The 115,343-nt window shown below is 53.2% G+C and carries 96 protein-coding genes, 4 pseudogenes and 1 riboswitch (2 of these 101 cut by a window edge); of the genes and pseudogenes, 50 read left to right on the top strand and 50 right to left on the bottom strand.

Features of this window, described 5'->3' with window-relative positions; translation table 11 throughout:
* The 6 genes in view from arnC to arnF are tightly spaced (at most 5 nt apart) and all read left to right on the top strand, a layout consistent with a single transcriptional unit that may run on beyond the window.
* Window positions 1-49, top strand: partial view of an undecaprenyl-phosphate 4-deoxy-4-formamido-L-arabinose transferase gene (gene arnC / locus NXS97_RS01385; RefSeq protein WP_013027836.1) — the final stretch only. The gene continues 932 nt to the left of window position 1, outside the view; only the last 49 of its 981 coding nucleotides appear in the window; its start codon lies off the left edge, out of view; its stop codon occupies window positions 47-49.
* Complete coding sequence (arnA, locus tag NXS97_RS01380; protein ID WP_105077576.1) at window positions 49-2,031, top strand: bifunctional UDP-4-amino-4-deoxy-L-arabinose formyltransferase/UDP-glucuronic acid oxidase ArnA; 1,983 nt, start codon at window positions 49-51, stop codon at window positions 2,029-2,031. Before arnC ends, arnA begins: the two co-directional genes overlap by 1 nt.
* Entirely contained in the window at window positions 2,028-2,921 is an 894-nt protein-coding gene (gene arnD / locus NXS97_RS01375; RefSeq protein WP_013027838.1) for a 4-deoxy-4-formamido-L-arabinose-phosphoundecaprenol deformylase, read from the top strand. The genes arnA and arnD overlap by 4 nt, the downstream gene beginning before the upstream one ends.
* A gap of 5 nt (window positions 2,922-2,926) precedes the next feature.
* Window positions 2,927-4,588, top strand: coding sequence for a lipid IV(A) 4-amino-4-deoxy-L-arabinosyltransferase (gene arnT / locus NXS97_RS01370; protein WP_013027839.1), 1,662 nt, complete (start codon window positions 2,927-2,929; stop codon window positions 4,586-4,588).
* Complete coding sequence (arnE, locus tag NXS97_RS01365) at window positions 4,588-4,911, top strand: 4-amino-4-deoxy-L-arabinose-phosphoundecaprenol flippase subunit ArnE (protein WP_024471468.1); 324 nt, start codon at window positions 4,588-4,590, stop codon at window positions 4,909-4,911. The genes arnT and arnE overlap by 1 nt, the downstream gene beginning before the upstream one ends.
* Entirely contained in the window at window positions 4,908-5,285 is a 378-nt protein-coding gene (arnF, locus tag NXS97_RS01360) for a 4-amino-4-deoxy-L-arabinose-phosphoundecaprenol flippase subunit ArnF (protein ID WP_019105838.1), read from the top strand. The genes arnE and arnF overlap by 4 nt, the downstream gene beginning before the upstream one ends.
* A gap of 138 nt (window positions 5,286-5,423) precedes the next feature.
* Here the strand turns inward: arnF and NXS97_RS01355 are convergent, their stop codons facing one another.
* Window positions 5,424-7,352: a methyl-accepting chemotaxis protein gene (locus tag NXS97_RS01355; protein WP_116220109.1), complete on the bottom strand. Its 1,929-nt coding sequence runs from the start codon at window positions 7,350-7,352 to the stop codon at window positions 5,424-5,426.
* Between the two features lie 569 nt (window positions 7,353-7,921).
* Here NXS97_RS01355 and NXS97_RS01350 point away from each other — a divergent pair.
* Window positions 7,922-8,461: a chorismate mutase gene (locus tag NXS97_RS01350; protein ID WP_013027843.1), complete on the top strand. Its 540-nt coding sequence runs from the start codon at window positions 7,922-7,924 to the stop codon at window positions 8,459-8,461.
* Between the two features lie 428 nt (window positions 8,462-8,889).
* Here the strand turns inward: NXS97_RS01350 and NXS97_RS01345 are convergent.
* Window positions 8,890-9,149: pseudogene (locus NXS97_RS01345) on the bottom strand (IS30 family transposase); the annotation flags it as partial.
* A gap of 304 nt (window positions 9,150-9,453) precedes the next feature.
* Here NXS97_RS01345 and NXS97_RS01340 point away from each other — a divergent pair.
* On the top strand, window positions 9,454-9,612 hold the full coding sequence (locus NXS97_RS01340) for a YnfU family zinc-binding protein (protein WP_217267919.1): 159 nt from the start codon (window positions 9,454-9,456) through the stop codon (window positions 9,610-9,612).
* Window positions 9,613-9,769: 157 nt separating this feature from the next.
* Entirely contained in the window at window positions 9,770-18,352 is an 8,583-nt protein-coding gene (locus NXS97_RS01335; RefSeq protein WP_116220110.1) for a GH36-type glycosyl hydrolase domain-containing protein, read from the top strand.
* Window positions 18,353-18,473: 121 nt separating this feature from the next.
* Here NXS97_RS01335 and NXS97_RS01330 read toward each other — a convergent pair whose 3' ends face one another.
* Entirely contained in the window at window positions 18,474-19,778 is a 1,305-nt protein-coding gene (locus NXS97_RS01330; protein ID WP_105077573.1) for an Nramp family divalent metal transporter, read from the bottom strand.
* Between the two features lie 648 nt (window positions 19,779-20,426).
* Window positions 20,427-21,590, bottom strand: coding sequence for an FMN-dependent L-lactate dehydrogenase LldD (gene lldD / locus NXS97_RS01325; protein WP_105077572.1), 1,164 nt, complete (start codon window positions 21,588-21,590; stop codon window positions 20,427-20,429).
* Between the two features lie 570 nt (window positions 21,591-22,160).
* Between lldD and NXS97_RS01320 the strand changes: the two genes are divergently transcribed.
* A complete protein-coding gene (locus NXS97_RS01320; RefSeq protein WP_105077570.1) occupies window positions 22,161-22,676 on the top strand; it encodes an N-acetyltransferase in 516 nt (171 codons plus the stop codon).
* Between the two features lie 175 nt (window positions 22,677-22,851).
* Window positions 22,852-23,343 carry a GNAT family N-acetyltransferase gene (locus NXS97_RS01315; protein ID WP_105083254.1) on the top strand — a complete coding sequence of 164 codons (492 nt, stop codon included), beginning with the start codon at window positions 22,852-22,854 and terminating at the stop codon, window positions 23,341-23,343.
* 529 nt (window positions 23,344-23,872) lie between these two features.
* Here the strand turns inward: NXS97_RS01315 and NXS97_RS01310 are convergent.
* The 9 genes from NXS97_RS01310 to NXS97_RS01270 form a co-directional block, all read right to left on the bottom strand.
* Window positions 23,873-24,346 carry a DMT family transporter gene (locus tag NXS97_RS01310; protein ID WP_105077588.1) on the bottom strand — a complete coding sequence of 158 codons (474 nt, stop codon included), beginning with the start codon at window positions 24,344-24,346 and terminating at the stop codon, window positions 23,873-23,875.
* A gap of 14 nt (window positions 24,347-24,360) precedes the next feature.
* Complete coding sequence (locus NXS97_RS01305; protein ID WP_105077568.1) at window positions 24,361-24,579, bottom strand: hypothetical protein; 219 nt, start codon at window positions 24,577-24,579, stop codon at window positions 24,361-24,363.
* 414 nt (window positions 24,580-24,993) lie between these two features.
* Window positions 24,994-25,689, bottom strand: a complete 696-nt coding sequence (locus NXS97_RS01300) for an ROK family protein (RefSeq protein ID WP_116220111.1) — start codon at window positions 25,687-25,689, stop codon at window positions 24,994-24,996.
* 18 nt (window positions 25,690-25,707) lie between these two features.
* Window positions 25,708-27,078, bottom strand: a complete 1,371-nt coding sequence (zwf, locus tag NXS97_RS01295; protein ID WP_014333129.1) for a glucose-6-phosphate dehydrogenase — start codon at window positions 27,076-27,078, stop codon at window positions 25,708-25,710.
* A gap of 17 nt (window positions 27,079-27,095) precedes the next feature.
* The gene (gnd, locus tag NXS97_RS01290) at window positions 27,096-28,100 is read right to left on the bottom strand and encodes a phosphogluconate dehydrogenase (NAD(+)-dependent, decarboxylating) (RefSeq protein ID WP_116197845.1); all 1,005 of its coding nucleotides are present in this window, start codon (window positions 28,098-28,100) and stop codon (window positions 27,096-27,098) included.
* Between the two features lies 1 nt (window position 28,101).
* On the bottom strand, window positions 28,102-30,603 hold the full coding sequence (locus NXS97_RS01285) for a glucan 1,4-alpha-glucosidase (RefSeq protein WP_259231621.1): 2,502 nt from the start codon (window positions 30,601-30,603) through the stop codon (window positions 28,102-28,104).
* A gap of 1,188 nt (window positions 30,604-31,791) precedes the next feature.
* Complete coding sequence (locus NXS97_RS01280) at window positions 31,792-32,583, bottom strand: MBL fold metallo-hydrolase (protein ID WP_064352102.1); 792 nt, start codon at window positions 32,581-32,583, stop codon at window positions 31,792-31,794.
* An 88-nt stretch (window positions 32,584-32,671) separates the two neighbouring features.
* Window positions 32,672-33,172 carry a GNAT family N-acetyltransferase gene (locus NXS97_RS01275; RefSeq protein WP_014333134.1) on the bottom strand — a complete coding sequence of 167 codons (501 nt, stop codon included), beginning with the start codon at window positions 33,170-33,172 and terminating at the stop codon, window positions 32,672-32,674.
* A gap of 39 nt (window positions 33,173-33,211) precedes the next feature.
* Entirely contained in the window at window positions 33,212-33,445 is a 234-nt protein-coding gene (locus NXS97_RS01270; RefSeq protein ID WP_105091943.1) for a DUF333 domain-containing protein, read from the bottom strand.
* Between the two features lie 87 nt (window positions 33,446-33,532).
* On the opposite strand from NXS97_RS01270, the gene NXS97_RS01265 reads away from it, so the two are divergent.
* On the top strand, window positions 33,533-34,105 hold the full coding sequence (locus NXS97_RS01265) for an NADPH-dependent FMN reductase (protein ID WP_014598338.1): 573 nt from the start codon (window positions 33,533-33,535) through the stop codon (window positions 34,103-34,105).
* A gap of 61 nt (window positions 34,106-34,166) precedes the next feature.
* Here NXS97_RS01265 and NXS97_RS01260 read toward each other — a convergent pair whose 3' ends face one another.
* The 4 genes from NXS97_RS01260 to NXS97_RS01245 form a co-directional block, all read right to left on the bottom strand.
* Window positions 34,167-35,102 (bottom strand): flagellin, encoded by a 936-nt coding sequence (locus tag NXS97_RS01260; RefSeq protein ID WP_013027859.1) that lies wholly within the window; start codon window positions 35,100-35,102, stop codon window positions 34,167-34,169.
* Window positions 35,103-35,786: 684 nt separating this feature from the next.
* The gene (fliD, locus tag NXS97_RS01255; RefSeq protein WP_014333136.1) at window positions 35,787-37,181 is read right to left on the bottom strand and encodes a flagellar filament capping protein FliD; all 1,395 of its coding nucleotides are present in this window, start codon (window positions 37,179-37,181) and stop codon (window positions 35,787-35,789) included.
* 644 nt (window positions 37,182-37,825) lie between these two features.
* Window positions 37,826-38,293: an RES family NAD+ phosphorylase gene (locus NXS97_RS01250; RefSeq protein WP_013027861.1), complete on the bottom strand. Its 468-nt coding sequence runs from the start codon at window positions 38,291-38,293 to the stop codon at window positions 37,826-37,828.
* The gene (locus tag NXS97_RS01245; RefSeq protein WP_014598335.1) at window positions 38,290-38,733 is read right to left on the bottom strand and encodes an antitoxin Xre/MbcA/ParS toxin-binding domain-containing protein; all 444 of its coding nucleotides are present in this window, start codon (window positions 38,731-38,733) and stop codon (window positions 38,290-38,292) included. The genes NXS97_RS01250 and NXS97_RS01245 overlap by 4 nt, the downstream gene beginning before the upstream one ends.
* A 385-nt stretch (window positions 38,734-39,118) precedes the next feature.
* Between NXS97_RS01245 and NXS97_RS01240 the strand changes: the two genes are divergently transcribed.
* Together NXS97_RS01240 and NXS97_RS01235 are read left to right on the top strand one after the other, a co-directional pair.
* Window positions 39,119-39,343 carry a KTSC domain-containing protein gene (locus tag NXS97_RS01240; RefSeq protein ID WP_013027863.1) on the top strand — a complete coding sequence of 75 codons (225 nt, stop codon included), beginning with the start codon at window positions 39,119-39,121 and terminating at the stop codon, window positions 39,341-39,343.
* Window positions 39,344-39,496: 153 nt separating this feature from the next.
* Entirely contained in the window at window positions 39,497-40,192 is a 696-nt protein-coding gene (locus NXS97_RS01235; protein ID WP_014598334.1) for a hypothetical protein, read from the top strand.
* A gap of 74 nt (window positions 40,193-40,266) precedes the next feature.
* On the opposite strand, the gene rutR is transcribed toward NXS97_RS01235, so the two are convergent.
* Window positions 40,267-40,956 (bottom strand): HTH-type transcriptional regulator RutR, encoded by a 690-nt coding sequence (gene rutR, locus NXS97_RS01230; RefSeq protein ID WP_014598333.1) that lies wholly within the window; start codon window positions 40,954-40,956, stop codon window positions 40,267-40,269.
* Between the two features lie 398 nt (window positions 40,957-41,354).
* On the opposite strand from rutR, the gene rutA reads away from it, so the two are divergent.
* From rutA to NXS97_RS01150, 16 genes are all read left to right on the top strand, one after another.
* Complete coding sequence (gene rutA / locus NXS97_RS01225) at window positions 41,355-42,446, top strand: pyrimidine utilization protein A (RefSeq protein WP_013027866.1); 1,092 nt, start codon at window positions 41,355-41,357, stop codon at window positions 42,444-42,446.
* On the top strand, window positions 42,446-43,195 hold the full coding sequence (rutB, locus tag NXS97_RS01220; protein WP_014598332.1) for a pyrimidine utilization protein B: 750 nt from the start codon (window positions 42,446-42,448) through the stop codon (window positions 43,193-43,195). The genes rutA and rutB overlap by 1 nt, the downstream gene beginning before the upstream one ends.
* Before the next feature lie 25 nt (window positions 43,196-43,220).
* Entirely contained in the window at window positions 43,221-43,607 is a 387-nt protein-coding gene (rutC, locus tag NXS97_RS01215) for a pyrimidine utilization protein C (RefSeq protein ID WP_024472090.1), read from the top strand.
* A 35-nt stretch (window positions 43,608-43,642) separates the two neighbouring features.
* Window positions 43,643-44,470: a pyrimidine utilization protein D gene (rutD, locus tag NXS97_RS01210; RefSeq protein ID WP_013027869.1), complete on the top strand. Its 828-nt coding sequence runs from the start codon at window positions 43,643-43,645 to the stop codon at window positions 44,468-44,470.
* Window positions 44,467-45,057, top strand: coding sequence for a malonic semialdehyde reductase (locus NXS97_RS01205; protein ID WP_013027870.1), 591 nt, complete (start codon window positions 44,467-44,469; stop codon window positions 45,055-45,057). The genes rutD and NXS97_RS01205 overlap by 4 nt, the downstream gene beginning before the upstream one ends.
* 69 nt (window positions 45,058-45,126) lie before the next feature.
* The gene (gene rutF, locus NXS97_RS01200; RefSeq protein WP_088900766.1) at window positions 45,127-45,642 is read left to right on the top strand and encodes an NADH-dependent FMN reductase RutF; all 516 of its coding nucleotides are present in this window, start codon (window positions 45,127-45,129) and stop codon (window positions 45,640-45,642) included.
* Window positions 45,643-45,675: 33 nt separating this feature from the next.
* The gene (gene rutG / locus NXS97_RS01195; protein ID WP_259231620.1) at window positions 45,676-47,007 is read left to right on the top strand and encodes a pyrimidine utilization transport protein G; all 1,332 of its coding nucleotides are present in this window, start codon (window positions 45,676-45,678) and stop codon (window positions 47,005-47,007) included.
* Window positions 47,008-47,304: 297 nt separating this feature from the next.
* On the top strand, window positions 47,305-48,312 hold the full coding sequence (dgcN, locus tag NXS97_RS01190; protein WP_014333151.1) for an N-acetyltransferase DgcN: 1,008 nt from the start codon (window positions 47,305-47,307) through the stop codon (window positions 48,310-48,312).
* Window position 48,313: 1 nt separating this feature from the next.
* Window positions 48,314-49,279 carry an N-acetyl-D-Glu racemase DgcA gene (gene dgcA, locus NXS97_RS01185; protein ID WP_014333152.1) on the top strand — a complete coding sequence of 322 codons (966 nt, stop codon included), beginning with the start codon at window positions 48,314-48,316 and terminating at the stop codon, window positions 49,277-49,279.
* A 15-nt stretch (window positions 49,280-49,294) separates the two neighbouring features.
* Entirely contained in the window at window positions 49,295-51,160 is a 1,866-nt protein-coding gene (locus NXS97_RS01180; protein WP_013027875.1) for an ABC transporter ATP-binding protein, read from the top strand.
* Window positions 51,161-51,181: 21 nt separating this feature from the next.
* The gene (locus NXS97_RS01175) at window positions 51,182-52,723 is read left to right on the top strand and encodes a glutathione ABC transporter substrate-binding protein (RefSeq protein WP_013027876.1); all 1,542 of its coding nucleotides are present in this window, start codon (window positions 51,182-51,184) and stop codon (window positions 52,721-52,723) included.
* A gap of 83 nt (window positions 52,724-52,806) precedes the next feature.
* Entirely contained in the window at window positions 52,807-53,739 is a 933-nt protein-coding gene (locus NXS97_RS01170; RefSeq protein WP_013027877.1) for an ABC transporter permease, read from the top strand.
* A complete protein-coding gene (locus NXS97_RS01165) occupies window positions 53,736-54,620 on the top strand; it encodes an ABC transporter permease subunit (RefSeq protein ID WP_014598325.1) in 885 nt (294 codons plus the stop codon). The genes NXS97_RS01170 and NXS97_RS01165 overlap by 4 nt, the downstream gene beginning before the upstream one ends.
* A 2-nt stretch (window positions 54,621-54,622) precedes the next feature.
* Window positions 54,623-55,666 (top strand): P1 family peptidase, encoded by a 1,044-nt coding sequence (locus NXS97_RS01160; RefSeq protein ID WP_116220114.1) that lies wholly within the window; start codon window positions 54,623-54,625, stop codon window positions 55,664-55,666.
* A complete protein-coding gene (locus NXS97_RS01155; RefSeq protein ID WP_013027880.1) occupies window positions 55,663-56,487 on the top strand; it encodes a M55 family metallopeptidase in 825 nt (274 codons plus the stop codon). Before NXS97_RS01160 ends, NXS97_RS01155 begins: the two co-directional genes overlap by 4 nt.
* Window positions 56,488-56,961: 474 nt before the next feature.
* The gene (locus NXS97_RS01150; RefSeq protein WP_014333158.1) at window positions 56,962-57,879 is read left to right on the top strand and encodes a LysR family transcriptional regulator; all 918 of its coding nucleotides are present in this window, start codon (window positions 56,962-56,964) and stop codon (window positions 57,877-57,879) included.
* 182 nt (window positions 57,880-58,061) lie between these two features.
* Here NXS97_RS01150 and NXS97_RS01145 read toward each other — a convergent pair whose 3' ends face one another.
* Window positions 58,062-60,119, bottom strand: coding sequence for a bifunctional diguanylate cyclase/phosphodiesterase (locus tag NXS97_RS01145; protein ID WP_013027882.1), 2,058 nt, complete (start codon window positions 60,117-60,119; stop codon window positions 58,062-58,064).
* A 398-nt stretch (window positions 60,120-60,517) separates the two neighbouring features.
* On the opposite strand from NXS97_RS01145, the gene NXS97_RS01140 reads away from it, so the two are divergent.
* The 4 genes from NXS97_RS01140 to NXS97_RS01125 all read left to right on the top strand — a co-directional run bounded on the left by NXS97_RS01140 (window position 60,518) and on the right by NXS97_RS01125 (window position 64,861).
* On the top strand, window positions 60,518-61,540 hold the full coding sequence (locus NXS97_RS01140; RefSeq protein ID WP_013027883.1) for a LacI family DNA-binding transcriptional regulator: 1,023 nt from the start codon (window positions 60,518-60,520) through the stop codon (window positions 61,538-61,540).
* A gap of 214 nt (window positions 61,541-61,754) precedes the next feature.
* Window positions 61,755-62,660 carry a TIM barrel protein gene (locus tag NXS97_RS01135; protein WP_014598321.1) on the top strand — a complete coding sequence of 302 codons (906 nt, stop codon included), beginning with the start codon at window positions 61,755-61,757 and terminating at the stop codon, window positions 62,658-62,660.
* A gap of 11 nt (window positions 62,661-62,671) precedes the next feature.
* Window positions 62,672-63,841 (top strand): Gfo/Idh/MocA family protein, encoded by a 1,170-nt coding sequence (locus NXS97_RS01130; protein WP_014333162.1) that lies wholly within the window; start codon window positions 62,672-62,674, stop codon window positions 63,839-63,841.
* 129 nt (window positions 63,842-63,970) lie between these two features.
* A complete protein-coding gene (locus NXS97_RS01125) occupies window positions 63,971-64,861 on the top strand; it encodes a sugar phosphate isomerase/epimerase family protein (RefSeq protein WP_116220115.1) in 891 nt (296 codons plus the stop codon).
* A 401-nt stretch (window positions 64,862-65,262) separates the two neighbouring features.
* On the opposite strand, the gene NXS97_RS01120 is transcribed toward NXS97_RS01125, so the two are convergent.
* Genes NXS97_RS01120 through NXS97_RS01110 form a run of 3 tightly spaced genes read right to left on the bottom strand, consistent with a single transcriptional unit; the run spans window position 65,263 to window position 68,009 of the window.
* Entirely contained in the window at window positions 65,263-66,591 is a 1,329-nt protein-coding gene (locus NXS97_RS01120; protein WP_028716031.1) for an FAD-binding oxidoreductase, read from the bottom strand.
* Between the two features lie 14 nt (window positions 66,592-66,605).
* Window positions 66,606-67,211 carry a cupin domain-containing protein gene (locus tag NXS97_RS01115; RefSeq protein ID WP_014604642.1) on the bottom strand — a complete coding sequence of 202 codons (606 nt, stop codon included), beginning with the start codon at window positions 67,209-67,211 and terminating at the stop codon, window positions 66,606-66,608.
* A 45-nt stretch (window positions 67,212-67,256) separates the two neighbouring features.
* Window positions 67,257-68,009 (bottom strand): ABC transporter substrate-binding protein, encoded by a 753-nt coding sequence (locus tag NXS97_RS01110; RefSeq protein WP_014333166.1) that lies wholly within the window; start codon window positions 68,007-68,009, stop codon window positions 67,257-67,259.
* A 270-nt stretch (window positions 68,010-68,279) separates the two neighbouring features.
* On the opposite strand from NXS97_RS01110, the gene NXS97_RS01105 reads away from it, so the two are divergent.
* Together NXS97_RS01105 and NXS97_RS01100 are read left to right on the top strand one after the other, a co-directional pair.
* Window positions 68,280-68,930: an amino acid ABC transporter permease gene (locus NXS97_RS01105; RefSeq protein ID WP_013027890.1), complete on the top strand. Its 651-nt coding sequence runs from the start codon at window positions 68,280-68,282 to the stop codon at window positions 68,928-68,930.
* A 1-nt stretch (window position 68,931) separates the two neighbouring features.
* The gene (locus tag NXS97_RS01100; RefSeq protein WP_014333167.1) at window positions 68,932-69,678 is read left to right on the top strand and encodes an amino acid ABC transporter ATP-binding protein; all 747 of its coding nucleotides are present in this window, start codon (window positions 68,932-68,934) and stop codon (window positions 69,676-69,678) included.
* A 433-nt stretch (window positions 69,679-70,111) separates the two neighbouring features.
* On the opposite strand, the gene NXS97_RS01095 is transcribed toward NXS97_RS01100, so the two are convergent.
* The gene (locus tag NXS97_RS01095) at window positions 70,112-71,248 is read right to left on the bottom strand and encodes a GNAT family N-acetyltransferase (protein ID WP_105077550.1); all 1,137 of its coding nucleotides are present in this window, start codon (window positions 71,246-71,248) and stop codon (window positions 70,112-70,114) included.
* 437 nt (window positions 71,249-71,685) lie between these two features.
* Here NXS97_RS01095 and NXS97_RS01090 point away from each other — a divergent pair.
* Window positions 71,686-71,951 (top strand): annotated as a pseudogene (locus NXS97_RS01090) (methyl-accepting chemotaxis protein); the annotation flags it as partial.
* Window positions 71,952-72,696: 745 nt separating this feature from the next.
* Here the strand turns inward: NXS97_RS01090 and NXS97_RS01085 are convergent.
* Window positions 72,697-72,843: pseudogene (locus NXS97_RS01085) on the bottom strand (hypothetical protein); the annotation flags it as partial.
* 366 nt (window positions 72,844-73,209) lie between these two features.
* On the opposite strand from NXS97_RS01085, the gene NXS97_RS01080 reads away from it, so the two are divergent.
* Window positions 73,210-74,355 (top strand): lactonase family protein, encoded by a 1,146-nt coding sequence (locus NXS97_RS01080; protein WP_064374335.1) that lies wholly within the window; start codon window positions 73,210-73,212, stop codon window positions 74,353-74,355.
* Window positions 74,356-74,523: 168 nt separating this feature from the next.
* Here NXS97_RS01080 and uca read toward each other — a convergent pair whose 3' ends face one another.
* From uca to NXS97_RS01050, 6 genes are all read right to left on the bottom strand, one after another.
* Window positions 74,524-78,129, bottom strand: a complete 3,606-nt coding sequence (uca, locus tag NXS97_RS01075) for an urea carboxylase (protein ID WP_116220116.1) — start codon at window positions 78,127-78,129, stop codon at window positions 74,524-74,526.
* A 111-nt stretch (window positions 78,130-78,240) separates the two neighbouring features.
* On the bottom strand, window positions 78,241-78,876 hold the full coding sequence (locus NXS97_RS01070; RefSeq protein WP_014333187.1) for an urea amidolyase associated protein UAAP2: 636 nt from the start codon (window positions 78,874-78,876) through the stop codon (window positions 78,241-78,243).
* A gap of 10 nt (window positions 78,877-78,886) precedes the next feature.
* Window positions 78,887-79,615, bottom strand: a complete 729-nt coding sequence (locus NXS97_RS01065) for an urea amidolyase associated protein UAAP1 (protein ID WP_013027907.1) — start codon at window positions 79,613-79,615, stop codon at window positions 78,887-78,889.
* Entirely contained in the window at window positions 79,612-80,394 is a 783-nt protein-coding gene (locus NXS97_RS01060) for an ABC transporter ATP-binding protein (RefSeq protein ID WP_014333189.1), read from the bottom strand. The genes NXS97_RS01065 and NXS97_RS01060 overlap by 4 nt, the downstream gene beginning before the upstream one ends.
* Window positions 80,391-81,206, bottom strand: coding sequence for an ABC transporter permease (locus NXS97_RS01055; RefSeq protein ID WP_013027909.1), 816 nt, complete (start codon window positions 81,204-81,206; stop codon window positions 80,391-80,393). The genes NXS97_RS01060 and NXS97_RS01055 overlap by 4 nt, the downstream gene beginning before the upstream one ends.
* Window positions 81,207-81,230: 24 nt before the next feature.
* A complete protein-coding gene (locus tag NXS97_RS01050) occupies window positions 81,231-82,289 on the bottom strand; it encodes a putative urea ABC transporter substrate-binding protein (RefSeq protein ID WP_014604647.1) in 1,059 nt (352 codons plus the stop codon).
* A gap of 55 nt (window positions 82,290-82,344) precedes the next feature.
* Window positions 82,345-82,443: riboswitch (guanidine-I (ykkC/yxkD leader) on the bottom strand.
* 589 nt (window positions 82,444-83,032) lie between these two features.
* On the opposite strand from NXS97_RS01050, the gene NXS97_RS01045 reads away from it, so the two are divergent.
* A complete protein-coding gene (locus NXS97_RS01045; RefSeq protein ID WP_013027911.1) occupies window positions 83,033-83,692 on the top strand; it encodes a DUF1345 domain-containing protein in 660 nt (219 codons plus the stop codon).
* A gap of 122 nt (window positions 83,693-83,814) precedes the next feature.
* Here the strand turns inward: NXS97_RS01045 and NXS97_RS01040 are convergent, their stop codons facing one another.
* Window positions 83,815-84,048, bottom strand: coding sequence for a hypothetical protein (locus NXS97_RS01040; RefSeq protein WP_029569653.1), 234 nt, complete (start codon window positions 84,046-84,048; stop codon window positions 83,815-83,817).
* A 337-nt stretch (window positions 84,049-84,385) separates the two neighbouring features.
* Entirely contained in the window at window positions 84,386-84,649 is a 264-nt protein-coding gene (locus NXS97_RS01035) for a hypothetical protein (RefSeq protein WP_022622861.1), read from the bottom strand.
* A gap of 533 nt (window positions 84,650-85,182) precedes the next feature.
* Here NXS97_RS01035 and NXS97_RS01030 point away from each other — a divergent pair.
* A complete protein-coding gene (locus NXS97_RS01030) occupies window positions 85,183-85,539 on the top strand; it encodes a cupin domain-containing protein (protein WP_072139160.1) in 357 nt (118 codons plus the stop codon).
* Window positions 85,540-85,574: 35 nt separating this feature from the next.
* Here NXS97_RS01030 and NXS97_RS01025 read toward each other — a convergent pair whose 3' ends face one another.
* The 6 genes and pseudogenes from NXS97_RS01025 to NXS97_RS01000 form a co-directional block, all read right to left on the bottom strand.
* Window positions 85,575-86,267 (bottom strand): aspartate/glutamate racemase, encoded by a 693-nt coding sequence (locus NXS97_RS01025; protein ID WP_072139161.1) that lies wholly within the window; start codon window positions 86,265-86,267, stop codon window positions 85,575-85,577.
* A gap of 176 nt (window positions 86,268-86,443) precedes the next feature.
* Window positions 86,444-87,679: a protein-disulfide reductase DsbD gene (locus NXS97_RS01020; protein WP_116220117.1), complete on the bottom strand. Its 1,236-nt coding sequence runs from the start codon at window positions 87,677-87,679 to the stop codon at window positions 86,444-86,446.
* Window positions 87,680-87,702: 23 nt separating this feature from the next.
* On the bottom strand, window positions 87,703-88,266 hold the full coding sequence (locus NXS97_RS01015) for a peroxiredoxin (RefSeq protein WP_014604653.1): 564 nt from the start codon (window positions 88,264-88,266) through the stop codon (window positions 87,703-87,705).
* 468 nt (window positions 88,267-88,734) lie between these two features.
* Window positions 88,735-89,016, bottom strand: a complete 282-nt coding sequence (locus tag NXS97_RS23270; RefSeq protein WP_374189621.1) for a DUF4865 family protein — start codon at window positions 89,014-89,016, stop codon at window positions 88,735-88,737.
* A gap of 10 nt (window positions 89,017-89,026) precedes the next feature.
* Window positions 89,027-89,433: pseudogene (locus NXS97_RS01005) on the bottom strand (tautomerase family protein).
* 9 nt (window positions 89,434-89,442) lie between these two features.
* Window positions 89,443-89,757, bottom strand: a complete 315-nt coding sequence (locus NXS97_RS01000; RefSeq protein ID WP_014333202.1) for a carboxymuconolactone decarboxylase family protein — start codon at window positions 89,755-89,757, stop codon at window positions 89,443-89,445.
* Window positions 89,758-89,857: 100 nt separating this feature from the next.
* On the opposite strand from NXS97_RS01000, the gene NXS97_RS00995 reads away from it, so the two are divergent.
* On the top strand, window positions 89,858-90,736 hold the full coding sequence (locus NXS97_RS00995; protein ID WP_014604659.1) for a LysR substrate-binding domain-containing protein: 879 nt from the start codon (window positions 89,858-89,860) through the stop codon (window positions 90,734-90,736).
* A gap of 280 nt (window positions 90,737-91,016) precedes the next feature.
* On the opposite strand, the gene NXS97_RS00990 is transcribed toward NXS97_RS00995, so the two are convergent.
* The 5 genes from NXS97_RS00990 to NXS97_RS00970 are packed head-to-tail and all read right to left on the bottom strand — an operon-like array spanning window position 91,017 to window position 96,080.
* Window positions 91,017-91,925, bottom strand: a complete 909-nt coding sequence (locus tag NXS97_RS00990) for a metallophosphoesterase (protein ID WP_104933842.1) — start codon at window positions 91,923-91,925, stop codon at window positions 91,017-91,019.
* An 11-nt stretch (window positions 91,926-91,936) separates the two neighbouring features.
* The gene (locus NXS97_RS00985) at window positions 91,937-92,755 is read right to left on the bottom strand and encodes a carbohydrate ABC transporter permease (protein WP_104933841.1); all 819 of its coding nucleotides are present in this window, start codon (window positions 92,753-92,755) and stop codon (window positions 91,937-91,939) included.
* Window positions 92,752-93,669, bottom strand: a complete 918-nt coding sequence (locus NXS97_RS00980; protein ID WP_022622853.1) for a carbohydrate ABC transporter permease — start codon at window positions 93,667-93,669, stop codon at window positions 92,752-92,754. Before NXS97_RS00980 ends, NXS97_RS00985 begins: the two co-directional genes overlap by 4 nt.
* A gap of 4 nt (window positions 93,670-93,673) precedes the next feature.
* Window positions 93,674-94,951 carry an ABC transporter substrate-binding protein gene (locus tag NXS97_RS00975; protein ID WP_029571375.1) on the bottom strand — a complete coding sequence of 426 codons (1,278 nt, stop codon included), beginning with the start codon at window positions 94,949-94,951 and terminating at the stop codon, window positions 93,674-93,676.
* A 25-nt stretch (window positions 94,952-94,976) separates the two neighbouring features.
* Window positions 94,977-96,080 (bottom strand): ABC transporter ATP-binding protein, encoded by a 1,104-nt coding sequence (locus NXS97_RS00970; RefSeq protein WP_105091975.1) that lies wholly within the window; start codon window positions 96,078-96,080, stop codon window positions 94,977-94,979.
* A 501-nt stretch (window positions 96,081-96,581) separates the two neighbouring features.
* Here NXS97_RS00970 and NXS97_RS00965 point away from each other — a divergent pair.
* Both NXS97_RS00965 and NXS97_RS00960 read left to right on the top strand, forming a co-directional pair.
* Window positions 96,582-97,169, top strand: a complete 588-nt coding sequence (locus tag NXS97_RS00965) for a TetR/AcrR family transcriptional regulator (RefSeq protein ID WP_014333211.1) — start codon at window positions 96,582-96,584, stop codon at window positions 97,167-97,169.
* Window positions 97,169-98,101: a DMT family transporter gene (locus NXS97_RS00960; RefSeq protein ID WP_116220118.1), complete on the top strand. Its 933-nt coding sequence runs from the start codon at window positions 97,169-97,171 to the stop codon at window positions 98,099-98,101. Before NXS97_RS00965 ends, NXS97_RS00960 begins: the two co-directional genes overlap by 1 nt.
* Before the next feature lie 456 nt (window positions 98,102-98,557).
* Here the strand turns inward: NXS97_RS00960 and NXS97_RS00955 are convergent, their stop codons facing one another.
* Window positions 98,558-100,222, bottom strand: coding sequence for a methyl-accepting chemotaxis protein (locus NXS97_RS00955; protein WP_019105917.1), 1,665 nt, complete (start codon window positions 100,220-100,222; stop codon window positions 98,558-98,560).
* Between the two features lie 341 nt (window positions 100,223-100,563).
* Between NXS97_RS00955 and NXS97_RS00950 the strand changes: the two genes are divergently transcribed.
* Complete coding sequence (locus NXS97_RS00950) at window positions 100,564-101,121, top strand: GNAT family N-acetyltransferase (RefSeq protein WP_116220120.1); 558 nt, start codon at window positions 100,564-100,566, stop codon at window positions 101,119-101,121.
* Between the two features lie 194 nt (window positions 101,122-101,315).
* Here the strand turns inward: NXS97_RS00950 and NXS97_RS00945 are convergent, their stop codons facing one another.
* The gene (locus tag NXS97_RS00945; RefSeq protein ID WP_013027933.1) at window positions 101,316-101,948 is read right to left on the bottom strand and encodes a LysE family translocator; all 633 of its coding nucleotides are present in this window, start codon (window positions 101,946-101,948) and stop codon (window positions 101,316-101,318) included.
* A gap of 317 nt (window positions 101,949-102,265) precedes the next feature.
* Here NXS97_RS00945 and NXS97_RS00940 point away from each other — a divergent pair, with 317 nt between their 5' ends.
* Window positions 102,266-103,006: a nitroreductase family protein gene (locus NXS97_RS00940; protein WP_029569646.1), complete on the top strand. Its 741-nt coding sequence runs from the start codon at window positions 102,266-102,268 to the stop codon at window positions 103,004-103,006.
* A 60-nt stretch (window positions 103,007-103,066) separates the two neighbouring features.
* Here NXS97_RS00940 and NXS97_RS00935 read toward each other — a convergent pair whose 3' ends face one another.
* The 4 genes from NXS97_RS00935 to NXS97_RS00920 form a co-directional block, all read right to left on the bottom strand.
* A complete protein-coding gene (locus tag NXS97_RS00935; RefSeq protein ID WP_181901438.1) occupies window positions 103,067-104,608 on the bottom strand; it encodes a sensor domain-containing diguanylate cyclase in 1,542 nt (513 codons plus the stop codon).
* A 265-nt stretch (window positions 104,609-104,873) separates the two neighbouring features.
* On the bottom strand, window positions 104,874-106,232 hold the full coding sequence (locus NXS97_RS00930; protein WP_116220122.1) for a cytochrome c: 1,359 nt from the start codon (window positions 106,230-106,232) through the stop codon (window positions 104,874-104,876).
* Window positions 106,225-107,829 carry a GMC family oxidoreductase gene (locus tag NXS97_RS00925; protein ID WP_116220123.1) on the bottom strand — a complete coding sequence of 535 codons (1,605 nt, stop codon included), beginning with the start codon at window positions 107,827-107,829 and terminating at the stop codon, window positions 106,225-106,227. The genes NXS97_RS00930 and NXS97_RS00925 overlap by 8 nt, the downstream gene beginning before the upstream one ends.
* A 24-nt stretch (window positions 107,830-107,853) precedes the next feature.
* Window positions 107,854-108,357: a sugar dehydrogenase complex small subunit gene (locus NXS97_RS00920; RefSeq protein ID WP_014604669.1), complete on the bottom strand. Its 504-nt coding sequence runs from the start codon at window positions 108,355-108,357 to the stop codon at window positions 107,854-107,856.
* A gap of 466 nt (window positions 108,358-108,823) precedes the next feature.
* Here NXS97_RS00920 and NXS97_RS00915 point away from each other — a divergent pair, with 466 nt between their 5' ends.
* Window positions 108,824-109,840: a lipoate--protein ligase A gene (locus NXS97_RS00915; RefSeq protein ID WP_116220124.1), complete on the top strand. Its 1,017-nt coding sequence runs from the start codon at window positions 108,824-108,826 to the stop codon at window positions 109,838-109,840.
* An 87-nt stretch (window positions 109,841-109,927) separates the two neighbouring features.
* On the opposite strand, the gene NXS97_RS00910 is transcribed toward NXS97_RS00915, so the two are convergent.
* Complete coding sequence (locus NXS97_RS00910) at window positions 109,928-110,818, bottom strand: ABC transporter six-transmembrane domain-containing protein (RefSeq protein WP_116220140.1); 891 nt, start codon at window positions 110,816-110,818, stop codon at window positions 109,928-109,930.
* A 94-nt stretch (window positions 110,819-110,912) separates the two neighbouring features.
* Between NXS97_RS00910 and NXS97_RS00905 the strand changes: the two genes are divergently transcribed.
* The 4 genes from NXS97_RS00905 to NXS97_RS00890 all read left to right on the top strand — a co-directional run.
* On the top strand, window positions 110,913-111,497 hold the full coding sequence (locus tag NXS97_RS00905) for a TetR/AcrR family transcriptional regulator (RefSeq protein WP_116220125.1): 585 nt from the start codon (window positions 110,913-110,915) through the stop codon (window positions 111,495-111,497).
* Window positions 111,498-111,963: 466 nt separating this feature from the next.
* On the top strand, window positions 111,964-113,346 hold the full coding sequence (locus NXS97_RS00900) for a diaminobutyrate--2-oxoglutarate transaminase (protein WP_014598279.1): 1,383 nt from the start codon (window positions 111,964-111,966) through the stop codon (window positions 113,344-113,346).
* A gap of 14 nt (window positions 113,347-113,360) precedes the next feature.
* A complete protein-coding gene (locus NXS97_RS00895; RefSeq protein WP_116220126.1) occupies window positions 113,361-114,827 on the top strand; it encodes an aspartate aminotransferase family protein in 1,467 nt (488 codons plus the stop codon).
* 305 nt (window positions 114,828-115,132) lie between these two features.
* Window positions 115,133-115,343: the 5' portion of a DUF1203 domain-containing protein gene (locus tag NXS97_RS00890; RefSeq protein ID WP_116220127.1), read on the top strand. Its footprint extends 260 nt past the window's final position; 211 of the gene's 471 nt are visible here — the first part of the coding sequence; the start codon lies at window positions 115,133-115,135; its stop codon lies beyond the right edge, outside the window.

Genomic DNA, 115,343 nt, shown 5'->3' with positions numbered 1-115,343 from the left:
ACGTGTTATCAATCCTCAGAAAGACCGTTCTGTACAGGAAACCGAGTAATGAAAACTATCGTCTTCGCTTATCACGACATGGGTTGTGCGGGCATCAATGCGCTGTTAAAAGCGGGCTTTACCATCAGCGCGATCTATACCCATGCCGACACGGCGTCAGAAAATCACTTTTTTGGCTCTGTGGCGCGAATCGCGGCTGAAAATTCTATCCCGGTTTATGCCCCGGAAGAGGTTAACCATCCTCTGTGGATCGATCGCATCAAATCGGCTGAACCCGATGTCATTTTCTCTTTCTATTACCGTAACCTGCTGTGCGATCAGATTCTGAACAGTGCGAAGCAGGGTGCCTTTAACCTTCACGGCTCACTGCTGCCGAAATATCGCGGACGCGCACCATTAAACTGGGCGCTGGTCAACGGAGAAACCGAAACCGGTGTCACTTTACACCGCATGGTTAAAAAAGCGGACGCGGGCGAGATTATTGCTCAGCAGCGTGTCGCCATCGCCGAGGAAGATAACGCACTGACGCTGCACCGCAAGCTGGTTGACTGCGCCAGCGCGCTTCTTGAAAGTGCTTTACCTGCCATGAAACAGGGCAACATCGTTGGCTCCCCGCAAAATGAAGCGGACGCCACGGTAGTGGGTCGTCGTACGCCAGAAGATGGCCGGATTAACTGGGCGCTGCCTGCCAGCCAAATTAATAATCTGGTGCGTGCGGTGACCGATCCGTGGCCGGGCGCGTTTGCCTTTGCCGGCACCACCAAATTCGTGGTCTGGAAAGCAAAAGTACTCTCCACCCCGCATAACGTCAGGCCCGGCACCGTGCTGTCTGCAGAGCCATTTGTCGTGGCCTGTGGAGAAGGCGCCCTGGAGATTCAGACCGGCCAGACCGCAAACAGCGTGTACATGAACGGTGTTCAGCTGGCTCAGCATCTGGGCATGGTGAATGGCGCACTGCTTTATTCACAGGCCGTTGCAGCCGTAAAACGCCGTACCCGTGTCTTAATCCTGGGTGTGAACGGATTTATCGGTAACCATCTGACCGAACGTTTGCTGCAGGATGACAATTTCGAAGTCTTTGGTCTGGATATTGGTTCTGATGCGATTAGCCGGTTTGTCGGACATCCACGCTTCCAGTTTGTTGAAGGCGACATCAGTATTCACTCTGAGTGGATTGAGTATCACATCAAAAAATGTGATGTGATCCTGCCCCTGGTGGCCATCGCAACACCGATTGAATATACCCGTAATCCGCTGCGCGTTTTCGAACTGGATTTTGAAGAAAACCTCAAAATTGTTCGCGACTGCGTTAAATACGGCAAACGCATTATTTTCCCCTCGACGTCTGAAGTGTACGGCATGTGTACCGATGCGAATTTCGATGAGGATCACTCAAATCTGGTCGTGGGTCCGATTAACAAACAGCGCTGGATTTATTCCGTTTCCAAGCAACTGCTGGATCGCGTTATCTGGGCTTACGGGGAAAAAGAAGGGCTGCGCTTTACCCTGTTCCGTCCTTTCAACTGGATGGGCCCGCGCTTAGACAACCTGAACGCGGCGCGTATTGGGAGTTCACGTGCGATCACTCAGCTGATCTTAAACCTGGTGGAAGGATCGCCCATCAAGCTGTTTGATGGTGGTCGCCAGAAGCGTTGTTTTACCGATATCAGCGACGGTGTCGAAGCGCTGTTTAAAATTATTGAAAACAAAAACAATAATTGCGACGGACAAATCATCAACATCGGTAACCCGGATAACGAAGCCAGTATCAAAGAGCTGGCTGAGCGTCTGCTGGAAAGCTTTGAACGTCATCCGCTGCGTGCCAGCTTCCCACCGTTTGCCGGCTTCCGCGAAGTGGAGAGCAGCAGCTACTACGGCAAGGGCTATCAGGATGTTGAACACCGTAAGCCATCAATCCGTAATGCTAAACGTCTGCTCGGCTGGACGCCTACCGTGGAAATGAACACCACGATTGATAATACGCTCGACTTCTTCCTGCGTACCGTTGAGCTTCAGGACGACAAGGAATGAGAAAGGTTGGTCTGCGTGTTGATGTAGATACCTGGCGCGGGACAAAACTTGGTGTCCCCGCGCTTCTGGATCTGTTCAATAAACATGATCTCCAGGCGTCGTTTTTCTTTAGTGTCGGACCCGACAACATGGGACGCCATTTATGGCGTCTGATGAAACCACGCTTTCTGTGGAAAATGCTGCGCTCACGCGCAGCATCCCTTTATGGCTGGGACATTCTGTTAGCCGGAACGGCCTGGCCAGGAAAGCGGATCGGGGCAGGGATGAGCGATATCATTCGCTCAACCGCCGATCGCCATGAGGTCGGTCTGCATGCCTGGGATCATTTTGCCTGGCAAACCTGGGCGGGCGTCTGGAAAGCGCCGCAGCTCATTCAACAGATAGCGTTAGGGCGCGACGCGCTGGAAGCCATAACCGGACAACCGGTGACCTGCTCAGCGGTGGCCGGATGGCGCGCTGATGGTCGCGTAATCCAGGCAAAAGAAACGTTTGGCTTTCAGTACAACAGCGACTGCCGCGGTACCAGGCCGTTTCGCCCACAGTTAAGAAATGGCGAGCTGGGTACGGTTCAGATCCCTGTCACCTTACCGACATGGGACGAGGTCGTCGGACCCACGCTCAGCGCCGAACGTTTCAACGACTACATTCTGGAAAAAATTCAGGCTGACCAGGGCACGCCGGTTTATACCATCCATGCCGAAGTGGAAGGTATCAGCCAGCTTAGTGCGTTTGATACGTTGTTGCAGCGCGCCCGTGAGCAGGGAATACAGTTTTGCCCGCTGAGCGAACTCTTACCTGCAGACCTCGAAACCTTACCGGTGGGTAAAGTGGTTCGTGGTCATATCGCTGGCCGGGAAGGCTGGTTGGGTTGTGAGAATTTAACAAGGTAAGCACCATGACTGCCACCAAAAAGACCCTATTACTGGTTTCACTTTTTATCCTCTATTATTTAGTCCCTCTGGAGTTCCGTAATCTTTGGCAACCTGACGAAACACGTTATGCCGAAATCAGCCGGGAAATGCTGCAAAACGGTAACTGGATTACGCCGCATTTCTTCGGTCTGCGTTATTTTGAAAAACCGATAGCCGGGTACTGGTTCAACACCGTAGGTCAGGCCATTTTTGGCCACAATAACTTTGCGGTCAGGATTGGTTCGGTCTTTTCAACGTTGATGAGCGCAGTGCTGATTTTCTGGCTGGGCTGCCGTATTTTTGCGCAGCGCAGCGTGGCGCTAACGGCCAGCGTGATCTTTTTAACCTCGCTGCTGGTTTACGGCGTCGGAAGTTACGCGGTGCTGGACCCGATGCTGACATTGTGGATGGTGGCCGCCATGTGCAGCTACTGGTATGCCAGTGAGGCACAAACTAACCCGCAAAGGGTCGTGCGTTATCTGCTGTTAGGGCTGGCCTGCGGTATGGGCTTTATGACCAAAGGTTTTCTGGCTCTTGCCGTACCGGTGATAGCGATCCTGCCCTGGGCCATCTGGCACCAGCGTTTCCGCGAACTGGTTATTTTTGGCCCGCTTGCCATCGTCAGCGCGGCATTAATCAGTGCGCCCTGGGCGATCGCGATTCAGCAGCAGCAACCTGACTTCTGGCATTACTTTTTCTGGGTCGAGCATATTCAGCGTTTTGCAGAAGAGAATGCCCAACACAAAGCGCCTTTCTGGTATTACGTGCCCGTCCTGATCGCCGGTGCGCTTCCCTGGCTGGCGCTGCTGCCTGGCGCATTGCGGTCGGGCTGGCGCGAACGCAAACAGTCTCCCGGTGCGCTTTATCTCCTGAGCTGGGTGGTCATTCCGCTGCTGTTTTTCAGTATCGCAAAGGGCAAACTGCCAACGTATATCCTGCCCTGCTTTGCGCCGTTGGCCTTGCTGATGGCCAGCTATGCCTGGCAAAAAGCCCGCCAGAACACGCGAGTCTTTACCATCAATGCGTGGATAAATATCGTATTCGGTACGGCCTGTATGATTGCGTTATTAGCCGTATTTGCGCCCTGGGGTTTGAGTCATCGACCGCTCTATGGACCGCATCAGTTGCTGGCGCTGTCTATGGCCGTGTTGTCCTTTGCTGGCTGGGCAATTGCGGGGCTTTTCAGCCTGAAATCGCCACAAAGTCGTTGGCTGGCAGCGGCACTATGCCCGCTGGCTCTGGCACTCTGTGTGGGTTCGGCCATTCCTGAAGGCGTTGAAAACACGAAGCAACCGCAGGTGTTTATTCGCAGCATTGAAAGCAGCCTTGCCAATAGCCGCTACATATTAAGCGATAATTCAGGCGTCTCTTCTGCGATTGCCTGGACGTTGCAGCGTAGCGATATCATTGCATACAGTCAAAAAGGCGAACTGCAATATGGCCTCAGCTTCCCGGATGCGCATTCCTCCTATGTCAGCAGCGAAGATTTCCCGCAGTGGCTTAAGGCACATCGTAAAGCGGGCAATGTCTCATTGATTTTAATGCTGGATCGTGGAGAAGCGACGCCAACAGACTTACCGCCTGCGGATGCTGTTTACCGTAACGGTCGGATGCTTTTGCTGCAATATAACCAGGCTGATGAGTGATGAGTTTGTTGTTGGTCCTGCTGACCAGTCTGCTTACCTGTGCCGGTCAGCTCTGCCAAAAGCAGGCGGCGCGTCAGACAAACCGGGCACGACTTACAGGTTGGCTGGTTGCCAGCCTGGCGCTGCTGGCGCTGGGGATGGTCGTCTGGCTGTTAGTGCTGCAGCGGTTGCCCGTCAGCCTGGCTTACCCAATGCTGAGTATTAATTTCATCCTGGTCGCGCTGGCCGCGCGCTTTGTCTGGCAGGAAAGAATGACCCGCTGGCAGTGGATGGGCACCGCACTGATTGTGGTGGGCGTGGCCATCATAGGGAGTTACGCATGAGAGGCTACCTGCTGGCACTGTGCAGCGTCTTACTCGTGACGCTTGCCCAGCTGATGCTGCGCTGGGCAATGCACCAGTTGCCCGCGCTGCCGATGTTGATAACGCAATACGCGCTTTACTGGCTACCGCTGCTGGTGCTGTGTGGCGGTTTAACGGCGTATGCCTGCTCGATGGTGAGTTGGTTTTTAGCATTGCGCCACCTGCCGCTGAGTCGGGCTTATCCGCTACTGAGCATCAGCTACGTGCTGGTGTGGTTGCTGGCGATCAGCCTGCCGCTGTTTGCAGAGCCTTTCCATGCGGGCGCGATGGCGGGGGTATTTCTGATCCTGGTGGGTTTACTTTGTCTGTGCGTCAAGCCAGCGAAAACGAGCTGAAAGCACGGTTTCGCTCTGAGTCATGTCAGGCAGTTAACGTCTGGCTATGCCGAAAGAGCAGGGGCAGGGTTGGTGAACCGCGTTGATGCGTATCAAACACAAACGCCGGCATTATGCCGGCGTTTTTTATCATCACAGTCAGAACGTTTCCCAGTTACCCTCGGCTGGACTGGGCTGACGAAGAGAGACAGGCGCTTTGGTCACAGATTTTGCTGTGCTGTGGCTAACGGCCATTCCACTCTTGTTCGCGGGCAACTGGAACACGGCGACCGTTTTTTCCAGCTCTTCTGCCTGAGACTCCAGCGAGCTGGCGGCGGCTGAAGACTCTTCAACCAGTGCGGCGTTTTGTTGTGTTGTGGTATCCATTTCTGTCATTGCCTGAGCAATTTGTGATATGCCGCGGTTTTGCTCATCGGAAGCCGCCGCGATTTCGCTCATGATGTCCTTCACCTGCGTGACGGACAAGACTATTTCATCCATCGTCGATCCCGCCTGATCGACCAGCGTGGACCCTTCGTTAACACGATGCAGTGAATCACGGATCAGCGTCTCGATTTCCTTCGCCGCCACAGAACTGCGCTGCGCAAGATTTCTGACTTCGCCGGCGACAACTGCAAAACCCCGACCTTGCTCGCCCGCCCGTGCCGCTTCAACAGCTGCGTTCAACGCCAGAATATTTGTCTGGAAAGATATTCCATTGATTACGCTGATGATTTCGCCAATTTTACCTGAGCTGGTTGTAATGCCTTGCATGGTGGTGACTACGTTACGAATGATGTCACCGCCCCGTCCGGCATTCGCCGATGCTTCCGTTGCAAGCTGGCTGGCATGGTGAGCGTTTTCAGCATTTTGCTTAACGGTGGAAGTTAACTCTTCCATACTGGCAGCGGTTTGCACCACGGCGGCAGACTGCTGCTCAGTGCGCGATGACAAGTCCATATTACCGGCGGCGATCTCAGAAGAGGCACGCGCCACACTGTTCACTCCGTCGCGCACGTTGGTGATGATGTTTTGCAGACTTTCGTTCATCACGCTGACCGCCTGCATCAACTGGCCCAGTTCGTCGCGCCGCGTGGTTGAAAGCGTGGCGGTAAGGTCGCCTTCAGAGATGCGCTGAGCCACGCTCAACGTTTCTTTCAGCGGTACCGTAATGGCGCGCGTAATACGCCAGGCAACCAACAGGCTGAGCAGGATACACAATGCGGCAACGACGGCGATCTGACGTTCAGCGTTAAGTAGAGCGCTGGTAGATTCAGATGCCTGGTAGTCAAAGAGCTCAGCCACAGATGTATTTAACTTTTCGGCCACTGCACTGAGTTGTGAAGAGGCAGCGGCCTCTGCATCCACGGAAGTCATATAGTCCGTGAAAGCCTGCTTTAATTGCGTCAGATCCGTTTTTTGCGTATTAAGGACAGTCTGGATCTCAGGAATGGCGAGCGCCGAAAGCTGAGTTCGGATCTGCTCAATGGACGTAATATTACCGTAAATTTCGACTTTACTGGCTTCAGTGGGCTTGTCAATAAAGCGCTCGACGTCACCGGCGACCTCCTTCAGTAATGAGGCTAAGCGTAATACCTGCAGCATTGCCTCTGGCTGAGCGGGAATATTCACCCCATCAAGACTTTGCCCAAGCGTGAGCAGATCGTTACCCTGAATAACCGCAGAAGCCGCAAAGGTCTTTTTGGAGGCGAGATAGAATGCCTGGCGCAGGGTTTGATAGCTTTGTAACGCGCTCCCCAGAACGTCAAGCTGTTGTTCACCCTGAGCGTTCCAGTCAAATTTCTTTAACGTGTCAAAATGGGCGCTTAATTCGTTGAGTGCGCGGGCGTTGACCTGAGCATACTGCTCGTCTTTCGTGTACTGATACAGTAAACGGTTCATGCGCGCTTTACTGAGTGTATTGACCATGTTGACGGTAACGTCTTGTTTTGCTGAATTCTCTTTAATGCTCTGGAAACCTTTAAAGGCCAGAAGCGCTATCGCGAGGGTCGCAACGATAAGCACGCCAAAACTCAACCCCAGCTTTTTTCCTATTTTCATATCGGAAAACGTACGTGTAATAAACATAATTTCACCCTGACAGGAAGGAAAAAGAAAGCGTGTTTTGCAGCCTGTATTAACCCCACACTGCTTAATGAAACTTATCGACTACCACCATGAAAACTTTAAAGACAATTTGAAATATAAATTCACAACTGTGACATCAGTCTGTTTAGGCGCTGTTTTACGACTTTTTTATGGTTTAGTATTAACAGTTAAGCCCATAATAGTTAGGGGGCGAATAATTTAAGCAGGTTTTTTGCTGACTTTTTTTTACATTTGAAACCAGAAAAAATATAAAATTTAAAAATCTTTACCAAGAATAAAAGATTTTAAAATCAATAAGTTGGTTGATCTGCCTTCCGGCGGGTATTTATTAACATCTTAAAGATTTGATAATCACCCCTGAAACTTAAATTCGCAGAAAAAATACGTTACTTTCTCTTAACATCGCCAGCTTAGTGATTAACATTCTAGTTATAATTTGTATTAGTTAATTACAGAGATTAAATAATATTTCTATGAAACTCGCTCCCTGAGAGGTACGTTTAATCTGATTAATCTTTTTCAACTATTTGGAAACAGGCTAACCAAACATGCAATATATGACCTTTCTTCTTGCTGCATTAATTTTCTGCGGCTCTGCCGCCGCCGCGCCAGCGTCAGAACCCGTTTCACTACTCTCTCGGGCACTGCATGAGAGAATGCTGTTAATGAAGGATGTTGCAGCCTTCAAAAAAACGCACAATAAGCCGATTGAAGACCTGGCTCGGGAACAGGATGTGTTAGCCGAAGCCAAAGAGAAATCGGCAAAAGCTGGCCTCGATCCACAGTCTGTGACCGCTTTTTTCCAGGGACTGATGGATGCAAGTAAAGCGATTCAGTATCGTTACCTGGCAGACTGGTTGAGTGCTCCGCATGCCGTCCCACCCGCCAAAGATCTGGCAGAGTTGCGCCAGCAGATTAATCTGTTAGACGGACAGATTTTGCAAGCCATCAACCAGCAGCTGTCGCAGGGTGGTTTTACCAAAGGCGATTTAGCTCAGCTACATCAGCAGCTAAATGTCCAGCATCTGAGTGATAACGACATCAATAACGTTTTGCTGGGGCTGGAGCACATTCGGCTCAAAAAATAACGGTCCGCCGCGCGCGGCGGAATGCACGTCCAACATCCTTGAACGTCTTCTCATACGTTTGCAACGTGACAGGTTATCTACCTTAACGGGTACCGCAATTTTTACTCTAAGAATCCTTAACTCCCCGAAGCGTCAGCAGGAAGTTGACGCTTCGTAACCCGGCAATTGCGCCTTTCGCGGTGAAAGCACGCTCATCCGGGTTACCTGCGTTTCTTCATTGCTGAAAGCCTGCAGGGCTGTTTAAAGAAAGGTAGGGAATGTCACGATTTATATGGCTGTAGCCGACTACGTCGGGCGTAAGGGGCCGTTCATCATCTGCGCCATCTTTTACGTCCTCTGGCGCCGTCATGCCGCTTAAGCGCCATACGAAACACGGCTCTCACTGCAGGGGTTAATTCAGATTAAAACGTCCGCTTTGTGCTGTGAGTTCAACCGATAGATGCAACACATTTATTGAACCCTTCTGCGGGTGATTCATAGTCTGGCGTTTTTCTCGGCCTTTCGTTGAGCTGTCTGGCAACGCTGTTTAGTCTTTGCTGGCTGTGAACCGATAAGTCAGTTCCCTTTGGAAAATATTGTCTGAGCATCCTGTTCGTATTTCCATTTGAGCCATGTTGCCAGGGGATTGAGGATCGCAGAAGTAAATCTGGATGTCTGCTGCTACAGTAAACCGGGTGTGGCGGGTCATCAGTTCTTAAAGGAGCCTCACCCCTGATTGTTTAGAGCGTTGATACTCTCGGAAGCGCTTAAAAACAGGGCATAAATAACCGTCGCAAGCACTTTTTTTTGACAGTCAGTAAAAAACTGAGGTTTTTAGCAATAATATTTTTTTAGAAAAAGTATGAAAGTGACGCCTTTTTCCAGGGGCAAAATTAAATAATCCTCCCACTTTATGTAACTGCTCACTTGCAGGCAGGTAACAACGAAACAAATCGATTGGAAATTAATCAACTGTGATAGTATGAGTTTCATTCCTCTAAAGGGTAACCACCATGTCTCTTCTCGATTACGCCAGGAAGTTCATGAGTGCTCCGTCCACGGTAGTCTGTCCTGCCTGCGGTTTAAGTTCCTCCCAGCCTGCCTCAAAGATTCGCCTGAAACAGGCTATGCTTTGTCCGGGATGTAAATCTCTCTTTGTCTCTCCACGTTAGCACCTGACTTTCAGATCCGACGATCTTCCCTGTTATACCGTAAAGACCTGGACCTGCAGCTGATAAATCCCTGATGCCTTACGCCCATCCTGAGAGAACGTTTCTGAACTGATTTCTCAACTGCTCCTGCGCGTTAATGTCGCATGAGAGCAAGACTATGAAAATAAATCCTGGGGCATGGTTTCGCCGCGCCCGTATCATGACAAAAGCGCCAGGGCGCGCATCGTTTTCTTCCAATGACCCTATGGGGGAAAACATTCCGCGCCCGGAGCTGTTCTCAACGCCTCAGCTTGAGCGTTATGGTCAAAAGCTGGCGCATACGCATAAATTGTCGCCGGACAAGATGCCGTACTACCTGCTCAAACGATTAAGTGATAACGAAGCCGTTATTACACAAAACTGTTACACGCTTAACGCCGGTAAAAAAACCAGCATTATGCCCGCTGGGGAGTGGTTGCTGGACAACTACTACCTGATTGAGGAGCAAATTCGCAACGTCCGCCAGCACTTGCCGACCAGCTTTGGCAAAGGTCTTCCTTCACTCGCGTCTCCGCACCCTTGTCCGCGTATCTATGATATTGCTACCGAGGCGGTTGCGCATGGTGACGGACGCTGGGACACCGCCAGTCTGACCAGCTACATCGGCGCCTACCAACAGGTCACGCCGCTGACGTTAGGGGAAGTCTGGGCGTTGCCCGGTATGTTGCGACTGGCGCTGATTGAAAATCTGCGTCGGGTCAGTATTGAGGTGGTTCAGGCTCAGCAGGAACGCAGCCTTGCTGACAGCTGGATAACGCGGATGACCGACTGCGCCGAACATGCGCCAGCTGACCTCATTCTGGTGATCGCCGACATGGCGCGTTCCCGGCCGCCACTGAGCAGTGCCTTTGTCGCGGAAATGGTTCGTCGTCTGCACGGGCAGGGGAATGCGCTGGCATTACCCTTGGGCTGGGTAGAACAACGCCTTGCCGAGCAAGGCCTCACAACCGAGTTACTGATCCATCGCTTCAACCAACAGCTTGCGGCCAGTCAACTTTCCGTCAGCAACAGTATTGCCGGGTTACGCCTGCTCAATGAAACCAACTGGGCTGATTTCGCCGAGAACATTAGTGTGGTTGAGCAGACGTTACGTCGCGATCCGGCGGGCATATATTCCTGTATGCATTTTGATACCCGCGATCATTATCGCCATGTGATTGAGATTCTGGCCCGGGAAAGTCAGCTCAGTGAGCCCGACGTGGCAAGCCGCATACTGGCGTTGTCAGCATCAACCCAACCGGGCATGCCCTCTCATCACATTGGATATTATCTGATGGGAGAAGGGCGGCGTCAGTTAGATCACCATTTGTCGGTGGCGAGCTCTGGCCTCAAACGCTTGCGGCACAGTCTCAACAGATATCCTCTGTTATCCTGGCTTGGGAGCATGAGCCTGTTAACCACGGCGGCCACCGCCGCAATATTGTATGACACAGCGAGTCTGGGCATGGCCTGGTGGTTGTTACTGCTGGCTTTACCTTTGATTGTGGCGTTGAGTCAGTTGGTCAGCGATATACTCAGTGAAGCGACGACCCGCTTTCGGACTCCCCGACCGCTGCCACGAATGGACTTTTCTGACGGGATTCCGGTGACATACTCCACGCTGGTGGCGATCCCCTGCATGCTGACGAGTCACGCCGGCTTCAGCACGCTCCTCACAAGCCTTGAAGTGTGCTGGCTTGGCAACCAGGACGATAACCTCTGTTTCGCGCTTCTTACCGATTTTGCTGACGCGGCGACTGAAAGTACGGATGAACAACGCGCACTGTTTAGTCAGGCGATGTCAGAAATGCACCGGCTTAACCTGCGCTATCCTTGCCGCCATCAGCGCTTTTATTTGCTCCACCGCTCGCCTGAATGGAATGCATCGCAGGGGATCTGGATGGGTTATGAACGCAAACGGGGCAAGCTGGCGTTGCTGAACAGCTGGTTACGTCATCCAGACACGCAATTTTCCAGCGTTGCGGGCATGCCCGCGAACCGCTTACCCGGACAGATTAAGTATGTCATCACGCTGGACAGCGACACGCTCCTGCCACGTGATACCGCGCATAAGCTGGTCGCAACGATGGCGCATCCGTTGAACAAGCCGGAATACGATCCACGATGTCAGCGGGTCGTCAAAGGATACGGTATTTTACAACCGGGGCTGGCAGAAGAGATGCCGCGTAACGGTCAGGGCCGCTATGCCGCGATGCGCAGCAGCGTACCGGGTAATAACCCTTATTCCATGATGTCTTCAGATATCTATCAGGATCTGTTTGAAGAAGGCTCCTTCGTCGGCAAGGGAATTTACGACGTGGATATTTTTGTCCAGGCCACGGCCAACACCTGCCCGGAAAATCTGGTGCTCAGTCACGATCTTCTGGAAGGATGCTATGCCCGCGCCGGGCTGCTGAGCGAGGTCTTACTCTACGAGCAGTACCCGAACAACTATCTGTCCGACGTCGCACGCCGTACGCGCTGGATCCGTGGCGACTGGCAACTGCTTAACTGGCTTAAGCTGCGGGTCCGAAAAGCGGATGGGACGCGGGATAAAAACCCATTGTCAGCGCTCTCTCGCTGGAAGCTGTTTGATAACCTGCGCCGCAGCCTGGTCGCCCCCGCATTACTGGTGCTGCAGTTTAGCGCGCTGCTGTGGGTGCCGAATCCGGGATACTGGCTGGGCGTTCTGGCCCTGGTCTGGCTGCTGCCTGCTGCGCTCTGTATCCTTATCGATCTTGCCAACAAGCCGCATCGTCGTCCTCTGAGGCAACATCTGGTGCTGGTTACGGCGGGGGCACTGAAGCGACTTTCTCGGATCGGACTCAATTTTATTTTATTGCCCCATGAGGCGGGCTATTCGCTGTATGCGATCGCCGTAACGCTCTGGCGCCTTGGCATCAGCCAGCGCAACCTGACGCAATGGTCCAGCCACAGTCCGGACAGCCTTCAGTCCCAACTTTCTGCCTTTCGTTTTTATCGGGTAATGTGGCTGAATGTGGCTTGTGGTGCGGCACTCACGCTTCTGACGCTGCTACTGGCGCCACAATGGCTGACCCTGGCCCTGATCATCAGCCTGTCATGGTGCCTGGCACCGCTATTATTGAGTGGACTGAGCCGCCCGCCAGCGCGTAAGGCGTTTCTGCCTGACCCGCAACAGAAACGACTTCTGCGTCAGACCAGCAGAGAAATCTGGGCGTTTTTCGAGACCTTCGCGACGGCGCAGGAAAACTGGCTTCCCCCGGACAATTATCAGGAAATCCCGGAGCCAAAAATCGCGCATCGCACGTCACCCACCAATATCGGACTGTCCTTGCTGGCGAACCTTACGGCCTGGGATTTCGGTTATCTCTCTGGCGCGGATGTCCTGCAGCGCATCACGCAGACGCTCGACACGCTGGATAAGATGGAGCATTACCGGGGACATTTGTATAACTGGTATGACACCCGCACGCTTGCGCCACTCAGCCCGCGTTATGTTTCCAGCGTTGACAGCGGCAATATGGCCGGCCACTTACTGACACTGCGCGAAGGGCTGTCAGCCATGCGTCATCAGCCCGTTTTCAACGGCGTACGCCTACTGGAGGGGCTGAATGATACTCTGCATGTGCTGGAAAAATATTGGGGCCATAACGCGCCAGCCAGCCTGGGCGTGCTGCGCACGCAGTGCCTTAATGCTGCATCGTTACCTTCAGGGCAGTTGTTAAGCGAACTCGAAAAAATGCAGGTGCACGGCAACGAACTGGCCCGGCTGTCTCAGGAGGAAAGTCGCGTGGTGGTGCGCTGGACGGCGCATCTGGTCAGTCAACTGCAGCAGCTCTGTGATGAATGGACGACGCTGCTTGGCTGGCTACCGGTGACATATCATGCACAGGCCCTGCCTACGCTAAGTGAGCTGGCTGGCGGAATCACCCTTGAAGCGGTTATCGCGCCGACAGCCGTTATGACCCAGGCCCGGCGGCGACTGGCGATTATCAGCGAACTTGAACAACGTCTCGCTGACCATGCGCGAATGGATTTTACGTTTCTGTATAACACGGCTACCAGCATGCTAAGTGTGGGCTACAACTGCGATACCAACACGCTGGATAAAAGCCACTACGATCTTTTGCCTTCAGAAATCCGCCTGACCAGTTTTGTCGCTATTGCGACGAATCAACTGCCGCTTAAAAGCTGGTATGCACTTGGCCGACTTTTTACCACCATCGATCGTGAAACTGCCCTGATGTCCTGGAGCGGTTCAATGTTTGAATATCTGATGCCGAATCTGGTGATGCCAACCTGGCACGGCAGTCTGCTGGATGAGATGAGCAAATCTGCGGTAATCAGGCAGATAAACTGGGGCAAAGAGCGTGGCGTGCCGTGGGGTGTCTCTGAGTCTGGCTACCATGCGTTTGATGTTCAACATAATTATCAGTATCAGGCATTTGGCGTACCCGGCCTTGGTCTCCGGCGCGGACTCGCCGACGATATGGTGGTAGCCCCTTATGCCACGCTGCTGGCGCTGTTGGTTTCACCGCAAAAGGCCTGCGACAATCTGCTCAGGCTGCAGGAAAACGGCGCGCGCGGCGAATATGGTTTTTATGAAGCGTTGGACTATACGCCATCGCGACTGGCAACCGGGCAGCTTTTCCTGGTTGTTCAATCCTGGATGGCGCACCATCAGGGCATGGCTTTCCAGGCGCTGGGGCATCTGCTGCTTGATGCCCCTATGGCCGGGCGATTCATGTCGAGTCCGGCGTTCAGATCGGCCAGCCTGCTGTTACAGGAGCGCGTACCCGATGAGGTTGAACTCTACAGCCCGCGTCGTCATTTTGAGTCCCATGAGGGAAGAATTAAGCCTGTGCGCTATGAACCCCGAATCTTCACGCATGCGGCTACGCCGACCCCCGAGATACAATTATTGTCCAACGGGCATTACCATCTAATGATAACGCCAGGCGGTGGGGGATACAGCCGCTGGAACAACATCGCATTGACACGCTGGCGCAGCGACAGCACCCGTGATAACTGGGGAACGTTCTGCTATATCCGGGATCCGCTCACTGACGAGGTGTGGAGCAATACCTGTCACCCTCTGGGGGCCAGTGCGGACATCAGCGATGAAATCATCTTTACCGATGCGGGGGCCGAGTTCAGGCGCGTGCTCGGCTCGCTCAGCGTGAAAACCCGGGTTGTGGTCTCACCGGAAGATGACATCGAACTGCGTCGTGTCACCCTGATGCATCGAGGCCGAAGCCCACGAACACTCGAGCTGACGACCTATGCTGAAGTGGTGCTTGCCTCGGACATCAGCGATCAGGCACACCCGGCGTTCAGCAACCTGTTTATTCAGACGGAAGCCGATCCCAGGCATGATGCCATTTTGTGCCACCGGCGTGCACGCTCGCCGGATGAACAGAGCCCGTATCTGTTTCATATGATGGTGGTGCATGGCGATTGTTCAGAGAACGTTTCATTCGACACCGACAGAGCGGGATTCATCGGCAGGGGTAAAAGCCCGGCTGATGCCCAGGCGGTCAGCATGAACGGGCCGCTCAGTAACACGTCCGGCGCCGTGCTGGATCCGATACTGTCGATACGCCACGCGATTACACTCCAGCCCGGACAGCCGGTGACCATTGATATCGTTTTTGGCGTCAGCGAAAACCGTCAGCAAAGCCTCGCGCTGATGGAAAAATACCGCGATCATCCTATTGCCGATCGCGTGTTTGAACTGGCCTGGTCCCACAGTCTGGTTGTGTTACGGCAGATGAATGCCAGCGAAGATGACGCAACTTTGTTCAACCGCCTCGCCAGCGCGGTACTTTATCCCTGTCAGGAACTGCGCGGTGACGAACAGGCCATCAGCCGAAACCGACGTGGTCAGTCGGGCCTGTGGGGTTGGGGGATCTCAGGTGATTTGCCGATTGTGCTGATCAGCCTGACCAGCGAGGAAAAAATTGCTTCTGTCACCACGCTGATTCAGGCACATCGCTACTGGCGACTGAAAGGGTTGGAGGTGGATCTGGTGATTCTTAATAACAGCCCTGGAGGCTACCAGCAGGCGCTGCAGACGCAGATTATGGATTTAATCTATGCCGGTTCTGAAGCCAGCCTGTTAGATAAACCCGGGGGGATTTTTGTCCGTAACGGTGAGCATTTGTCTGCCGAAGACAAGCAGTTGCTGATGAGCGTGGCCTGTCTGAGCCTGGACGATCGCGCTGACGGCATCAATGAACAACTTAACCAGCGTATTCACGCAACAAAAAAACGCGTCAGGCCTTTTGTGCCCTCGGTGACGTCAGAGAGCAATTATCACGCCGACTGGATACCGGAAACTCACCTGTTGCGCCATTTCAATGGATACGGTGGCTTTTCTCAGGATGGTCGCGAGTATCAGATCCTGCTGAGAGAAAACCAACCGACGCCAGCGCCCTGGTCAAACGTGCTGGCAAACGAGAACTTTGGCAGCGTGATTTCTGAAGCAGGCCAGGCCTACAGCTGGTTCGAAAATGCGCACGAATATCGCTTAACGCCGTGGGAAAACGATCCGGTGAGCGATCGTAGCGGGGAGGCATTCTATCTGCGTGATGAAGAAAGCGGCGCATGCTGGTCACCCATGACCCTGCCCGTGCGCGGTCAGGGCGATTATCTTACCCGCCACGGTTTTGGTTACAGCGTGTTTGCCCACCGTGAAAATGGGCTGGACAGCGAACTGACAGTCCTGGTGGACGAACAGGCGCCGGTTAAGCTTGCAATACTGAAGCTCAGCAACCATTCGGGCCGTACACGCAAATTGTCTGTCACCGGCTACGTGGAATGGACACTTGGGGCAACGCGCAACCACTCTGCTGCGCATATCATCACGCATTCGCCCGGCCTCGCGGGGGGAAGTGCGGTCATGGCCAATAACTTCTACGGTGCTAATGGCGGGGAACGCACCGCCTTTTTCGCCGTTAACGATCCTCAGAGTACGGTAACGGGCGACCGCCGCGAGTTTATCGGGCGTAATGGCTCACTGCGCGCCCCGGCCGCCATGACGCTTCGCAGACTCTCGGGTAAAACGGGAGCCGGGCTTGATCCCTGTGCCGCGCTACAGTCGACAACCTCCCTTATTGACGGTGACCAGAAAACCTATGTTTTTGTCCTCGGCGTGGCCGATAACCCGGCACAGGCACAGGAAACGCTTGCCCGTTTTCTGCATGAGGATCATGCGCGTCAGGCGCTGAATCAGGTTCACCATTTCTGGCACAACGTGCTTGATAAGGTGGTTGTGCAGACGCCCGACAGCAGCGTTGATTTGCTGGTAAACGGCTGGCTGCTGTACCAGACATTAGCCTGCCGCATCATGGCGCGCAGCGGCTACTATCAGTCCGGTGGGGCATTTGGTTTCCGCGATCAACTGCAGGATACGCTGGCGCTGAGCCACGTTGCACCGGAGCGACTGCGCAGCCAGATCCTGCTGTGTGCCTCACGGCAGTTTATTGAGGGGGATGTGCAACACTGGTGGCATCCTCCGCAGGGTAATGGCGTGCGAACCCGCTGTTCGGATGACTACCTGTGGCTTCCGCTTGCGGTTTGTCACTATGTGGATACAACGGGAGATACTGGCGTGCTGGCGCAGCAGATTCCCTATCTTGAAGGGCGTCCGCTCAAGCCCGGCGAAGAATCAGTTTATGATACGCCGGTTATCAGCCACCTCGAAGAGACGTTGTGGCAGCACTGTGTAAAAGCGATTGAGCGGGGGCTAAACTTCGGCCAGCACGGCCTGCCGCTAATGGGGGCAGGTGACTGGAATGACGGGATGAATCTGGTCGGTATTGAAGGCAAAGGTGAAAGCGTCTGGCTCGGCTTTTTCCTCTACGATATTTTGCAACGCTTTGCGGCGCTGGCTGAACAGCGCCAGGATGAACGCGTGGCAGCATTGTGCTATTCAGAAGCGCTGAGCCTGCAAAAAAATCTCGAATCTTACGCCTGGGATGGTGCATGGTATCTCCGCGGCTACTTTGACGATGGTACGCCGCTGGGGACAAGAGAATCACAGGCGTGCTGGATCGATGCGATTGCACAAAGCTGGTCCGTTTTGTCCGGCGCAGCTGATCCAGTGCGCAGTGCGCAGGCTATGCAGTCACTCGACAGCTATCTGGTGGATAACGATGCAGGATTGATCAAGTTGCTAACGCCACCGTTTGATGGTCATGGTCCTAATCCCGGTTACATACAGGGTTATCTTCCGGGTGTGAGGGAAAACGGCGGGCAGTACACGCATGGCGCCATCTGGGCGGTCATGGCGTTTGCCCGGATGGGACAAAAAGCGCGAGCGTGGCAACTGTGGTCAATGATCAATCCGGTAAACCACACGCTGCAGACTGAAGGCGTTAACATCTACAAGGCGGAGCCCTATGTGATGAGTGCAGATGTGTACAGCGTTGCACCTCATACCGGCCGTGCCGGGTGGAGCTGGTACACCGGTTCCGCAGGCTGGGCCTACCGTCTGGTGACTGAAGAGTTACTCGGAATAAAACGGCACGGAGAGACGCTGGTTATTCGCACTCACTTACCTGATGACTGGCCTTCGATCAGCCTGTCCTATCAACACGGGCGCAGTCAGTATTACATTAGGATTTCTCGTCACGACGGTGAACCTCGAGTGACTATGGATGGCACGCTCCTGCCGGATGACAGCATTCCTTTGCGGGATGATGGACAAAATCACAATGTCGATATTATTCAGCGCTGACCGTCCGCTCTGTGCCAGAAGCAGACATTGATAATTCAGCGTTACTGTGGTTATTTGGGTGCAGGCAAAGCGCCCGCCCCCAAAAAATCTCCCAAAGAAGCCGCATAGTTTCTCCCAGACATCAGGCTAACCCTGGTATATTGATGCCAAAAACCTGCAAAAGAAGAATAATATTTAGCGTCACGATAATCACTGTGCCAATTACCGATAATATTACTGTAAGTTTATTATTTACAAACTCTCCCATAATGTCGCGGCGGCGAGTAAACATTACCAGCGCTATCATGGGCGCTGGCAAAGCCAGACTCAGGACAACCTGACTGTAAACCAGGGCATCTGTTGCATTAACTCCCATTGAAACCACGACAAATGCGGGGATCATGGTTACCAGACGGCGTAACCAAACAGGAATGTAGAACCCCACAAATCCCTGCATAATCATCTGACCCGCCAGAGTTCCAACCACTGAACTTGACATGCCCGACGCAATCAGAGACAACAAGAATACGCCTGCAGCACTAACCCCCAGTAAAGGTGTCAGCGTGTGATAGGCCGTCTCAATTTCAGCAACATCACTGTGTCCAGCATGGAATGCACTCGAAGCCATGATAACCATCGCAATATTGACCAGTCCTGCAATACTCAGTGCAATCACAACCTCAATATTTGAGAAAGACAGTAATTTGCGGCGTTCACTTGAATTTTTTGCTGGAGTGCGGCTCTGCGTTAACCCTGAATGAAGATAAATAGCATGCGGCATCACCGTTGCCCCGATAATTCCTACGGAAATGGTTAACGCCTGGGCATCAGGCAGCTTCGGAATGACCATGCCAAGACCTGCTGCAGTCCAGTTGACTGGGGCAATAAACATCTCGATCAGGTAACACAGCGCAATGACGGCAACCAGTCCACCAATCATCAGTTCTAACGGCCTGAACCCGCGTTTTTCAACCAGCAACAATGTGTAAGTGATCAGCGCGGTAATGCCCATTCCTACCAGTAAGGGGAGATGAAACAGGATTGATAGCGCCAGCGCACCGCCAAGAAACTCAGCCAGATCGGTTGCCATTGCAGCAATTTCGCTGAAAACCCACATGCCCCATACCACGGGTGAAGAAAACTGGTCACGGCACATTTCAGCTAAATTTTTATTAGTGACGATACCGAGTTTCGCCGACAGAGCCTGGAAAAGCATGGCGATAATGTTGGCCATCACGACCACCCAAAGAAGGGTGTAACCATACTTTGCTCCTGCCTGAATATTTGTCGCAAAGTTTCCTGGATCCATATAAGCGATAGACGCAATAACCGCAGGTCCGGCAAAAAGTAACGGCGTCATTAAACGGCGTTGACGACCGGATAACACTTCTGCAATCGAACGATTGGTTCGTTCAGTTAAGGTTGAAGACCGAGTGGATCCGGACATAACGTTACTTACCCCTGTTTTGTATTTTTAGACTAATTTAAGAACCAAATCATAGCACTTGCTATACTTCATAGCGGAAGCTAATTTCATGATGAAATTAGTGCTATTTTGTATCTGAATGTAAGGGAAAGGTGAACGACTTGTTTCAGTTAAGTACTTAAGTACCACACCAACGCGAGCAATACTGGGAAGAATCAAAGGGGAATGTTCGCTTTTTTTCATAGTGGGCACTGCGCTTAGTAAACTCGTCTGCTTAGTGCCATAAGCGAAAGCAGCTAACAACAATTGTGTTGCCAACGGGGGAAAAAACGCAGGGTTCTCAGGAAGATGGCTGGAAGAACAAAATCTTTAGAAAATGGCCCGAAAAGTGACCTGCTCCCCGTTATTTGACACAGCATGAGCAAAGTCCGCTTTGTACCAGAAGCGGAACTTACTTAGATCGTGCTATGTTAGTTTGCCGGGAGCAGGTCAGCCAGCTTGACAAGAGGCGCTGGCCCCGATTTAGCTTATAAGCACTGCGCTCACTTATGAGGCCGGGCTTTTTGTTAGCGTAGAATCAACTTCGGTATTCTGTTGCTATATAATTCGAGGTATCTAAACAGCGCCACCTCGCCCGTTATCAGCCTGAAGAGAGTACAGCTCAAAAGGTCATCTTTGTAACGTAAGTAATTCTTTCTCTAAGCGGTCAAGACATCCCGAGTTTATGTCTGAAGGAGACGTTGCACCTGTCAGTGTCATTGTCACTTTCATATCTTCAGCATACAGCCGTAGTAAATGTTCTACTCCTTCTTCTCCGGCTGCGGCAAGAGCATAAATGTACGCGCGCCCCAGTAAAACTCCTTTCGCCCCAAGAGCAAGCATGCGGATAACGTCAACGCCAGACCGAATACCAGAGTCCACTAATACGGTGAGATCGTCTCCAACGGCATCTGCCACACGAGGCAGAGCTCTTGCTGTTGGAACTGCGCCATCCAACTGCCTTCCGCCGTGATTAGAAACGACAATACCATCAGCGCCAAGCCTTACTGCATTTCGTGCATCCTCAGGTTCGAGAATTCCCTTAATGATTAGGTTCCCTTGCCAGCTTTCGCGAATCCACTCCAGATCTTTCCAGGTGATAGATGGATCAAAATTGCTGCTGATGAATCCCATATAGTCGGCCATCTTCATCTTACGTCTGGTATAAGCCTCAATATTACCAAAGGATAGGGGACGGCCTCTCAGCCCGACATCCAGAGCCCATTGAGGGTGAATGCACGCCTGTACATATTGCCTAAGCGTCGACATCGGTCCAGACATTCCGGAACGTTTGTCACGGTATCTGGAGCCAGGTATGGGCATATCTACAGTAAACACGAGAGTCTTCATACCTGCGGCCCACGAACGCTCAAGCGCATTGCGCATGTATCCGCGATCCTTAAGCACATAAAGCTGCGACCAGAGTTCTCCAGATGCATGGCTCGCAACTTCTTCAATAGAACAAACTGATACGGTAGAAAGCGTATAGGGAATACCTGTTTTAGATGCAGCCCGAGCTGCCTTGACTTCCCCACGACGGGCATACATGCCAGTAGCTCCAACAGGACCCAATGCTATGGGTAAGGACCATGATGACCCAAGTACTTTGGTGGAAAGATTAGTTTCACCGACTCCACAAAGAACCCGCTGGCGAAGAGCTACGGATGACAGTTCGTAAGCATTGGCATTCATTGTATTTTCTGCCACAGCCCCACCATCTATGTAATCAAAGAGAAATCTTGGGATGCGCATACGTGCAGCTTCACGATAATCAGCGGGCGATGAAACTATCATTTTATCTTTTCCTTATTTAATAGAATCAGGTAGATGCTCTGAATACAGAAAAACTATATGCTTCGTAAAGCCATTGCAGAAATGAATTTTTAGAACCGAAATCATTCCTTTTAGGAATGCCTTGAGTTTGAAGCTGATTATTTTTCCGGCGATATATAAGAAGAAGTATTCAATGAATTTATCAGTGCTTACGGGGAAGAGCTTCTCGTCCGAAAGTGCAACACCCAACATTAAGGGTGGGATTTGATTACATTCCGGGCGCTACTACAGCCTCAGGGAGGACATATGGTGTTCGAAAGGGTTGTTATGTTCATTATGTCAGAACTTCCATGTCTCTATCATTTTGACGTCCGCTGTTCGCTCATAGCAGACATATCTAAATTGTTTAATTGAACGTGCCAACATCAGACCAGCGCAGGATTGACCGGATCGTTCTCTTTCAGACACAATCGAAACGACGCTTCTGATGTGTCGGGGATACTTACTCAGAAACCGGCGGAATGGTTGTGGACTGTAGTTGTGCTAAACCCCGGCTCAGCTATGGCGTTTTGTCATTTATAGGGAGTAAACATGGAAGTAACGGTAGAAATGTGTCCGCCAGATGAATGGGAATCCATGGTGAAAATTTTTACCGAGATGGAAGAGCACTACTATGGTAAGGGCATCATTCAGAAAACACTGTTGAAGAATTATCTCCGCAATCGACTCTTCAGTCAGCTCTCCGGTACTCTGGTGCTCAGGGCTCGCCGCGATGCAAATATCGTTGGGCTGGCGTGTTGCAGCATTCTCTATCCTTCGCCCCGGTACAGTGGAGAGTTACACATCAAAGAGCTGTATGTTTCACGGAGTGAGAGAGGTAAAGGCACTGGGGAATCCATAATGCGCTTTATGGCAAAACTCGCTCTTGAGCATGAGTGTCGTAGCCTTAGCTGGAATGCCGAGAAATCAAACGCCGGAGCAAACCGTTTTTATCAATCTTTAGGGGGCAGAATAAATGGCGATATTGTGAATTATTATCTCCATGGTGACCTCCTAAGTAAACTGGCTTCCGGCAGTTTGGCACCGTCTGGAGGCTGTACCGGTTAGTCTCTCGCACTGATTTGGCTTGCCAGCAAGGCAGAGGCAACTGCGTAATATTGATGCCGTGTCCGCTCTGTGCCAGAAGCGGACATTACCAACCAGTTGATTAGCGGGTAGCAGGTCATCATGACCGCATTCTTATGCTAAATTTGGGTTTCGTGCATACAATAAAAGGATACGTATGAGAATCGATATCTGTGGAGATTCTGACATTCCCGATCTGGCAAAGATTTTTGTCGAGATGGATTCTTATTATTTCGGGAGTGAAGCGGCCAGCTATGAAGAAATGCTCTCTTATCTGACCCACAGGTTTTTTTCCGTCTATTCCGGAGTAAGTGTCGTAGGAGCATGGAAAAACGGAGTCCTTGTCGGATTTGCAACGTTCACACTGATGTTTCCTGCTCCAAAGTGCTCCGGTCAGGCATATATGAAAGATCTTTTCACTTCAGCGGCGGTTAGAGGTCAGGGAGTCGGTAAATCACTTATGCGATTTATTGCGGCTTTCGCCGTTGAACATGGCTGCACGCGATTTGACTGGACCGCTGAAACCACCAACCCGAAAGCTGCCGAATTTTACTTGTCCCTTGGGGCTTCTTTCATCAAAGAAAAGCAGTATTTTCGATTGGATCATCAGCGTTTAGCTGCGTTTGCTATGCACAACACACATCCCTAAAGCCTATCCCGGCTTAGAAGCTGCACTTCATGGCCGGGACGTTATTTTAATTTGGCAGAATTGCCGGTCTTCATCATGTTGACTTCCGCCTCTCGCTCATAGCGGACCTCCAGCTCGGTCAGCCTGTCCGCTTTGTGCCAGAAGCGGACCTTATAAACACTAAGGTACGTTCGTTTAGGGACAGTCTATGGTGAGTTATTATAGTGAGAACTCATCACGACCGAAGAAGATCGTAACAGATTCAGCCCCCTTGAGAGCGCAACATATAAATCAGTTGTGGACAATCCATCCGAGGCGTTCAGGCAGAGGCCAGCGCATGACTTCGCCGGTCCCTTCCTGAAAGGCAAGCATCAATATCTGTCGCGTGTTCTTTGGGACCAGAGGGGCACTCGCCCAGCAAATTGCTGACATGGGCTGCTACTGAAAATATGTTATTTCTCCAGGAGGATAAAAGTTGCGAGGGTGAACGAACTGAAGGTCAGGGACGTCTGCGACTGGACATACGTCCCTAACCAGCAGTGTCGCTTGATTAATACAGAAAATGCTCGGTATGCCGGTCGCCAAAAAGCATGATGCCGAGCCCGGTCAGCATGACCAACACGCCGCCCATCTTGATGAGCGAAACCGGCCGTCTTATGGTGCCCAACAGACCAAAATGGTCGATCACCTGTGATGAGAGCAACTGTCCGACAATCGCCAACCCGAGCGGGGCTGAAAAACCGATTTTTGGTGCAAGTACCACATAGCTGAATAACGCACAGGCACCGATCTTTCCGCCCGTCAGACTCCACAGAGGCTGTGAAGGGATGGCAGCAAGGGCGGTGAAAACCCCTCCACGTAGCAGAGAGTAAACGCCGAGGCTCAACGCTCCGGCCGTAAAGGAAAACAACGCGGCGGTGACCGGGTCGCCCTCGAGCCCTTTTGCAAGCTGGCTGTTCAGTGTTGTCTGCAGGGTAATACCCAGACCTGCTGCAAAAGCCAGTACGTAATAAATCGCGCTCATGCTGTTCATCTCAGTTAGCTTGCCTGCACCAGCGGCAGGAATTTTTCCGCAAAGATGTCAGGCTCATACCCTGCTGCCGCAAAAAGGTGTTCGCTTGATTCATCAATGGCTGCGCGAAGGCGTTCACTGTCCACACCCGCTTTCCCGGCTAACGCGGTCTGAAACGCAGAATGGAGGTCGGAGGTAAAAAACGCCAGATGGCGGGGTGTAAAGGTATTGATCCCGTCGAACATAAATTCAAACACCTTGCCGGTTTCAGGGTTAAGCAGACCGCTGAAAGGATAGCGCTGGCGCAGGTCTCCGACGTTTTCCGGCGCACACCTGGTCTGTCAATGAGCTCGGGAGATGTCATCAGGGCGTGATGAAGCCGGGTGATGAGCCTGACAATGATGTTTGGGTTTGGCTCCCGCTCAATACGAATCCCCATGTCTATAAGGGTTTGGCAAGGGGGAACGCATGATGGAGTTATGGCGCGCATAGCGCCCCCGCTTTTTTGCTTCTGTTGTGTCCATAAGATGCGCGTCTGTGGAGGAGGATGGGGTCATTTTTTTCAGGCGGGCTGAACCAGGATGGTTGCTGCTGCTCCGCCAGAAAAAAGGCTATTCGTGATTCAGGAAAATATTTCCCATCGAATCAACGCGTTGAAATCAAGTAATTAATCTCGGATCGTTCCAGAGACGAAATCCTCCCTCGAATGCCAGTGTGTTGTCGCCTTTCCGGCACTTTGGCGGGAGTGAGTCGAGTTCATCTACGTTTCCTCCGCCTAAAACCACGTAGTCAGGCTGCAACGCGGTGGTCAGCATTTCCACCACGTCAAAAACCCGCGCCTGCCATTTTTTGTTCCCCTTTTTTACCCGGTAGGCTTCACCTACGTAGTGTTCGTAGCTATTGCCTTTGCGATAAGGTAAGTGAGCGATCTCCATGGGCTGAGCGACGTTTTCGATGATCATCGCAGCCCCTAGTCCCGTGCCAAGACCGAGGAACAGCATGCGTCCGCCCTGATAGGAACCCAGCGCCTGCATCAGGGCGTCGTTGACGATACGAACAGGGCAGCCAAATGCGCCTGCATAGTCAAACCCCACCCAGCCCTCACCGAGGTTGGCGGGCTCCCGAATGGGTTTATTGTCCGCGACGGGACCCGGAAATCCCATCGCAATCACATCATAGGACATGCCTTCAGCCAGGGTCTTAACCGCGGCAACCATGTCTGCGGCCGACATGTTTTTTCCACTATCTGCCTTCTTTTTTACCCCGCCAGTGCTGGAGAGGATCTTCACATGGCTTCCGCCGATGTCGATGGACAAAACAACATCATCTTTCTTTTTTTTAGTTTGCCGCGTCATTGGTAATTCTCCATAGGCTCAAACGGGATCGACCCAGCCGCCGGGGGGCATAAAGTCCGCCATAGCGGCAGGCCCCCAGGTTCCTGGTTTGTAGGCAGGTGGAACGGTTTTATCCTTCAGTATAGGTTCGACGATTTTCCAGGCCAGCTCTGCTGCATCCTGCCTGGTGAAAAGCTGACGATCGCCCGCCATGGCATCGCCAATCAGCCGCTCGTAGGGCGCCATATCGCCCAGACCATCGTCCAGCGCGGTGAGTTCGACCGCTTCACCCCGCATCTTTTCGCCGGACGCCTTGCGTCTCGCGCCAATGCCGATCGTAATATCCGGGCCGAGGCGAAAGCGGATATAGTTGGCGGGCTCGTCGGTAATTTCATCGAAAAGGGTAACCGGCGGTCGCCTGAAGCGCACAACCACTTCCGTGGCATGCGCGGGTAAATTTTTCCCAGCACGGATATAGAAGGGAACGCCACTCCAGCGCCATGTTGTAATCTGAAAGCGAACCGCAGCAAAGGTCTCCGTCGGAGAAGACGCGGCGACACCCGGTTCATCGGTATAGCCTTCAAACTGACCCCGAACCACGTCATCGTCTGACAGCGGCGGCATGGCCTTTAACACCTGGACTTTCTCATCAACCAAATCGTCGGATGCGCCGGAGGAGGGCGGTTCCATGGCAAGTAACAGAAGCACATTAACCAGGTGATTCTGAATCACGTCACGGATGCAGCCAACTTCGTCATAGAATTTGCCGCGTCCCTTGATGCCGAAGTCCTCAGCCATGGTGATCTGAACGCTTTCGATATGTTCACGATTCCATATGGGTTCAAGGAAGCTGTTCGCAAAGCGAAAGTAGAGGAGGTTCTGGATAGCCTCCTTGCCCAGAAAGTGGTCGATGCGGAAAATCGCGTCCTCATCGAAAACCTTGTGCAGCACCTCGTTCAGCTGTTTTGCCGAAGCGAGATCGCGGCCAAACGGCTTTTCCACCATAAGTCGGGCGTTTTTCGCGATACCGGCCTCTGCCAGCCCCCCCGCAACCGTTTCAAACAGGGAGGGGGGAATGGCAAGGTAGTAGAGCGGGTTATGATGACCGGCAAGCGCCTCGCGCAGCCCGTCGAATGTTGACTGAGATCGATAATCGCCTGAAACGTAGGAAAGCCTGTCCGCCAGTGCGGCAAAGACCGCCTGATCGACCACATCGACATGTTTTTCAACCGCCTCTTTTGCACGCGCGATCAACTGGTCACGCGTCCAGTCTTCAAATGCAACACCGATAATGGGCGTACTGAGCGTTTTACGCTTCACCATTGCATAGAGAGAAGGGAATATCATCTTGTAGGCAAGATCGCCGGTGACACCGAACACTACCAGCACATCTGATCGTTGCTGCGCCATCGCTGTGTACCTCCGCGTTACCTGGTTTTTTCCAAATGGCCGCCGAAGGCGTGCCGCATGGCTGAGAGGACTTTTTCGGCAAACAGTGCTTCGCCACGAGAAGAGAAACGCCCGAAAAGAGCAGACGCGAGAACCGGAGCAGGAACGCCCGTGTCGACAGCCGCCTGCAATGTCCAGCGCCCTTCACCGGAATCAGACACGCGGCCATCATAATGGTTGAGATTCGGGTCCTGTTTCAACGCCTCGGCTGTCAGATCCAGCAGCCAGGAACCGATCACCGAGCCATGTCGCCATACCTCTGTAACGGCGGGAAGATTGATATCAAAACGATAATATTGCGGACTGGAAAGGGGCGCGGTTTCCGCATCAGCCTCCCGCTCGCCGGTTCCGCTATTGGCGGCCTTTAATATGTTCAGGCCTTCGGCATAGGCGGCCATGACACCATATTCAATGCCATTATGTACCATCTTGACGAAGTGTCCGGCGCCTGCTGGCCCGCAATGAAGATAACCTCTCGGCGCCGTGCCCAGGGCCGCATCTTCCGCAATGTTCTGACCGGCACCGGGCGCAAGCGACGCAAAAATCGGGTCCAGGCGCTTCACGGCCGCCTGCGGGCCGCCAATCATCAGGGAGTAGCCACGCTCAAGGCCCCAAACGCCACCCGATGTGCCGACGTCGATATAGTCGATTCCGAGAGGTGAAAATTCCCCGGCGAGGTCGATAGCTTCACGGTAAAAGGAGTTGCCCCCATCGATAATAGCGTCGCCCTTATTCAGCGCTGCTGCGAACTCCCGCGCAATCTTTGGTGTGATCGCCGCGGGGAGCATGAGCCAGACCGCGCGCGGCGCCTCCAGCTTCGCAATCAGATCGCCAGGGGATAACGCGCCGGTTGCGCCTTCTTTAACCAGTGCGTCAACGTTATCGGCGTTCACGTCGTAAACGACGCACTCGTGGCCCTGTTTAAGAAGGCGACGTACCATGTTGGCGCCCATGCGGCCGAGACCTACCATTCCAATCTGCATATCATTCTCCATTGCCAATGCGGGTTTGATCGTTCGGTTCATTTACGACGTGAACGGTAAAATCGGTGTTTTCCCAATGTTCAACGTCAGGCCAGTAAAAGGTAAAGACAACGCGGGTTCCTGCGGTTTCGTGCTGTACAGGCAGGTCCACATAATAGGTTCCAAGCCCCGAAGAGCGCGCCGGGGAGTCAGAAACGGTAGCCCAGTCATCCGTACTCCAGTGCACCAGGGCGTTCGCTTCCGTTTCCAGCCTCAGTTGCTTCCAGACAGGAAGGGAGGACACGCGGTTGTTAAAGCGCCATATGCGCAAATGCGATCCGGTCTGATTCCTGATATAGCGTTCAACGCCTTGCGGTGGCATATCGAAGACCGCGCCATCGCGAAGCGATCGCAGCAGTTTAATGTGTTCGGAATGTGCCCAGACAAGCGGCATGGCGCTACCGGAAGGACGCCCGAAGAACAGCGCCTTATCGGGAATATCGGGGCCGTCCCATACCTGTTCCGGTAACAGCCCGCCCGAGCCTGCCGATTTTTCCAGCGTGGCCAGGAGCGCCTCAGCCGCGTCGTGCCTGCCCGCTGCCAGCTCGTAATGCGCGCGTTCGCTCGCCAGCAGAGGCCATGGACGCCCCTGGCCGATACCGTCGAACGGCGCGCCGTCTGCGTGTTCGCCATAGCCATCACCGGTGTACCGATACCACAATGGCCCCTGGGGTAAATCGACCCGAAGACTGTGGTCAATAGCCTTTATCGTATCAAGGATGTGCGGGTCGTCCGCTGCACGCAGGCCGAAACGCACCAGTGCCAGGGCATCCGGGCTCAGCACATCAGCGGTCGGCAGAAGCGCCCGATCCGGTGTTTGGTTGCGAATCTCGGTATTGCCGGATGCGCTGACCTCATCCGTTGCGCCCGACGGCGCGATGCGGACATAGTGACCGGAAATGCCAATCGAGGTGCAAAAATGGGGATCCCCGGCAAAGGTCCATTTTTCAATCTGCTCATTCCAGCAGTCTGCGGTTTCTCGCAGGTGGTTTGCCGCCGCTTCATCTCCGTCTATCGAAAGCAGATCCGCGGCGGCAAGCAGTGCAGCGATCTCGACCGCCAGGGTAAACGGACTGTAGCCTGAGTCTTCCTCCCAGCGGTCCTCCGCGGTCGCCGGGCCGTTGGTCAAAATGTAGCAGGCCGCGCGGCGTAGCATAGGCATAAAGCGTTTCTGCGCTTTATTGTCGAGATAGCCGAGTCTGCGCAGCATATCCATAAGCAGAAGGGGGAATGCACACTCATCCATCTGGATGCCTGGCCAGTAGGGTTTTCCATCCAGCCACAGGTTCTGTGGCCAGCGCCCGGAGGGCTCCTGAACACGACGGAGATATTCCAGAATGGCGAGTGCCTGGTCGGCGTCGCCTGCGGCCAGGAACCCTCCTGCCGTTTCGACCAGGTCTCGCGGCCAGACCAGATGATAGCCGCCAAGATCGTCATCGCCCTTCGAAAATCCCCAGGGTATCGTCAGGCTCGCGACAACGGCGCCGGGACAATCAGCGGCTCTGTGCGAGGCCAGTACCGCCGTTGAAACCCGGTATGTATTGACGCCGTTTCGCGCTTCTTGATCGAGTGGAATGAGCCTGTCCTGCCACGCTTGCCAGTTGCGAATATACCCATCGCGCGCTTTATCAAAGCCCGCGTTAAGACTGGCGGTTGCCGCCGCTGCGGCCTCGGATTCCGTTTGGCCGAAACCAATAGCCAGCGTGGCTTCACTGCAGGCGCTGGTGAACGCCAGCTCTCCGGCAAGCGCGACATTGCCATCGTCTGCCCGCCGGTATTGGTTCACAAGGCGTCCCTGTTCTTTAAGCTGCTGCCAGCCGTCTGACATACCGACAAACCCGGCGCTCATTGCCGTCCAGGGGATGTCGCAGACGAGCGCCAGATAGCGGGAGCGGCCGGTGGCGAAAAGCACTGGCTTATCGTTAAATTCGCCGATCCAGGCGGCGTTCATTTGTCCGGCATTCACCAGATGGGGAGCGAGCAGTGCGGTGACGGTGTAATCCTCAACGTTCCCCTTCAACGCGGTGAAGCGGACCCGCTGCAGCACACAGTCACGGGCCGGATCCGTAATGATGTCCTTCTCAAGCCTGTAGAGGCCGTCACGCGCCGTGTTGGTGATTGTGAAGGCCGGAATGCCTGGCGAGTGGGTACAGGTTTCGGTCAGGCAGTCGCGCTTTTCTTCGGAGAAATAACCTTCAGGCCCCGTGATGACGAAGACGCAATCGCGGGTACAGGCGCTGTCAACGCGTGGATAATAGATTTCGTTGAGAACGCCGTGGCTCAAGGTGAACCAGACGCGCGAGTCTGATGAAAGGGCCGTGCCGATTCCGCTCTTGGCACTCGATGTCCATCGGGCTTCAATTCCTGGCCTTCCCGGGGCGGCGTCAACGCCTGCGCGTAATGGCGGGTCGTCATGCTTCATGCACGTTTGCAACGGGACGGCGTCGCTGTCAGCGTTTGACATTTTTAGGATACCTTGGCGGTCTGCGTAGAAAATCTAGACGACGACGTTGCGGAGTAAATCCTGGCTTCATGCGGCGGCTTTTCTGTACCGGGGCAACCCGGTTCACCTTGCGCCTGAGCAATATAGAACCAAACTCCAAGATTTATATAGCGCTGATAGTGTGTTGAATCAACCATCCCTATCAGCGCAGCAACACCGAAAATTATTCACGACAAGACGACTTTTCGCCGCTCACCTTCATCCGCACATGAACGTCTTCCTCACTGACTCATTAACCGCCGCGACCCGCTCCCCTTCATCGCGCGGACACTAAACCCGCGCCCCATCTCTGGGTAGCCAGGGCGACGATGCGCCTTGCTTCAGACGAACCCGACTGATGCCCGGCAGCGCAAGAACGTGCGTCCTGATAGCACCGCTCTCCCGTCTGGATTTTCAGCTAAACGCATGAAATCACATCATTTAAAGGGCTGTACCCGACTACGTCGGGCGTACGGCGCTGAGCCGCATCTTTGCACTTATCGCTGTAGTCCTGGTCAGGCTAAAGGTCTGGCTCAACGATCGCTTTGTGCCCGTAGCGGACGTGATAGCAGGGTAGGTCAGATATCTAATGTACAAGGCCCCATCGGGCAAGGCAGCGTGAGATACCCTGTGGCCAGCTACGTTGAGCCTGGCAGGTAAATCGACAGTGCGCCCCTGCGTAATGTCTTTTTTTGCAATGTCTAAAAGCAGAAAACTTACATCGTGTTACGAGATAAACCCCATCGCCAAAGGTGACTGTATGTCACAGCCGAAAATGACAGATGCTGATTACATCTTGCTGGCCAACTTCCGCACGGAACTACGCAGATTTATTGCCTTTAGTGATAGTCAGGCACGCAATGTGAGATTGACACCACAGCAACATCAGGCGCCACTGACTATTTGGGTAGCGCGAGATGCAACGGCAACGGTGGGTTAGGTTGCAGAGCGGCTGATTTTAAAACCGCACAGCGCGTCCGGGCTGATTAGCCGCCTGCAGGACGCCGGACTCATCACTCGCCATGCCGATGAATCGATTGACACCTCAGGCGGAAGCCTTGCTTGAGGCACGCGCTGGCGCATATCGAAGCGCTCAAAACGCCAAAACCTTTGCAGGTAGAACGGGTCGATGAGCTTGATGGCTGACAGCGCTGGAGCTGTCCGCCGCGGTTAGCGTAAACAATCGATATATTTTTGCGCAGACTGCTTCACCACACTGCTGGCATCGGCAATAATATCGCGCCCTTCAAATGCGCTGTAAAGTTTCCTGAAATCATAGGGTTGAAGTCGATTGACGATCGCAGTGATTGTCGCGGCGGGTAAAGGAAGCATATTGGGATAACTCCACATAAAAGAGACTGCGTTTGACCCTGCGCTAACCTGCACGATATCACCAGAGAGCACGATGCCATCCTCCTTTGCCCAGTGCAGCACGGTTCCACCTTCAAAGTGTCCTCCCAGACGTAACAGTGTCACATCAGGCATGAGGGTTTTTGTCTCACCTTCCCATAACCGCAGATAGGGGCTGTCACGCATAATCCACTCGCTGTCACTGGCGTGCAGGTAAATCGGCGCATCAAAGACCGCTGCCCAGTCTTGCATGGTGCTGTAGTAATGAGGATGAGAAACCGCAATCGCGCTGATGCCGCCCAGGGCACGAACGATGTCAATCGTGGCATCGTCAAGATCAGGAATGCAGTCCCAAAGTACGTTGCCCTGCGCGCCCTTTACAAGAAAGGCCCGCTGGCCAATAGCAAATTCAGGCACCGTTTGCAGGCTGAATAATCCCTTTTCCAGCTGAGACCATTTATTACTGTGGGCCGCATGCAACGCCTCAGGTGAAATCCACTGTTGTCCTGTTGCCGGGACATACTGACGTTCGTCCTCACAGATTTTACAGCGATCAATGTGAACATCCTGCTGTTGATATGACGTGCCGCACGTGAGGCAAATTTTGATCATCCTGCGCTCTCCCTTAACCCTTTCAGATTAATTTTAGAGCCTGTATCAGGTGCAGGTTTCAATTTGTGCCATAGGGCGTGAAGGACAATTAATGGCTGTAGACCAAAAAATGGACGTTGTTGATGTAAAACTGCGCCACCTGGGTCATGCCAAGACGCTCGTGCGCCTGAATTGATCGACGATTATCAGCCTGGATAAACAGCACCGGGGCCTTAGTACCGTAGTGACTGCGCAGTTCATCGTACAGACGCAGCAGCAGGCCCTGACCGCGGGCCCGGGTGCTGATGCAGGCCGGGCCATAAATCCAGCACTGCTTCCCGGGCGGCCAGGCGCGTAACATGGCGTTCACCACCTCCGGGCCTTGCCGGAATGATGAGGTGCTAAATAACACGCCGGCAATCCCTGCCGCACACTGCGCGACTGCCACTATGGCGCCAGGGTGATTCAGCATGCCGGCAACTTTTTCGGCGGGGAAATCGCCATTCAGCGCGCCGCCATTGCCCGCTGCGTTTTCCTGAAGCAGTGCCGTGATGCCTGCCAGGTCATGCGTCGTTGCTTGCCGGACGAGATAGTTATCCGGGGTAGGCATAATGCGATACTCCCTTAAAGATGATGCCGCCGTCCGGTTTTACGGGGTATTGCGGCGGTACAATGCCCACTCATCTATGCGTTCTCCCGAAGGCAAGGTACAGTATCCCTCTTCGCCACCCGCTGTTTTCACGCTGTCAATTTTGCCGCCGACAGCAAGGCAATGTTGGGATGCAGGATTAGCCAGCTGTGATGTCGATGTTTCACGCGATGAGGGTGAGGACAGACAGCCAGAGAGCAGCAGAGAGAGTAAAATCGGTAAAAAGGTTCTCATATAACCTGCTTGTTGTTGAAGAGCGCATTCACATGCTATCCGGATTTATCGGGTAAATCATTATAGCCACTCAAAAGGAGAAGGATGATGTCTGACAAACCGTTAAAAATCGTCACGCTGCTGGGAAGCCTGAGGCAAGGCTCGTACAACGCAATGATCGCTCGTGCACTCCCACAGCTGGCGCCAGAGGGGATGACCATAGATGCACTGCCATCCATTCGGGATATTCCACTGTACGATGCGGATCTTCAGCAAGAAGAGGGATTCCCCGCCACGGTTGACACGCTGGCTGCACGTATTCGCGAGGCTGATGGCGTTATTATCGTCACACCCGAATATAACTACTCCGTGCCTGGCGGTTTAAAGAATGCCATTGACTGGTTATCTCGCGTACCGAATCAACCTTTGGCGGGAAAACCGGTGGCGATTCAAACCAGTTCCATGGGCGCTATTGGTGGAGCACGTTGTCAGTATCACCTGCGTCAGATTCTGGTATTTCTCGATGCCATGGTGCTGAACAAGCCGGAATTTATGGGTGGGGCGATCCAGAATAAAGTCGATGAGCAGGCCGGGAAGGTGATTGAGCAGGGCACGCTGGAACATCTGGCAAAACAGTTAGCCGCGTTCAGTGATTTTATTCGCAGGGTAAGCGAGGGGTGATTTAAGTTAATCCTCTGAGAAGAACCACGCTCTGCAAAAAGCGTGGTTCTTAAATTGTCGATTAACGAAGTAAAGACAGCATAGTCTGAGGTACCTGATTGGCCTGGGCCAGTACCGACGAGCCCGCCTGCTGCAGAATCTGCGCGCGTGACATGTTCGACACTTCCGTCGCATAGTCCGCATCCTGGATACGGCTTCGTGCTGCAGTCAGGTTAGTCACGGTGTTATTCAGGTTACTGATTGTAGACTCAAAGCGGTTCTGAGATGCACCCAGCAGGCTGCGCTGACTGTCGACGGCCTTGATGGCTTTATCGATATCCGCCAGTGGGGTGCTGCCTGATGCGGTGCCACCACTACCGCCGGTTACGGCACCCTTCAGCACGTCAAAACCAATAGCCGCAGTGCTACGGGCGGTTCCGTTAACTGTCTGGCCAGTGGTCACGCTGGTATTCTGCACGGTGCCTGACGAGGCGTTACCGGCCGCAGCAAGATCGAAGCTGTCACTGGAACTCAGAGTGATACCGATAGTCTGGCCATCCTGCGCACCGACCTGGAAATTGTAAGTGCTGCTACCCGATCCTGTGTTGAGGACTTTCAGACCGTTGAAATCTGTCTGCTTGGTATCGCGGTCAATCTCCTGCATACGCTGGTTAACTTCAGCCTGGATTGAGTCAATATCAGATGCTGAGTTGGAGCTGTTCTGAGCCTGAACAGTCAGGTCACGGACACGCTGCAGGTTGTTGTTTATTTCATCCAGTGCACCTTCAGCCGTCTGAGACAATGAAATACCGTCATTGGCGTTACGTGCGGCAACCGTCAGGCCGTCAATATTTGATGTGAAACGGTTAGCAATCGCTTCACCGGCCGCGTCATCTTTGGCGCTGTTGATACGCAGGCCTGATGACAGGCGCTCGATGGCTGTACCCAATGATGACTGTGACTTATTCAGGTTGTTTTGAGTAATTAACGACAGAACGTTTGTGTTGATCACTGACATGGTAAATTCCTTCTTATAGAAACGTATTATTTACGCATTATTATTATCGAGCTGACCCCGCCAAACTTTAATGAAAAGACGCCAGTTAAGATTAATTAGTGAATGGTTTTTTTTACAGGGCGGTGAAGTTGTAAATACAGAAACAACTCAGAAAAAAGTTATTATAAGCACACACAAACCTCAATCAGAAGAATAACTTTTTAAAGGTTAAAAACCTTTTGTTACAGCATTTATCATCAAAAAGCACAGATGATTAAATATTTACATTATTAGCCGCATGGTATGATGAGTCATGTTTTTTCTGTAACACAGCCTCTCATTAAGGAAATTACATTAACTCTCCCTAATTAAAAAGTAAGATATATCATTATCCGGCATTACGATGATAATAATTATTTTTTTACATTTTCCCACAAGAAAGACAGACGTCCGTAATCATGAAAATTGCTGGCAGCGTTAAAACCTGTTTGTCATGAAAAACGACGGGAGTTCAGCCTTGGCTCTCATGCCCGGAGACATCGGTTAGCGGACGGGTAATAATGTTGAACGGCTTTATCGTGTTCAGCTTAAGCAGAGAAGGGAAGAACGGGGAACCGGTCTGGGAAAAGACAACATCAAACGGCAGCGCGCTGATGGCAAGGTGTACCATCAGCGCGGAAGATAAAAATTTCGGCCAAACCAGAATTACATTTTTGCGAACTGTGCAGAGAGGTAATCCCCCGTCTGCGTCATTGAAGACACCAGCGTACTCAGATTGGTGAACTCCGTTTTATACTGCGCCATGACCGCGGTGATCTGATCATTAACGTTGTTATATTGATCAGACAACTGTTTTAGCGAGGTATTAATCCCTGTCGTCGCGTTTGATACCGTGCCGTTGCTGGCTAACATATCATTGAGTCTGTTGGTCACCTGCGTCGCGAACCCCGTAGTTTTGCCATCACCGGTCAGAAAACTTAAAACATCTGCAGGCTGATTGGTTAAGGCGGCATTCAGCTTGGTGCTGTCTACCGTCAGGTCACCTTTATCGTCCTGGGTAATGCCGAGTTGTGAGAGTACCTGAATGCTTCCGCTACCCTGAGGATCGGAAAACTGGCTGCGCAGGCTGGTCTGGATATTCATTAACGTATTATCCCCCAGCAGATCGCCATTATCGGTACTTGGCGCCTGGCCTTCCTGCACGGGTGTATAATTTGTCTGATCTGCAATGGTTTTTTGCAGGGAATTATAGGCATCAACGTACGTCTGAATCGCCGTCGCCATAGGCGTGGTATCCGTGGCGATAGATAAGGTTTCAGGGGAACCGCTGTTAACTTTATTCAGATTCAGTGTGACCCCTTCAGGGGCATCGGTGACGATGTTGCTGCTGCGCGTGATAGCCAAACCGTTTATCTTCAACTGAGCATCCTGAGCAGCAACCTGCTGTGTCATGCCGTTATTACTGCCGCCACTGCTGTAACTGATATACTGTGACAGCGTCGAGTCATTGGTGCTGACGGTCATCGCATTCGCGGTACCGCTATCACGTGCGGTCAGGGACAAATAGTAGGTGTTATCGTTTGCCATAATCACGCTGGCATTAACGCTACCTTGCTGCTTGTTAATTGCATCACGGATATCTGTCAGACTGGTCTGATCCTGGTTTAAGGTCACGGTCAGCGGCGATTTCTGCCCAGACTGGCTGATGGTAATCGTACGTGATGCCATGCTGCTGTCACCGAGATCGGTACTTTCGCTGCTGGCGGACTTAGAAAGCAGAGACTGCGCGGCGGCGAGCTGATCGACCTCAACGGAATAGTTTCCGGCTGCGGCACCGCTGGCAAGCGTGGCAGTAAAGGCGGTATTTGAGCTGGTGACTTTGGTTGTGGCAATGCTCGAGGCATTTTCCAGCGCAGAGGCGGCCGTTTGCAATTTCGACATTGAACTCTGAACCACGCCCCAGGCCGTCAGCTGCGCATTATAAGACGCCTGCTGATTAGTAATCGGTGTCAGTTGCGCCTGCTCAGCTGACTGTAAATTATCATATAACGTGTTGAGGTCGAGGTTAGTACCAGCGCCAAGTGTGCTTATGCTTGCCATATTCTTGTCCTGATGAAGTGACACCAGAATTAAAAATACAATGCATTAATCAGGGGTTTTTCTGATTTTAAATGTTGTTGCAAATCGGTTTATTGTCATTACTTAACTATCAATTTTCTGTTAAGGAGGTAAAAAATTGTTAACGCAATAACAATTTGAAATTCTTCCGGGGCGGTTAATTTGGCTTTTGAATAATCTACATCGGTGCCGTCTGCAAACACATCAGCGATTAATCAGTCATTTAGCCAGCATCCTCCACCTTAAGCCAAATTCATTTTTCCTAATCATCATGGCTCAGTTATTCACTCTGCTTATCCTGTTTAAACCACGATCGACGACAAATTGATGCAAAAAACGGAAAAATACTTAATGCAAATTATGCGGTATCCTGAAAATATCCGTCGCTAATCAATGCGTTTACAACCGGGCCAGAAAGGTGGATGACTGCTTTTTATTGCGTATTCTTCCCTGTTTCCGGTAAAAAATATTTTCGCTGCGCGTTAAGTTTACGATTGTTACATCCATTTACGGCAGCGATCGAAACGTTAACAAAGGTGCACGCTGAAGCACATATCGCAAAGCGGAGCCCAACCCGATGTCAGGGCGCAGGGCGACGTGAAGAGGTGCATATTAATGCGCCGGCTTTATACCTGTCGGGAAAAACGTGCGTCAAAAAGGAAGGGGATGTTTACCGCCTGTCTGACGATCGCACTGAATTCAGGATGCTCGGGATTGAGAAGATAATTCGATTCCACGGGCGAAAGGGCACTGGGCACGCGCAGTGCGACCGATCCCCCGCTTTGTATCCAGGCATCACCAAATAAACGCAGCGCTGCAGGCGCTTCCGGTGCGGCCCAGTCGTCAGGCAGTTGCTTGATATCAATCCATTCAATCAGCCTGTCGGGAACGTCAATGCTCATGAGGGTAAAAAAGTCCAGCACGCTGGCGCTTTGCAGATGGATAAGCGTCTCCAGCATGGTGAGGGAAGCAGTTTCAGAAGCGTAGACCATCGATACGCCGACGCTGTTCCAGCGTCCGCCGCCTTCACGGGCACCAAAACCGCTCCAGGCCGACCCCAGATAGCGCGTTTTGGTCATGCGATAGAGCTTCAAGAATACACACCGTGTTCAAGCCGGGTAATGAGTTTCAGCACTTCATAAGCACCGGTTTCTGACGCAACCAGATCGGCCGGTTTTTTATTGCCTAAGGCGCGCGCAGGCTCATTGAGCCACTGCCGTGCCTTTTCTTTATCACCCTCAAACAGCTCAACCGCACGATCCATCACGCGAATAAAACGCACCAGCCGTTCGCTCTGCTCCGCAGTAAAGCGGCTTTTAACGCCGCGGGTGAAGGTTGAGCCCGCAATGCCGGTCATACGGCGCAGTTCTGCCTGAGAGATTTGCGCCCAGGTGACAATGCGACTGGCTACCGTGCCGTCCAGACCATCATCGATTTGATCCATCAGCATCACGCCGTCAGCACTGCTCAGGCCAGCAAATTGCCATAGACGATCCGGTTCTGCAGCGGATACGGGTAAAGTGAACTGTTTCATCATCACCTCCATTTGGTTGTTCTATTATAGCCAAATGGTGATATCGTTCAATCAGTTATTGATGCACTGTCATCATAAGAAAATAAAGTCGTTTTATCATTTCTCTGGCTGCAGACAGAGAAACGAAGTTATACCGCCTTGACGGTCAGCGCCGGGGCTGACAAGAAAACGTAAAGCGTGGCTGAAAACAAAGGAAAAACGGCTACGAACGACGCATTTAGCTGGACGTCATTACAGGTACACCATGGTCAGTGTGGCTTCTACAGGCAGGGCATCATTTTTTAATATGGCAAGATTTTTACCCAAGGCAACTCTTATCGATGACTGTGTTATATTGCCGCTCTTAAACGCAGGTACTGGGCTCAACCGATAGGGACTATCCGTTATGAAACGACACGATATTAATTCTTCCTCCCTTTTCCGCAGTGCGGGATTCGACCCGACGTCAGGCGTACTGGAACTTGAATACCGCAATGGCACCTGCCGTCGCTGGCTTGCCGTGCCTGCTCATACCTATCAGGGATTCTGTGCTGCCCTCGATCAGGACGCTTTTTTCCGCGAAAGTATCGACAACCGTTTCTTCTCCATGTATCAAAAGAGTGATGCCTAAGCGCATTGCTGAAGCCCTGAAAACATTGACCGCCGTCACCGTTTTCAGGGCATTGACGTGGCAGGGATAACCAGACACATTCGGGTCTGCCTGTTGCTGGCTGCCAGTATTATCCCTGCAGGCTGATCTTTCTGTCTGCGCAGTGAGGTAACGATGAAAAAATCGCTTATCCGCGTTTTTTTAAGTTTAGTCACCCGCATGGCTGTGGTACTCGTTGCACTGACAGGAATAACGGTTGCCGCCGAAAACATTCCCTCGTCCGCGCGCTCCGCTGAGCAACCCTGCTGTGGTCCCGTCACGCCTGCCGCTCAGGCGATCCTCACCGTGCTTGATCGGTCGGACGTTGAGCATTTATGGCTCAATCATCATCATGTCAACTGGGAAACCGGTCAGCCTGACAAGCCGGATGACTATTCAGGCCCCGGCAATCATACTCACTGCAGTGCGTTTGCGGCGGCCATGGGGGCCCGGCTGGGTGTGTATATGCTCAGGCCACCAGAGCACAGCCAGATATTGCTGGCAAGCGCGCAGACACGCTGGTTCGACAGTCAGGAAGGGCGTCAGGCGGGCTGGATTAGGGCGGCCGATGCACTACATGCACAGCAGCTTGCTAACCAGGGAATGCTGGTCGTGATTTCCTATGAAAGCCCCGATAAGCACAGGCCTGGCCATATCGTTATTGTCCGACCTTCATTAATTACGCTGGCGAGATTGCGCGCAGAGGGGCCTTACATCACCCAGGCCGGAACCCATAACCTGCTTGTCGGCAATGCAGCCACTGCGTTTGCGGGCCACCCGGGCGCCTGGCCTGACGGCGTGAAGTTTTTTGCGCACGCATTACGGCAATGACGCCGGGAGAGATGCGAGGCCAGTTTAGCCTGTGGTGTAAACGGCCTGGAACAGTAGCGTTCTGCCCGCCATTTTTACGCCCGAATCTGAATCCCTTCGGTGATGATGTGCTGGACACTCTTCACCGTTTGTTCAAAAAACACAGGATCGCTGAGTGTTTTACCGGTAATCGCCTCAACCTGTACCCCAAAATCTGCGTAATGCTGAGTGGTGGCCCACAGCATAAAAATCAACTGCATCGGATCGATGGGTGCGATCAACTCATCTTTAATCCAGCCGCGAATCACGTCCGATTTATCCTCCACCAGCGTTTTCAGGCTGCCGCCCAGCTCCTGTTTCAGCAGCGGTGCGCCCTGAACCATCTCCAGACAAAATAATCTTGAGGCCTGAGGATGGTCACGGGAGACGCAAAGCTTCAGACGAATATATTCCCGTATTGCTTCCAGAGGATGCTGATCGGACTGCAGTGCTTTAAGCGGTGCCAGCCAGATATCCAGCAGCCCTTTGAGCACCGCAATGTATAAATCTTCTTTCGAGGGAAAGTAATAGAACAGATTGGTTTTCGAGACATCCGCGCGTTCAGCAACCTGCTCAAGACGGGTGCCGTGAAAGCCATACAGTGAGAAGAATTCCAGTGCAGCGGCCATGATAGCGCCACGTTTGGCAGCAACCGCTCGCGAACGTCGCGTCACAGATTTCGATGGCGTTTTCGCGGCGAGGTTTTCTCCGGCGTCAGAACCCGGGTTTTCGGACAATGGCTTCACAACATTTCCCTGATACACACAACAAGGTCAAAAGCATAACAAATAGGCATTAAGGCGACTATCGTCATACGCGTTATTTATAAACACAACCTGATAACAACCCAGCACAACCAATATTTAACAAAACTGCACCATTTGCGCTCAACTCTGCCTGATTAACGTGCAGTTATTTTTGAGTAAGTGGTCTGTTTTAGACCATTTACTCCATTATAAATCTACACAACCCCATAACATTCTGTTTTAAATTACTTTTTAAAAACTGGCATCCGCTTTGCAAATGTCCTTACGTCAGGAGATTTCAGCACGGTGCAACAGGAACCCGCAGGACGCACTTAAGCCGCGCAGAGATTTTCGCAAGCCCTTGTTGTCGTCCCAATTATTTTCAATCGAGGTGAGCTATGAAAATCGGTGTCTTTATTCCTATCGGTAACAACGGTTGGCTAATTTCAGAAACTGCGCCGCAGTACAAGCCAACCTTCGAACTGAATAAAACCATTGTGCAGAAAGCAGAGCACTACCATTTCGACTTCGCGCTCTCGATGATCAAACTGCGCGGCTTCGGCGGTAAAACGGAATTCTGGGAACACAACATGGAGTCATTCACGTTGATGGCCGGTCTGGCCGCCGTAACGTCCCGCATTCAGCTCTACGCCACCGCCGCCACCCTGGTCATGCCACCGGCAATCGTTGCGCGCATGGCTGCCACAATTGACTCCATCTCCAACGGCCGGTTCGGCGTGAACGTGGTAACCGGCTGGCAGAAACCGGAATACGAACAAATGGGCATGTGGCCTGGCGATGACTATTTTACCCGCCGCTACGATTACCTGACCGAATATGTCAGCGTACTGCGCGATCTGTGGGGAACAGGGCACTGCACGCTTGACGGCGAATTTTTCAAAATGGATGACTGTCGCGTCAGTCCACGCCCGCAAAGCGAAATGAAAGTCATCTGCGCCGGACAAAGTGACGCCGGCATGGCGTTTTCCGCCAAACACGCCGATTTTAACTTCTGCTTTGGCAAAGGCGTCAACACGCCAACCGCTTTTGCACCTACCGCAGCCCGCATGAAAACAGCGGCTGACGCTGAAAACCGTGACGTGTCCTCTTACGTGTTGTTCATGGTGATTGCCGATGAAACCGACGAGGCCGCGCGCGCCAAATGGGAGCTGTACAAAGCCGGTGCTGATGCGGAAGCCCTGTCATGGCTCACCGACCAGAGCAGTAAAGATACCCGCTCCGGCAGCGATACCAATGTTCGCCAGATGGCCGATCCCACGTCAGCGGTCAACATCAACATGGGGACGCTGGTCGGCTCCTGGGCCAGCGTCGCCAGAATGCTTGATGAGATCGATACGGTTCCCGGTGCGGGCGGCGTATTGCTGACCTTTGACGATTTCGTCGAAGGCATTGAAAACTTTGGTCGCTACATCCAGCCGTTAATGAAAACGCGCCAGCACATCGGCATTGAGCAGAAAGAGGTCGCATGATGAACATTGTTGAAAATCAAACCGTGGTTCGCCGCGCGCCCGATAATGCTGGCGAGGAAAGGGTGCTGGCCGCGCGTCCTGAAGCCATTGGTTTCACCCCGCAGCAGACGGCGCTTATTGTGGTGGATATGCAAAACGCTTACGCCTCGCAGGGCGGTTATCTTGATCTGGCAGGCTTTGACGTGTCTGCCACCGCGCCGGTCATTGCCAATATCAAAGTGGCGATTGCCGCTGCTCGCGCGGCAGGCATAAAAGTGATTTTTTTCCAGAACGGCTGGGACAATCAGTATGTCGAAGCCGGGGGGGCGGGCTCGCCCAACTTCCATAAATCCAATGCGCTGAAAACAATGCGCAAACGTCCCGAGCTGATGGGCAAACTGCTGGCGAAAGGGGACTGGGATTACGAACTGGTCGATGAACTGCAACCCCAGCCAGGCGATATTGTGCTGCCAAAACCACGCTACAGCGGCTTCTTTAATACCCAGTTGGATAGCCTGCTGCGCAGCTACGGCATTCATCATCTGGTTTTTACCGGCATTGCCACCAACGTGTGCGTCGAATCCACCCTGCGTGACGGCTTCTTTCTGGAATATTTTGGCGTCGTACTGGAAGACGCGACACACCAGGCGGGCCCCGAGTTTGCGCAAAAAGCCGCGATTTATAACATCGAAACGTTTTTTGGTTGGGTCTCCAGCGTAAGCCACTTCTGCGACGCGGTGGGTTACAAAACTGAACAAAACGCGGCCTGACCGCTTGTGAAAAGGACAATGAACGATGCCTAAACGCGCCATTATTCCATCCGGCAGCGGTGTTCCGCTGGCGCCATTTGTTCCCGGTACGCTTGCCGATGGGGTCCTGTACGTTTCCGGTACTTTGCCTTTTGATAAAGACAACAACGTCGTACATGTGGGCGATGCGGCAGCACAAACCCGCCATGTACTGGAGATCATCAAAAGCGTGATCGAAACCGCAGGCGGCAGCATGGATGACGTCACCATGAACTCGATTTTTATCACCGACTGGGCGAATTACGGGGCAGTGAATCAGGTCTATGCGGAGTATTTCCCGGGTGAAAAACCGGCAAGGTTCTGCATTCAGTGTGGGCTGGTGAAACCGGATGCGTTGATCGAAATCGCATCGATTGCCCACCTTGGCAAATAATCTGTTCGGTGATGTATTTCATCTGAGGAAACAGTATGTATTACAAGGTATTGGGTCAGCAAAACGCTGATGCAGAAACCGTCGTGCTCTCCTCGGGTCTCGGCGGTTCCGGGGGATTCTGGCAGCCTCAGCTGGCGATGCTCTCGGCGCATTTTCGGGTGGTGGTCTATGACCAGTACGGCACCGGCGCCAGTCAGGGTAGCGTACCCGCCGGTTACCGGATGGAGGATATGGCCGATGAGCTGGCAGGCTTACTTAACGCGCTGAATATCAGCCGCTGTCATCTGGTCGGTCACGCACTGGGCGGCATTATGGGTCTGCATCTTGCCCTGCGTTATCCCGCGCTGCTGCAAAGTCTGGTGGTAATTAATGGCTGGACAGTCCTTAACAGCCAGACGCGCCGCTGCTTCGACGTCCGTCGGAACCTGCTGCTTAACAGCGGCGTAGATGCCTACGTGCAGGCGCAGCCGCTGTTTCTGTACCCGGGTGACTGGCTTTCTGAACATGAAGCTTTCCTGCAGGAAGAGCGCCAGCATCAGGTGGCGAACTTTCAGGGGATGGAAAACCTGCTGCATCGCCTGCAGGCGCTGATGGACTCCGATCTGACCACCTCGCTCAAAGGCGTCATCGCGCCGACCCTGGCGTTGAGCGCTAAAGATGATTTGCTGGTGCCCTGGTCCTGTTCAGCCGATCTCGCCTCGCGTCTTCCCCATGGCGAGCACCTGCAAATGGGCTACGGCGGACATGCCATGAGCGTAACGGACCCCGATACGTTTAACCCGATTTTACTGGACTGGCTGCAGCGGCAGGCTTCGCATCCATCCGGAACACCGTCTGATTTCATACCTGTGGAGATGCCATGACCGAAGCATTAACCGCCAGCGCGCTGGCCACGTTGTTCACCGAAGCCCGCACCCATAACGGCTGGCTGAATAAACCGGTAACAGGCGAACAACTGAAAACGATTTACGAACTGGCGCGCATGGGGCCGACCTCGGCGAACTGCAGCCCGGTGCGCATCGTATTTATTCAGAGCCAGGAAGCGAAACAACAACTGGCGCCGGCACTTTCCAGTGGCAATCTGAAGAAAACGATGACCGCTCCGGTGACGGCGATTATTGCCTGGGATCCGGAATTCTATGAGCTGCTGCCTGAACTGTTTCCGTCCGGCGATGCCCGTTCATGGTTCACCTCCAGCCCACAGCTGGCACAGGATACCGCGTTCCGCAACAGCAGTTTACAGGCTGCGTATCTGATTATGGCCTGTCGCGCGATCGGCCTGGATACCGGACCGATGTCCGGTTTCGACAATGCCAAAGTTGATGAAACCTTTCTGGCGCAGGAAGGCTGGAAATCGAATTTTCTGATTAACATTGGTTACGGCGACAGCAGCAAAGTCTATCCGCGCGCACCGCGCCTGGACTTTGACCGCGCCTGTCGCGTGCTGTAAGCATCACCGATCATGACTGAGGACACGAGCATGCAATCAACCCTGAACGCCACACTGCCCGAGACCGACATGCCCCTTGCTGAAAAAGAGGCTGCCGTTGAGAAACAGGAATACCGCAATGCCATGGCGCGCCTCGGCTCTGCCGTCAATATCATCACCACTGACGGCCCCGGCGGTCGGGCAGGTTTCACCGCCTCTGCTGTGTGCAGCGTCACCGATACGCCACCGACACTGCTGGTGTGCCTGAACCGTTCTGCGTCGGTACATCCGGCGTTTATACAAAATCAGGTGCTGTGCGTAAACACGCTGGCCGACAGCCACGAATCACTTTCTAATTTATTCGGCGGAAAAACGCCGATGGAACAACGCTTCGACGCCGCCGAATGGACAGATCTCGCCACCGGCTCCCCGATCCTCACTAACGCGCTGGTGTCATTTGACTGCAAGGTCACGCAGATCACCCGGGTCGGTACCCACGATATTATGTTTTGTGAAGTTGTTGCACTCCGTTGCAACGATGACTGCCACGGACTGGCGTATTTCGACCGACGCTATCATCCGCTGATGCGTCAGATAGCCTGTTAACTCAATCCGCATTCAACTTAGTAAGGATCGTACATGGCACATTCCTGGTTTCCGCAATGGCGTAAAAGAGAAGGTAATCTGGATGGCGCGGTGATCGCGCCGGATGAACGGCTACCGTTTGGCGCGACGGTGATCATGGGACTGCAACACACGGTGGCGATGTTTGGCGCCACGGTACTCATGCCATTGCTGATGGGGTTTGACGCCAATATGGCGATCCTGATGTCGGGCATCGGCACGCTGCTGTTCTTCCTGGTCGTAGGCGGGCGCGTGCCGAGTTATCTCGGTTCCAGTGCTGCATTTGTCGGGTTAGTGATTGCCGTGACCGGCTACAGCGGCCACGGCACGAACCCGAATATCGGCGTCGCGCTGGGCGGGATTATCGCCTGTGGCCTGATTTACATGCTGATCGGTTTTGTCGTCATGGCGGTCGGCACTCGCTGGATTGAGCGCCTGATGCCGCCGGTGGTGACCGGCGCGGTAGTGATGGCGATTGGACTCAATCTGGCGCCGATTGCCATAAACAGCGTATCCGCTTCATCGTTTGACAGCTGGATGGCGGTGATGACGGTGCTGTGTATCGGATCGGTGGCGGTGTTTACACGCGGTCTGGTACAGCGACTGTTACTGTTGCTGGGTCTGGTGGCGGCGTACCTGATTTATATGGCGATCACCAACGGCCTCGGGCTGGGCACGCCGGTGAATTTCAGCGCCGTGGCGCAGGCGCCCTGGTTCGGCGTGCCCACCGTCACTACGCCGGTATTCAGCACGCACGCTATGCTGATGATTGCGCCGGTGGCGGTGATCCTGGTTGCGGAAAACCTTGGCCATATTAAAGCCGTGGCGGGGATGACCGGTAAAAATCTCGATCCCTACATGGGCCGCGCCTTTATCGGGGATGGCCTGGCGACCTTGCTTTCGGCTTCGGCGGGCGGCACCGGCGTGACAACCTATGCCGAAAATATCGGCGTCATGGCCGTCACTAAAATTTACTCCACGCTGATTTTTGTCGCCGCCGCAATCATGGCCATTGTGTTGGGTTTTTCGCCTAAATTTGGTGCCTTGATCCACACCATTCCTGGCCCGGTGCTCGGTGGAGCATCCATCGTGGTATTTGGCTTGATTGCCGTAGCTGGCGCCCGCATTTGGGTACAAAACCACGTTGATTTGGGCCTGAATGGCAATCTCATCATGGTGGCAGTTACGCTGGTACTGGGCGCGGGCAACTTCACCCTAAGCCTGGGCGGCATCGGCACCGCGACCTTTGGGGCGATTTTACTCAATGCTTTCCTGAGCCGCAGTAAAATGACAAAGACGCCGCCTGAGATTGAGGCAGCCACAGAAACGGCGCTGAGAGAGCCGTAACCTTTTATTGCTTCGTCTGTCGTCAGTGGGTGTTAAGGGTGCCTGGTGATCGTTGCATAACACTAACCAGGCATTTTTCACCGCCTTTGCGCGCCTGACATATTATCTTTTCCTATGAATTCCCCCGCAAACTGAACTGATTTTCGCCCTGATCCCTGAATTAACGTGGGTGCCATAACCTTTTCATCTGACTATAGCCTGCGGTTATATCCTCCAACTAAACAAGCATTCGTCACCTTTTGAAGCGCATGAAATAGTGGGTTCAGAAACTTACCTTTGTCTGAAACGAGAAATATCATGCTAATTCCACAACCCTATTTACTTTTTCTTGGCGATGTCACCGATCCACTCGCGGCAAAAACGGCGCGCGGTATTCATATCTGGCGGCCGGAGCAGTGCGTGGGCGAAATTAAACTCCCGGGCTGTACTGTCAGCCTGGGTCTGGATGAACTTGACATCATCAGCGCCAAAGCACGCGGCGCGAAAACGCTGGTGCTCGGTACTGCTAACGCAGGGGGCTATCTGCCAGAACACTGGCTGGATACGGTGAAAAGTGCCATCAAAGCAGGCATGAACGTTGCCAGCGGACTGCATCACCGTCTGGTGGACGAGCCCGAACTGGTGACGCTTGCCCAGACGTTTGGTGTTGAGCTTTTTGACTTACGTCATATGCGTCCGACGCTGAGCGTCGGCAGTGGTAAGAAGCGGACAGGCAAACGGATACTGACTGTTGGCACTGACTGCTCCGTGGGCAAGATGTACACCTCACTGGCGCTGGAAGCGGCGATGCGTGAGCGCGGAATGAAAGCGGATTTTCGCGCTACAGGTCAGACAGGGATTCTGGTGGCGGGCGAAGGGATTGCCGTGGATGCGGTCATCGCGGATTTTATTGCCGGTGCGGCCGAAGCGCTGTCACCCGCGAATGATGAGGATCACTGGGACATCGTTGAAGGGCAGGGGTCACTGTTCCACCCCTCTTACGCAGGCGTCAGTATGGGGCTCATGCACGGTGCGCAACCTCACTGGTTGGTGATGTGCCATGAAATGGGGCGCCCCCATATGCGCCATTTACCTCATCAGCCAATGGTCAGCCTGAAAGACTGCGTTGAAGCCAATCTGCGCGCTGCCCAGGTGACCAGCGCGTCTGTCCAGCTGGCGGGGTTTGCCATTAACACCTCAAATTACACGGAAGACGAAGCGCGCGCCTATTGCGCCGAAGTCAGCGCAGAGTTTGGTTTACCGGCTACGGATCCTGTGCGTTTTGGCATCGACGAGATCGCCGCACTGCTGCAGGCGCGGGGGTGAAATGAGACAGTTGCAGATTGACGTGGTGGAATTGCCGCTGGCACGGCCCTTTGCTATTTCGCGCGGTACGCGTACCGCCGTCACGGTTATCCGGGTCACGCTGGAGCAAAACGGTTTCATTGGGCGAGGCGAATGTACGCCCACGGCGCGCTACGATGAAACGCCAGACAGCGTTCAGGCCGAGCTTGAGGCAGTGCGTGCTGACGTTGAAGCCGGCCTGAGCCGTCATGATCTGCAACACCGCTTACCCGCCGGTTCCGCGCGCAACGTGCTGGACTGTGCGCTGTGGCGACTGGATGCCGCCCGCGCCAGTCAAACGCTATGGCAGAAAAGTGCACGTCCTCAGCCACGCTCGGTGATCACGGCGGAAACCCTCAGCCTCGATACGCTGGAAAATATGGCGCTGGCGGCGGCGGATGCCGTATCGCGTGGCGCCATCCTGCTCAAAATTAAGCTCAATCGTGATGCAGTTCTGGAAAAGGTGGCGGCCATTCGCGCTGCGGCACCGCGCGCCACGCTGATTATCGACGCTAATGAGGCCTGGTCGGGAATGGACCTGGAAAGCCTGCTGGCCGCACTTCAGGGCTATAACATTGCTATGGTCGAGCAACCGCTTCCCGCCGGTCAGGATCAGGACCTGCAACGTTTTCATCATCCGGTTCCCGTTTGTGCTGATGAGAGTTGCCATACGCGCGAGGATATTGCCGGACTGCGGAACCGCTACGAGATGATCAACATCAAGCTGGATAAGTGCGGTGGCCTGACGGAAGCGCTGGCGATGGTAGAAGAAGCACAAAAGCAGAATATGCGCATCATGGTCGGCTGCATGCTGGGCTCATCACTGGCGATGGAAGCCGCATTGCCGGTGGCGGTTAACGCAGAGCACGTCGATTTAGATGGCCCTATCTGGCTTGCTGCCGACAGTTCTCCTTTTTTGACCTACTCCGAAGGCCGTATCTGGCTATAACTCTACGAGGCGACGATGACGGACACACGACTCACTTCTTCTGCCAACAGTGCCGCCGGTTCATCACCCGTGCTTGATATTCGGGATCTCAGCGTCTCATTTCGTGGGCGCAGCGGCGAGAATCAGGCACTAAAAGGCATCAGTTTTGCCATTAATCCGGGCGAAATTGTCGCCGTAGTGGGTGAGAGTGGCTCAGGGAAATCAGTCACTTCTTTGGCCGTAATGGGCTTACTGGCGAACAGCGGCCGTATCGATCGCGGCAGCATGCAGTTTCGCGATCGTGGCGGAAAAGTACATGCGCTGGAAACACTGGATGAAAATCAGCGCCGCACGTTGCGTGGTCGTGAAATGGCGATGATCTTTCAGGAGCCCATGACCTCGCTGAATCCGGTGCTGCGCGTCGATGACCAGCTCACTGAAGCGTTACGCGATCATCAACAGTGCGACAAGAAAGAAGCGCATGCGCGCGTGCGTGAATTGCTTCGACAGGTGCGTATTGCCGATGTGGATCGTGTCATGAAAAGCTATCCGCACGCGCTCTCAGGCGGTATGCGCCAGCGGGTGATGATTGCGCAGGCGCTGGCCTGTGATCCGCAACTTCTGATTGCTGACGAACCTACAACGGCGCTGGATGTTACCGTGCAGGCGCGCATTCTGCACATTCTGCGTGAGCTGCAACGCGAGAAACAGATGGCGGTGCTGTTTATCACTCACGATATGGGCGTCGTGGCTGAAATCGCCGATCGTGTCGTGGTCATGCTGCGTGGCGAAGTCGTCGAACAGGGCAGCGTCGCAGCGGTTTTTGCCGCCCCGCAGCACCCGTATACCCAGGCTTTGCTGGCGGCGGTGCCGAGACTGGGCGACATGCGCGAATATGCGTGGCCGCAACGCTTTCCGCTGCTCGGCACACAGAATACCGTCGAAAATGAACAGCATACCGCGCGCTACGACACCGCGCCGTTGCTCGATGTGCGTGGGTTGAAAGTCTACTATCCCATCCGCAGCGGCATCTTTTCGACGCTCACGCATCATGTCCATGCGGTTGAGCAGATTGATTTCAGTCTGTGGCCAGGTGAAACCCTGGCGATCGTGGGCGAAAGCGGCTGCGGCAAATCGACGACCGGCCGTGCGCTGATGCGCCTGATCAACAGTGACGCCGAAAGCATTCACTTCGAAGGGAAAGAAATCTCTCACCTGAAAGAGGCAGCATTCCAGCCGCTCCGCCGTGAAATTCAGATGGTGTTTCAGGATCCCTACGCCTCACTGAACCCTCGGCTTACCGTGGGTTTCACCATTGCCGAGCCCTTGCTGTTACATGGCATGGTGTCCTCACTGGAACAGGCTTCGCCACAGATAGATGCGTTGCTGAAGAGCGTTGGTCTGCTGCCCGAGCACGCGCGTCGGTATCCACACGAATTTTCAGGTGGTCAGCGCCAGCGTATTGCCATTGCCCGCGCCATGGCCCTGAAGCCCAAAGTGATTATTGCTGATGAAGCGGTATCGGCCCTTGACGTCTCCATTCAGGCGCAGGTGGTGAACCTGATGATGGATCTGCAGCAGCAAACGGGCGTGGCGTGGATTTTCATCTCTCACGATATGGCGGTCGTCGAGCGCATTGCCAACCGTGTGGCGGTGATGTACCTCGGCCAGATTGTGGAGCTTGGGCCGCGTCAGTCGGTATTTAATCAGCCGCAACATCCTTATACCCAACGCCTGCTGGCCTCCGTGCCGGTGGCGGATCCCGAGAACCGTCAGCCCCGTATTATCGATGACAGCGAAATCCCTTCGCCGTTAAGAAAAGTGGGCGAAACGGTCACTAAACCCCGTTATCGACAGGTTGCGCCTCAGCACTGGGTCGCTGACGGCATTGCATTGCGATAATTCAACGACCAGGAGATTTTTATGAAAACGCTGTTTCGCCGTACTTCACTCGCCCTCGCATTGACGACGACGCTGGTCATGACTGCACAGGCACAGGATCTGCGTATTTCAATGTATGCCGATATTACGGGGCTGGATCCGCACGATACCTCAGACAATGTCAGCTATTCGGTGCAGAGTGGTATCTTTGAACGACTGTTTCAGTTCGATCCACACATGAAGCTCCAGCCCTGGCTGGCCACCGGTTATACCTCAAATGAAAATGCAACGGAGTTTACGCTGACGTTGCGCAAAGGCGTCACCTTCCAGGATGGCACACCTTTTGATGCGGAAGCCGTCAAAGCCAACCTTGATCGCCTGGCAGACCAGAAAAAAGGGCTAAAGCGTAACAGCCTGTACAAAATGATCGATAAGGTTACGGTGCTGGCACCCGATCAGGTAAAAATCGATCTTAACCAGTCGTTTGGTGCCTTTATTAACACGCTGGCACATCCTTCCGCAGTGATGTGGAGCCCGTCCATTCTCAAGCAATATCCAGACGAAGCCCAACTCCGGTTGCATCCGGTGGGTACCGGTCCGTTTAAATTTGTTGACTGGACACCGGGCAAAGCGGTCACGCTGGCGAAGTATGACGGTTACTGGCAGCAGGGATGGCCAAAAGTCGATCATGTTATCTTCTCACCCAGCCCGGAAGATGCAACACGCGTAGCCGCGTTGAAGTCGGGTCAGGTTGACGCAATCTGGCCATTGCCTTCGGATCTGATTGCTGCCGTGAAGCAAGACAGCAACCTCTCTGTTCAGCGCGATCCCAGCATTTATCTTTATTACATGGCGATTAATACGCAGCACAAGCCACTGGCAGATGTTCGCGTGCGTCAGGCAATCAACTATGCGATTGACCGTAATCTGTGGCTGAAGGTGGCTTTTGCTGGTTTAGGTAAACCTGCCACATCCGCCATGCCCGAAGGTGTCCAGTTTTATCAGAAACAAAACGATCCTGATTATCACTATGCGCCGGATAAAGCCAAAGCGCTGCTGAAAGCGGCGGGCTATCCGAATGGTCTGGATCTCAAACTCTGGGTTACGAATGCAACGGCCAGCGTGCGCGCCGCTCAGGTACTGAAAGCGCAGCTGGGCACGGTGGGCATTCGTGCCACGGTAACTCCGATGGATTCCGGCACGCGCAACGCTAAGTTATGGGGCGTACAGGACCCGAAAAAGGCGGAATTTGACCTGTACTATGGTGGCTGGTCAACGTCCACAGGCGATGCCGACTGGGCGCTGCGTCCGCTGTTTGCCACCGAATCCTGGGTACCCACCTCCTACAATGTCTCCTATTTCAGCAATCCTGATGTAGACAAAGCCATTGCCGCCGGGCTGGCAACGGCCGATCCGGCAAAGCGTGGTATCGCCTATGCGCAAGCACAGAAACTCATATGGCAGGATGCACCGGTGGCATTCCTTGGTACGCCAGACAATCTCGTTGGCAAACGCCGCACCCTGAATGGTGTTTCCATGCTGCCTGATGGCAATTTGCTCTTCACTCAGGCGTCGTTTAAATAAGACGCGGATTGCTCTCACGTCCCTTTCCCTTGCAGGGCAAAAGGACGTGAGGGCACCCGTCACAGTGCATTTCAAGGAATGGCATGTTTGCATACATCCTTCGCCGATTACTGGAGATGATCCCGGTTTTGCTGGTGGTCTCGCTGCTGGTTTTCGGTTTTATCAAGCTGCTGCCGGGCGACCCGGCGCGCATCTATGCTGGACCGGATGCGCCCATTGAGGCGGTTGAAGCGGCGCGTCAGCACCTTGGGCTTAACGATTCGCTGCCACAGCAGTACGTCCACTGGATCGATAGCCTGTTACACGGCGATCTTGGCACCACCTACCGCACCCAGCAACCGGTGCTGCAGGTGATTAAACAGGGCTTCATGCCAACGCTTTGGCTCGCCTTAGCGGGGTTTGCCTGGTCCGTGATTCTCGGCCTCGTACTTGGCGTTCTCGCGGCACTGAAGCGAGGAAAATGGCAAGACTGGACGCTGATGAGCATGGCGGTGGGCGGTATCTCAATGCCTGCTTTCTGGCTGGGTCTGTTGCTGATCCAGTTCGTCGCGATGCCTTTTGGGCTGTTCTCAGTCAGCGGTTTCAACAAAGCCAGTGATATTGTCCTGCCCGCCATCACGCTGGGTTCGTCAGTGGCGGCAGTGATGGCCCGGTTTACCCGCTCAGCCTTCCTGGAGGTGGCGCAGGAAGATTACGTGCGGACCGCGAAAGCAAAAGGACTGCGTAACCGCCTCGTGACGTGGAAACATGTGATGCGTAATGCACTCATTCCGGTGATTACCATGCTCGGTTTGCAGTTCGGTTTTCTGCTGGGCGGCTCCATCGTCGTGGAGAGCGTCTTCAACTGGCCGGGATTAGGCTGGTTGTTGATTGAGTCGATAAAAGCGCAGGATCAGCCGGTTATTCAGGCGCTGGTGATGCTGTTCGTGTTTGAATTTATTGTCATTAATCTGCTGGTCGATCTGCTTTACGCGGTCGTCAATCCGGCGATTCGTCTGCGACAGGAGCCGAGATGAGTATTCAATCGCTGACTGAAAACCCGACTCAGGTCATCCGTTCGCCGTGGCGCGATTTCCTGCATGCCTTTGTGCGTAATCCTCTGGCGCTGGTCTCAGGCGGATTTGTACTGTTGTTGATCGTAGTGGCGATCTTTGCGCCCTGGCTGGCCCCCTGGGATCCGATGGCACCAGACTGGATGGCATTGTCGTCACCGCCCAGCGCGGCACACTGGATGGGAACCGACGAGCTGGGGCGTGATCTGCTCAGTCGCATTATCTATGGCGCGCGTATTTCGCTCTATGTCGGCGTGCTGTCCGTAACGCTCGGCATGATTGTCGGTGTGGTGTTGGGTTTACTGGCAGGCTATTACGGCGGCTGGGTCGATATGCTGATCATGCGCGGCGCCGACGTGTTATTCGCTTTTCCCGGCATGTTACTGGCCATTGCGGTTGTCGCGCTACTTGGAACCGGCCTGAACAATGTGATCATCGCGGTCGCGGTGTTCAGCGTACCCGTTTTTGCCCGTATTGTGCGCGCCTCGACGCTGTCATTGAGACAGGCCGCCTATGTGGAAGCCGTTCGCTGTGCCGGTGCACCCGATCGCATCATTATCCTGCGACATATTTTGCCCGGTACGCTTTCCAGCGTGATTGTCTACTTCACTATGCGCATCGGCACCAGTATTCTCACCGCAGCGGGCTTAAGCTTTATTGGCCTGGGGCCCGAGCCGGATGTGCCTGAATGGGGTAATATTCTGGCGATGAGCCGGAGCATGATGATGGCTGGCGCATGGCACATGAGCGTGTTTCCGGGGCTGGCGATTTTTATCACGGTGCTGGCGTTCAACCTGCTCGGCGACGCGCTGCGCGATACGCTCGACCCGAAACTGAAGAGCTGACCATGGATTTTCAACAATTGCAGCGCGATCTGCTGCTAAACCACTGGCGTCACGCGCGTACGTTGGGACAGCCGCGCGGCGCTTGCGGGCCCGGCAATCGAATCAGCGATGTTGCCGGCGTGCGCGTCGGACATTACACGCTGAATGATGGAGAAAGGCAGACTGGCGTCACCGCTATCGTTCCGCCGGGCGACAATGTGTTTCTCACGCCGCTGCCGTGTGGCGCGGAAGTGCTCAATGGCTTTGCAAAACCGGTCGGGCTGGTACAGGTCGAGGAGCTTGGGGTGTTACAGACGCCGATTCTGCTCAGCAACACGCTGGCGGTGGGCACGCTGTTTACCACGCTGGTCCGGGATGCCATCCGTCGAAATCCGGAGCTGGGGCGGACATTGCCCACGGTAAATCCGCTGGCACTGGAGTGCAACGATGGCTGGCTTAATGATATCCAGTCGTTGTCCATCAGCGAGGCGATGGCGCAGGCGGCATTGCGCACGGCCGCCGCCGATTTTGCACGCGGCAGCGTCGGGGCAGGGCGCGGGATGAGCTGTTTTAGCCTGAAGGGCGGGATCGGCACGGCCTCTCGTGTTATTCCCTCGCTCAACGCCACGCTCGGGGTGCTGGTGCTGGCAAATTTCGGTACGCTTAGCGCACTAACGCTTGACGGTGTGCGACTCGGCGACATGATAGCGCCGCTGCTGGCCGGGCAACCGCCGCAGCGTGATGCCGGCTCTGTCATCATCGTGATGGCCACGGATGCGCCACTGGATGCGCGTCAGTTGAAACGCATCGCAAGGCGTGCCGGCGCCGGCCTTGGACGGCTGGGCAGCTACTGGGGCCACGGTTCAGGCGATATTGCCGTGGCGTTCTCAACGCAACCCCTGCCGCAACCGCCTCAGGATGACCAGCTGGAGCCGCTGCTTGCCGCCGCGGCAGATGCAACCGAACAGGCTGTTCTGGATGCCTTGTTGAGCGCGGAGGCCGTCACCGGCTTTCGTGGTCACCATCGGCCCTCACTGACTCAGATTCTGGACAAATTAACCGTATGAAAATTTTTATCTCTGCCGATATTGAAGGTATCGCGGGCGTCATGCGCCCGGAGCACTGCACACCAGGCAACCCGGAATATCAGATGGCCCGGGGGCTGATGGAACAGGAAGTCAATGCCGCGATTGAGGGCGCGTTCGCGGGGGGCGCAACGGAGGTGGTGGTCGCCGACAGCCATGCGCAAATGACCAATTTACGTGCGGAAAATATTGATCCACGCGCCCGACTGGTGCAGGGTAAACCTCGCGGTCTGTCGATGGTTGAAGGGATCGAGCAGCAGACGTTCGACGGATTATTTCTGGTGGGCTATCACAGCGCAGCAGGCGAACCTGGCGTACTGGCGCACACCATTAACGGCCGCGCATTCTGGCGTATCCATATCAATGGCCTTGTGATGGGGGAAACCGACATTTATGCCGCCGCTGCCGCTGAACAGGGTACGCCTCTGTTGTTGGTCACCGGCGACGATCAGCTCCAGAGCTGGATAGCAGAATATTATCCCACGGTTGATTACGTCTGTGTAAAACGCGCCATTTCCCATACCTGCGCGGAATCCATCAGCCCCAAAGCGGCGCAGCGTGCAATATGCGCCGCGGCAAGCGCCGCACTGCAGCATTCACATCAGGCAAGCACGACTCGCCTGGCCGCGCCTTATCGCATGCAGCTCCAGGCCAGCAAACCCGTGCTGGCCGATCTGTTTAGCCTGATTCCCGGTGTCACGCGCATCGATGCGGTTACCGTGGAGTATCAGGCGGAGCGGATGGGGACGTTGATCGGCTTGCTCAGTGCCTTTTCCTATCTGGCGAGTACCCAATCGTCATAAGAGGATGTGCGTATCGGCAGCGGCAACGTTAGCGCGCCTGTTCTGCTGCCCTGAAACACCGCTGCCATACAGGACTACCCATCGGCCAGCCGCGCGGCTGGCCATCCAGCGATGTCGCTTCCGTTGCACCACGATGGGGCGAACGCCTGTCCTGACAGCGTTTCCATTCTGTCCGGCCCGGAGGTGCAAAAACCAGCGCGGCAGAGCCCATTTCATCTCCTCTCTTCAGACGCAGTCATCGACTCATACCGATAGCCAGATGAAGGTCGGCGACTCAGCCACCGTCAGCTTTACGGTACAAATTTTGCAAGAGAGCAGGGATTGCCATGTAATAACCTGGGGTTTGGGCTCTGCCGGAAAGCGGTTGCAGGCTTTCCCGTAAAGTTGCGGTGTTGGCAGTCTCATGCAGGCACTGCTGTAAAAGGGTGGTGACAACAGCCTGCGGTCAGGTGAATCCAGTTAAGGTGAATAATAATGCGGCTCCGTCACATAGAGGTATTTCAGGCCATCGTACAGACCGGTAGCATCAGCGCTGCAGCGCGCTTGCTGAATGTGTCCCAGCCGAATATCAGCCGCGTGCTGAATCATGCGGAACAGCAATTGGGTTTTGCACTGTTTGAGCGACGGATACAGGGAATGAGCGTCACGGCGGAAGGACGACGCCTGCTGCCCGAAGTAGAAGATCTTTATCAACGTTTGCAATCCATCACTCAACTCACCGAACAACTGCGACGCGGCGAAGGCCAGATAGTCCGCGTGGGTGCGGCTCACGCGTTTGGTCAAATGGTGCTGGCACCCGCATTGGTCACCTGGCGACAACAGGTGGCCTCGGTCAGTGTCGAACTGGTCACGGAGCACTTCAAGACCTTGTGCCAAATGATTCTGGAAAATCAGCTTGATTTCGCCCTGGTGTTTGGTCAACAGGTGGATGCAGACCTTTTGGCTGAACCGCTGTTCCAGTCTTCCATGGTGGCGCTGCTGCCGCTCAATCATCCCCAGCATGAACCCGTTTCGCTGGAATGGTTATGCAGCAATAATCTGCTGATGATGCAGACCCAGGATCCGCTTGGGCGCGTATTACACCGCGCGCTGCGCGATAAAAAGCTGAATCCCGCTGTGTCACTGTCGATTAAAACCTATTCGGTGATTGCGGATATGGTCCTGGCAGGCGGCGGCGTGGGCGTCGTGGATCTGTTCACGGCATGCCGCTATGCCGACCAGCTAAAATTGCTCCCCGTCGCGCAACCGTTGCCGTTTGAAGTGATGCTGATCAGCCGTCGTGATAAACCCCAGTCACAGTCCACTCTGCAACTTAAGCAGGTAATACGTAACAGGCTGTGGGAGATTGCCCGACAGTGCGAAGCACAGTTTCTGGTTGAGAAAGCAAGCTAAAAACGGCTTCTGGTGAATCTGGTGGTACACCTGCTATCGGCAAAGGTTTGCGTCACTGTTTTGCCTTTTGAAACCTGTTCTGGTCGTCCCGGTGCAGTCATGGATACTTATTTCTTTTAAAGACATCCGGCGCTTTCTGTCCCCGTCAGTTGTTCCGGCAGGGACTGAGAAGGGCACACACTTTACTTCTGAATCCAGCAAGGGCCCGGCCTGCCAAAGAGGTATCCCTGCAGTAACGGACACTCATTCGTCTTTAGCCACTCTGCCTGGGCAGGCGTTTCCACGCCCTCTGCGGTCACTTCAACCTGGAGTTGACGGCAGAGTGAAAGAACGGAGCTGACGATGGCAGCCGCTCCGGAGTCCAGGTGCAAATCGTTGATAAACGACCTGTCTATTTTTATCCTGCTGAACAGTCCGGAACTGAGGTGGTTCAGTGAAGAAAAGCCCGTACCAAAATCATCCAGTACGATATGAATTCCGGTATCCCTGAACCTGCGAATCATTTCGTAACTGCCTTCGGGGTTGTCGAACAGCGCCGACTCGGTGATTTCGAGCTCCAGCCGGTTTGGGTGCAGCCCACTCTCAATAAGAACCGTTTTCACCCTGTTGGCCAGCTGTGGATCACGAAACTGACGGGGCGAGATATTAACTGCCACGCGTTCGTGCCCTGACCACTCCGCCATATCGTTGCAGGCTCGCTCAAGCGCGAATGCGCCAATATCATGAATAAGCCCGGTTTTTTCAGCGAGCGGGATGAACACGTCAGGCGAAACATTTCCCCTTACAGGATGATTCCAGCGCAGCAGGGCTTCATAGGAAACCACTTCCTCACTGATGCTGCAGACGACGGGCTGATAAAAAATCTGCAGCTCACCGTTCTCGAGCGCGCCACGCAGGTCATTTTCCAGGCTAAAGCGCTCTGCCGCCGAACTGGCTAGCTCATCGGTAAAAATTACCCAGCCTTTGCGCCCGGCTGACTTGGCAGCGTAGAGGGCGATATCGGCTGCCGATAACATGCTTTCGGCATCTCGCGCATAGCCCGGAAAGAGGCAAACCCCGAAGCTGCAACCCGAGGTGACTTTCCGCCCTTTCAGCATGAAGGGCTCCTTCAGGACCATCGTTAGGCGCGATGCTGTTTCGCTTGCGTCTTCTGCCGAGCTAATGCCGGGCAAAACGGCAACGAACTCGTCACCGCCCGTGCGGGCCAGAATGTCGCCCGGGCGCAGGACTGACAGCAGCCGTGCTGAAACCTCAATGAGCAAGGTATCGCCCGCCGCGTGACCCAGAACGTCGTTGACGCTTTTAAACCGGTCTATGTCAGACACCATGACCGCAAAGGGTTCGTCACCGTCCAGAAGCGTTTCAAGCTCAGGCATCAGGCCACGGCGGTTGAGAAGCCCTGTCAGCGGATCATGAAGGGCCAGATGGTTCGCTCTGACCGCAGCCTGATACTCCGCCGTGACGTCCAGTATGGTATACAGGAGATAGTCATCTCCGCCGCCCGAATTCAGCCTTTCGGCGGAAATCCGTAATGAAAATTCCGGCTCATTATCGCCCGAAGAAACCGTTTCACTAAAGCCCTGGTCGGGAAGAAGGTCAAATGCCTGCCTGAACACAGCCGCGAGATTGTCTGGCAGGCCCGCAGGCAGGGCGGTTCGGGTATTCCCACTGCGTACCCGTTCTTGCAGACAGGACAAATTCATGGCCGTCGGGTTCGCGCGTATGATGTCCCCCGATGCAACGTCACACAGGATGAGCGCGCAGGGCGTGTGGCTGAATACGGCGTCGAGCACCTTATTTGTGTCTGATAACTCGGTTTCCCTTTTCAGGATAACTTTTTGAGCGATGCGGAGCGCCGCCCTTTCCTGATAGCCTTGTGAAACGTCCCGCACGATTTTGATAAAGGCCGCATTATCTTCATCGGACGGATTGAGAAATTCTATTTCAACTGATGCCCGAAACGCGCTGCCGTTTTTGCGCAGGCGCCAGCCCTCTCCTGTGAACTTGCCGCGCTCACGGGCCTCCCTCAGGTTGGCCTCAGGGATATTCCTGGCCTGCTCATCTTCATCATAAAAAACCGAAATATGCTGCCCTCGGATATCGCGGCTATCCCATCCCTTGATCTCACGGCATCCAAGATTCCAGCTCATCACTTCTCCGGTGGAAGACAGCAGATATATCGCACAAAGAGACGTTCTGGCCACGGCGGCCCCCAGTTGGTCATTGGTTACGGATTTCATGTGGCTATCCTTGATGAGTTCATCGACCTGTTCGGAGATGATCTGGCGTTAAAAACGATTATCGGCGCCGTTAGCCAGAAACAGAGACAAAAATTTGTAAAAATTTAGTTAGAGGCCATATTACGCCACCTGTCTGGACCAGCCCAATCATAATGCACACGGGACTTAGCAGCGTTCGCTTTTCGCTGTAGAGTCAGTCGTTTCACGCACAATTAATTTTTTAAAAGTCTGCCGCAAGTGACTTAATGCAAATCCAAACAGCGCTATCTGCTGTACGCATTCCGGAGGCACCGATCTCACCAATACGGTTATCATCCCGCAAAAAGCGCGGAAGCCTTTTGCCGCTATCCTGTTTATGTGTTTAGATTGATAGAAATCTATCATCACCAGGCTGAGTAATGAAAAAAATCTCTATGTCAGCGGTGGCACGAGCAGCCGGCGTGGGCGTCGCTACCGTGGATCGCGTGCTTAACAACAGAGCTTCTGTTAAACAGGAAACCCGGCAACGGGTCCTGCGCGCCGCTGAAGCCTTAGGCTACCGTGAAGACCTCATTAAGGTCATGACGCCGGACGTGACAGCGGCCAACATCCACGTGCGTATCGGGTTCATTTTGCTACCCAATAATTATTCTTTTTATCAGGTACTTTCAGAAGAAATCAGTCGATGCGCAGAGGGAAAACTGGCGACGAAACCGGCGTTTATGTGGGCCGATATTCACGATGTGGAGAACGTCGTATCGTCTCTGGAAGCGCTGGCAGAACGCGTTGATATCATCGGGCTTGTTGCTCTGGATCATCCCCTTATACGACATACGATTAAGCAGCTTTCCGCCTCAGGTGTGCAAATTTTCACGTTGTTTTCTGATCTCTCCCCCTGTGGTCAGGCGGGCTATATCGGGCTGGATAACCTCAAAGCAGGACGTACGGCGGGATGGTTTGCTGAACGCATGACAGAAAAAGAAAGTGTGATTGGCGTCCTACTGGGTGACCACCGTTTCAACTGCCAGGAAAGCTGTGAAATAAGCTTTCGTTCATACCTGCGTGAAAACAGAAAAGATGCCGTGGTTCTGGAGCCTCTCCAGACGCTTGAATGTATCAATGGGGGCTATCTGGCCGCGACGCAACTGCTGAAAGACAACCCAATCATAACAATGATTTATGCGCCATGTGGTGGTGTGGAAGGGGTGATTAAAGCCGTTTCTGAAAGCCCGCGGGATGATATAAAAATTCTCTGTCATGGCCCCTTTATCGGCGATGAAATGGCGCTGATTGAGGGACAGATCGACATCATGATACGTCACCGCATTGATGCCGTGGCTGAAAAGATCGTCTCTGTTTTTATCAGCAGATATCAAGAGAACGATCGCAATCCGGTTTACGTTACCCTGCCTTTCGATCTCATCACTCGGGAAAATATCTGAATCACTCCGGCTTCTGCCGAAGGCTTGCGCAGACTGCATTTGATGTAAAACAATCAAATAAATGATATAAAAAATCATGATCGCTATCAAATAACTCACTTCGAAGGGTTGCCGGTGTTAAAAAACCGGCGCAATACTGCGCGCATTGAGCCAGACGATTGCCGTCGGGGCGCTCAGTGTTCATCAGTGTTGCCGCATCCGGAGAAAAAACATCATGACGATTTCCATCGCGACTGCGCCCTGCAGCTGGGGAGTGGATGACCCGAAGAATCCTTTTCTTCCCCCCTGGCAGAGCGTGCTTAAAGAAGCCGCGCTTGCAGGTTATAAAAGCCTGGAACTGGGGCCGTGGGGATATTTGCCCGTCCAGCCGGATGCGCTAAAAGCTGCGCTTGCCGAATTCCAGCTGTCGATCGTTGCTGGCACCCTTTTCGACGATTTGGTGAGTGAAGAGAACTTTCCGGCCATGATCGCGCTGACCCATAAAATCTGTCACAACCTGAGCTTCCTTTCCGAACAGGGCAAACCTACACCTTATCTCGTCATCATCGATTTCGGCGATCCTGAACGGGCAGCCACCGCGGGCCAGTCTGAAAAAGCGCCACGACTGAACGACAGCGACTGGCAGACCATGATGAGACATATCACCGTTCTGAGTGAGATCGCCTGGAAAGAGTACGGTGTCAGACCGGTCATTCATCCCCATGCAGGCGGCTGCATTGAGTTTGCCGATGAACTGGAAAGGCTGGTTCGCGATATTCCTCATAGCGTTGCCGGCCTTTGTCTGGATACCGGCCATTTGTATTACGCCGGCATGGATCCTGTTGCTGCACTGGAACGTTACTGGGACCGGATTGATTACCTTCATTTCAAAGACGTCAACGAGGTTGTCTGGCGTCAGGCCATCAAACAAGGGCTGGATTTTTTTACCGCCTGTGCCCAGGGCGTCATGTGCCCACTTGGCAGCGGCGCTATCAACTATCCCGATGTCCACGCATTTCTGTGCCAGCGCCATTATCAAGGCTGGATCACTATTGAACAGGAAAGGGATCCGCGTGATGCAGACACCAGCCTGCGTGACGTCACAGCAAGTCTGCACTATCTGCACTCAGTCGGTTTTTAAGGAGAAAGGTCATGATTAACGGCATTAAACCGCTTAAAAATTCACTGCGGTGGGGCATGGTGGGCGGCGGCGGTACCAGTCAGATTGGCTACATTCACCGTTCATCAGCACTCCGCGATAACACATTTACCTTAGTTGCCGGGGCGTTCGATATTGATGCGGCACGTGGACGCGCCTTTGGTGAAGCTCTGGGCCTTTCCCCGGACCGGTGCTATGCCGACTATGAAACCCTGTTTGCATCAGAAGCAAAACGCGATGATGGCATTCAGGCTGTCTCGATCGCCACACCCAACAACACGCACTTTGCGGTCTGCTGCGCAGCGCTTGAAGCCGGTCTCCATGTGATATGTGAGAAACCGCTGTGCTTTACGGTGGAAGAAGCTGAACATCTGGCGAAGCTGAGCCTGGAGAAAAAGAAGATCGTCGGCGTGACTTACGGTTACACCGGTCATCAGCTCATCCTTCAGGCCAGGGAGATGATCGCGCAGGGATTACTGGGTGACATCCGCATCGTCAACATGCAGTTTGCACACGGTTTTCATCACGAAGCCGTTGAACAGAATAACGCCAGCACCAGCTGGCGCGTCGACCCGCGCTTTGTCGGACCCAGTTATGTTCTGGGTGATTTGGCGACCCATCCGCTGTGTATCGCTGAAACCATGGCACCCGAACTGAAAATCAGACGGCTGCTTTGCTCACGCCAGAGCTTTGTGAAAAGTCGGGCGCCTCTCGAAGACAACGCATTTGTTCTGATGGAATACGAGAACGGCGCAGTGGGAAATCTGTGGGCCTCAGCCGTCAACTGCGGATCAATGCATGGGCAGAAAGTCCGCATCGTTGGCTCCAGAGCCAGTATTGAGTGGTGGGATGAGCAGCCAAACCAGCTGCGTTTCGAAATTCAGGGTGAGCCGGTGCGCATTCTGGAAAGAGGCATGGACTATCTGCACCCGGCTGCTCGTGAAGATGACCGGATAGGCGGCGGTCATCCGGAAGGACTTTTCGAAGCCTGGTCGAATCTCTACCGACGTTTCGCGCTGGCAATGGATGCAACCGATCGGGGCGACGACGCATTCCTGAAAAACTTCTGGTATCCCGATGTCCATGCCGGCCTGGCTGGCGTCAGATGGGTGGAAAACTGTGTCCGTTCAGCCGACTCCGGCTCGGTGTGGGTGGAATGCTGAGGTCCTGGTCGTGAGAACCGGACTCAGCCTGTCACACAGGGTTGACAACGCCTGACATTCGATCCGTTTAATGATTTTCGCTGCCTGAACCCGACTCAGGCAGCAAGAGACAACGCAAAGGTGGCATAAATGAAAATCGCTTTCGATGTAGATGTAATCAAAGATCTGGGCATCACCAAAATGGTCCAACAGGTGTCGGAATGGGGATACAACTACATTGAGCAGTCTCCACATCCGGAAATTAACCCTTTCTATAAGCATCCTCGTGCCAGCCGCGAGATCATGGCTGAGTATAAAAAGACGCTGCGCGAAACAGGTGTGGAAATTTCATCGTTTATCTGTGTTTATCGCTGGTCTGGTCCCGATGAACTGCGCCGACAGGCGGCCGTTAAAAACTGGAAACGTATGGTGGAGATCGCCGTCGAAATGGGCGTACAGGTCATCAATACCGAACTGGCGGGCGATCCTAATCAACCCGAAATCTGCGATGAAATGTTTTACCGCTCAATGGAAACGCTGCTTCCGCTGTTCGAACGTGAGGGTATCCGTGTTGAAATTCAGGCGCACCCGTGGGACTTCTGTGAAGAGAGCGATGAGACTGTCAATATGGTCAGGTCGTTCAGGAGTGATAACGTTAAATATGTCTACAGCGTTCCTCATACCTTTTTCTATGATAAAGGAAAAGGCGACGTAGAGAAGATGCTCCGTCATGCCGGACACGATCTGTCCCATGTTCTTATTGCCGATACCATGAACCACACAAAGCATTGCCGTTACATCGTTAACCCACCAGGCGTGGATGCCACTATTCATCAGCACGTTGGCATCGGCGAAGGCGAAGTAGATTTTGACACGCTGTTCCGAACCTTGCGGGAAATGAAGTTTGCAGAGCAGACGTTCAAAGTAGGGGGAGAGCCTATTGTGGCCGCATCGCTTTTTGGTTATCCGGAAAAAATGAAGTATCAGGCCGTGGAAACCCGCGAGCGGATAGAGCGAGAATTGCTTACGCCTCATCCATGAGTGATGTGCCCGGTGAGATGTAAAATTGCTGCCGGGCTTTTTAAAATATGCCTTCCCAGTATTTGCATGCCAGCCTCTTCCTGTAGAACAGGCCATAATCAGCACCGTCGGTGCCGCACAAAGGTCGGGTGCCCCTTTGTCGTACTCGCCTGCTTACCGCTGCGTTCAGCGATTTTACGCCTTTCTCTCCGGTAATGACGGATGACCTTTTCTCTCACGCCTCACCACAGAAGGCTTAATCAGAATCAGGGAATGAGGGCTGATTTTTACACTGTGCAAATTAAGCTGGCTCAGAAGGGGGCAACCGCCCGGTAGATCACTAACAGATCGTCGCTATGTTGACGAGACAGGCCAATGCAGGCCATACGCTTTCGCATAGCCTGTCTCTGTGGTCTGCACCGCTACATCATTTGTGGCTGGCGAATAACGTTACCTTTATCAAAGCGTGAGAGCCGGTAGGGGGCAAGGTCGGTATAAACGGGCTTATTCGTCATCATCTGTGCACACAGCAGTCCCGCACCCGGCCCGATGGCAAAGCCATGACCACTAAAGCCAGAGGCAATAAACATGCCGGGGATCTGGTTCACTTCATCAATAACCGGCACCAAATCCGGTGTGGTATCAATCCAGCCCGCCCAGGCATAATCGACTTTTGTCCCCTCCAGCGCGGGAAATAAGCGGATTAGCTCTGCCAGACCATCATTAACGATGCGTTTATCCGGCGTGGGATCGAGAACCCGGATTTTTTCAAAAGGGGAAGGCGTGTCATGAGACCAACTCCCCGAGGCTTCAGGGCCTGAAAAGAATGAGCCATTCAGCCGGATTTTCAGTTTCTTTGCCACTTTACTGCGGAACATAGGATAAAACTTTGCGGCATATCGGATGTTCTGTGGCGCCAAATCGATCTGGCCCAGGCCCGGAACGGCAACGGTATAACTGCCATCCAGACGGCGACGAACACAGAGTTGCGGCGTGCTCAGACAACCTTTTACAATTTCCGGGGCGGCGGTTGTTTTAAACACCGTGCCCAAAATATTGGCGGCGGGGAGTTCAACGCCATATTGTCTGCAAAAACGCGAGCTCCATGCACCGCCGCAACAGATCACCCGGCTGGCTTTGACTAACCCGCGCTCTGTCCAGACGCCAGAAACGCGTCCGGCGCTGATATCCAGTGCCCGTACCGCGCAACGCTGGAAAATGCTGGCACCCAAATTTTGTGCACCTTTTGCGATGGCGGGTACCGCCTGTGACGGTTCTGCGCGTCCATCCGTCGGCGACCACACGCCGCCACGCCAGGCTGTTTTGTCACCAATACGTTCCTGAGCCTCACGTGCGGATAACAACTGGCTGGTAAAGCCAATCTGCTTTGCCTGCTGGCCCCATTTTTCCCAACGCGCCAGGTCAGCGTCATTTAGCGTGCCATACAGGATGCCGCTGCGCCTGAAGCCCAGATCCATTCCGATTTCAGTACTGAGTTCATCCCAGCGCTGCAGGCTTCGTATCGCCATCGGCAACTCATGCAAATCACGGTTCTGTTGGCGCACCCAGCCCCAGTTTCTACCTGACTGCTCACCGGCAATCACGCCTTTTTCAAACAGCGCAACAGAAACGCCTTGTTTAGCCAGTTCATATGCCGTTGACGTCCCCACAACGCCGCCCCCTATTACAACAACATCGACGGAGGTGGGGAAGAGGGTACTGTCATTAACGCTATCGACCTTAATTCGCATGAGTTAACCTTGTTTCAAATATGATGTCGGGGCGGAATATGCATAATCCACAACACACGGGCTTCGGTGTCGCTGTCGTTAAAAATGTTATGCGGCAGATGGCTTTTAAACTGAAAGCTGTCGCCCGCTTCGATGAAGGTCGTTTCACCATTCACCTCAAGCGCAAGCCGGCCCTCCATGACCACACCTGCTTTTTCACCTATCCCCGTCAGCATCTCTTCAGAGCGCGTGCGGGGAGGGATGCTGATATACATGAACTGGATATCGTGCTCGCCGGACGGCGATAACATCTCTTTGCTAATGCCCTGCTTGCCAACCTGAAAATGCGGTCGCTCACGCCAGCGACGAACATAGTGTTCAGCACCTGGCCGCATCACCTCATGTTGTTCAAGAAAAGCGGTCAAGGGGACATTCAAGACCACCCGAAGCTGCTCCAGTACCCGTACCGTCGGGTTAGCCAGATTACGTTCAATCTGGCTAATTGCCCCTGCCGACACATTTGCCTGTTGCGCCAGTTCTTTAATAGTCATATTGCGAGACTTGCGTATTAATTTTAACCGTACGCCAATATTGATCTCGACGGCACTCAGATCCTCAGAGTGCATTAACGCTGTTTTCATCACCATGTTCCTTAAGGTTTCGTGCCTCCGTGCATGAAAGCGCGATTAGGGCATTCCCCACTTAGCTTTGATTTTTTGCAAAGTGCCATCCGCTTTCATCGCCGTCAGGGCGGTATTGATATCGGCAAGCAGCTTATCGTTGCCTTTTTTCACACCAAAGGCCATGGGCGCGATATGCTCGGGCTTATAACCATCCACCACATGCATGCCTTTGTACGCACCTGATTTTTCCTGATATTTCATGATCGGGTAATCGTTCATGCCCGCCGCGATACGACCCAGCGACAGATCACGCATCATGTCTGCCGGACTGTCGTACACTTTCACCTCTTTCGGGATACCGCTCTTAATCAGAGCCTGCGTGTAATCGGTGCCTGTCATGGTGCCAACGATGTCACCTTTCAGATCCTGCTGAGAGCGATAGACTTTTTTGTTGTCATCACGCACGACCAACCCGGGTCCGAATGCGGTGACCGGCTGTGAGAACGAGATACGTTTTTCACGCTCGGGTGTTGGTGTCATCCCGGCCACGATCATGTCAATTTTGCCAGCAATCACAGACTGAATAAGCGTAGAGAAGGGCACAGCCGTAAAGTTAACATCCAGGTGCTGACGTTTAGCCACTTCGGCAGCCACATCCGGCATGAAGCCTTCAATCTTACCGGTTTTCGTATCCAGAAATGTCGTTGGCGCACTGGAGGGCGGCGAGCCTGCCGTTAATGTGGCAGCGTGCGCACTGTAAGTGACGCCGAGGGCAACAGACAATAAAGCCATAGTAACGTGCGATCGAATAGACATCACTAACTCCTGATTAACATGCGAACAATTAACTTCACTATAATGAAATTAAATCCCCACCTGTCAATCTTTTCTTTTTAAAAATGCCGCGCCTCACAAATTAACATAAAACCCTTTGATTTCGGGGCAAGGTGAGCCTTCAATCCATTTTATTACATGAATAAGTTAATGCTATGACGTCATCCGATGAAAAGTTTGACAATATTTACGGGTAGCCATATTCATTAAAATGAATTTTAGCCTCACACTCAACACCGGCGGGAGCGCATAATGGACTGGAGCAGTATTCACGTTTACCTTCCCTTTCTTTTGCAAGGGGCGGAAATGACAATTTATATCACGATCTTGTCCTTGCTCATCAGCACGCCGTTAGGTCTGGTGTTTGCTGCCGCAAAAATGTGTCCTTTTAAAATCATCTCCTGGCCCGTGAGCGTCATCATCAATATCACGCGTGCCTTACCGATGATTGTGGTGCTGTTTTATATCTATTTTGTTTTCCCCGATATCGGCATTACCCTGACATCGTTTCAGGCCAGCGTGGTCGGTATCGCTTTCTGCTTTTCTACCTTCCTCGCAGAGATTTTTCGCTCGGGTATTGAATCGGTCGATCGTGGTCAGCTTGAAGCGGCGCGCTCGATGGGCATGAGCTTCTTTAAAGCGATGCGGCGCGTCATCCTGCCTCAGGCTTTTCATGTCGCGCTACCGCCGTATAGCAATACGCTGGTGATGATGCTGAAAGATTCTGCGCTGGCATCAACGATTGCGGTTACCGAAATGACCCGGCAGGGACAACTTCTGGCCGCCTCAACCTTTGATAACACCACCGTATATACGCTGGTTGCGTTACTTTATCTGACCTTGTGCATGCCACTGCTGGCTTTCACTAAGCACCTTGAAAATCGTCAGAAAAAAGGAGCCTGAGATGATTGAAATTCGTGATGTCCATAAGCGGTTTGGTGCAGTTGAAGTGCTGAAAGGGGTAAGTTTCCGCGTCGATGAGGGCGAAGTGGTATGCCTGGTGGGGCCCTCCGGTTCCGGAAAATCGACTGTGCTGCGCTGTATTAACGGGCTTGAAACCTATGAAAGCGGCACCATTCGCGTGCTCGACCAGCATGTTGACAGTAAAAGTAAAAATATCAATTCGCTTCGTCGCCAGATAGGAATGGTTTTCCAACGATTTAACCTCTTTCCGCACCGTAGCGTGCTGGAAAACGTGATGGAAGGTCCGATTTACGTTAACGGTGAATCGCGCAGTAAAGCCGAAAAGATAGCCAAAGAGTTACTGGAAAGAGTAGGGCTGGCCGACAAAGTCTCCGCCTGGCCATCGCAGCTTTCCGGTGGTCAGCAGCAGCGCGTGGCCATCGCCCGAACGCTGGCATTGCAGCCGAAAGCCATTCTTTTCGACGAACCGACATCAGCACTGGATCCGGAGTTAGTTGGCGAGGTTCTGCAGGTCATGCGCAACCTGGCACAGCAGGGAATGACCATGATCGTGGTCACGCATGAGATGCAGTTTGCAAGAGAGGTCGCCGATCGCGTCTGTTTCCTGCACAGCGGACAAATTGTGGAGCAGGGCCACGCTGAACAGGTGCTGTTGCGCCCTCAGGAGGCGCGCACGCAAGATTTCCTACGGCGGGTTCTGGGAACATCTGCGTCCGGAACAGGATGAGACGGGAGCAATTCTGTCACTCCTGAGACTTTTTAGCGCCTCAAGAAAGCGCATGAGGCGCAAATAGCGGATTGATGACGTTACCGTGCAGATACACCCGCCTTGCTGATGGCCACAATCAGCGCGGTTCCGCCGAACCCCCATCCCCAGAATGTTTTCGCCAGACTTAATTTTCCTGTCACAAGCGCCTTTAGCATTGTCAGTTCCCTGTCTGAATCCGGTTATATTCGGTCAACGACAGGCTCAAACAGAAACTTTCCTGACATTCTCTTTGAAAACACGCTACCAGACCGAAAGGATGGCCGCGTGTGCGTGAGGCCCGTCAGGTACGGGGAAAGCGTGTCCGGAGAAGGATAACCGTGCTTATTGTTATTGCACATCAAAAAGTCGCTATAGTTTCAATATCTAAAGCGACTTGAGATTAATTTTTATATCATATTTTTTTTCTGAAAGTTACAAACTCATCATCACGCTCAGTGATTTGCCAGCCATTTTTTAATAACCGCTGTATTTGGCTCGTGTTATTGATGAATACATTTCCTAATTTGTATTTATACCCTTCATTTATCAAATGCTGGTCTCGTATTTCCATCATTCTTTTTCCTAAGCCAAGCCCCTGAGCACTACGGCTAATTACCATATTTACATAGGCGCTTTTTTCGCGGCTATCTAGATCTTGGAAATAGTCAGCAAGTCCAACGAGTTTACCTCCTCGGAAAAGCCCAATGCTTTCGTCATTTTTGTAAAGGTCGACCCGGTTTGCTTCCCGGGGAAAATCGCCAAATCTCTTTTCATATGAATCTTGATCTAAGCTCATGATAAAGTCTTTAAGTTTTAATTGGTCTTCTCTTGAGTTCAAATTTAATTTACGAAAAGTCGGTTGTAAAAAAGCGTCTGATGATGTTGAAGCAATACTTCTTGCGTGAGAAGTATTGCTGGTACCTGCTGCAGTTGTGAAACCCGACCTGGATGCGGGCCGGCCGGTCGTCTGGTTAAAAATGGGCTGCGGTGGTACTCTTGAACTTGAAGAACGAGAAGGTGTTCGCTGCACTTGATTGGCGTACATTGAGTTCTGTGCCATCGTTAAATGCCCTGAACGGGAGGGTGCTCGATACGGCATATCGGCATAAACAGGGTATTGCGGCATTGAGGAATGTCCGGAACGAAACGGATGAGGCTCAGGTTGATCAGCATACATCGGGTTTTGAGTCATTTGGACATGACCAGTTCGAGAAGGGGGACGCTGCGGAAGATAGCCGTATGCCGCATAGGGCGTTGTGGAGGAAGCACCTGAGTGTGTGGGGAACCGTTGCGATGTGTTATTGTAAATTGAGGAATGAATTAACGGAGTGCCCGAACGCGAAGGTGGGCGTTGAGTCATACTGGATGGAAGATTACTAACTGGCATTGAACCGTAACCTGAACGTGATGGTGGTCGCTGCTGTGCTGAGCTTGATTGAGTGTTATGTGAAGTGTTTGCTTGCCTTGATGGGGGTCTATCACTTCCTGATTGGTAATTGTTATAAAGATAAGGATATTGAGAATTTCCGGGAATACGACCTGACATCATTTCACCTCATTATTTAAAGCCCATTAAGTGTCTGACGTGCTACTTTTGTTCCATTTTTCTTATTCAATTCTTTTTTTTGATTTATTAAGATAGAAAATTCGGTTCATATGGCTGTAACGACTTTAACTCCATGGTTTTATTAAATTGGTTTTGCTATATGATTGTGAAATTAATCGAGAATGCCCCTCAGTTTAGCATTTAATCAAAACGCCATTTTTTGACGTTATTTCACCTATGAATATCATCAATAAAATACAGACCGTGCTTTGACATACTTAGGCCTTGTCGTGATGACTAAAAGCTTAAACATGTGTATAACCCGAAAACTTCACGGCGTTATTATAAACCGGATCTTTATGGGAACATCTATTAAAAACTTACATTCATCATTGCAATAAAAACCATCATGACGGGCAGCATGTTCGAATACTATGGGGATTCTGGCGCTGAACGTCGTTGTTGAAGCGGCGCGGGCGGGCGAGCAGGGGAGGGCTTTGCCGTTGTTGCTGGTGAGGTCCGTAATCTGGCGCAGCGCTCATCCTCCTCCGCACGCGAAATCAGGGCGCTCATTGAGTCATCAATGGGCTTTCTTGAGGCAGGTTCCGCGCAGGCCGAAGGCGTGGGAGACAATATGTCCCGCATGAATGATGCCGTACGTCAGGTCACTGACCTGCTGGATGAAATATCTGTTGCCGCGGGCGAACATGTTCCGGCCGTCTGCAGATAGTTATCCTGTCTGCAGCCAGAGCAGATAAAATAAACATAACATGCATTCCATCTGTTTTTTGCGACTCCCCAACCCTGGGGAGCTTTTTTTCCTAATGTATCTCTCTTCCCGGAACAAAATGACCACGGGGACCACTCAGCTATCGCAAGTACCTCCAGCGAGATAATTTCCGCCTTTCCCTGAGCGGAGTGTTGACATTGCTTTGCCCCGCTATGCGGGGCTTTTTTTTGCGCGGAATTCTGTTTATATCCAGCTACGCGATTTGCACGTTCTCGATTTTGCGGCCAGGATTAAAGCGTACCGGGAATTACATGCTGCGTTCCCGAAAAAACTACTTTGCAAACGTTATCTCTCGCTCAGCCCGCTCAAGATGGCGGTTTTTTTGCGTCATGTGAAGGTCGTCTTGGGACGTTACGGCTATCCCGACATAAACGGATGATGCTGTGTAACAAGCAGGTGACAAACCGTTAATAGCCCAGGAAACTTACAGGAAGCGTCCTTGCAGAAAATGACAATGATCTGTAACGACTTTGCAAAAGAAGGAACGGACTGAGTGCATAGTCAGACACTTAATTTAACATAATTAGTATTATGCGCACTTTAATGTAACGGCTAAATTCAGATGTCCGCCTCTGGCTATATTGAGATGTCCGCATTATCGTCCTTTTCCAGGGTTTCCCGGCTGAGGACGCAACTGATGACGGCTTAGGATTCGGAGTGCTGAGAGCATGAACAGACGTTTGGCCCCCATACGTCTTGCCAGCCAGCTGCTAAGCGGTATGACCAACATCAGGCCCAGGATGTAGACATTACTTATCCATGCCAACTGGCTAACGGCTGGTTGGAGTACTTGCCTCCCCTGTGACATCTCTCACCCCCTGCCAAAACATTTCCGTTTAGTACTGGAAAAATACTCTCTGTATCCGGCCAGACATTGCTGATAATTTGTCCAGACTCTGGTTTAACATAGCTGACAAACGCTTAACGGACGCATCAGAAAACGAACAGCATCAACGTAAGGCTTCGTGCCACGAGGGGCCGTTTCTGACATTTCAAAAAGCGACACGACTAACAGCAAACGAATACCGCTCATCTTCCTTTTCTGGCAACCGTTTCGACGTGAAGAAAGAACGTATTACTGAAACGCGACGCTCTGCCCTTTTGCTTACTAAGTATTCATTGCCCGGATGTTCAGGCGACCGTAAAAATTAACGACACTGGCGAGTAGGGAAAAATGATGAATAAAACGATTCTGGCGCTAGCCGCCGTTGCAAGTGCTTCGGCCATTGTGCCGCTGATGGCTCAGGCATCTTACGCGTATGTGGGAACCTATAATCCCAATGGCGAAGGGGTTTATCGATTTATCCTCAATGCGCAGGGTGAACTGTCGGGAAAAACATTGGTGAGTCAACTGCCCAACCAGGCACAGATGGTGGCGTCAGCGGATGGTAAACATCTTTATGTGGCGAGTGAGACCGAGAAAGGCAGCATCACCGCTTATCAGATTGGTACGGACGGTTCGCTCACGGCATTAAATCAGGTCGACACGCAAGGCAAAGGACCGGTGTACCTGTCCCTGACACCCGATCAGCGTTACCTGATGGTCGCAAATTATGTCAGCGGCAGTATTACAGTGTTTGCGGTGACGCCAGAAGGCAAGCTGAGTGAGGCTGTCGATCATCATCAGGACAGCGGCCCGGCTGGCGCAGGCAAACCGGCCGCAGCGGTAGAAGGCAGCTTTGCCATCAGCGATCACAATGGTCCGCATGCACATATGGTCGCCAGCGATCCCACGGGCCAGTTTGTTTACTCGACGGATTTGGGGCTGGACCGCATTTACCAATACCACCTGAATAAAGACGGTACGCTGACGCCCGGCAAACCCGCATGGATAAACGCCTCGTCTGCCGGTGCAGGCCCCCGCCATTTCGTTTTTAGCGCTGAGGGTCATGCGCTCTGGTTAGTGAATGAAGAAGCCTCCACGCTCACACATTACCTCATTAATCCGCAAAGCGGTGCTTTGCAGGAAAAGGCCACGGTTTCTACGCTGCCTTCCGGTTATAAAGGCACCAGTTTTGCAGCCGGGTTAGTCATTGATAAGGGCGGGAAAAATCTTTACGTCGCCAACCGTCTGCATGACAGCATTGCGCATTTTGAGGTCAATGCTAACGGCACACTGACGCATAAAGATGATGTGTGGACGCGCGGGGATTACCCCCGAACGCTGACATTATCCCCTGATGGCAGCATGATTTACGTGATGAATCAGCGTAGCGATAACATCACCAGCTTCAGGGTGGATAAAGCGAGTGGTGCCATCAGCTTTACCGGGAACTATGTTGCCGTAGGCGCGCCTTCACAGATGGTTATTGTTCCCTGAAAGATTGATGCAGATAACATGCACGTCACGCTGTGGTGCGTGTTACCGACGCAGCGTGCAGGTGCACGAGAAGGTTAGCCTCGCGCACCTGCCCGTTCAAGATCACTAACGGGCATGATCGATAAGCACTCAGGCCCAGCGATTATCGCTGCCAGTGCCAACGCAAAATCAAGTGTTATCCTCCACAATCACCGCAACCCGCTGTCCGGCGCGCACGGCACTGCCTGGCTGTACGTTAACCTGCTGGATGATCCCATCGCAGGGTGCCAGCAACGGAATCTCCATTTTCATGGATTCCAGCACCACCAGAACATCCCCCGCCTGAACCCGACTTCCCACCGTGGTTTGCACTTGCCAAAGGTTGCCGGAAACCGGGCTTTCGACACCCTGCTCGCCCTGCTGTAGCGGTGCATCACCGCCCTCTTCTGCCACGTTCTCCTGGCTGTCGAAATGGGCCTGACCACTGGCGATCCAGCGATCGCGTTCCGCATTGAACGCCTGTTGCTGGTGGTCACGAAACGCCGCGATGCTTTGCGCCTCATGAGCGAGAAACTGCTGATAATCACTCAACCGCAGCGTACTGGGCTCAATGCGCAGCGGATAACGCCCCAGCGGGAAATCGCGGCGGATTTGCACCAGTTCCTCGGCGGATACAGGGTAGAACCGCAGTTGATCAAAGAAGCGCAGCAGCCAGGGTTTCCCCGCAAAATCAGCAACCTCTCGATAGCGATTCCACATCTGAAGCGTGCGCCCCACAAACTGATAGCCGCCAGGTCCTTCCATGCCGTAAACGCAGAGGTAAGCGCCGCCGATACCCACCGAGTTCTCTGCCGTCCAGGTGCGCGCCGGGTTGTATTTTGTGGTGACCAGGCGATGGCGCGGATCCAGCGGTGTCGCAACCGGCGCCCCCAGATAGACATCGCCCAGCCCCATAACCAGATAGCTGGCCTCAAACACCGTCTCCCAGACCGCCTGTTCGTCAGGCAGATCGTTAATGCGGCGAATGAATTCAAGGTTACTGGGGCACCACGGTGCATCAGGGCGTACCGTCGTCATGTACTTTTCAATCGCCTTGCGACAGGCGGGATCGTCCCAGGAAAGCGGCAGATGTACTACGCGAGTTGGCACCTGCAGATCATCACTCAGGCAAACCCTGAGCCACTCGCCGCGTACCCAGTCCAGCAGCGCGTCATGGGTGAGGATTTCAGGCTGAAAATGGATCTGCAACGAACGAATCCCGGGCGTGATATCAATCACCCCGTCTTTTGCATGCGCTTCCAGCGCCTGCATCAGGGCATGAATGCGAAAACGCAGAACCAGATCCAGCTCCGGCTCCCCGGCTTCGAGTAGCAGATGCGTATCGCCAGAAAGTCGCGCGACCAGACGCTTATCGGCCTCACCGCAGGTCATCACGATCGGCGAGGTCAGCGGCGCAGGTTGCCAGGCTGTCGCCTGGCCACAGAGCGTTGCCAGTTCCTGGCCTCGCGCTTTAGCCAACTGGCGCGCGGTGGTTAAATCCACCGAGGTAAAGCGCACTTTATCACCGGCTTTCAACTGCCCTAACTGCCAGAGATCGGCTTCGATGACTGTGACCGGACAAACGAATCCCCCGAGGCTGGGTCCATCCGGGCCCAGAATCACCGGCATATCGCCGGTAAAATCAACCGCACCTACCGCGTACGGATTATCGTGAATGTTTGACGGATGCAGTCCGGCTTCGCCCCCGCTGTCTCGGCTCCAGATGGGCTTGGGCCCAATCAGGCGGGCGCCCGTGCGGCTGGAGTTAAAATGCACTTCCCATTCCGTGGCAAAAAAAGTGGCGATATAGTCCGGCGCGAAGAACTCCGGCGCACCGTGTGGACCATAAATTACCCGTAGGGTGCGGATCTGCGGGAGATCCGTGCGCAATGCCTCAGGAAGTGCCACGCCAGCTTCCGTTGCTGCCTGTGGGGCCAGGTGCAGCACATCGCCGCTACGCAGTGCGCGTCCGGCGTGGCCGCCAAACTGGCCAAGCGTAAAGGTGCTTTTACTGCCTAAATACGTTGGCACCTGAATGCCGCCGCTCAGGCAGAGATAGCTTCGCACGCCCGCCCCACTCACAGCACCCAGCTTTAACGTCGCCCCGGCGGGAATGGTAAAAACACAATCCATCGGCACGGGCTGGCCATCCAGGGTAGCGCTCAGTGGTGCACCGCAGATGACGGCCTGGATGGCGGTATTGAATTTCAGAGTGGGTCCGGTGAGGGTAATTTCCAGTGCGGCTTCCCCCTCGTCATTGCCCAGCAGCCGATTGCCTGAACGCAGGGCGCGGTCGTCCATCGGCCCCGATGGCGGTACGCCGACCGCCCAGTAGCCCAGACGGCCCGGATAATCCTGCACGCTGGTTTGCGTACCGGCGCCTAACACCTCAACCGTCGCTGCCTGATAATTCAACTGTTCCAGACAACGGGTCCAGGGTTCTCCCTGAACAAAGGGCGCAAACGCTAAAATTTGCTGCAGATAGAGGCGGTTGGTTTCAACACCGTATAAACGCGTTTCTGCCAGCGCCTGCGCCAGTGTGGCAATGGCCTCCGGGCGACTGGGCCGCCAGGCAATCGTTTTCGCCAGCAGCGGATCAAAAAAGGGCGGCACTTCGCAACCGGCTTCAATCCAGTGATCAATGCGCAGGCGAGCATCCTGTTGGTCGGGAAAGGCAACGTCTGTCAGCAGGCCCGGTGAAGGCTGAAACTGCCGTCCCGGATCTTCCGCATAAATGCGTGCCTGGATAGCATGGCCTTGTGGCGCAAGCCCGGCAACCAGCTCGCGCAGGGGCGGCAAGGTGTCCGCAGCCAGTTCAATCATCCATTTCACCAGGTCAACGCCCCAGACCTGTTCTGTCACGCCATGCTCGACCTGAAGGCGAGTGTTGACCTCCAGGAAGTAAAATTGTTGGTTCAGGCTGTCATAGACAAACTCCACGGTGCCCGCGCTGCGATAGTTCACTGCTTTACCCAGCGCAACTGCCGCCTCGCAGAGCGCCTGTGCCATGCCTTCAGGCAAATTGGGGGCAGGTGTTTCTTCGATGACCTTCTGGTTACGCCGCTGCACCGAGCAGTCACGCACGCCCAGCGCGATAACGTCTCCTTGCCCGTCACCAAAGATTTGCACCTCAAGATGACGTGCGCGTTCGATATAGTTCTCGAGAAACACGCCGGCATCACTAAAGTTGTTCTGCCCCAGCCGCTGCACGGTATCAAACGCTTCCGTCAGTTCATGCGCATCGCGACAAACGCGCATGCCAATCCCGCCGCCACCCGCCGTACTTTTCAGCATCACCGGATAACCAACGGTCTCGGCGACGCGGCAGGCTTCGGCGGCATCGGCCAGTAATTCGCTGCCTTCCAGCAAGGGCACACCTTCAGCTTTCGCCAGAGCACGGGCCGTGTGCTTCAGACCAAAAGTCCGCAACTGCTGTGGCGTTGGGCCAACAAAAATCAGCCCTGCGGCCTCGCAGGCCTCAGCGAACCCGGCGTTTTCAGAGAGAAAACCGTAGCCCGGGTGAATCGCCTGTGCACCGCTTTGCTGCGCTGCGGCAATAATTTTTTCAGCGGCCAGATACGTTTGTGCCGCCGGGCCGTCGCCAAGGGACAACGCTTCATCGGCATCACGAATATGCAGGCTGCCCAGATCGGCCTCGGCATAGACAGCCACCCCCTTGACCTGCATGGCGCGCAGGGTGCGCAAGATGCGGCAGGCGATCGCACCGCGGTTAGCAATCAGTAAGGTATCAAACATAAGCGGAACTCTCAGGAAAGCGGGTCGTCCCGCAGAAAGTCGACATGTCCCCTGGGGCCGTCCCCGGGGCTTCTCCTGTTCAGGCGTGCGTATTGTTCAGTCGCACCAGGCTCAGTTCCATACCAATACCTCGGCGGGCGTGGGATTCCAGCCGTTACAGGGGTTATTCAGCTGCGGACAGTTTGAGATTAAGACCACCGCATTACACTCGGCGCGCAGTTCAACATATTTGCCGGCGGCGGAAATACCGTCTTCAAAGGTCAGTCCACCCTGCGGCGTGACGGGAACGTTCATAAAAAAGTTGATGTTGGCGCCGATATCGCGTTTATGCAGGCGACCGTCATGCAGGCAGGCACAAAGAAAATTATCCCGGCAGCTGTGCATATAGCGCTTGTCGTGAGCATAACGTACCGTGTTACTTTCCTGCGCGCAGGCACCGCCCAACGTATCGTGGCGGCCACAGGTATCGGCGACAATAGTCAGCAGCGGATTGCCCATATTCGAGTAAAGTACGCTGCCGGTGGTCAGGTAAGCATTACCCTGACGGCGCAGCGTACGCTGGGGATCGTAACGCTCGCGCGGATTATCTGCGTTGTAGAACAGCGTATCGATCGCCTGATTCCCTTCCAGGTCGAGCAGACGCAATGTTTGCCCTTGTTTGACCTCAAACAGCCAGGGTTCGCCCGCCGGAATCACATGACGGTAAACCGCATCCTCTGGGCGGCGGTCGCTGGAAATAATCATCATCGCTGACTCCTTACAGGGCAAAAAGTTGGGTGTTATGTATTGCGCGCTGATTTTCATCGCGGATGAACAGCGCTTCGGTGGTAGCCTGTGCGTCATCGGCCTGATACCAGCTCAGCTGGATGGGACGCGGTGCATAGTCAGGGGCAGGATCCATTGGATGGGGGAGCGCGGTCAGGACGATCAGCACGTCCATTGGGGCAAACAGCTCAACAACATCCCCTGCGCGGCTATGTTCGGTATCGAAGCGGAAGCGGCCATCTTCATCGACGGTGACTTTGCTAAAGAAGTTAACGACCATGAGCAGATCTTCAAGACCCAAATCCCATTTGCCCATCTCGACCAGCAGATTATCGACTCCATTGCGGTAAAACCCATTCCGCAGCTCCTGATAGCGCCCTGCGCCATATTTTTCGCGCGTTTCCGCCGCGTTAAGTACGCCACCAAACGGGTCGTGCCAGCCACAACTGTCCGCCACGATCCCGGCGAGTACGCGGCCCATATCGGAATAGAAACAGTGGCCGGTAGTGAGCCGGGCCGTATGCTGGCCCTTCAGCGTATCCGGTAGATTAAGGCGTTCACTTTTCTCATGCGGATTGAGCATCATCATGCTGACATTCGCGCCGCCATCAATATCGGTCAGGCGCAGGATGTGCCCTTTGCGCAGAATGAATGAGGTATGCGCCCCGCCGGGAAGCCGCTCTTCGCGCAGACTGGGGGCTGAGTGAAAACGTGCCGTCATTGCTGTCTCCTTAATGCATAAACGTTGTCTTTACTGTCTGTCATCAGCTGTGCCATTCGCGCCTCATTCAGCGGAATGTCATAGGTGATACGCGCACCCCAGGCATGAGGGGCCTGGGGATCGTGGCGGACTTTGTCAAATACCAGTAGCCGTGTACCCAGGTTGAAGCCTTCGGTAAGATCGTGGGTGACCATAAAGACCGTCATTCGGGTTTCACTCCACAGTTGAAGCAGCAGCGCGTGCATGTCTTTGCGGATACCGGGATCCAGTGCGCCAAAGGGCTCATCCAACAACAGCACTCGCGGTTGCATGATAAAAGCCTGGGCAATTGCCAGCCTTTGCTGCATTCCGCCGGAGAGCTGTGCCGGATATTTATCCAGCGCATTTCCCAGCCCCACTTTGTCCAGCATCTGTCGTGCCTGCTGCCGGGCCGCGCGTTTTCGGGCGCCGAACAGGCGACCCGACAAGGGCGAAGCAGGCAGTTCGAGCCCTATCGCGACGTTATCCAGTACATTGAGATGGGGAAACACGGAATAGCGTTGAAACACGACGCCGCGGCTGCGGTCGGGTTCTGTCGCCAGTGCCTTACCATCCAGGGTGATCTCTCCCCGGGTGGGTTTTTCCTGACCCAGCAGCAGGCGCAAAAACGTCGACTTCCCGCAGCCCGATGCACCGACCATAGAGCAGAACTCGCCCGCCTTAACCTGCAAATTGATGCGTTCCAGCACCACGTGGTCGCCGTACTCCTGCCAGATATTGTTGATACTGATAAAACTCATTCCCGGCCTCCTTCCGCCCATGGGAAACAGGCGTTGTGCAGCTTGCGCAGGCCCAGATCCATCAGCCAGGCCAGCAGCGTGATCCAGATGACATAGGGGATAATCACATCCATCGCCATGTAGCGACGCACCAGGAAAATGCGATAGCCCAGCCCGGCAGTCGCCGAAATCGCTTCGGAGGAAATTAAAAACAGCCAGGCCGATCCCAGAAGCAGCCGTACCGAGGTGATAAGCCGTGATAACAGTTGCGGCAGCACGACCCGCAGCACGACCGTCCAGCTATTGGCTCCCAGGGTTTGCGCTTTGATTAACAGTTCCGCCGGAATTTCCCGTGCCCGCTGTTCAAGATCGCGTGCCAGCATCGGCGTAATGCCAATGACGATGAGCATGACCTTCGACAGCTCATCCAGGCCGAAAACAATAAACAGCACGGGCAGAATCGCCAGCGGCGGCACCATTGAGACAACCGTCATCAGGGGTGACAGTGCGGCGCGGGACATCGGAAAAACGCCCGCGGCAATGCCGAGGCACAGACCAATCAGCGAGGAGAGCGCCAGCCCCATGAGCAGACGGCTCAGGCTGATAAACGTATCGGCCCACAGCAGGTATTCACCACTGCGCTTATCTGGCGTGAAGGCCATCCGATCAATCGCCTCAATCATCTGCGACAGTCCGGGCAGCAGTTTGTCCTGCGGATTGGCCTCCAGCCGCACCGCTGATCCGATAAACCAGGCGGCGATGATCAGCACGAAGGGCAGCAGCATTAGCGTCAGGCGCATGCCCTGGCGGGGATAGCGGTTGATGTAGCGCATGACATGAACTCCCGTGGTCAGTGGTTACAACTTGCCCGCAGCGGCCAGCTTAAGATAGCTGTCGTCAAAGCGCAGTTTGCTGTTAGCCCTATCGCCAACGGTGACGTTGCCCGGGAATGTCATGCCGATAAAATCAGCGCTCTGTGCGCCCTGACCCAGCAGACCTTTGTCAAACGAGAAGTTCGCCACGCGTTGCATGGTCTTTGGCAGATCAGGCGAAGAAATAAAGGCCAATGTCTCAGCAGGCGTCCAGAACAGATGCGTTGTTTTAAGCTGAGCCTGATAGCCCGCGAGGTCGGTACCGGAATCTGCCGCCATTGCACTCAGCGCTTGTTTATCACCCGCCTGCATTTTTGCCATCATTTCAAACCACGCACCGGTCAGCGCTTTGCCGAGGGCGGGGTTATCTTTCAGCGTTTGGGTGTTCACGACCATCATGTCGATGAGTTCGCCGGGCACTTGGGTGGAGCTAAACACTTCGGTGGTTTGTGGCGTCTTTTTGATGACGGACAACTGCGGGTTCCAGGCTACCGCTGCCCGCACATTGCTGGTGCCAAAGGCCGAGACGATATCCGCATCGGAGGTATTAACCACTTTCACATCTTTTTCCTGCAGCCCGGCTTTTTCCAGTCCGCGAACCAGGAGATAGTGCGATACCGAGAGTTCGGGCAGATAAACCGACATACCTTTCAGATCGCTGAGTTTTTTATTCATCCCTTTTAGCACGACGCCGTCGTTGCCATCGGAATAGCTGCCGGTGATGAGTGCTGTCGAATCTACCCCACCTGCCGCCGGGATAGTCAGCGCATCCATGTTGGTCATGGTGCAGCCGTCAAACTGCCCTGCCGTGTACTGGTTGATGGATTCGATGTAGTCGTTGAGTTGAACAATATTGATTTTGATGCCGTATTTGCTGGCCCATTTATCAATAATTTTTTCATTGCTGATGGTGCCCCAGGGCATCCAGCCCGCATAGATCGTCCAGCAGATGTTGAACTCTTTTTTAACCGTGGCGAAGGAAGAAAAGCTGATCAGCAAGGTGAGTGACAGCAAAAGCGTGCGGATGAACGGCGTTGTTTTCATGGTTAACCTCTGGTTGGCACAAAAAAGGAGCAGCGCGACACCTGACGGTGCTGCTGTCTCCCGGGCTTTTGTCCCGCCGTGTAACCTCTCAGAGGTCGCCAGCTCTCGGACCAGACATTCACCTGCGTGAACCGGAACCCTAGCCAGCTATTTAATTCAGATTATGTGTTGCGCTGCTTACCGATCAGGTTTTTGCAATTGACGTGCCAGAATTAATGACAATAAAAATCAGTGATTTAGCATTATTCCTGGTGACGAAGCACCAGAATGATGAGTGACCGAGGGGCATTGCACACAATCAGTGCCGACTGGAACACGAAATATGCTGTGCAGTCCTTACATCATAAGCATCAGCGCGGTTTCTGGGCGACGTTGCAGCGGTAGTGTCCATCCTGACGAGGCGTAACGGTATAACGCCTGACGCAATACCGCTGACGGCGCGAGGTGCTTTAATCCTGTAGATGTCGCGCGGCCAAAGGGGAGCCACTATTACGCGATAGCCATCCTTGTAGCTTAAGGGAACGTACACGCTTTTAACGGTGACCATCCGCACTTCTCGTTTGTTGACCCTCCATTACTGCTATAGATGCCCGCACGCGGGTATGGCAGTGGCGTGCTACACAGAGACTGGCTTCGCATTCTGCCGGTTCTTTAACCCACCATAAACGTCGCGCGTTTTTTGCAGCAGGGTCATCCGGCCTGCACTACAGTTAACTGACTCAGTAACCAGCAAAAACATAACCATGTCCTCTTCCCTTCGCTCAAATCTGTTTGCCCGGTTGCGCCTGCTGATCTCTGTGGTGGCAGGTCTCGTCTGCTATGTTTTACTGCCTGAGCATCTGGGGCAAATGCAGAGACTGTTAATCAGTTGGAACGTGCTGGCATGGCTCTATCTGTGGTTTATCTGGTTTCGCATGTTGCGTACCGCGCCAGATGAGATTAAACGAATCGCCCAGATGCAGGATCAAAGTGCCGCGCTGGTGCTGGGGCTGGTCATCGTGGCCTGTATGATCAGTATGGTGGCCATCATGAGCGAGCTTCCCACGTTAAAAAGCCTGACGGGCTCGTCGCGGGCCCTGCATCTGCTTTTGACTGCCATGACGCTCATCGCCTCATGGGCCTTACTACCCAGCGCATTTGCCATGCATTATGCCCATCAGCATTACCTGCTTCGCAGCAACAGTATCACGCCGATGATCTTTCCGGAGAAACCGACGCATCCGGGTTACTGGGATTTTCTCTACTTCTCTTTCACCATCGCGGTGGCATCCCAGACGGCGGATGTGGCGACGGGCACGACAGAAATGCGCAAGATCGCCTTGTTGCAGTCGGTTATCTCTTTTATTTTTAATCTGGCGATTCTGGGACTGTCCGTGAATGTGGCAGCCAGTTTGTTAAGTTGAGAGTCTGCCTGCGACGATAGCCAGCAGAGAAGCGCATTGACTGTTACGGGAATTTACCGCTTAAAGCCTGTGCGACGGGAAGCTGCACCCTCTTTGAGAGGATGCCGAGACTGCGAGAAAAATTAACCGCCCTGCTGCTGTTGCCCTTGCTGTTGACTGGCCGCTTCTTTCTGTTTCTTTTTGGCCATATGATGTCCAACAGCGCAGCCTGCTGCGGCCCCAGCGACACCGTGATGTTTAACATGCCCTGCCACGCCGCCCACGGCCGCGCCCTTTAAACAGCCTTTGGCTTCAGCTTGTGAACTCATCGCCATGAGCAGACCCGCGGTAACAAGAACAACTGACAATTTTTTCATCGAATGACTCCCTGATAAATAGCGAATACGCATTAATGTCTACTGAGCATAGTTAATCAGGACGCTTCTGCTGGCCGAAGTCAGTAAATCTTGAAACCGTTTACCCGCCGTTAAGCGTTTAACGTTCCGGGAGTGATAGCGATATCATAACAGGCGCTTTTTAGCACAATATTCAGTCCTTAACGCTTATCGATAACGATGGGAAGGAGATGTAAGAGAATATAAAAAACTGCACCTTACTCAGTCAGCCGTCCAGCTTTTGAGGTGCAGTTCATTGACGGGGTTGAGCATAATTAAAAGGCTAAATAATCAGTTCAGGATGTAAAACCGAGCAGGTTCAGGACATATCATCCTGAGTTTCATCGTGTGGGCAAGGTTCGCCGGTGTCATCACAGGCAGGATTAATGCGCAAACCGCCTGAAGGCTTTCGATGAGCAGCAAGTTTGATGTTCCCCGCACTGCCCGCATTGTTCTTTTGCAGCGTAGAAGCTGACTGTTGTTCATGTACAGATACAGCCAGTGCCGCATTCTGAAAGGTAATCAATGTCGCGATGGTGAACGCCGTTGTTTGCAGTGCCACTTTTACGGATAACATTTTCATAACTTGCCCTTTAGAGATTACGCCAGGAAGGACAGAACGGTTAGCCGTTCTGCTCTGTGCTGTATTCAAACTCAGCAGTGTGAAAATAGAATCTTTATATTTCCATTTTAAGACGGACCTGATAAATCAGATTAACCCTTGCCAGCCTGATGCAGAGAGCTCCAGGCGTAGGGAAATAATAAAGATTAAAATCATTATCTTATTTACCTCATTCTGCTCGTTGATATTGCAACATCCCCCCTTACTTACACATTTTTCAGATCCTGACTGAGCAGAGCATTAACCAATGACGAGCGGATGAGCGGTAACTGGCTGCACTTTCTCTCAAACTGTCTAAACCTGGCATCGATAGCACCATACTCAAAAACCTGTGTAGGCTGCGGCCAGAAATTTCATGCTTTTAGCGCAATGTATTCTGCGCATAACTTTCATGCCAAAGCGTTTAAGACGCGCTTTGTTTTTCCGTTTTTGTATACGCTGACGTATCAATTCAGACCACGCTGCATCGTTAACGACTGCTCAGGAAGCATGAAATGAAAGTACAAAAACTTAATCAACCCGCTTCAATCAAGACGCTGGAATCATGGGGGACCGTTGAGGGCCTTCCGGGATCGCCCGAGATTGCACTGGCCGGGCTGCAGACGGTGATCCCCGGTCATGAGAGTATTGATATGGGCATTTTTGAATGTACGGCGGGCAGTTATCGTCGCGGCGTTAAGCAAGCAGAGATGATGCATTTCCTGTCAGGAACGGGTTCCTTCACAGCGGATGGCGAAGCACCACAGCATTTCAAACCTGGCGATACCTTGTTCTTTGAAGCGAATACAGAAGGGACATGGGTCATGGAGACCACCATGCGCAAGCTTTATGTGATTTTCGACACCCTGTAAAAGTTCGATCACTGATTCATCCCACTGAGGATGAATCAGGACAGCATAAAATCGACGGCATCGTTCGCATGAATGCGCGTTGTATCGAATACCGGTAGCGCGCTTTGTGCTTCTGAAACCAGCAAACCAATTTCCGTGCAGCCAAATATGACTCCTTCTGCACCTTGTGAAGCCAGTTCCTGTATCACCTCAAGATAAAACTGGCGGGAGCCTTCCGAAAATTTCCCCATGCAGAGTTCATCAAAAATGATTTGGTTGATGACGTTACGCTGTTCTGCCGGTGGTACCAGGGTAGCAATTGAGAATTGTTTATTCAGGCGGCCCAGATAGAAGTCCTGCTCCATGGTATAACGCGTGCCCAGCAAGGCTACTCGGGTCATGCCTTTGCTCGTTATCGCCCTGCCCGTCGCATCCGCGATATGTAAAAAAGGCAAATGACAGCGAGATTCAATCGCCCCGGCAACCTTGTGCATCGTGTTGGTACATAAGACGATTGCGTCTGCACCGGCACCCGCCAGACCCACGGCCGCTTCAGCCAGTAGTTCACCAGCCCGATCCCAGTCGCCACTGCGCTGGCAGGCTTCAATTTCGTGAAAATCCACGCTGTGCAGAAGCAGCTTTGCCGAGTGTAAACCGCCTAATTTGCTTCTGATTCCCTCATTGATCAACCGATAGTAAGGGAGCGTTGATTCCCAGCTCATGCCGCCTATAAGGCCGATTGTTTTCATCACTCTCCTTTGAAATACATCACTGCCAAAGCCTGTCGAGGATAATAAAACTGCGCGTTGCCTGAAAGGATTATGACGGGTTAGCCGCGTGTTTTCAGGTGTTGCGCTAACCCGTTACCGCCGAGGTCTGGCCGCCGCCGGGCAGCGGAAATCCAATGCCCGGCAGGGATCTACCATCACGTTTTATTGCCTTTTTCACTCGCCTGCTGTAATGCCGTGATGACGATGCCCGGCGTTAACACCTGAGGCAGGACAACGGGTTTTCCGCCGTCAGCAGGATAAACCACATACAGCGGCAAACCGCCACGGCCAAAATCACTGAGTGCCTGCTCAACGTCAGGATTGTACTTTGTTGAGTCAGCAATCATATAAATGGTGTTGGTGCGCGCCATAGCCGTCTTTACTGCCTGGGTTGACAGCGAGGTACGTTCATTAACCTGACAGGTAATGCACCAGGAGGCGGTAAAATTCACCAGAACCGGTTTACCCTGGCCTTTTATAGCGTCCACATTTTGGGGAGACCATGCCACCGCAGCCGCTGCCACAACATCCGAAGAATCAGGGGCTGCCGTCGAGGTTTTCAGCGTAAATAACGGTGGTACCAACAGGATAATTACAACAGCTGTGGCGATGTGCAGAGCCCAGTGCCGCCTTCCCATCATCTGCCGCTTCTGAGCCAGGCCATACAGCCAGGCGGCAAAACCCAGCAGCAGGCAACAGGTCAGTATCGCTGCCAGCGCCGTCGAGCCAGCCTGCCGTTCCAGCACCCAGATTAACCAACCCGCCGTACCCAGCATCGGAAACGCCAGGCCATGTTTTAGGGTGATCATCCAGGCACCCGGCGACGGCAGTATTCGGGCAACGACAGGGAAAAAGGAAATCAAGGTGAAAGGCGCAGCAAAGCCCAACGCCAGAGAAAGAAAGATAATAAAGCTGATAACGGGGGGCTGTACAAGCGCATAACCTATGGCGCTGGCCATAAAGGGCGCGCTACACGGGGTAGCAACAACAATCGCCAGCGCCCCCGTTAACGCGGACCCGGTCAATCCCCCCCGCTCGCCCCCGACTTCGCCGGCCCGCTGAAGTGATAATCCCACCTCGAACAGGCCAAACAGATTAAGTGCGGATGCCAGCATCACCAGAACCAGCAACGCAATCACCAGCGGTGACTGCAGTTGAAAACCCCAGCCCACTGATGACCCACCGAATCTCGCCAGCAACAGCAGACCAACCAGTAACATCATGGTGACCACTACGCCAGCCAGAAAAGCGAGCCCTTCTGCACGAGCCTGTGCGGGCCTGGCGTGATGCCGTATCAGACTCAATGCCTTGAGCGAAATGACCGGGAACACACAGGGCATGAGATTAAGTATGATGCCGCCCAGAAAAGCGGCGGCGATAGCAGTCAACATGATTTATCTGTCCAGATCGGGAATTAAGCCGGGTTGGCCTGGCGGTATTTTTTCACGGCATCCAGCGTTTTCTGAATGTGTGATTCTGGGTTTTTATCCGTATAACTCAGCAGGATTTTGCCATCCGGTGCAATAACATAAGACGTACGATCGGAAAGCGTTTTACCTTTCATCTCCATCGTACTTTTGTATTCTGCAGCCACTTTTGCGCCCGGATCGGCAGCAACGGTGAATTTATCGCGGCATTCAAGTTTAGAAAATTTCTCAATCTGGTCAGTATTACCTGCGGTGACGCCGATTACCGTTGCGCCCTCTTTTTTAAAGTCATCTGTCGCTTCTGCAAAGGCATGCGCCTCTAAGGTACAGCCTGCACTAAACGCCGCCGGGAAAAAATAAAGAACGACCGGGCCTTTTTGCAGTGCCTGCTGTAAAGAGAAGGTGGTTTCTTTACCTGCCAGTGCGGCTTCCAGTTTGAAATCCGGCGCCTGTGCACCCACCGGCAGTGCCGCGAACGCGGAGGTCATTGGAAGGCTCAGTGCCAGTAATGATGCAGCCGTCAGCATTTTCAGGTGATTCTTGATACGCATTCTCTTTTCTCCGTCGACAAGCAGGCATAAGTGCCCCTTGCACGTTAATACTAGGTTCATTCGCTAAAAATGAAAAAGTTTGCGTCATGGAATAACGCGATAGCGTCACCAGAGCGTTAATGCAAACGTGTCTGGCATCTACAGTAAGATAGTCTTACAACCGATCATTTAGATATGCGGTTAGGCGATAATTTTGTGTCAGACGGTAAATATTCAGGGAACAGAGAGATGCCCTACCTGATAACGCTGAAAATGGCCCGAATCTTGCGCGGGCGCCGTTGTCCAGAGACAAAAATCTATGTGGCGCCAGTGAAAGGTATCCAGAGCCGATACGCGTGCTAACGCCCCGGCTTGTTTTGGGGGCTGTGTTAACCCGGCGAGATCGGCGTAAGCAGGAACGGTGCTGACGTCCAGGGAAGCAAAACCGGCTTGAACCATCTCTGGCGACAGCCTGGCCGATAAGACCGGTTAGGTATGCACCTGCGGCCAGCCAAAATCCTCAGTAAGCTTTTTAAAACCTGCCCCAGACAAAAAACAGTGCATGCTCTCTGCGTCCTGCCAAAGATAAAAGGGCGCATACACATTTTCATCCGTGTTTGTGGGACCTTTGGCTTTGCACGCATAAAGCCAGGCTTTGAATATGAGACCAGGAAATCCCGCCATCTTATATCCGTTGTCATCAATCCGGCGTTGAATAATCGTCATGTCGTAATCGGCGGGAAGAACAAAACGGTATTGCATAGCAAGCATGGTTTTCTCCTTAAAGTTGGGGAATATCCGCCAGGTCAAACATCTTCCCATGACTAAAAGACCAGTCTTCTGGCTGAGTGAAATGAAGAACGATCATGACATCATGAGGTTTTATACCCATCGATTTTTCAAGACGCCGGGTGAGATCCTGATAAAGGCCTGTTTCTGCTGCGTATTACGCGTTTTACCTGCGGTAATGGTAAACAGAAGAAAGTCATTGCTGCGGCCCGCCTCAGCACCACAAAGATAATGCCGATCAAAAATCCGGCTGTGCGCGTCATAACAATCAAAAAACTGAAAGCAGTCTCCGCGCGGAACGGAAAATGAAGCTTCAAGCGATTGCTGTAACGCAGCAGAAATTTTCTCTCGCCACTGCTGAAAACGCGCTGTTGAGATGGCTATATGGCTTACAGGCATCGGTATCCCTCACTCAGGCAGTGTGTTTTTGAAGACGGTCAACGCGGAAACGGCGTTCGGCCAGCCGCAATAAAAGGCAAGATGCGTTATCACTTCGATAATTTCATCGTCGGAAATGCCATTTTGGCGAGCAAATTCCAGATGCCAGCCCAGCTGTTCATTTCGATACAGTGCAACGAGGGCGCTGACCGTAATCAGACTTCTGTCCCGCGGTGAAAGCCCGTCCCGCTGCCAGATATCGCCAAATAAGACCTCTTCACTGAGACGTGCCAGCTTGGGTGCTATTCCGGCCATATTTTCCCGACTCACCTTTATCGTGTTCATTTTTGTTTCTCCTTGAGGATGTGGTAGAAAGATAGGATGCTTTGACGATCTATAAAATCAGAAATATTGGGACCCTTAATCCCATAAAACGGGATGAAAAATGGCGAAAAGACCGGTTACGTTCGATGCTGAAACATTACGAACCTTTGTCACCGGTATTGAGTTGGGAAGTTTCGCTGCTGCTGCAGAGCGCCTGGGGCGTTCAACATCGGCAGTAAGCGCTCAGCTTAAAAAGCTTGAGCAGCAGGCAGGCGCAGCACTGGTGCAAAAGTCAGGACGACATCTGGTCCTTACTGCCCAGGGGGAAATGATGCTTGCCTATGCGCGCAGGCTGATGAGTCTCAACGACGAAGCTTACCAGGCAGTGAAATCGGTGGGCATCCGTGGCGAGGTTCGGCTGGGATTGCAGGAAGATTTTGGAGAATCACTTCTCCCCTCTCTTCTTGGGCAATTTTCACGTGCGCACCCCGACGTACAGGTCTCCGCGACCGTGACCCGCAACAAGCCTCTGCTGGATGCAATACGTCACAATGAACTTGATGTTGCCCTGAGCTGGCAGGGTGACGAGAGCACCGCCTACAGTGAGTCGCTCGGGTCATTACCACTCTGCTGGATTGGCGCAAAAGATTTCGATATCGGCGCATTTATCGATCGGAACCGACCTCTGCCGTTACTGGTTTTTGAAGCACCCTGTCTGATGCGTAGCGCGGCGACAGCGGCCCTGGACAGCATGAATATCCCCTGGCGCATTGCGTTTACCAGCAGAAGCCTGAGCGGGATATGGGCGGCCGCGGCGGCCGGGCTCGGAATGACGTTGCGAACACAAACGGGCATGCCGTCATCACTCGCGATATTTGACCAGCAAAAATTGCCAGATACTGGCGCGATTGGCGTTCGTCTGCATCAGTCTGAAAAAAACGTATCAGCCGCAGCAGCCTCGCTTTGCCAGATGATAAAAACGCACTTTCATGGCACATAAGCCAACTACCGCGCCTGAAGAAATCCAGCCAACAGACAGCATCAATCAATGACCGGACAGGCAGGTATTTCTGGCGGTTGAGGCTGAGCACAAGGCTGTCAGATTGTGGTCGTTTAAGCAACGCCCTGCTTTTTGTCCGGCCCGGCTTTGGCACCCCTCCTGCTTGCTGCGCTAATCTTGACGCGGGCACCTGAGTAAGGCCACTTACAGTATGATGTAACTAAAATCGTTACAGAAAATACTGTGCTCACACTTTTGTGACATCCATCGCCAATGCTGTTTACCCCCGGCTTATCTCTCCACCATAGCCTTGTACGCTGAGCGTATCACCGTCTGCTTCCACCCACGCGAAGGGCACAACTGAAGGGCCGTCGAGCATGCCCTTCATGATAAAAAAGTCGGTGTCCAGAATACGGGCATAGCCTCCGCGATGATCGTGTCCGGCAAAACAGGCGCGCACCCGGTAGCGGGTGAATAAATTCACCAGCGCGTCGGCGTTCATTAACATATGCGTATTCCCGGGAGCCAGCGGATAATGCCCGAATACCACGATGCTTTCTCCGCACTGCTGTGCCGCCTGTAACTGCTGCTCTATCCACACCAACTGTTGCGCACCCACGGCACCGTTCCAGGGCTGTGCGTGGGGCTGATGCTCATGTTGCAGCCGGGCCAGCAACGCTGCCGCCTGTTGGCGATCGGTGCCGTTGAGCGCATTGCAGTAAAGACTCATATCATTGCCATCGTAGACAATGAAGCGCCAGCCGTTAAAACGGAAAGCGTAATAGCTCTTGGGTAGGGGAACCTTCCCTTCAAGTCGTGTGGCAATCGTCTGCGCATCATGATTACCCAGCACCACGGCATGGGGATGCTTTAATTCTTGATATACCGGCAATACCGCAGCATAGCTGTACCAGTCGCGATCGACGAGATCGCCCAGGGTCACCACAAAATCGAGCGGCTGAGCGTTGAGCGCCGTGATGGCCTGGTGCAGTTTTTGTAGTCCGTTGCGATAGTAAAGATGGTTGTCAACATCCGGTTCGATATCCGCATATTGCGGGTCGGCGATCAAACCAAAACGAACAACGTTGTTCCGCGCAGGTAAGGGACGCAGCAACGGCGGTTGATACAGCGGTGCGACGTCCGCCAGCAGTTCGCGCTGCTGCAGACTAAGCGAGTGAGGCGTTAACATTGGCGTTCACCTTAACGTATACCGGCACGCATGAAAGACTGAATAAACTGACGCTGAAATATCAGAAAGAGCAGCAAAAGCGGCAGCGTTGTCATCAATGTTGCTGCACCAATAAGCGCCCACTGCACGCCCTGCTCTGGCGCGGAAAATAGCTGCAGCCCGACGGTTAGGGGCCGTACCTTAACCGAGTCGGTAATCACCAGCGGCCAGAGAAAATCATTCCAGTGAAAGCTGACAGAGACTAACGCAAAGGCGATATAAATCGGTCTGGCCAGCGGGATGTAGATCTTACGCAAGATATAAAACCGGCTGGCGCCTTCCACGATCGCCGCCTCTTCCAGCACTAAGGGGATGCTTTTAAACGTCTGGCGCAGCAGGAAGATGGCAAAGGCAGACGCAAAATACGGTAAGGCAATGCCGGTCAATGTATCGCGCAGGCCCAGTGCGCCAATGGTTTTATAGTTATTCAGGATCAGCACATCGGGGCTGATCATGAGCTGCAACAGGATAAGGGCAAACAACATGCCCGAATACTTCAGGCGAAAACGGACCAGTGCGTAAGCCGCCATCGTGGCCAACACCAGCTGGACTGTAACGATCATCATCACCAGCAAAATCGTATTCATGAAGTAACGGGCAAAGGGGGCAGCATGCCAGGCGTTAATAAAATTTTGCAGCGTCAGCGGCGCAAAAAGCCTGAAGCTGCCCTGCTCTGCCGCGGGATGCACCGTAACCCACAGCGCCACCAGGATAGGGAGCAGCCATAGCAGCGCCGCTAACCAGATAATCAGATTCAGGCCGAGGCGGCCAACAGAAAAGGAAGGCTTCATTGATAATGGGCTCGTTTATCCATCAACTTAAATTTAACTAGCGCAATCGCCGCCAAAATCAGCAGCAACACCACGGTCATGGCCGCGGCTGCCGGTAAATCCCAGTAACTGAATGCTGTGCGATAGATGTAAAACAGCAGCAGGCTACTGCTGTTGTCCGGGCCGCCGTTCGTCATCGCAATAACCTGATCGACGATGCGAAACGCATTCATGGATGCATTGATCAAGACAAATAACGTGGTCGGCATCAGCAATGGCCACTGGACGCGCCGGAAGAAATAGCCCTTTGATGCCCCTTCGATTTCCGCCGCTTCACGCAGGCGCGGATCAATCTGCTGCAGGGCAGCAAGATAGAAAATCATAAAGAAACCGGCCTCACGCCATACGGAGACCGCCATCAGGCACCACAGGGAGGTGCCCGGCTCGCCAAGCCAGTTAACCGGAGCAATGGAAAACAGCGACAGAAGTTTGTTCAGTAAGCCCAACTGTGGCGTGTAAAAAAACAGCCACAGGTTAGCAATCGCAATCATTGGCAGAAGGGAGGGAATAAAAAAAGCCGCACGTATCACGGCGTTAGCCGCCAGTCGTCGGTTAACGGCCAATGCCATGAGCAGAGCCAGCATCACCGCCAAAGGGATAGTGACCAGGGCATAGAGCAGATTGTTCCACAACGACCGGATAAACACATCGTCATCCAGCAGCGCAGCGTAGTTATCCAGCCCAACAAACTGGGCCGGATGACCGTTACGTGAGGCGCTGAACAGACTTTCCCACACCGTCGCCAGAGCAGGATAATGGGTAAACAGCAATAAAAAACCCAGTGCCGGTAAGATCAGCAAATAGCCGCACAGCTGTAATGATCCGACGCCTGAGCGTAAAGCAGGGGATGCTGTTGCAAGTGTGTTCATCGCCATCGTATTACTGGTAAGCCTTCAACAAACGATCGGCCTGCTTCTGGGCGGCTTCCAGTGCTTCTGCCGGTGTTTTCGTCTGGGTTATCGCGGCTTCAATGGCGTGGTTCAGCGCCTCCTGAATTTGCACGCTGTTATAGGTCGAGAGTTCTGGCTGGGCATAGTTAAGTTGCTCACGTGCCACCAGCGCCTGCGGAACCTGTTTCACATAGTCTTTCATGGCTGGCGTTTCCCAGGCGGCGGGTGAAGTCGCGACATAACCGGTAGCAATACTCCAGCGAGCAGCCTGTTCAGGGGCGGTGACCCAACGGATAAACGCCATGGCGGCTTTCTGCTGTGCCGGGGATGCATTTTTGAAGACATACAGATTACCGCCACCGGTCGGGCTTCCGCGCTGTGTCTTTTCAGGAAGCATCGCGACACCAAACGGGAACGTCGCATTTTTACGCACCACGCTCAGATTACCCGTGGTGGTCACCATCATCGCGGTTTTGCCACTCAAAAAATCTTGTGGCGTGGTGCCCCATGCCACGGCGCCTTTAGGTGAAACGCCCTCTTTCTGACCGAGATCGGTTAGCCACTGTAGCGTTTCAATGTTCCCGGGCGTATTAAAATACACGGCCGTGCCCTTGCCATTATCAAGATGCGCGCCGTTGGTCGCAGCAAACCCCTGAAACACCCAATAGCCATTTGGCGTAGTCGGGATTTCGATGCCCCACTGGCTGACGTTTTGCCCGTCTTTCACGACCAGCTTTTTGCCAAAGTCCACCACCTGCTGCCAGTTCGCAGGCGGCGTATCAGCATCCAGACCCGCTTTTTCAAACGCCTGCTTATTCCAGTACAGCACCACGGTCGAGCGCTGAAAAGGAACGCCCCAGACTTTTCCATTGATATGGCGTAAGAAAGCAGGATAGAAACTGTCGATCCATTTTTTACCCTCATCGTCTTTGGCCAGATCGCTGGCCGCGACAATCGCCCCCGCATCCATCAGTGAATAAGCTTCGATATCGCCAATAACGGCCATTTGTGGCGCATTACCGCCACGAAAAGCGGTCAATGCTTTGGTCACCGTCGTAGCGTAGTCACCGGTATAGACCGGCTGAATACTGACTTCGGGATGAATTTTTTCGAAATCGGCAACCAGTGCTTCAACGGTGTGGCTGATCGCGCCTCCCACTGCGATGGGATAATACATTTGCAGTTTTACCGGATCGGCAGCAAAAACTGACGCGCTGGTTGCGATAAGCAATGCAGGAAGCAGATGTGACAGACGAATAGCTGGCATGATTTTCCCTTAGGTAAAAAGATCGTTAAACCGCGTATTTTTTGGACGAAACAGACATCAGCTGTTCTGCATGCAAACAGCGTTTACCGCTATCGGTGGAAAACAGGTATTGCTTATCAGCAGGCCATTGCAGCCCCACCAGGCTTCCCTCACTAAACCGTTTCATTCCTGCTACCGTCACCGTTAATGTTTCGTGGCTGTGAGCAAGCTGACACATTAATAAGGTATCAGCCCCCATATATTCGTAACTCACCACGCTGGCCGTCAGCAACGCGCCGTCAGCGTTAATAAGCTGAATATCTTCAGCCCGAATGCCCAGACTGAGTGCGCCGGCGGTGAAACCTTCGACGACAGGCTCCCTGAGCGGACTCAGATAGTGGTTCGCGTTGTGGCAGGCGAGCGACAGGATGTTCATGGGCGGTGCGCCAATAAACTGTGCCGCGAACACGCTGGCAGGGTTGTTGTAGAGATTATCAGGTGTGTCGTGCTGCTCAATTCGTCCCGCGTTCAGCAAAATAATGCTGTCCGCCATGCTCATGGCTTCCGTCTGATCGTGAGTGACATAGATCATTGTCAGACCCAACTTCTTCTGTAAGGCACGGATCTCACGGCGCATGCTTTGGCGTAGCTTGGCATCAAGGTTAGAAAGGGGTTCATCCATCAGGCAGAGCGTATTGTTGGCGATAACGGCTCGCCCCAGTGCCACCCGCTGTTGTTGACCACCGGACAACTGGGATGGCAAGCGATCCAGCAACGCCTCCAGTTCCATCAACTTACTGACCCGACTCAGACGATCGGCAAACGTGAGCTTATCTTCACCGCGGGCTTTTAAGCCAAATAACAAATTTTCTTTAACGCTCAGGTGAGGAAAAAGCGCATAAGACTGAAACACCATGGAGAGCTTGCGTTGGGAGGGGGGCAAATGGGTGATATCCACATGATTGAAACTCACCGAACCCGTGTCAGCCGTCTCCAGGCCGGCAATAGTGCGCAGCAGCGTCGATTTACCACAGCCTGAAGGCCCCAACAGAGCAACGAACGTCCCTTCGGCGGCGTCAAAATGGATATTATCCAGTGCGATTTTCTCGCCCCAGCTCTTGGTGATGTGATGAAGCGCCAGATGGCTCATACATGCGCCGCTTTGCAAATAAGAATTGCAGTAAGCTAGCCGAGAAAAATGAACGATTTATGGCTGAAAAATGACAGAAAAAAGATGCACCCATTGATTAATCATGCGGGCTTATCCTTCCCTGCCTTACCAGGCCGCCGTCGCGACCGAGCTTTTCCTCTTGTTCCTGACAGCGAATGAACGCAGAAAGCAGCATCCTGACAACCTGTCGTGCCCATAAGTGACGTTGAACGTCTTGATTGACCAGCCGAGACTGCATGCGATTCTGCTGCACGACAGGGCCAGGGCTAACGTAATACGTTCGGCGGCACCCCGGATGCTATAAGAAATGACCAGACGCATGCAAAGCGCCAGAGACTCACACAACGTCTCGGAATCCTCGCTGCAGCCACAGAGAAAGGGCTGCAACGACTGTTCACTGCCGGAAACAGACACAGGTTGAATATTTCCGCTTAGTAGGTAGACTGGTATACATACATACCGCTAACAAAGGTTATCGTCATGCCAACTCAATCTGCCAGCGCAGAAACTGCTTATGATAAGTTGCTCAGTGCGGCGCGCGTGCTGTTTTACAACCACGGTATTAACGGGACAGGTATCGATGCCATCGTAAAGCGGGCCGGGGTCGCCAAAAAAAGCTTATATAACAACTTTGCCTCTAAAGATGAGCTGGTCGCGATTTATCTCAGGGTTCGTCACGAGGAATGGCTTGCCTTGTACAAAAATCGTCTGGACCTTGCCATGACGCCGAAAGAACGGGTACTGGCCGTATTCGCGGCTTATGAGGACCATGCTGAATTTGCCTATGAAAACGGGTTTCGCGGATGTGGCCTGCTGAACGCAGCGGCAGAGTTGCCCGCCAGCGCGCCGGGACGACAGGCCGTTCGTGAGCACAAGGAGGAAGTGGAGGCGATTCTGACCGCGCATCTGACAGATTTGATGATGGGAGATGCAGAAAGCGCGCGCAAGATGGCACGGCACTTCGCTTTTCTACTGGAAGGCAGCATTTCACGAGCCGGGCTGGAAGGTAACAGCGACTGCGTGAGTCAGGCCAGTATAATTGCTGAACAACTGATGGAGGCATACTGATGCCTGCATCCGGACACCAAACGGGTGGCGCAACGGCCGTCATTATCGCGGCTGTGCTCTGGGGAACGACCGGTACAGCCGCCACCTTTGCCCCGGCTTTAAGCCCGCTCGCCGTGGGCTCGGTGGCAATGGGTATCGGTGGACTGTTCCAGGGAATTATCGCTGCAACCCCGCTTATTCAACAGCGGCGACTGATTTTTCGACATTGGCCTTTTCTGCTGACGGGCGCCCTCGCAGTGGCGGTTTATCCGCTCGCTTTTTATGCGTCTATGCGCTATGCCGGGGTCACTGTCGGCACTGTCATTTCCATCGGCTCTGCCCCGCTACTGTCAGCCCTCATTGAGTACCGTCTTGAAGGCGTACGCCTCACAAAGCAGTGGGCAGGCGGTGCCGCTACAGGGCTTGCCGGCATGATCCTGCTTTGCCTTGCGGAAAGCGGTGGGCACAGTACTGGACAAGGTTCTGCAATGACGGGCATTACGCTGGGGCTGCTGGCTGGTTTTACCTATGCCCTTTATTCGTGGTCTGCGCGGCGGTTAATGCAGGGCGGCATAGCTCCACGCGCGGCAATGGGGGCGACCTTTGGAGCGGGCGGTATCCTGCTTGTCCCTGTCCTTCTGATGACCGGCGCACCGCTTCTGGAAACCTGGAATAATGCCGCCGTCGGGATATATATGGCGCTGGTTCCAATGTTTCTGGGATATCTCTGCTATGGCTACGGACTGGCGCGCATCCCGGCCAGCATGGCAACCACGATCACGCTGCTGGAGCCGGTCGTCGCCGCTCTGCTGGCCATTCTGCTTGTCGGGGAAAGGCTGCCGCTTTCAGGTTGGGCCGGTGTAGGACTCATTATTGCCTGCCTGGGTGTGATCACCTTTCCAGCGGGCAAGCGCGCCTCCCCTTCAGCCCAACGCCGGGCTGATAACCTTTAATCTGGGGGCAGGAAAAAGGAGGAAAAAGCGGCCTTCGATGCATCCTGGGCTCTCGACATACGCACGGGCGCTCTCATTAAGCTTGAGGAAAGCAAAACCCGCCTGGAGAATGATAACTGACTCCATCCCTGAACCTGAGCAGAGGTGTCCTGTGGCGCCTGTATCAACGATAACGTCCAGGATTTACAGGGCCCCAGGGTAATCTGCATAGTCAATCCGGGTACGATGAAGACAGGATCAGAGAAATCGAATGTTCTGCTGCCTGGCGTCTCCGAGGGTTCAGGCGGGACGATACCTTTCGCTTTTTGCTCATGGCTGACATTACCAACATCAGCAGCGATGTTTCAGCCCTCTCGGTCTGCCCTTATCAAATATAAAACGCCTGTTGCAGGGCATCAGGCGTTTAAAAGCTGCCAGATTTCGATCCTTATCAGAACCTTTTATGGCCTACTTTTATCAGAACTGCTCCCAGTTTTGATCCTGTCCGCCAACCACTGCGGTCTGCGGTTTCTTAAAAACCGGCGACGATACCGCTGCGGCGCGGTTTTGCTCCCGATTATTACTGGCTAACTGACCCGCAAGCGTAATCGTGAAGGCACCCACTAAATGACCCAGCGTGGAGGCCTGATCTATCAGAGAACGCGATGCTGCGGAGGCCTGCTCAACCAGTGCGGCGTTTTGCTGTGTCGCTCCATCCATCTGATTTACGGCCTGATGGACCTGGCTGATGCCTTGCGACTGTTCTCCGGCGGCTACGGATATTTCATCCACCAGATCAGTGACCTGCCGCACCGCATCATTCATGCGTGACATGTTAGAGCCTACCCCTTCCGCCTGCTCAGAACCGGCCTCGACAAAGCCCATTGATGACTCAATCAACTCCTTGATTTCACGAGCTGAAGAGGATGAGCGCTGTGCAAGATTACGAACCTCACCCGCCACGACCGCAAATCCCCGCCCCTGCTCACCAGCACGTGCAGCCTCAACGGCGGCATTCAGCGCCAGGATGTTGGTCTGGAAGGCAATCCCTTCAATGAGTGCAATGATGTCAGTGATTTTGGCTGAGCTTGCCCTGATGTCACTCATAGTGGACAGTAGTGTGCGGACACGACCAGCACTGTCTTCTGAGATATCCCGGGCGTTTTTCGCCAACTGACTGGCAAGACGCGTATTTTCAGCGGTCTGACGGACGGTTTCGCTAAGCTCGGACATACTCGCTGCTGTCTGCTCCAGGGAGGCCGCCTGCTCTTCCGTTCGGGAGGACAGGTCTTCATTACCCGCCGAAATCTGTGCAGAAGCAGAGCTTACCGACTGAGCAGAAGCTTCCACCTTAGACAGTGAATCTGAAACATTCTCAATCAGATGGTTGAAGGCCCTTGCCGTCAGGCCGATTTCATCATGACGTGACTCATCAACCCTGAGAGTCAGGTCGAGTTTTTCACTGGCCTCTTCCATGGTCTGACGCATGCCGTTCAACTGACGGCGTATAGACATGATGGTTTTGATCGTGAAAAAACCCAATACAAGGATGACGGCGCCAGAGCCGGCAATCAGTCCCCATAGAGTCGTATAGTAGATATGGGTATTGGTTTCATCCAGTTGAGTGCCGATATCAATATTTATCTGCAGTTGCTTACGGTAACTGCTTGTAAGCGTGCGAATGGCTTCACTCAGATTTTTACTGCTTTCATCTGAGTTCGCCGTCGATGATGACTGGGGAATCCTGTTGGTCTGCAGGAAAGGCAGCAGCCTGTCATGAATGTTTTTAATCATGACGAACGCCTCTTTGGTCAGCCGCAGATCTTCGTCGCTGGATATATCATTCTCAAGATAATGCTGATTGAGGGTATTAAGGCGCTCAACCGTTTTGTTCATTTCTGATTCAATTTGCCCCTGCCTGGCAGGGTCTTTTGCGCCCTGATAGTCGTATAGCTTAATGAGAAGTTCATTGTTCTCATCAATCAGTACGTTTAAGTCGATGATCGAAGGTATGGCGTTAATCTGAACATAGTGAAAGCGATACTGGAAGCCAGTAACGACCACGATGGAAATAATAACCATAGAAACGAGAGAAGCTGAGAGCAGAGAAAACGTAAGATAAAGTCGCTGTGAAATTGTCATAACTCACCCTGTGTGTATTTAAAAAATAAAAAACCAACGCTTAGTAAATCGTCGAAATCAACGAAAACTTGATTTTTTTAGAGAGAGGCTGGTGAGTTATGGAGATGAGTAGAGTGAGAATGTGCAGGGCCTGAACATAAACGTGAATATGGCGTAAAACCTACGGCTAACAAAGCCGCGAAAGGCTGCTAAAGTTTCGCTTTCTGCTGAATGTGGACATTGCGCAATAAGCTGGCTGTTTTTTGCCTGAATGGGCACGGCTCACCCTTTTCACTCTGTTAGGCTAATGCCGCTTTTCATCGCTTATGATAAAAAAGATAACCCGCACTAAGGAGATTTTTATGTATCTGGATGATATTCCTTCTTCTTTTCGGCAGCATGACATGCTTTATCTGACAGCGCCTGACCTGGGCCGTGCAGAAGAAATGCAACGAAAACTGAATGCGTTCAGCTCACTTCATCATGAGTTCTTACTCTGGTCTCCGGGTTTTCACTCTATTGATTCAGTTGAGAAAAACATGGCAGATGCCGCAGATAACTTCCTGAATGACAGAGACGAATATAAGTTTTTAATCATTGAACGCAAGTCAGATGAACTCTTAGGCTGCATAAGCTTGTTCATCCGCAATCAGGCTATCCCTTACGTCGAAATCGGCTACTGGCTTGCAACCAATGCACTGGGCAAAGGCATCATGCCCGAAGCGTGCAAACTGGCCACTAAAATAGCCTCCGATTTTTTGCACGCAAAGAGAATTGAAATTCGTGTCGCGGGACGTAATGTGCGGAGTCAGTCCGTTGCATTAAAATACGGTTTCAAACTGGAAGCCAGACTGGTTAACGAGCGCCTCGACAGCATGGGAATGACTGACGATACCTTGATCTACAGATATGGCGGTTGACTCTCCCCATCCTGTGAAGTCAGCCTTTCGCTGAGCGCGGCTCTAGACTGTTACGCATGTCCGCTTTATGCCGGGACGGGTCGTTACCCTCAAATCAACCCATCTGTGTCCTCTCACCCACGGTTTCCCTTTCCGACGAGCCACAGGAGAAAGAACGAATGATTAAGCGCGCCCAGGGTAAACAGTCAGGCTGCTTATTTGGTGAATGATGAGGAGATTAGTTTGATACCCAGTATGCCCAGGACCGCTGAGGAAACGCGATCAACTGACGTCTTGATACGTAAATATACCTGACGCGGTTTCTCGGCAGACAGCGCGACAGAAACGATGGAGTACCAGACAAAATCGATCAAAAAGCTCATCAGAGGGATGACGACATAAAACAGTAACGGGATATTTTTAGGCAAAAGGGCACTAAAAATAGAGGCAAAGATAATGGCTGTTTTGGGATTGCTCAGTTGTGTTAATAACCCATCTCTGAATGTTTTTAGCCATGTCTTGCTGTGCCCATTTTGTCCATTCAACGCGAGGTGTACAGGCTGAGATGCACCTTTGAAGATGTTAAAAGCCAGCCATAATAAGTAAAACCCGCCCGCCACCTTCATAACCACAAACAGTTCCGGCACCAAAAGTAGCAGCCTCTGTAGCCCAAGCATCGCGACCAGGGCAAAAATCGCAGCACCAACGCCAGTGCCTAAAGCGGTCACGATTCCGTGAAGACGAGAATGCACAACAGCATTTCTGGCAACATAGATAAAGCTTGGGCCGGGGCTTATCACCCCCATAATCAGAACGGCAGCAATGGCCATAAGGCTTGAAATCAACATCCTGGACCTCGGTAGGGAATAATCAGAGCGGCTATTCTAAAGGAAATGATCCGTTTTCACAGGGTGGATTGTGTTGTCTCCGGGATTCGAAAACGAAACAGGCCCGATGAAGCAGCCTCTTGCTCGTCACTATCGTTCATCGCTCACCACCCAGGCGCATCGGTTTAATACCTTTGCTGGTTACCCACGAACAGCCTGACTCACCTGTTAAATTTGTTATTAATCGGCAGCTTAAAGCCAGTGCGGTTAAAGAGGTGCCAGTCTGTATTTGCTATCCTTGGGAAACGAATTCTTGGGTTACCCTTTTTGGAGCAATAATGAGCGATATTATTAATCTGTTCACCAGCCATAAAAGTGAGCGCAGCTTTACCGATAAACCTGTTGACGATGCCATCCTTGATCGCATTATCAGCACCGCCTATCGCGCCCCTACCTCCGTTAACTCACAACAGGTTTCACTGGTGGTTACGCGGGATGCCGCTCAACGTCAGGCCATTTCAGAGATTGCCGGTGGACAGCCCTGGATTGCCAAAGCGCCCGTTTTTATCACCGTCGTTCTCGATATGCATAAATCCCGGGTCGCCATGGCGGCTGTGGGCAAAGAGCAGGTTGCTCAGGACAGCATTGAAAGTATTGTTTCTGGCGCGACTGACGTAGGCATTGCACTAGGCAGTATTATGGCCGCTGCGCGGGCGGAAGGTTTAGGCATCGTGCCCATCGGGGGAATTCGCCGCGATCCGGACGCGATGATCGAACTGCTTAATTTGCCGGAATATACTTTCCCTGTCGCGGGCGTCGTTATCGGTTACGTCGACCAGCCCGCTTTCCAGAAGCCGCGCCTGCCTCTGCAGACCTTCCGTCACGAAGAAAGCTATCACACCGAAGGTCTGGAACAGCAGATCGCCGCTTACAATGCCGAAATGGTTCAGCACTGGCAAGCCACCGGGCGAGCTGACGGCGAAAGCTGGAGCGACAGCGTGAGCGGATACTATCAGCACATCTATTTCCCAAAAGTCCTGCCTGCACTGCACAAACAGGGATTTGGTAGCGACAAATAACCGTCATTCGTCCGGGCAATGCCCGGGCGATGTCTTTCCCTCTGGCTCAACTCTCACAGGCTAACCCCTTGCCCCGTTTCGCCCCTCGTGTTTAGCACGATAGAGCGCTTCATCCGCCCGTTTAATTAATCGTTCCGCCCTTTCTGGCCCTTCCCCTGCCACCGTTGTTGCCACGCCGGCACTCAGCGTGACGCACCCGGTTTCCAGCCCTGTCGAGCTGTGCGGTATCGCTAACTTCCTGACGGCCTCAACCACGCTTGAGGCTATTTTTAACGCATCCGCGGCGCAGGTGTCGGCTAACACGATGGCAAATTCTTCTCCGCCATAGCGTGCGGCGATATCGATGCGGCGCTGGGCAAACGTCTTCAGTAAGCGTCCTACTTGTTGTAAACAGGCGTCACCCGCGACATGGCCGTAGGTATCGTTGTAGCGTTTGAAATAATCGATATCGAAAAGGATTAATGATACCGGCCCACCGCTACTGCGGCCGTGCAGCAGGCTTTTTATCAGAAAGTGGTCAAAGTACCGGCGGTTAGCCAGCCCGGTGAGCCCATCGCCGTTTGCCAGATTCTCCAGTGAATGATTCGCTTCGGTCAGTTCATCCCTGAGATGGGTTAATTCAATTTGATAGCGTAAGCTACGTTTGGCCTCATGCCGTATCAACATCCACAGCAGAATGATCGCCATCAGAAGCACCAGGCTTAATACTGCGCCCTGAACCCGGCTTTCGGCCCAGCTAATCAAAAGCCCCTCTTTGTCAAATCCTGCAGCGACAACCAAGGGGTATCGGCTTGAACTGGCGAAACCAAAAATGCGCGTTACGCCGTCAACCTTCGCTTTCCACTGGCCGCTGCCGCGTTCGGCATTGGCTAACAGCTGGTGAAAAAGCGGGCTGGAGGAGAGATTTTTACCGATGTAGCTGTTGGACAAAGGACGAGCATAGAGCACGGTGCTGTCTGCCAGCATCAGCGCCAGTAAGTCCTTGGGACCAATAACAAAATAATCGTAGTAGTGACGAAAGTAATCGATGCTCACCGTGGCAAGGAGTACACCACGGAATCCCTGGTAATTATCACTGACGCGCAGCGAAACAGGAATAACGTAGCGGCCCGAACTGCGGCTTCGTAATGCAGGCCCCACGTGCAGGCTGTTGCGTGGATTGTTGCGATGATAGCTGAAATACTCCCGGTCGGCGTTATTTCCTGAAAACGACTGCATTAACGAACTGGCGACCCATCGCCCCTGCGCATCGTAATAGAAAATACCCTCCAGCTGCGGCAGGCGGCTCTGTAACGTCCGCATGATGTCGTTGAGGGTTGAGACATCTCCGCCCGTCTCTGCCTGAGACTCGATTTCACGCTGGACTTCACGCAGCGACAGTTCCGTTTGCAAAAAGGTATCTTCGGCCTGACGGGCCTGAGACAAGGAAAGATCAATGGCGCGTTCTTCAGTGATACGAACCGTTCTTTGCCAGTCCTGGTAAAGCGTCCAGACATTGATCACAATAACGCCAATCGTCAATAAACTTCCCGCCAGGGTAATGCTTCTGAGCAGTGGTGAAAGGCGCATCATCGCCGCATCTTTTTTTCGACGTAATTCCATGCTGGTTAACCCTTCTCTCGCCACGGGATAATGCAACATATCAGAAACAACGTGTTATCAATAACCTCCTGACAGGCCATTTAAATCTGCTGTTTTCAGTTTAGATTAAGACAGGAACGCCAGCCTCACCTTGCGCCTGTTCAGAGTACAGGCAGCAGGCTCTGATAGCAGGCTGGCGGGGCCAGCCTCACCGGTCAGGCGTATTGGGAAAGGCGCAGATGTCGCGGCAGCGCTCCACGTCATCCATGACATGGAGAAGGAGAGGTTAACGTCGGCGGCGCCACCACCAAAACAGCAGCAGTCCGATCGCCAGCACAACTACAGCCAACCCTGCGCGGGCTATCGGTAAAAGCAGTGACGGCTCGCCGCCCTGACGCAGTGATTTCACCCGTTCCGGGGTAATGCGCACGGCACTGTTGCCTATATCCTGCATGACATAATTCGTGACGTCGGCAATTTGCGTATTATCCAGCGTATGGGCAAAACCAATCATGCCCTGACCGTTTGCGGGCCAGACACCTTCAAGCACGGCCATGGCAACGTTATCGGCCGTAGGCTTTTCCAGGATCGGATGTTTACTCAGGGCAGGTAAACCATTCAGGCCCTGTCCCTCAAGGTTATGGCAGGCGGCACAGTTGTTGCGGTATACGCGCTCGCCATCCGTTAAATCGGACAGCATGTCTGGCGTATCATCTCCGGTCACCGGCGTGAGTCCGCTAGCCGGTTCCTGAACATCTGAATCCGCGTCAGCCTCGCCTTCTTCCTGATCGGCGGCAGGCATCAGGTAGGTTGCTATGGCCGCCCGATCTTCCGGCGTCATACGCGAAAAACTCTTGTCTATCGCTTCAAGCATCGGCCCCGCCGCCGTCGCACCGTTATCGGCGTGACCGCTCGCCAGATAAGCTGCCAGCGATTCCCGTGACCACTGATCGTCACTCTGTAAGGTATTGGCGGTGATGTCAGGCGCAAACCACGTCCCTAAAGAGGCGCCCTGTAACGATTTGCTCTGCTGCTCAGCCATTAAAAAATTGCGCGGCGTATGGCAGGTGCTGCAGTGCGTCAGCCCTTCGACCAGGTAAGCCCCCCTATTCCATTCCGCGGACTGGCTGGGATCGGGCTTGAAGGGTTTTGTGTCCAGGAAGAGGAAATTCCACGCCGCCATACTAAAGCGAAGATTAAACGGAAACGGCAAATCGGTTTTTTCTGGCTGGCTATCGACCGCTTTCACACCATGCATAAAGTAAGCATAAAGCGCAGACACATCGCTATCACTCACTTTGGCATAGGCGGTGTAAGGCATAGCCGGATACAAATGACTGCCATCGGCACGAATGCCTCTGCGTAGCGCATCGGCAAACTGTTTTTCAGTGTAGTGACCAATACCGGCTGTTTTCGAGGGCGTGATATTGGTGCTAAAAATAATGCCTAAAGGGCTACCGATAGCATGGCCGCCGCTGAACGGCGCTTTGCCTTCCTCTGTGTGGCAGGCCGCACAATCCCCAGCCACAGCAAGATATTCCCCTCGTTTTATGAGGTCAGTCTGGCTTTCCGCCCACGCGCTACTCTGAGTTGCAGTCAGCATTAGCAGCGTGGCGGGCAGCAATCGGCTCAATCGCTTAACCATGCTGTGTCTCCTGCAAAATCTTATCAGCGGTACGCAGCGCAAGCGCCATGGCGGTGAGCGTGACATTACAGGTGCCGACCGTTGGCATTACACCGGTACCGACCATAAACAGGTTTTCATGATCGTGCGCCCGTCCCCAGACATCGGTTACGCTAGTTGCCGGATCGAGTCCCATCGACAACGTACCGATGATATGTTGACGGTTCGAAAATTTACCGCTTTTGCTGTGTCGAATATTGGTCGCACCCAGTTTTGCCGCTATCGCATCGTAGCACTCACGCGTTTTTTCCGTGCCCTTCTGCACATAGTCATCCACATCCCAGAACAGCGCAGGCGTGGGTAATCCTAATGCATCTTTATTGCTGCTCAGGGTCACGCGGTTATCGGGATTGGGGAGCTGTTCCAGCGCATTTTTAATGCTCAGTCGGCGGGCCGCACGAAAACGAACCTGCTCCTGGAGTTTTTTACCAAAGTACCCCTCTTCCAGCACTTCCTTCGTCACCGCCGCCACCTGTGATGCATTGGAGATATCCAGACGGAATGGCGCATGTTCGCGGCGGAATTCGCCGTCTCTGAACTGCCCTATTGAACAGGGACTGACAGGTCCGCGTCCGGGCCAAATCTCTTCATCCACGTCGAAGGTGACGCCAATGGCGGGATGGTCGCAGAGATTACGGCCAACATTGTCACGGGCATTGCCAATCCCGTGCGGAAATTTATCGCTAGTCGACATCAGTAAAAGCTTTGGCGTTTCAATCGCATTGGCCGCCAGAACAAATGTCTGCGCCGTAATGCGATGGCTGGTTTTATTCCAGTCATAATAGTGGGTGGCAACAATCCTGCCCTGCGCGTCATGCTCAAGCTTATACACGACCGCCTCGGTGATCACCTGAACGCCTGTGTCCTCAGCCTGCTGAGCGGCCAGACCGCCGTGATACTGAGCATCAATCGGACACACCGGCATACAGTTGTTGTTACCGCAGCAGGCCGGGCGACCATCGTAACTGCGACTGTTGCGTCCCGTGCTGTCGTCCAGCACGCTGAAGTCGGGTGCCAGTCTGGCCGTGACGCGTTGCTGAAGCCATGAAGCCGGCACGCGCGCCATCGGAAACGGTTTACTGCGTGGCGAGCCGTTATCAGGTGAACCGCCGACGCCGGCAATGACCTCAGCCTCATAGTAATAGGGCTCCAAATCCTGATAGCCGATCGGCCAGTCTTTGCCCACGCCATAAAGGGTATGCTGCTGAAAATCATTTGGTACAAAGCGCCACAGCTGAGCAGCCCAGTGCCAGCTGGTGCCGCCAAAAATACGGATGTACTGCGCATTAAACGCCTGCGGACCGAGCTGTTGCAGATAATCATTAGGCTCAGGCGTATAGCGTGGCTGAGGTGCCATGGGAGAAAAGGGATAAGGTGACATAAAGTCAGACTTAAAGGCGGAACTGCGAAAGCGCTCGACCAGTTCATCGCGCCCAATTTTCGGCCCGGACTCAAGTAATACAACGGATTTACCCGCTTTGGCCAGTCGGGTAGCCAGCAAAGCGCCATTTACGCCCGCGCCTATCACAACGACATCCGCCGACTCATTCTTCTTCATTGATGACATTACTCATAAAAAGGATCACGGTTGACTCGCCCAGCTGCCGCAGACGCCATAGGAGAAGCTCGGCGGTACCAGTTTGTCATTCACAATTTGATTCGCGAGCGTGTTTATGTAGGTGATGTAGCGTGCATTTTTGCCTTTGCCCACAACCCCGGTGTACCAGCCGCTCAGGATAGTGCCCGCCAGCTTCGCGCTACCTGCGTCACTCTCAGCAAACGGCAGGCGTTCCTGTTGCAACAGATCGGGCTGATGGGTCAGCAGGTTACTCAAACGCAAAAGCGCAGAGGAGAAATTCTTTTGGGTCTGACTCAACGTGTCATACAGCGCAGCACCCACGGTTTCGTTAAGTTCATCCTGCTGGGTAAGCTGCTGAGAAACCTGCATAAAGATATCCAGCTCATCTGTCTGGGCATCGGGCTGGGCGGCGTTGAGGCGAGCAAGAGGGAGCAGATGTCCGGCAGCGCTGGTTACAGCAACCAGACCGACCATCTTCAGCACGCGTCGGCGTGAATAATGATTCATCATATCTTCCAGTAAAAGCCACCTGTCGCTGGCAGCAAATCAGCCTGCGTAATACGGATTGTTATGCTGGCAGCGCGCATAATATTTGGGCCAGGATTCACAGCCATTCCCTGCCGCGTTCGCACCTGAAGCCGCTGGTTAAGCGCCAATTCAACAGCATAATGGTTGGTGAGTCTGCCATCTGCCGCTTTCAGTCTGCGGGATCATGAACGTCTCTTTCTCAATGATCCACTGGTAATTAACTAAATGTTAACAATCCGCTGAGGATAAACCAGATAGTTGCTTGGGTTATAAATATATTAAATCGATATTAAACAAATTTGATACGAAGCGGAACTGAGAGCATGCTGGCCCATGTGGCATTTTCAGGCTATGGAGGGCGATCGTGGTCTTTGAAGCGGAGTGAAGTAAACTGCCATTCTGCCCTGCTGCAGCGGCACACGTTCTCAAGCAAACGGAGTTGATCATGCCCCCATTACGTTTACTGTTATCAGAATCGAACGATCCCTGGTTTAACCTGGCGGTAGAAGAGTGTATTTTTCGCCAGATGCCGGCTAACCAGCGCGTACTGTTTTTGTGGCGTAATGCGGAAACGGTGGTCATTGGTCGGGCGCAGAACCCGTGGAAAGAGTGCAATACACGTCGTATGGCAGAGGACGGTATTAAGCTGGCGCGACGCAGCAGTGGAGGCGGCGCGGTGTTTCACGATCTGGGCAACTGCTGCTTTACCTTTATGGCGGGCAAGCCAGGTTACGATAAAAGTGTCTCAACCGCTATCATCCTGCAGGCACTGGCAACGCTGGGCGTCAATGCGCAGGCTTCAGGACGAAACGATCTGGTGATCGACACCGGTGACGGCGTGCGCAAAATATCCGGCTCTGCTTATCGCGAAACGCCCGACCGTGGCTTTCATCACGGCACAGTTCTAATTAATGCCGATCTGTCGCGCCTGGCTGATTATCTCAATCCCGACGTGAAAAAGTTACAGGCGAAAGGCATCGCCTCCGTACGAGCACGCGTGACAAACCTGCAAACGCTGGTGCCCAATATCAGCTACGAACGCCTTTGCCAGGCCATCACGGAAGCCTGTTTTGAACACTTTGCCACTCGCTGTGAACCCGATGTTATTTCTCCTGATAACCTGCCGGATCTGCCGGGCTTTGAACAACAGTTTGCCCGTCAAAGCAGTTGGGCGTGGAATTTTGGCCAGGCGCCAGACTTTTCGCATCTTCTGGATCATCGCTTTGTATGGGGCGGCGTGGAGATACATTTTGATGTTGAACGGGGCGCCATTAGCCGCTGTCAGATATTTAGCGACAGCCTGAACCCTGCGCCACTGGAGGTGCTGGCCTCCCGCTTACAGGGTGCAGCCTATCAGCCTGACGTTATGGCTCAGCATGTAGAAACGTTGAAAACGGACTATCCGCTGCAGCAGCACGAACTGGATGAGCTTGCACAATGGCTGGTGACAAGTCTCCGCTGACAGTCCGGTGAGCGAGGTAGCGTTTGCCCGGCTCAGCAGCAGAAATGGGCCGCGTCAGACGATTGCCTGCGGCTGCCCATGTTCAACTTAGCTTCCCGTATTGACGCGTTTGCCGATATCTTTCAGTTGCGAATATTTTTCAAGCAATCGCGGTCCATCATCCAGGCTCATGGCAAACATCCACAGATAGGTCATGACCGAATAGATGTGCCCTGCATCACCCATCCCTTTACGGGTCATGGACAGGATGGTAAAGGCAAAGAGCAGCGCCGCTGCTGTACCTATCGTTATAAAACCTAACGCCTCGCGATCGGATAGCCCTATGCGTAATCGCGCCAGTACGCCGTAATGTTTCGCCAGAGCGGGTGCATGGGCAACGGTGACCAGGCTAACCTCTTTTTCAAGCCGGTTATTCAGACGGCCAAACAGCGCTTCGTTCTTGCGCGAGAAGCCCGGCAGAAAGCAGGCAAGTATCAACAAAATGATCAGACAGCCCACGCCCGTCCAGAACTCAATTACCAGAAGCATAATGGCTGCGCCGCTAATCGATGCCAGAGAGGTGATCAGCGTTGGCAGATGCAGCTCAAAAAAATCGACAAACTCACGTGACAATGTCACGCGAGCGGCGATAGTGGAAGCATTTTGCTTCTCCTGACGTTGTGCCACGATAACCGGCACGGCCAGTTCGGCATAAATACGGGCGAAGGTGCGGGTATCAACGCTGCGTCTTGCGGCGCCTATTGCCCACATTGCAAAGACCATGACCGCATAAAGCACAGCATGAAGCGCCTGCCCGGTGACAATGGCGTTAATGGCAAACCCGGCTAACAGCGGATAAAGCAGGTAGGTAACGTTTTCCGCCACCACTAACAGCAGGGTAAGAAAGAGCTTTTTACTGTGACGACGTCCCAGCATCTTGAGGGTGGCAATGGCATTTTGCGGCGCCGTCTCCGGCGTTATTGTTTTGTGAGAACACATGATTTTCTTTTGGTAAACGGTTAAAATTGAGCGGTCGCTCAATAGCCAGCGCATCGTATTTGAGCGATTGCTCAAAGTCAATCCAGGAGTCACAATGAAAGCATCAACGGCAACATCTGGAGAAACACGCAAAGAGACGATTATTGCGGGCGCCATCGCGCTGTTTATCGAGAAGGGAATTGAAAAAACCACGACACGTGACTTAACGGAATCGCTGGGTATTTCACGCAGCCATATTTATCACTACTTTCCTGACTGGCACACGCTCACCCTGACTGCGCTGGAGCACTTTATGCAGCGCGAGTTGGATGATTTCACCCTTGAGCTGGCCGCGCTGGATCCTGTGCAGCAACTACACTCTATGATTGAAGGCCACATTCCTGACACATCAGATTCAGTCTGGCGGCTTTATGCTTCCTTCTGGCAAATGGCCAGCCATAATGCCGATTACACTGAACTGGCCGACAAGATTATCGCCGGTTGGGATGCGTTGCTCTGCAAGATTATTCGCGCGGGCGTTGAACAAGGGTGCTTGCATACGGATGATGTGGCACGCAGCGCACGCCAGCTTAACGCCTTGCTCAACGGCTACGCCGATCTGCTGAGTATTACGTCTTCACCCGCGCGAATTGAGCAGGCGCTGGCCGACATTCACCACTTTGTGCAATTTATGCGTTAACGGAGCGGGAAGTCAGTAAAGCGCCGTTTTCTTCTTTATTGCCATTAATTAAATGTTAAATAGAAGTTATACGAATGATGTGCAGTACGCTTTAAATGTGTCATTCAAATGGCGCGCGCTTTACATTTTGTGGCTTGATTAATCTCAAATTTTATCGCTTATTCGCGCAGAAATGCTTGCTAACACAGTTTATTTTTCTCGCCCAGACTGATGCCGAAATGCGATAAGCAGGTGTTTTTTGGCGCTTTATTGTTTACAGGTTTTGATAAAAGTGGCTGCCCTGACCGTTAATTTTGGTCTAAGTCGCTGGTTTGTAAAGTAAATACATTAACAAATCCTCATAAAATTAATCATTGAGTCCTGTGATAAAAACCAATATATTGGCCGCGTTTTTAACACTAGCTCTAAATTTTATTCACTTATCCAACTGCAGCGTGATGCCACGCCCGGTTGTAGGAGAGATATGATGACGGATAAAGTCCGTATTGATAGTTTGAATGCGAATACATTAAACGGTAACAATGAGTCTTATCTGGCCCGCCAGGCCGAGTTTGAATCAAATGTTCGAAGTTATCCGCGTAAATTACCATTAGCGATTGCCAAAGCTAATGGTGTCTGGATCACAGACGTCGAGAACAAACAGTATCTTGACTGTCTTGCCGGTGCCGGAACGCTTGCGTTAGGTCATAATCACCCTGACGTACTGCAAAGCATCCAAAATGTCATTACCAGCGGCTTGCCGTTACATACTCTGGATCTGACCACGCCACTCAAAGATGCGTTTTCAGAATACCTGCTCTCCCTGTTACCGGGTCAGGGCAAAGAATACTGCCTGCAATTCACCGGTCCTTCCGGCGCGGATGCCGTTGAAGCCGCTATCAAGCTGGCGAAGAAACATACTGGCCGTTCAGGGGTGATCAGCTTCTCCGGGGGTTATCACGGCATGACGCACGGTGCGCTTTCTGTCACCGGTAACCTGTCACCGAAAGAAGCCGTTAACGGCATGATGCCTGAAGTACAGTTTATGCCTTATCCGCACCTGTACCGTTGCCCGCTGGGCATTGGTGGTGACGCGGGCGTAAAAGCGCTGACCTACTACTTCGAAAACCTGATCAACGACGTTGAAAGTGGTGTGCGCAAACCTGCGGCCGTGATCCTCGAAGCAGTTCAGGGTGAAGGCGGCGTGAACCCTGCCCCGGCTGAATGGCTGCAGCGCATCCGTAAAGTTACCCAGGAACACGGTATTCTGCTGATTCTGGATGAAGTTCAGGCAGGTTTTGCCCGCACTGGTAAATTCTTTGCGTTCGAGCATGCCGGTATTGAGCCCGATATCATTGTAATGTCAAAAGCCGTCGGCGGCGGTTTGCCGCTTGCCGTGCTGGGGATCAAAAAGCAGTTTGATGCCTGGTCACCTGGCCACCACACCGGGACATTCCGTGGCAACCAACTGGCCATGGCAACCGGCCTGACCACGCTGAAGCTGCTGAAAGAAAACAACATCGCTGGCAGCGTCGCTGAAAAAGGTGAGTGGCTGAAAGGCAAACTTGCCGAACTGCAGAAACGTTATCCTGCCATCGGTAACGTTCGCGGTCTTGGCCTGATGATCGGTATTGAAATGGTCAAGCCGAACGAAGCGCAGGATCATATGGGCTGCTACCCGGCCGATGGCGATTTATCGGCTCTGGTTCAGAAGAAATGCTTTGAAAACGGTCTGATCCTTGAGCGCGGGGGACGTCACGGTTGCGTATTGCGTCTGCTGCCTTCCCTGTTGATCAATCATGACGAAATGCAGGTTTTCCTGGATAAGTTCGAAAGCGCCCTGCTTGCCGCTGGCGTCGAAGCAGTTTGAGTGGAGTAAATTCGATGTCACGGTCAAATCCGATTCTGGCGTCCTCAGCGCAAAGCACTGAGGCTTACCAGCAGGCTATCGCACAAAGCAGTGCGGCAGTGGTTAAGTGGCTGGAACAGCCTGAAATGTATCAGGGTAAAACAGTTGGTGAACTGCGCGAACGTATCCAACTGGACTTTAATCCCGAGGGCCTGGGCAACCAGGCCGCCATTGAGCGCGCGATTGAGTATTTCCTGAAAGACAGTCTGTCGGTCCATCACCCACAGTGTGTGGCGCATTTGCACTGCCCGAGTCTGGTCATTAGCCAGGCTGCCGAGGTGCTGATTAACGCGACGAACCAGAGTATGGATTCCTGGGATCAGGCGCCTTCTGCCACCCTGATTGAAATGAAGCTGATTGAATGGCTGCGTTCACAGGTGGGTTATCAGGCAGGCGATGCCGGTGTGTTCACCAGCGGCGGCACCCAGAGCAATCTGATGGGGCTGATGCTGGCGCGTGATGCCTTCTTTGCCCGTCAGGGCCATTCTGTTCAGCAGGACGGGCTGATCGGCGATCTCAGAAAGATCAAAGTCTTTTGTTCAGAGAATGCCCACTTCTCCGTGCAGAAGAACATGGCGCTGCTCGGCCTGGGCTACCAGTCCGTGACGTTAGTGAAATGCGATGAGTTTGCACGCATGGACATGACCGATCTGGCTGACAAACTGGCACAGGCGAAAGCCAATAATGAACAGGTGCTGGCCATTGTCGCGACGGCAGGGACCACCGACGCCGGTGCTATCGATCCGCTGCGTGATATCGTCAAACTGGCCGCAGAGCAGAAAATCTGGGTGCACGTTGACGCGGCCTGGGGCGGTGCATTGCTGCTGTCAGAGAAGTATCGTCATTATCTGGACGGGCTGGACCTGGTGGATTCCGTTACGCTGGACTTCCACAAACAGTTTTTCCAGACCATCAGCTGCGGTGCTTTTCTGTTAAAAGAAGCCCGTCACTATGAGCTGATGCGCTATCAGGCGGCATACCTGAACTCTGAGTTTGATGAAGCACAGGGCGTGCCGAATCTGGTTTCGAAATCGTTGCAGACCACCCGTCGTTTTGATGCGCTGAAATTGTGGATGGGGCTGGAAGCCCTCGGTCAGAAGCAGTACGCCGCCATTATCGACCATGGCGTAACGCTGGCTCAGCAGGTGGCGCAGTTTGTTGAGCAGCACGACGCGCTGGAACTGGTTATGAAACCTCAACTGGCGAGCGTCCTGTTCCGTTATCGTCCACAACAGATGGCGGAGTGGAGCGATGCCGACGTTGCGCTGTTCAATCAGCGTATTGGCGATGCTCTGCTGGAATCAGGTCGCGCCAACGTTGGCGTGACCGAGCATAACGGCGTTACCTGTATGAAAATGACGTTGTTAAATCCAACCGTGACGCTGGAAGATATTACCGTCCTGCTGGCACTGCTTGAGAAAACAGCCCAGTCATTACGCTAAGTGCTTTATCATGCCGGTGACAGTGTCACCGGCATAGCGCTTTTATTTCCCATGCTGCTGGCGCATGAGTCCGCTGCACCCTCCCTCTGAATGCCTCCCTGCCCCTTTAATCAACAGGTTATCATCTGTTTGGACGTCACGGCGTTGATGGACTTGCCGTTTGCAGATCTCTTTAAGGCGAAGAAAAAGCGCAGCACCTATGGGATATCGCGCAGCACTGGCGTGGTCATCTCCGTGGCCGAAAACAGCGAGAACGGCTGACGCAGAAACGTTATCGTCCTTCTGTTGATAACCGGAGGATCACAATGACCTATCAAATCTCAGGCCTGAAAGCCGATGTTTTCACTCACCTTTTCGGACAGGACGAGCGCTATTTAAAACAACATGGCGTAATGAGGCTGAAAGTAGAAAACGCTCCTGGCTATCCCGACAGAATTTCACTGCGTGATATCCCGGCGGGTGAAACCGCGCTGCTGATTAATCATCTCTATCAACCGGCCCGAACGCCATATTATG

The sequence above is a fragment of the Pantoea sp. B623 genome (assembly GCF_024814475.1).
GTDB lineage: Bacteria > Pseudomonadota > Gammaproteobacteria > Enterobacterales > Enterobacteriaceae > Pantoea > Pantoea ananatis.
Note: the sequence above shows the minus strand (reverse complement) of the source record. Positions and strands in the feature narration are given on the sequence as shown.

Coding starts and splice junctions, on each gene's coding strand:
- arnA (WP_105077576.1), top strand. CDS start 49: ATGAAAACTATCGTCTTCGCTTATCACGACATGGGTTGTGCGGGCATC.
- arnD (WP_013027838.1), top strand. CDS start 2,028: ATGAGAAAGGTTGGTCTGCGTGTTGATGTAGATACCTGGCGCGGGACA.
- arnT (WP_013027839.1), top strand. CDS start 2,927: ATGACTGCCACCAAAAAGACCCTATTACTGGTTTCACTTTTTATCCTC.
- arnE (WP_024471468.1), top strand. CDS start 4,588: ATGAGTTTGTTGTTGGTCCTGCTGACCAGTCTGCTTACCTGTGCCGGT.
- arnF (WP_019105838.1), top strand. CDS start 4,908: ATGAGAGGCTACCTGCTGGCACTGTGCAGCGTCTTACTCGTGACGCTT.
- NXS97_RS01355 (WP_116220109.1), bottom strand. CDS start 7,352: ATGTTTATTACACGTACGTTTTCCGATATGAAAATAGGAAAAAAGCTG.
- NXS97_RS01350 (WP_013027843.1), top strand. CDS start 7,922: ATGCAATATATGACCTTTCTTCTTGCTGCATTAATTTTCTGCGGCTCT.
- NXS97_RS01340 (WP_217267919.1), top strand. CDS start 9,454: ATGTCTCTTCTCGATTACGCCAGGAAGTTCATGAGTGCTCCGTCCACG.
- NXS97_RS01335 (WP_116220110.1), top strand. CDS start 9,770: ATGAAAATAAATCCTGGGGCATGGTTTCGCCGCGCCCGTATCATGACA.
- NXS97_RS01330 (WP_105077573.1), bottom strand. CDS start 19,778: ATGTCCGGATCCACTCGGTCTTCAACCTTAACTGAACGAACCAATCGT.
- lldD (WP_105077572.1), bottom strand. CDS start 21,590: ATGATAGTTTCATCGCCCGCTGATTATCGTGAAGCTGCACGTATGCGC.
- NXS97_RS01320 (WP_105077570.1), top strand. CDS start 22,161: ATGGAAGTAACGGTAGAAATGTGTCCGCCAGATGAATGGGAATCCATG.
- NXS97_RS01315 (WP_105083254.1), top strand. CDS start 22,852: ATGAGAATCGATATCTGTGGAGATTCTGACATTCCCGATCTGGCAAAG.
- NXS97_RS01310 (WP_105077588.1), bottom strand. CDS start 24,346: ATGAGCGCGATTTATTACGTACTGGCTTTTGCAGCAGGTCTGGGTATT.
- NXS97_RS01305 (WP_105077568.1), bottom strand. CDS start 24,579: ATGTTCGACGGGATCAATACCTTTACACCCCGCCATCTGGCGTTTTTT.
- NXS97_RS01300 (WP_116220111.1), bottom strand. CDS start 25,689: ATGACGCGGCAAACTAAAAAAAAGAAAGATGATGTTGTTTTGTCCATC.
- zwf (WP_014333129.1), bottom strand. CDS start 27,078: ATGGCGCAGCAACGATCAGATGTGCTGGTAGTGTTCGGTGTCACCGGC.
- gnd (WP_116197845.1), bottom strand. CDS start 28,100: ATGCAGATTGGAATGGTAGGTCTCGGCCGCATGGGCGCCAACATGGTA.
- NXS97_RS01285 (WP_259231621.1), bottom strand. CDS start 30,603: ATGTCAAACGCTGACAGCGACGCCGTCCCGTTGCAAACGTGCATGAAG.
- NXS97_RS01280 (WP_064352102.1), bottom strand. CDS start 32,583: ATGATCAAAATTTGCCTCACGTGCGGCACGTCATATCAACAGCAGGAT.
- NXS97_RS01275 (WP_014333134.1), bottom strand. CDS start 33,172: ATGCCTACCCCGGATAACTATCTCGTCCGGCAAGCAACGACGCATGAC.
- NXS97_RS01270 (WP_105091943.1), bottom strand. CDS start 33,445: ATGAGAACCTTTTTACCGATTTTACTCTCTCTGCTGCTCTCTGGCTGT.
- NXS97_RS01265 (WP_014598338.1), top strand. CDS start 33,533: ATGTCTGACAAACCGTTAAAAATCGTCACGCTGCTGGGAAGCCTGAGG.
- NXS97_RS01260 (WP_013027859.1), bottom strand. CDS start 35,102: ATGTCAGTGATCAACACAAACGTTCTGTCGTTAATTACTCAAAACAAC.
- fliD (WP_014333136.1), bottom strand. CDS start 37,181: ATGGCAAGCATAAGCACACTTGGCGCTGGTACTAACCTCGACCTCAAC.
- NXS97_RS01245 (WP_014598335.1), bottom strand. CDS start 38,733: ATGAAACAGTTCACTTTACCCGTATCCGCTGCAGAACCGGATCGTCTA.
- NXS97_RS01240 (WP_013027863.1), top strand. CDS start 39,119: ATGAAACGACACGATATTAATTCTTCCTCCCTTTTCCGCAGTGCGGGA.
- NXS97_RS01235 (WP_014598334.1), top strand. CDS start 39,497: ATGAAAAAATCGCTTATCCGCGTTTTTTTAAGTTTAGTCACCCGCATG.
- rutA (WP_013027866.1), top strand. CDS start 41,355: ATGAAAATCGGTGTCTTTATTCCTATCGGTAACAACGGTTGGCTAATT.
- rutB (WP_014598332.1), top strand. CDS start 42,446: ATGAACATTGTTGAAAATCAAACCGTGGTTCGCCGCGCGCCCGATAAT.
- rutC (WP_024472090.1), top strand. CDS start 43,221: ATGCCTAAACGCGCCATTATTCCATCCGGCAGCGGTGTTCCGCTGGCG.
- rutD (WP_013027869.1), top strand. CDS start 43,643: ATGTATTACAAGGTATTGGGTCAGCAAAACGCTGATGCAGAAACCGTC.
- NXS97_RS01205 (WP_013027870.1), top strand. CDS start 44,467: ATGACCGAAGCATTAACCGCCAGCGCGCTGGCCACGTTGTTCACCGAA.
- rutF (WP_088900766.1), top strand. CDS start 45,127: ATGCCCCTTGCTGAAAAAGAGGCTGCCGTTGAGAAACAGGAATACCGC.
- rutG (WP_259231620.1), top strand. CDS start 45,676: ATGGCACATTCCTGGTTTCCGCAATGGCGTAAAAGAGAAGGTAATCTG.
- dgcN (WP_014333151.1), top strand. CDS start 47,305: ATGCTAATTCCACAACCCTATTTACTTTTTCTTGGCGATGTCACCGAT.
- dgcA (WP_014333152.1), top strand. CDS start 48,314: ATGAGACAGTTGCAGATTGACGTGGTGGAATTGCCGCTGGCACGGCCC.
- NXS97_RS01180 (WP_013027875.1), top strand. CDS start 49,295: ATGACGGACACACGACTCACTTCTTCTGCCAACAGTGCCGCCGGTTCA.
- NXS97_RS01175 (WP_013027876.1), top strand. CDS start 51,182: ATGAAAACGCTGTTTCGCCGTACTTCACTCGCCCTCGCATTGACGACG.
- NXS97_RS01170 (WP_013027877.1), top strand. CDS start 52,807: ATGTTTGCATACATCCTTCGCCGATTACTGGAGATGATCCCGGTTTTG.
- NXS97_RS01165 (WP_014598325.1), top strand. CDS start 53,736: ATGAGTATTCAATCGCTGACTGAAAACCCGACTCAGGTCATCCGTTCG.
- NXS97_RS01160 (WP_116220114.1), top strand. CDS start 54,623: ATGGATTTTCAACAATTGCAGCGCGATCTGCTGCTAAACCACTGGCGT.
- NXS97_RS01155 (WP_013027880.1), top strand. CDS start 55,663: ATGAAAATTTTTATCTCTGCCGATATTGAAGGTATCGCGGGCGTCATG.
- NXS97_RS01150 (WP_014333158.1), top strand. CDS start 56,962: ATGCGGCTCCGTCACATAGAGGTATTTCAGGCCATCGTACAGACCGGT.
- NXS97_RS01145 (WP_013027882.1), bottom strand. CDS start 60,119: ATGAAATCCGTAACCAATGACCAACTGGGGGCCGCCGTGGCCAGAACG.
- NXS97_RS01140 (WP_013027883.1), top strand. CDS start 60,518: ATGAAAAAAATCTCTATGTCAGCGGTGGCACGAGCAGCCGGCGTGGGC.
- NXS97_RS01135 (WP_014598321.1), top strand. CDS start 61,755: ATGACGATTTCCATCGCGACTGCGCCCTGCAGCTGGGGAGTGGATGAC.
- NXS97_RS01130 (WP_014333162.1), top strand. CDS start 62,672: ATGATTAACGGCATTAAACCGCTTAAAAATTCACTGCGGTGGGGCATG.
- NXS97_RS01125 (WP_116220115.1), top strand. CDS start 63,971: ATGAAAATCGCTTTCGATGTAGATGTAATCAAAGATCTGGGCATCACC.
- NXS97_RS01120 (WP_028716031.1), bottom strand. CDS start 66,591: ATGCGAATTAAGGTCGATAGCGTTAATGACAGTACCCTCTTCCCCACC.
- NXS97_RS01115 (WP_014604642.1), bottom strand. CDS start 67,211: ATGAAAACAGCGTTAATGCACTCTGAGGATCTGAGTGCCGTCGAGATC.
- NXS97_RS01110 (WP_014333166.1), bottom strand. CDS start 68,009: ATGTCTATTCGATCGCACGTTACTATGGCTTTATTGTCTGTTGCCCTC.
- NXS97_RS01105 (WP_013027890.1), top strand. CDS start 68,280: ATGGACTGGAGCAGTATTCACGTTTACCTTCCCTTTCTTTTGCAAGGG.
- NXS97_RS01100 (WP_014333167.1), top strand. CDS start 68,932: ATGATTGAAATTCGTGATGTCCATAAGCGGTTTGGTGCAGTTGAAGTG.
- NXS97_RS01095 (WP_105077550.1), bottom strand. CDS start 71,248: ATGATGTCAGGTCGTATTCCCGGAAATTCTCAATATCCTTATCTTTAT.
- NXS97_RS01080 (WP_064374335.1), top strand. CDS start 73,210: ATGATGAATAAAACGATTCTGGCGCTAGCCGCCGTTGCAAGTGCTTCG.
- uca (WP_116220116.1), bottom strand. CDS start 78,129: ATGTTTGATACCTTACTGATTGCTAACCGCGGTGCGATCGCCTGCCGC.
- NXS97_RS01070 (WP_014333187.1), bottom strand. CDS start 78,876: ATGATGATTATTTCCAGCGACCGCCGCCCAGAGGATGCGGTTTACCGT.
- NXS97_RS01065 (WP_013027907.1), bottom strand. CDS start 79,615: ATGACGGCACGTTTTCACTCAGCCCCCAGTCTGCGCGAAGAGCGGCTT.
- NXS97_RS01060 (WP_014333189.1), bottom strand. CDS start 80,394: ATGAGTTTTATCAGTATCAACAATATCTGGCAGGAGTACGGCGACCAC.
- NXS97_RS01055 (WP_013027909.1), bottom strand. CDS start 81,206: ATGCGCTACATCAACCGCTATCCCCGCCAGGGCATGCGCCTGACGCTA.
- NXS97_RS01050 (WP_014604647.1), bottom strand. CDS start 82,289: ATGAAAACAACGCCGTTCATCCGCACGCTTTTGCTGTCACTCACCTTG.
- NXS97_RS01045 (WP_013027911.1), top strand. CDS start 83,033: ATGTCCTCTTCCCTTCGCTCAAATCTGTTTGCCCGGTTGCGCCTGCTG.
- NXS97_RS01040 (WP_029569653.1), bottom strand. CDS start 84,048: ATGAAAAAATTGTCAGTTGTTCTTGTTACCGCGGGTCTGCTCATGGCG.
- NXS97_RS01035 (WP_022622861.1), bottom strand. CDS start 84,649: ATGAAAATGTTATCCGTAAAAGTGGCACTGCAAACAACGGCGTTCACC.
- NXS97_RS01030 (WP_072139160.1), top strand. CDS start 85,183: ATGAAAGTACAAAAACTTAATCAACCCGCTTCAATCAAGACGCTGGAA.
- NXS97_RS01025 (WP_072139161.1), bottom strand. CDS start 86,267: ATGAAAACAATCGGCCTTATAGGCGGCATGAGCTGGGAATCAACGCTC.
- NXS97_RS01020 (WP_116220117.1), bottom strand. CDS start 87,679: ATGTTGACTGCTATCGCCGCCGCTTTTCTGGGCGGCATCATACTTAAT.
- NXS97_RS01015 (WP_014604653.1), bottom strand. CDS start 88,266: ATGCGTATCAAGAATCACCTGAAAATGCTGACGGCTGCATCATTACTG.
- NXS97_RS23270 (WP_374189621.1), bottom strand. CDS start 89,016: ATGCTTGCTATGCAATACCGTTTTGTTCTTCCCGCCGATTACGACATG.
- NXS97_RS01000 (WP_014333202.1), bottom strand. CDS start 89,757: ATGAACACGATAAAGGTGAGTCGGGAAAATATGGCCGGAATAGCACCC.
- NXS97_RS00995 (WP_014604659.1), top strand. CDS start 89,858: ATGGCGAAAAGACCGGTTACGTTCGATGCTGAAACATTACGAACCTTT.
- NXS97_RS00990 (WP_104933842.1), bottom strand. CDS start 91,925: ATGTTAACGCCTCACTCGCTTAGTCTGCAGCAGCGCGAACTGCTGGCG.
- NXS97_RS00985 (WP_104933841.1), bottom strand. CDS start 92,755: ATGAAGCCTTCCTTTTCTGTTGGCCGCCTCGGCCTGAATCTGATTATC.
- NXS97_RS00980 (WP_022622853.1), bottom strand. CDS start 93,669: ATGGCGATGAACACACTTGCAACAGCATCCCCTGCTTTACGCTCAGGC.
- NXS97_RS00975 (WP_029571375.1), bottom strand. CDS start 94,951: ATGCCAGCTATTCGTCTGTCACATCTGCTTCCTGCATTGCTTATCGCA.
- NXS97_RS00970 (WP_105091975.1), bottom strand. CDS start 96,080: ATGAGCCATCTGGCGCTTCATCACATCACCAAGAGCTGGGGCGAGAAA.
- NXS97_RS00965 (WP_014333211.1), top strand. CDS start 96,582: ATGCCAACTCAATCTGCCAGCGCAGAAACTGCTTATGATAAGTTGCTC.
- NXS97_RS00960 (WP_116220118.1), top strand. CDS start 97,169: ATGCCTGCATCCGGACACCAAACGGGTGGCGCAACGGCCGTCATTATC.
- NXS97_RS00955 (WP_019105917.1), bottom strand. CDS start 100,222: ATGACAATTTCACAGCGACTTTATCTTACGTTTTCTCTGCTCTCAGCT.
- NXS97_RS00950 (WP_116220120.1), top strand. CDS start 100,564: ATGTATCTGGATGATATTCCTTCTTCTTTTCGGCAGCATGACATGCTT.
- NXS97_RS00945 (WP_013027933.1), bottom strand. CDS start 101,948: ATGTTGATTTCAAGCCTTATGGCCATTGCTGCCGTTCTGATTATGGGG.
- NXS97_RS00940 (WP_029569646.1), top strand. CDS start 102,266: ATGAGCGATATTATTAATCTGTTCACCAGCCATAAAAGTGAGCGCAGC.
- NXS97_RS00935 (WP_181901438.1), bottom strand. CDS start 104,608: ATGGAATTACGTCGAAAAAAAGATGCGGCGATGATGCGCCTTTCACCA.
- NXS97_RS00930 (WP_116220122.1), bottom strand. CDS start 106,232: ATGGTTAAGCGATTGAGCCGATTGCTGCCCGCCACGCTGCTAATGCTG.
- NXS97_RS00925 (WP_116220123.1), bottom strand. CDS start 107,829: ATGAAGAAGAATGAGTCGGCGGATGTCGTTGTGATAGGCGCGGGCGTA.
- NXS97_RS00920 (WP_014604669.1), bottom strand. CDS start 108,357: ATGAATCATTATTCACGCCGACGCGTGCTGAAGATGGTCGGTCTGGTT.
- NXS97_RS00915 (WP_116220124.1), top strand. CDS start 108,824: ATGCCCCCATTACGTTTACTGTTATCAGAATCGAACGATCCCTGGTTT.
- NXS97_RS00910 (WP_116220140.1), bottom strand. CDS start 110,818: ATGTGTTCTCACAAAACAATAACGCCGGAGACGGCGCCGCAAAATGCC.
- NXS97_RS00905 (WP_116220125.1), top strand. CDS start 110,913: ATGAAAGCATCAACGGCAACATCTGGAGAAACACGCAAAGAGACGATT.
- NXS97_RS00900 (WP_014598279.1), top strand. CDS start 111,964: ATGACGGATAAAGTCCGTATTGATAGTTTGAATGCGAATACATTAAAC.
- NXS97_RS00895 (WP_116220126.1), top strand. CDS start 113,361: ATGTCACGGTCAAATCCGATTCTGGCGTCCTCAGCGCAAAGCACTGAG.